The sequence below is a fragment of the Serratia sp. CY52157 genome, assembly GCF_052168495.1.
Classification (GTDB): domain Bacteria; phylum Pseudomonadota; class Gammaproteobacteria; order Enterobacterales; family Enterobacteriaceae; genus Serratia; species Serratia ureilytica.
On record NZ_JBJNMO010000002.1, the window covers coordinates 509,081 to 619,057 of the forward strand.

Genomic DNA, 109,977 nt, shown 5'->3' on the forward strand with positions numbered 1-109,977 from the left:
CGGTGAATGCCACGGCGGATGTCATGTATCCGTCACGACAGCTTTGTAATTAATTCTCATTTGCGATGAATGGTAATCGGGAATTTTATAAGTTGCAATAAGAATGCATCTTTATGGGCGCAAAGATCTCGACGAGGCGGGCAGGGGCGGTGAGGCCCGCGCCGGGTGGGCGGCGGGCCAATCGTGCGGCGTTTAGCGGGGGGCTTCGGCCCAGCCTTTGCGTTTGCTGGTTTTGCCGATGCCGGGGTTGAAGCTGTTGGTCGGATCGGCGGTGCGGTAGAACGCTTGCAGATCCGGTTTGGCGTGGTACAGGTGGCCGACGTTATGCTCCGCCGGGTACTCGGCGCCGCGCCGGTTGAGGATCTCGAGCATCTTTTCTTTCAGTGCATGGCTGTCCACGCCTTTTTTCACCACGTAGTCCTGGTGGAAGACGTGGCACATAAAGTGGCCGTAATACAGCTTATGCACCAACTGACTGTCGATTTCCGGCGGCAGCGTTTCGAACCAGTCGGTGTCGTTGCGGCGCAGGGCGATGTCCAGCGCCAGAATATCCTCCACCTTGTCGGCGTGCACCGCGTGGTAGCGCACGGCGGCGCCGGCGGCGGCGAAGCGGTGCAGGAAAGCCTTTTTGCCCTCGTCAGGCGTGCAGGCGAAGAAGGCACCTTCGGCCTGGGCGAAATAGTCGGTCAGGTAGCGCTGGGCCTCTTCCACGCCGGGGCCGGCCATCTTCAGCAGCAGATGGTGTTCGAAACGTTCGCGGTATTCCTTCATGCGTTTCGGCAGGTGGCTCGGCGCCAGATGGCTCAGGCCCTGCATCAGCCGATCGGTCAGGTTGTGCGGCAGCAGCGGCAGCTTGTTGAGGCTGGCGTCCATTCGGCCCTTCAGGGTGAAGAAGCGCGGCATCTGATCGGTGCCGAGCTTGTCGATCATCATGAAGGTGTCTTTGCCGTACACCTCGGCGATGTCGAAGATATCGCGGTGCATGTATTCACCGGCCACCGGCAGGTTTTCGAACTGGCTCAGCATGTGGCGGCGCAGTTCGGTCAGCACCGCGGTGTCGTTGGTGCCGATATAGAACACCTGCTCTTTGCCCTCTTTCTCGAAGGTGTCGAGCCGCACCGCGAACACCGCCAGTTTGCCGGCGCAGCCGGAGGCTTCGTACAGGCGGCGTTTGTCGGCGTTGAAGCGGGAAGGGGTGTCGGCGTCGACGTCGCGCACCCGGCTGGCGTACTCGTTATCCGAGGCGCGCAGCTCGCCGTATTCGACGTCGCTCGGGCGATAGTCGCCTTTTTCCAGCCGGGTGAGGATCTCTTCCGGCGTGTCGCCAAGCCGGATGCCCAGATGGTTCACCAGGCGCAGCTGGCCGTCTTCCCCTAACTGGGCGTACAGCGCCATTTCGGTATAGGCCGGGCCGCGTTTCACCAGCGAGCCGCCGGAGTTGTTGCACACGCCGCCGATAACAGAGGCGCCGATGCAGGAAGAGCCGATCACCGAATGCGGTTCACGGCCGTAGGGCTTGAGCAATTTCTCGAGGTGGTGCAGGGTGCTGCCGGGGAAGCCGACCACCTGCTTGCCGTTGTCCAGCACCTGAATATGGTCGAGGCGCAGGGTGCTGACGATGACGATATCGCGATCATAGTCGTTGCCGCTGGGGGTTGAGCCCTCGGTCAGGCCGGTGTTGGCGGCCTGCATGATGACGATTTTATCGGCGGCCACGCAGGCCTGCAGAATGCGCCACAGCTGCAGCAGGCTAGTGGGAAACACCACCGCCAGCGCCTGGCCTTCGCCGGAGCGGAACCCTTTGCGATACCGTTCGGTGTTGCGATCGCCGGTCAACAACTGCGGGCCGCCGACGATGTCCTTAAGCTGGTTGAGAAACGCCTGATTGCCTGACTGCATGCTGCCTGTCTCCCTGTCATCCCCGTCGCTTTAACCGCGGCGCCGGAGTGCCGCGTAGTCAGCTAAGAGGCTATCAATTAAATAACTTATCAAGCCATTAGCTTATTAAGCTAATGGCTTGCGGATTTAGTAGCGTTCGGCGTAACCGGCCCGACGCTCTTCGTCGCGCAGCGTCAGGATTTCCACGCCGTCGGCGGTGACCGCTACGGTGTGTTCCCACTGCGCCGACAGTTTTTTGTCGCGCGTCACCACCGTCCAGCCGTCTTTCTTCTGCTTGATGCGGCGGTCACCCTGATTGATCATCGGCTCGATGGTGAACACCATGCCTTCCTGCAGCGCCATGCCGCTGCCGGGTTGGCCGTAGTGCAGCACCGCCGGCTCTTCGTGCATGTCGCGGCCGATGCCGTGGCCGCAATACTCCCGCACGATGCTGTAGCCGGCCTGCTCGGCGTGGCGCTGGATGGCGTGGCCGATATCCCCCAGGGTCGCGCCCGGTTTCACCGCGCGAATGCCCTGCCACATCGATTCATAGACGTTGTTCACCAGCCGTTTAGCCAGCGGCGTCACCTGGCCGATGCAGTACATCTTGCTGGAGTCGGCGATGTAGCCGCCGTTTTCCAGCGTGATGTCCACGTTGACAATCATGCCGGAACGCAGGATTTTGCTGGCCGACGGCACCCCGTGGCACACCACGTCGTCTACGGAGGTGTTGAGCACATAGGGGAAATCATACTGCCCCTTGCTGGCCGGGCGCGACTTCAGTTCTTCGACGATAAACGCCTCGGCGCGGTCGTTAATCTCCATGGTGGAGATGCCTTCGACGATGACCTCATCGAGCATAGCAAACACTTTAGCCAGCAGAGCGCCGGAATGGCGCATTTTGGCAATCTCTTCCGGCGTTTTAATCACAATCTGTTTCACCCGACAATCTCCTTCAGCGTCAGCGCATTATCTTTCATCATTTTTTTTACCAGTTGCGGGTAGGTCAGTTCCGGATGGAACTCCGCCAGCATGCCGATCTTGATCCAGTACTCGGCCTGCGCGTTGATCGAACGCGTCATGGTCAGGCTGGCGAGGCGCAGATCGTCATGCAGCGCGTCCGAAATTTTTACGATGCCCATCGGCGTCTCCATAAATGAACGATATACGAAGTGTATACGCTTTGGATGGTCGCGATGTGGCATTCTGTGGCGTAAGAAGATTCTGGCAACAACGATTGCCGCCGCCAGGCAATGCGTTTATTGTGATGAACGACTTTTTTGCCATGATTTTTCAGAAGGATTTAAGGCGTGACTAAACTACGTGTTGGGGTGATTTTTGGCGGTAAATCGGCGGAGCATGAGGTGTCGCTGCAGTCGGCCAAAAACATTGTGGATGCAATCGACAAAGAGAAGTTTGACGTCACGCTGCTGGGGATCGACAAACAGGGGCAGTGGCACATCAACGACGCCTCCAACTACCTGCTCAACGCCGAGAACCCGGCGCTGATCGCGCTGAACCGCTCGAACAAGAACGTGGCGCTGATCCCGGGCCAGGAAAAACAGCAGCTGATCGAAGCGGGCAGCGCCGGCGCGCTGGGCCAGCTCGACGTCATCTTCCCGATCGTGCACGGCACGCTGGGGGAAGACGGCTCGCTGCAGGGGCTGCTGCGCATGGCCAATATGCCGTTCGTCGGCGCCGGCGTGCTCGGCTCGGCGGTCAGCATGGATAAAGACGTGACCAAACGCCTGCTGCGCGACGCCGGGCTGGCGGTGGCGCCGTTCGTCACCCTGACGCGCGCCAACCGCGCCGGGTTCACGTTTGAGCAACTGAGCGAGCGCCTCGGCCTGCCGCTGTTCGTCAAGCCGGCCAACCAGGGCTCGTCGGTCGGGGTCAGCAAGGTGGAGAACCGCGCCGAGTTTGACGCGGCGGTGGCACTGGCCTTCAGCTTCGATCACAAAGTGCTGGTGGAGTCGGCGATCGTCGGCCGCGAGATCGAGTGCGCGGTGCTGGGGAACGACGATCCGCAGGCCAGCGTGTGCGGCGAGATCGTGCTGAGCGACGCTTTCTACTCCTACGACACCAAATACATCAATGAGCAGGGCGCTCAGGTGGTGGTGCCGGCGGCGATCGCGCCGGAAGTGAGCGACCACATCCGTGAGGTGGCGCTGAAGGCGTTCCGCGCGCTGGAGTGCTTCGGGTTGGCGCGGGTGGATGTGTTCCTGACGCCGGATAACCAGGTGGTGATCAACGAGATCAACACGCTGCCGGGCTTCACCAACATCAGCATGTATCCCAAGCTGTGGGCCGCCAGCGGCGTCAGCTACCAGGCGCTGATCACGCGCCTGATCGAATTGGCGCTGGAGCGCCACCAGCAGGATCGCGCGCTGAACAGTTCGGTGTTCGATCGCTAAACGCGGCAGGGGGCGGCGGTGCCGCCCCCGTCCATCACTTCACCGTCACGTCGATATCGCCGAAATACTTCTTCGACAGCGCCGTCACCGTGCCTTGTTGTTTCACTTTGGCGATGGCGGCATCCAGTTTCTTCTTCAGCGCCTCATCCCCTTTACGCAGGCCGAAGGCGATGCCTTCACCGAGGATCTTGTCGTCGCGCACCGCCTCGCCGACGAAGGCGAAGCCTTTGCCGTCCGGCTGTGACAGGAAGCCGCTTTGCCCCGAGGGCGCCATCACCAGCGTGGCGTCGAGCCGACCGGCCGCCAGATCGAGATACACCTGATTCTGATCCTGGTAAGACACCACATCCACGCCCGCCGGCGCCCAATGGGTTTTGGCGTAAATCTCCTGAATTGAGCCTTGCAGCACGCCCACGTGTTTGCCCGCCAGCGCTTTGGCGTCCGGCAGCAGGCCGCTGTCGGCCTTGGCGATCAGGCGGTTCGGCACTTGATAGATGGCGTCGGTAAAGGCGATCGCCTGGCGCCGCTGTTCGGTCACGTTCATCGCCGAGTTGATGGCGTCGAACTTGCGCGCCTGCAGCGCCGGGATCAGGCTGTCGAACGAGGTTTCCACCCAGCTGCATTGCAACTGCGCGGCGGCGCACACCGCGTCGCCCAGTTCAATGTCGAACCCTTCCAGTTTGCCGCTGGCGGATTTGGATTCGAACGGCGGATACAGCGCTTCCAGACCGAAGCGCAGGCTGTTTTCCGCCGCCAAAGAAGAGCCGGCGGCCAGCAGGCATCCGGCGGCGAACAGCGTTTTCAAAGCTTTCATAGGCAGTGCCCCTTTCCCATGGTCGGACAAAAAATTACACCTGGCTCAGGCGGCGCGCGCCTTCCAGCAGGGTCTCGTTATCTTTGGAAAAACTCAGCCGAATAAGGCCGGTATCGGTGCCGTCGCTGTAGAACGCCGACAGCGGGATCGTCGCCACCTTCGCTTCGCGGATCAAGCGCACGGCGAAATCATTGTCGCTTTCGTGACTGAAGCCGCTAAAACGGGCCAGCATGAAGAAGCTGCCGCGGCTGGGCAGCAGCTCAAAGCGCGAATCCTGCAGGGCGCTGGCCAGCAGATCGCGCTTTTGTTGGTAAAACGCCGCCAGCCCCAGGTAACTCTGCGGGTTGGCGAGCGCGGCGGCGAAGGCGTGCTGCATTGGCGTATCGGCGGAGAACACCATGAACTGGTGCACCTTGCGGATCTCGTCCATCAACGCCGCCGGCGCCAGGCAATAGCCGACGCGCCAGCCGGTGACGTGGTAGGTTTTACCGAACGACGACACGATCACGCTGCGTTCCGCCAACTGCGGGTAGCGCGCCATGCTGTGGTGAATATCGCCGTCGAACACCACGTGCTCGTAGACCTCGTCGGACAGGATCACGATGTCGGTGTCGCGGGTCAGGGCGGCCAGGCGGTCGATATCCTGCGCGTCGAACACCGCGCCGGTCGGGTTGTGCGGCGTGTTGACGATGATCATGCGCGTTTTGCCGTTGATGGCGGCGGCCACTTCGTCCCAGTCGACGCGAAAGTCCTGCAGCGACAGTTTGATCGCCACCGGCGTGGCGCCCTGCAGGCGCACGATCGGCGCATAGCTGTCGAACGCCGGTTCGAAATAGATCACCTCGTCGCCGGGATGCACCAGCGCGCTGATCGCCGAGTACAGCCCTTCGCTGGCGCTGGCGATCACCGTGATTTCTTCGTCGGCGTCATAGTGCGCGCCATACAATCGTTCAGCTTTTTCCGCCAGAGCAGCACGTAACGCCGCCACGCCGCTCATCGGCGCGTATTGGTTATGACCTGCGCGCATGGCTTGCGCCGTTGCCTCGATCAGCTGCGGGTCACCTGCGAAGTTGGGCGCGCCCTGCGACAGGTTGAGGGCCTGATGTTCGGCGCTGAGTTGGCCAATAACGGTGAAGATGGTGGTGCCGACGTCCGGCAGCTTCGAGCGGGATGAGCAGGCGCTCTGCATGATGGGCTCCAGGCAAACAGGGAAGTGTTGAGCGATTAAGCATCAGGCGGCGTAGGCGGACAAGGGAAAGTTTGTCATACTTGCCATGCACTACGATCATACCTAATCGAGGCACGCTATGCCGATATCCCTGCCGTCGCTCGACGTATTGAAAACCTTTGTGGTGGTGGCGCAACGCCTCAACTTTACCCATGCCGCCCGGCAGCTGCACCTGACGCAGGGGGCGGTCAGCCGGCAAATTCTCGGGCTGGAACAGCGTCTGGGCTATCCGCTGTTCAGCCGTCAGGCGCGCGGTTTGGCGCTGACGCCGCAGGGCGCGCAGCTGCTGGCGCCGGTACAGCAAGCGCTGGGGCAGTTGGATGAAGCCCTGACGCGGGCCGCCGCTCCGCCGGGGGCGCTGCGCATCAAATGCCCGACCTGCGCCATGCGCTGGGTGCTGCCGCGCATCATTCGCCTGCAAAATGAACGGCCGGACATGCATATCGAGCTGACCGCCTCGGTGTCGCACGGCCTGGATTTCAGTACCGAGCAGTTTGACGCCGCGGTGGTATTCGGCCGGCCGCCGGGTAAAAAGCTGACCGCGCACTTGCTGTTCGACGAAATCCTCACGCCGGTCTGCACGCCGACGTTCCTGCCGCCGGCAGCCCGGTTGACGGACTTGACGGACAAAACCCTGCTGCACCCGACGCGCGATCGGCGCGACTGGCTGCGCTGGCTGAAGGCGGCGGGCGCCGATGCGTTGCCGTCCGGCAAGGCCCAGCATTTCGATACCCTCGATCTGGCGATGAGCGCGGCGCTGCAAGGGTTTGGCATCGCCATCGGCGATCTGTGCCTGCTGGAGGAGGATATTCAGGCGCAGCGCGTCGTAACGCCGTTCCCGCTCTGCGTCAGCAGCGGCGCGGCCTATTATTTGGTCTATCCTGAACGCACGGTGGCGCCGCCGACGTTAACCGCGCTGGTCGATTTTCTGGCGGCGGAGGCCGCCGACAGCCGCGCCCGGCTGCAGAATTACCTGCCGATAACCTGTAATGCTTTGTAAACATTAGCGATGCGAATTCCCTTGGCGATGAAACAGAGTGTGGCAAACTGTTTCTTCACTCCGATTAAACTCCGCGGCGTTGGCGGCGGAAACACGCCTGAGATAAAACAAGATGAAATGGCTTTGTGTGGTGAGTATGTTGTCCGGTCTGGCCCTCAGCCCGGTTTTTGCGCAGGAAACGCCGATAACGCAGGGCATTCACGCCCAGCAGCGCGACGCCTTCGTGTCCAATTTGATGAAGCAGATGACGCTGGAAGAGAAGATTGGCCAGCTGCGGCTGATCAGCGTCGGGCCGGATAACCCGAAAGAAGCGATCCGCGAGGGGATCCGCAAAGGGCAGATCGGCGCCATCTTCAATACCGTCACCCGGCCGGATATCCGGGTGATGCAAGATCAGGCGATGCAGCTCAGCCGCCTGAAAATCCCATTGTTCTTCGCCTATGACGTGGTGCACGGCCAGCGCACCGTGTTCCCGATCAGCCTGGGGCTGGCGGCCAGCTTCGATCTGGAAGCCATCGCGCTCAGCGCCCGGGTCGCGGCGCAAGAGGCCAGCGACGACGGCCTGAACATGACCTTCGCGCCGATGGTCGATATCACCCGCGATCCGCGCTGGGGCCGGGTCTCCGAAGGCTTCGGCGAAGACACTTGGCTGGTCTCGAAAATCGCCAAGGTGATGGTCGACGGTTTCCAGAACGGCGATCCGGCCAAACCCGGTTCGGTGATGGCCAGCGTCAAGCACTTTGCATTGTACGGCGCCGTCGAAGGCGGCCGCGATTACAACACCGTCGACATGAGCCCGCTGCGCATGCATCAGGACTATCTGCCGCCTTACAAAGCGGCGGTGGACGCCGGCAGCGGCGGAGTGATGGTGTCGCTCAACTCGGTGAACGGCGTGCCGGCCACCGCCAACCCGTGGCTGCTGAAAGATCTGCTGCGCGAGCAGTGGGGCTTTAAAGGCATCACCATCAGCGACCACGGCGCGATTAAGGAACTGATTAAGCACGGCGTGGCCGCCGACGCGCGCGACGCGGTGCGCCTGGCGATCACCTCCGGCGTCGACATGAGCATGAGCGACGAGTTCTACGACAAATACCTGCCGGGTCTGGTGAAGGACGGACTGGTGTCTGAAAGCGATATCGACCGCGCCTGCCGCGACGTGCTGAACACCAAATACGACATGGGGTTGTTCACCAATCCTTACGTGCATCTGGGCCCGGCGGGTTCCGATCCGCAGGACACCAACGCCGAAAGCCGTCTGCACCGCGCCGAAGCGCGGGTGGTGGCGCGCAAGACGATGGTGCTGCTGAAGAACGATAAGCAGACGCTGCCGCTGAGCAAGCAGGAGACCATCGCGCTGGTCGGGCCGATGGCCGACAGCCAGCGCGACGTGATGGGCAGTTGGTCGGCCGCCGGGGTGGTCAAGCAGTCGGTCACCCTGCGCGAGGGGCTGGAGCGGGCGGTGGGCGACAAGGCGCGCATTCTGTACGCCAAGGGCGCCAACGTCACGCAGGATAAAGGCATCATCGATTATCTGAACGAGTATGAGCCGGCGGTGGCGTTCGATACCCGTTCGCCGCAGCAGATGATCGACGAAGCGGTGCAGGCGGCGAACAAGGCCGACGTGGTGGTGGCGGTGGTGGGGGAATCGCAGGGCATGGCACACGAGGCCTCCAGCCGCGCCGACATCACGATCCCGCAGAGCCAACGCGATCTGATCGCCGCGCTGAAAGCCACCGGCAAGCCGCTGGTGCTGGTGCTGATGAACGGCCGCCCGCTGGCATTGAGCTGGGAGAGCGAGCAGGCGGACGCGATGCTGGAAACCTGGTACAGCGGCACCGAGGGCGGCAACGCGGTGGCGGACGTGCTGTTCGGCGATTACAACCCGTCGGGCAAGCTGCCGATGACCTTCCCGCGCTCGGTCGGCCAGATCCCGATGTACTACAACCACCTGAACACCGGCCGGCCGTTCGGCAAGGAGAACCCGGGCAAGTACACCTCGCGCTACTTCGATTCGCCGAACGGCCCGCTGTATCCGTTTGGTTACGGCTTGAGCTACACCTCCTTCAGCCTGTCGGATCTGAAGTTATCCAGCCCGACGATGGCGCGCAACGGCAAGTTAACCGCCAGCGTCACGCTGAAGAATACCGGCAAGTACGACGGCGCCACGGTGGTGCAGCTGTATCTGCAGGACGTCACCGCGTCGGTCAGCCGCCCGGTGAAAGAGCTGCGCAACTTCAAGAAAGTGACGCTGAAGGCCGGCCAGTCGCAGCAGGTTGAGCTGCCGATTAGCGAAGACGATCTGAAGTTCTACAACGCCAGCCTGAAGTGGGGGGCGGAGCCGGGCAAATTCAACGTGTTCGTCGGCCTGGATTCCGACAACGTGCAGGCGCAAAGCTTTACGCTGAAGTAACCTTTTCCCCCTCTTTCACGGCGGTGGGAGAGGGGGCATCCATCCCTTTCCGCTAACGTCACCGGAGCTTGCCTCATGAAACGCTATCTGGACTGCAGCGCCAGCGATCTGGCCGATATCGGCAAAGCCGATCTGCTCTACGCCATCCGCGCCAGCGAAGGGCGCATCTTGGTCAGCGAAACCATCGCGGTCACTCAGCCGCTGCTCAATAACGTCACCAACGCCGAACTGGCGGCCAGCCAGGGCGCCGACCTGCTGTTGTTGAACCTGTTCGACGTCGATCGTCCGCATATCGCGGGCCTGCCCGCCGACGTGCCGCCGCAGGAGGCGCTGCGCACGCTGCAGCGACTGACCGGGCGGGTGATCGGGGTGAACCTGGAGGCCGTCGATCCGGCTTTCGCCAGCGAACATAACGACTTTTGGCAGATGACGGCGGGCCGCGCCGCCACCGCCGAGAATGCGCGCAAGCTGTATCAGCTCGGCGCGCGCATGCTGGTGCTGACCGGCAACCCGAACAACGGCGTCAGCAATCAGGCGATTGCCGCCGCGCTGAAAGCGATCCGCGAGGAAGTGGGCGACGAGATGGTGCTGGTGACCGGCAAAATGCACGGCGCCGGCATTGTGCGCGAAAGCGGCAGCCAACTGATCGGCGAGCAGGACATCGCGCTGTTCGTGGAGAACGGTGCGGATATCGTGCTATTGCCGGCGCCGGGCACCATTCCCGGCATGTCGCAGGAGAAAGTGGCGGCGCTGATCGCCTTTGCCCAGCGGCAGGGGGCGCTGGCGATGACGGCGATCGGCACCTCGCAAGAGGGGGCCGACGTGCAGACCGTGCGGCAGATTGCGCTGATGAGCAAAATGGCCGGCGCGGATCTGCACCATATCGGCGATACCGGCTATTTGGGGCTGGCGCTGCCGGAAAACATCTTCGCCTACAGCGTGGCGATTCGCGGCGTGCGCCACACCTACAGCCGCATGGCGCGTTCAATTAACCGCTGAAATGGCTGCCGCTTGCGGGCTTTTCTTCCGATAGGCAACACTCGCAACGCATAGCCTAATAACGCCGGCAGACAAAGGTCGGGCTTTGAAGCGTACTGACCACATACAGGTTGCCGAGTACGTGTTCGACGGCGACATGGTAGGAGATTCGGGGATCTTCCGACTGCAAAAAGGTCGCCCAAAGGGGGGCGGGAACCGTATCTCCGGCATGTTTACGGTCGGCGGCGAATCGCAGCGTGTACCCATCGCCGCCGCCATCCTCTTCAGCCGCCTCATCGCCGGGGGTGTCATACACATAGTGAAGTTCGCGGTTCAGCACATAGGTCTTTTCTTGTCGCTCGATAAAACCATTGAGCCTGATAAAGCCAGTGCCGTTGTGGTAGAGGAAAAAATACATCTTTGCTTTTAAAACCGCGGCGGGCTCCATGGCTGGGCCATAGCGGTTGCGCGCGGTGATCTCCGCTTCGCAACGCAGTAAGGTTTTAGGATGGTGCGACAGCTGGGCGACCTGGCTTGCCAGGGGCGCCATCAGCAATAACAAGCCGACGATAAAGCGTGTTTTTTTGTTCATGGCGTCATACCGTCGGTGTTTTTGATCGTGCGGCACCGGCCATATTGACCGGGTTGCGCCAGATTGCAGATGGCGATGAAGGTGACCTGAAAAGGAAGGTTGGGGTTGGCGATTTTGGTGTAGAACAGATCGGCGGGCGTTGTGCCGCAGTCGGTCGCTTCAGCTTTCAATGCAGCGGCAATTTGCGCTTGCGTTTCACGCCGGTCGTTCAGCGCGGCGGTTTCCAACGTAAAAACGTTGCACTGCTCATGGCGATAAAAAAAATCGACCCTGGCGTTTTTGAACGCGTGAACCGGCCGGTTGAACCACAATAAAGCGCAGACGAGGCTAAAGCACGCAATCATCATCAATGCTGCGGCAAGGGGCGCTTTATTTGCCTGGCAGATATTCCCACGCCGTTTTAACAGTGCGCCGGCCCGGGTCAACAGGGTGGGAATAACCGCTTTTTGGTTGTCCGCTGAGCGCATGTTTTCGCATGAGGTAATTTCCGCTTCAAGAATGAACCCCAGTTTGGGGATGGTAATAATGATTTGCGGATCCAGCGCCAGCGACTCAAGCGCTTTTCTTATCTCACTGATGCAACCATTCAGATTATTGTTTGAACCCACAAAACCATTATCTTCCCAGACCCGCTGCATCAAATGCCTGCGGGTGAGCATCTCTTTATGATGGGTAACCAACTCTAACAACAAGCGGGTGGCAGGGTTAGATAATGGCATAAAAGATTCCCGTTCATTGATGATGAACAATGCGCGTTCGGCAGGTGAGAAAATAATCATCTGATTAATGACGTATTCCATAATTTGCTGCTTGCCCTTATAGCGACGGCGAAATTTAGCGAGGACAGAGTCATCTATTATTTTTCACCCGTCAAGATGATGGCGATTTTTTCATGTTGTGAAATTTTTGGCGAAAGTTCAAACGTACGGGGGCGCCAGTTTTATAATATTAGGTTTTCTTTGTTTTGGTTTTTAATTCCTTATTTTTATTATTTTTAGGAATTAAAAACTGTTTTTATGGTTAAATTTAATACATATATCTTGATTTTGGCTGCGGCGATACGATGGAACTCGCTGGGGAATGCGACAGGATTTTGCCGGTAATCCACGTTTAAATTGCGGGCTTTCTTTGCTTGAAGCCTGAATGGCCAAGAGGAAAAGGTATGTTTAAAAGAAACTGGACGCTTTTACGCTACAGGCGAAAGCTTTTTGAAGCTATTCAATCTGTCGGGATTGTGATGGCGATAGTTACCGGGCTGGTGTTGCTGACAGGCATTTCTTTTATTGCAATTGAAAAATGGCTTAGCCTTTTCTGATGGTTTTTTAGATAGATATTTTGGGATGAAATTATTATGTCTATTCCATGTTTAAAGTTCATGGTGATGGTCTATGTCAGCGTATTGCTTTTGTTGGGTGGCTATATTTATCACTATGATATGAACTATTTCTCGCTGACGTTTCCATATTCTCTTGTGATTGGGGTTGTCCTGTTTGCTTTATTGGGCGTCGGCGGCGCGCTCCTTTTTTTGCGAAAAGCGTGGGGGATGACCCCCGCGTGTTTTTTCTTTGCGCTGGGCGCGGTGATATTGCTGCTGCCCCTTTTTTATTCTCGTGCCGAGTGGGGCGTGCTTACCGTCGGGCGAATGGCCTGCCTGTTTGGCAGTTGGATTATTTACTTTATCCTATTGCAATATCGGGTCATGCAGCACGTGCGTATTGCGTTTATCTATACGCTGGTATTAGCCGCTGCCGTGGGAGGCATTTGGCTTTTTTCCTTCCCGGCCGAGGCGGCGGCGGGCTATGCCGGCAGCGGGGGGCGTTGGCCGGATGCCGCGAGCAGTTTATTGGCGAGCGGATTATTGGCGGGATGGGGTCTGACGGTGTTGCCTCGGTTCCGCATGTTGCGCCGAGATAACGAGCGATGGCGTATTTTACTCTTGCTGCCGCTCTTGATCGGTTTATCCGCCGCGCTGGGCTGGGGGGCATCGCAGACCGTTTGTCTCAGCGTGCTATTGGGTGCCGCGCTGTTGACCCTGATGTTTGTGCGCAGATACCCGCTGCATTGCGTGCTCGCGCTGCTGATGACGGCATTGGGATTCTGCCTGGCGATATTGGCAGATGAATTGAACGCCGGCGTTCGTTTGTCGAATGCCGCGCCGTGCTGCGATACGCTGCTTGACTCGTTGGCGCTGGTGGTAGAGCGGCCCTGGTTGGGATGGGGCTATGGCCGATTCGAGCATGGCTTTGAGCATTTACAGGCCCATGCGCTGCCCGCGGTGGCGCGGGCAGGCGCAGCGCGGCAACCCTATAATGAGCTCCTGCTGTGGTGGATAGAAGGCGGCGTCGTTGCGTTGGCGGGCATGCTGTGCCTGCTGGCGGGCGTTGCGGCGCTGGTGCGCCAAACATGGCGACGGGAGCGCATCGCCGCCCGCTTGCACAGCCCGGCCGCCGGGGAAGAGGCCGCGTTGGCGGCGAGCGGCATTCCCTTGCTGCTGTGCGCGCAGTTTTCCTACCCGTTCGGGCTGTCGCTCATCCAATGGGCGGTTTTGACGCTGCTGCTCGTTACGTTGGATGGGCGCAGCAGGCTCAATGCCGGCCGGTTTTGCCGGTTTGTTTTCGCGCGGAGGGAAACGGCGTGAACACGGTCATCAATATCGCCTTCCTGGATATCGACCGCTTTTTTGTCGCCGGGGCGTATCGGGCGTTGAGCGACTATTTTAGTGAACGTGGCATCGAGGCGCGCTGCAGCGAGCCGATGAATGCCGACCTTGTGTTCCAGGCGATCGCCAAAGGCGACATGGCGCGTTTTTGCCATCCTCCCCATGCTCCTCACGCCCTTTATCTCGCCGTTTACGATCTCAGAGAAGCCCGCATTCGCGCCATTTCGGGGTGCCTGAGGGAAGCGGGCAGGGTGTACCGCAATGAAGGCGTCGCAAAGCTGTTGCACACGGTAGCGCGGGTGATAAAAGGCCGAACCGGCGGCGCCTGCGGTTTTTCTTGTTGCGCCTGGTGCCAGCCGTTGCCATTGACGCCGCAGGAAAAACAAGTGATGCGTTACCTGAGTTGGGAAATGACGCCGACCGCCATTGCCCGTCGGCTTCGGGTCAGCATCAAGACGGTGAGCACGCATAAACGGGCGGTGATGAGAAAGATGCATTTCCAGCGCGATGCGGAGCTTTACCGCTGGTTGCGTCTGGGGGGATTCGGTCAGGGAAATGGCGATAGCCACGTCGTCTGAGCGATGGCATGGCAGGTCCGGGCCTGGCGGCCCGGAGCGACTTACCAAAACAGCGGCGTGGTGCTTTCGGCCAGAAACGCCAGCAGCGTTTCATTGACCGCCGCCGGATTTTCCTTGTTGCTGATATGCCCGGCGTTGGGGATCAGCACATGTCGGCAGCCGAGAAGATCCGCCATGCGCTGGCCTTCCGCCGGCGGGCGCGGCTTATCCTGCGCGCCGGTGATGACGATGCTGGCGGCGGTGATGTGTTCCAGCAGCGCCAGCTTGTCGGGGCGGCCGAAGATCATCCGGCCCAGCGGCACGATGCTTTCGCGCAGGCGCTCGGCGGGCAGGCTTTGCAGATGGGCCAGCAACGGCTGCGACAGCGCAGCGGGCACTTCGTCGGAATAGAACTGCGCGGCGATATATTCCAGCAGCGGCGGCGTGATGGCGCCGGCCTGTTCCACGGCGGCCAGCATGCCCATATAGCGCTGCCGCGCCTCTGGAGTTTCGTCGCCCAGGTAGCTGTCCAGCAGCGCCAGCACTTTCACCCGCTCCGGCGCCAGCGCCGCCAGTTCGGCGCCCCACATGCCGCCGACGGACAGGCCGACGATGCCGAACTCTTCAATATCCAAATGACCCATCAGCGCCAAATGATCGGCGGCGATATCCGACAGGCTGTTTCGCCCGGGTGGCAGCGCCGGTGAATCGCCGTGGCCCCAGAGATCCGGTACGATCAGGCGGTAGCGTTTAGCCAGCGCTTCAAACTGCGGCGCCCACATATTCAGATCGAACAGATAGCTGTGGCCCAGCAGCAATGGAAAGCCTGAACCTACGTCGAGATAATGCAGGGATTTGCCCATCGTTGGCATCTTATCGGTTCCTTATATAAAAAGAGTCCCGGCTGCTTATATCACACTCATATTCAACCCACGGTATTAATTTACCTTAAATTACTCAGGTGGAGGCTTATTTTTAATTATCCATTGCTAACAAGACGTCAATAAAAGGTGACATTAAGGATAATATTCTGGTCGATGCCGGAGCCTTGGTTTATGCTGGCGCTCCTTTCGGTATGGAATAGATAAACAGGGAGTCGCGATGAAAAGACTTTTCAGACTATTAATTATTTTGCTTGTCATTTTGCTGCTGGCGGCGGTGCTGTGGTGGTTCTTCGGGCGCGGCAATCCGAATGCGCTGTGGCAGATAGTCAGCCAACAGTGCGTGCCCAATCAGCAGCAGAACCACGATCCTGCCCCCTGCTTAAAGGTGGATTTAACCGAGGGATATGTGCTGTTTAAGGACAGCAAGGGCCCTTACCACGATCTGGTGATGCCGACCGAAAAGGTCAGCGGCATCGAGAGCCCGATATTGCAAGCGGATCGAACGCCGCCTTATTTCGCCCAGGCCTGGAATAACCGCGAACATATATCCAGCGAGCTGGGTAAACCGTTAAAAGACGCATGGGTTTCTCTGGCGGTCAATTCGAAATATGGCCGCTCTCAAAATCAGCTGCATATTCACGTTGCCTGCTTGCGCCAGGATGTCTATAACGCGCTGGGGGAACAGGCTGAGCAATTAGATCAACAGTGGCGGCCGCTGGCGGTGAAATTGGTCGGCCATCAATATCTGGCCAGAAAATTGGCGGGCACCGATTTAACCCAGGAAGATCCTTTCCGCTTGTTGCAAAACTACGTGGTCGAACAGGGCGACAGCATCGGCAATTACGGTCTGGCGCTGGCGGTCAGCCCGCAGGGCGAGATGCTGCTGTTGGCAAACCGTTTGAAGTTGACCGATCTCAACCTGGGGTCGGCCGGTGAAATTCAGGACTACCGGTGCGAGGTCGCGGGGAACTCTAGATGATAACGGCCCGCCGGCTCGATCAGCCGGCGGCTGCCGTGCGGTCAGAGTTTTTTCAGCAGCGCCAGCAGTTGCGCTTCGCTTTTCTCCGCCAATCCGTCGATCGCCAGTTTGATGATGTCGGAGCGGGTGATACGCACGATGCCGTTGCGCGCCGCCTGGACGATCACTTCATCGATAGCCTCAATGTGGTTGTCCGTCAGGCTGACGGAGATCGCCTTATAAGTACGCTTGCGGCCGGCCGGCTTGGCTTCCGGCGCGGGCGCCGCAACCGGCAACGTATGCGAGGTGGCGCTGTTGATGAATTCGTCTTCCGACATGCGGTGGGTGGGGGTGCGTTTCTTCACAGGATCACCTCTTTCACCAGGCATTCAATTTCGGTCTGCGCCTTTTCATTATTCGCCTCGTGCACGGTGATGGCTTCACCCCAGGCGTCGCGGTAAATCTTGCGGTCGCACAGGCGATTGCTCACCAGGGTGAACTCCGGGTATTCACTCAGCACCTGCGCCGCTTCGTTGGCTTCATTAATGAAGATATTGGTCGGGCACATGTTCAATACGATGTAGCCTTTGACCTTCTCGTTGTATTCCTGTGCGGTGGAGAACATCTCCGACAGATAGCCGATGGTGTCGAGATCCATCTGCGAAGGGCGCAGCGGCGAGAGGAACAGATCGGCGGCCAGCAGGCCGGAGCGCAGTTCGGCGCTGTCGCGGCCGGCGGTATCGACGATCACGTAGTCGTAATGGCGATCGAGCTCCAGCAGCGTTTCCTTGATTTTACCCGACGCGGCCACCACCGGAATGTGCGGCAGCCCCTCGACGTTCTGACGGTCGTTGTACCAGGTCATGATCGATTTCTGGTCGTCGGCATCGACGATGATCGCCGTCTTGCCTTGCTTAAGAATCAGATACCCGGCGATATTCACTGCTTTCGTCGATTTGCCGACGCCGCCTTTTTGCGAGCCAATCAGAACAATCATGCTGCCATCTCTCAAGTTATTAAGCGGGTAACTTATTAAGTTAATGTGCTTATTAGGTTGATAATCAAACAGGTTAACAAGAACAACTCGCGAACAATATGCACCAACTGCGGCGGCTTGCCAAGCCAGTATGTTGTTAACTGCGCAGCTTATTTTGCGGTGAATGGACCGGATGGGTAAGTAGGAATTCTCTGGGAAGTGGCGGAACGGAAGAGTCTTTTGTTAATTTAACAGCTTAATAAGTTAGTGGCTCATTAAGCTGTCGATGGCGTTACTTCTTCATCATCGCCTTCAGGTTGGCGAACGGGTTGTGGGTGGCGACGCCGATATCTTTTTGCGCATCTTCACCGGCCACCACCGTCGAACCGTATTGATCGGCCTCGGTGTATTTCGAGTGTTCGTGGTCGTGGCAATACAGACACAACATTTCCCAGTTGCTGCCGTCTTCCGGGTTGTTGCTGTGATCGTGATCGATGTGGTGCACCGTCAGCTCGCGCAGGTTGGAATAAACGAATTCGCGCGAGCAGCGCCCGCATACCCAGGGGAACAGTTTCAGCGCTTTTTCGCGGTAGCCGGTTTCCAGCTTCGCATAGTTTTTGGGGATATAGGCCATGGTGGTCGTCCGTCGGAAATCACTATGCGCCAATAATATCACAGTGCGTGCGGCTACAACGTGCGGCTCATCACCGTGACGGTTTCACCGGCGACCTGGCGTTGCTCCAGAGGGCGCCAGCCGAGTTTCTGATACAGCGTCTGCTGGTCGGGCGTATACAGATACAGTTCGCTAATGCCCTGGATTCGGCCGTGCTCGATGCAGCGCGCGATCAGGTTGCGGGCAATGCCTTGGCCGCGGTGCTGCGGGTGGGTAAAGACTTCGCTCAGCCAGTATTGGCGCTCCGGTTTATCCGTCAATTCATATAGCGTCAAACTGGCGATGCCGACGATCTGTTGCTGCGGCGACAGCGCCAGCAATACGACGCCTTGGCTCTCGGGTGCGCAGCGTTCAGCCAGCCGCCGGCTGATGGTATCGCGGCTGCTCCACTGCGCAAAGGCTCCCCATTCCTGGTGCAGCAACGCGGCAAGTTCCTCAATGCGCCGGCGATGGGCGAGCAGCGGTTCGATATGCATGATGTGCCTATTTTTTTAAAGTCGGGAAAAAAGCCGCTCCTGCCTAAGCGGCCGGTTAATGAAACGTCTCCACCGCCCAGTCGATGAACGCCCGCAGCTTGCCGCTGAGGTGGCGATTGGACGGGTAGACCACGTACATCTGCTCCGGCGGCGGCTGCCAGTCATGCAGCAGGCTGACCAGTTCGCCGCGCTCGAGGTGCGGCTGCGCCATAAACCGATAGATCTGGATGATGCCCAAGCCGGCCAGGCTCGCCGCCAGCAGCGCGTTGCCTTCATTGATGCTGACCGGGTAGCGCTGTTGGATGGCGATCTCTTTGCCGCGCTCGACATAGCGTTGCGGATGGATGCGGTCGTTGACCGGATGGCGGTAGTGCACCATCGGAAAACCCTGTTCCAGATCGCACGGGTGGCGCGGGGTGCCGTGGCGCGCCAGATAGGCCGGGGTGGCGCAGCTGACCCAGTCCAGATCGAACAGACGGCGGGCGATCAGGCTGGAATCGGCCAACGGACCGCTGCGGATCACGCAGTCGGCGCTGTCGCTGATCAAATCGATAACGCGATCGCCGATGCTGAGATCGATCTGGATTTGCGGGTAGCGTTCCAAAAAGCCGGGCAGCGCCGGCAACAGCAGTTGGCGGGCGGTGCCGCTGCCGGTATCGATGCGCAGCACGCCCTGCGGAGAATTCTGCGACTCGGTCAGACAGCCCTCCATCTGCTCCAAATCCGCCAGCCATTTCACCGTATTCTGGTAATAGCATTCGCCTTCGCGGGTGACCGACACGCTGCGGGTGGTGCGCTGGAACAGTTTGGTCTGCAGGTGATCCTCCAGATTTTGGATCAGCTTGGTGACCGTCGCTTTCGGCATGCCCAGCGAATCGGCGGCTCGGGTAAAGCCGCCGGTTTCCACGACGCGGTTAAATACCCGGATAGCGAGCAAATGATGGTCCATAGGTTCTCAACGCCATGCCCCGGCGGTGGCCGGGGCATGTTTCTGCAGATAGATAATGATTAACACTGTTTAGCGCCAATCGCGCCGGAGCGCAAGCTGAGGCCGAATACCAGCGTGGCGGAGAGGATCAGCGCGCCGCCGAACAGCATGGCGCTGCTGACGCCCTGCCAGTCCACCACCTCGCCGCCCAGCAGTGCGCCGGAGGCCAGCGCGATCTGGATGACGCACACCAACAGCGCCTGACCGGCTTCCGGCGCCTGCGGCACGGCGGCGAACATCCAGTTGGTGGCGCAGACCGGCACGGCGCCAAAGGCCAGCCCCCAAACCAGCACCATCAAAGTGGCGCCGGCGAGGCCGCTGAGCAGCGGCGAAACGATCAAAATGCCCGCCAGCATGGCGGCGATCAGTATGAAGGTGGCGCGCAGGCTGTGTTCCGCCAGACGCTCGCCGAGAAAGGTGCCCAGCAGGCCGATGGCGCCATAGGCCAACAGCTGCAGCGAGATCGCCGATGGGCTGAGCACGAACACCTGCTGCAGCAGGGGCCGCAGATAGGTATAGGCGGCGAAGTGGCCGATGAACAGCAGCACGATGGCGATCAGGCCGATGCGCGCCATCGGCAGGCGCAGCGGCAGCACCAGATCGCGCGGCGTGACCGGTCGGGAAGGCGGTACCGACGTGAGCAAACGCAGCTGCGCCAACAGTACGCCGACTGCCAGCGCCGCACTGCCGAAGAAGGCGGCGCGCCAGCCGAACAGATCGCCGATCAGCGCCCCGGCCGGCACGCCGCATACCGCGCCGACCGAGATGCCGCTGAGGATCAGCGCAGTGGCGCGGCCCTGGCTGGCTTCCGGCACCAGATGGCGGCCGTAGTTGGCGGCGAACGACCAGAAGCCGCCGACGCAGATGCCCAGCAGCACGCGGCCCAGCAGCATCATCGGGAAGTTGACGGCCAGCGCCGCCACCAGGTTGGACACCATCAGCAGCAACGACAGCCCCAGCATCAGCAGGCGTCTGTCCAGCCGGCCGGAAGCCAGACTCAATACCGGCGCGGCCACCGCCGCCACGATGCCGGGCATGGTCACCATCAGCCCGGCGGTGCCGGTGCTGACGCCGAGCGAAGGGGCGATGTTGGTCAGCAGGCCGATCGGCAAAAACTCGGTGGTGACCATGACAAAACAGGCGACCGTCAGCGAGAAGATCGCCGGCCACGGGGATGATGCAGGGTTATCTTTATTATTCAGCATAATGCCGCTCTTCTCAGGTGAATGCGCAGGCCGCGCTCGGGGCGCGGCGTGATCAAAGTCACAATCTACGGCAGGCTGAAGGCGCAGATAAATCCATCTGCGGTGGTTACACTGTTTCTGAGGGGGAACAATGACGGCAGCGAGTTAAAACGCGGCTTGCGCCGCGCCGAGGGGAAAGGAATAAAACGGTATAAGGTTATGACCGGGCCGCGCGCGGCGCTAGAGCCCCGGCGCTTTCCACAATGAGGTGGTCAGGCCGCTATCCACCAGCGTCAGCTGATCGGCGTAAATCCGCCGCCAGTTTTCTTTCTGTTCCTGATACCGCGCATGGTTGGTGAGATCCGGCTGATGCTCGCGCTCCCAGCGCACCAGCTGCTCGCCGGTTTCGGCCAGCGACGCGTAAAGCCCGGCGCCGACCCCGGCGGCGATCGCGCAGCCCAGCGCGGTGGCTTCTTTCACCACCGGCACCCGCACCGTCAGGCCGGTGACGTCGCTGAGGATCTGGCTCCACAGTTTGCCCTTCGCACCGCCGCCGGCGAACACCAGCGAGCGGGCCTGCACGCCGGAGAAGGCGGCGATCTGCTCCAGATTACAGGCTGAGACGATGGCGGCATTCTCCTCCAGCGCGCGGAACAACGTCTGTTTGTTGCAGCGTTCAGGATCGATAGACATGTTGATGAATGACGGCGCCGCGTGATACCAGGTTTTGAAATGCATGGCGTCGGAAAAGATCGGCATCACGCCGTAGGCGCCCGGCGGCACCCTGGCCGCCATCTCTTCCAGCAGGCTGTAAGCGTCGATCCCCAGTCGCTCCGCCAGCAGTTTCTCTTCGGCGCAGAAAGCGTCGCGGAACCAGCGCATGGTCAGGCCGGTAAAGAAGCTGATGGATTCCGCCTGCGCCATGCCGGGAATGACATGAGGGTTAATGCGGATGTTCATTTCCGGATCGATGGCCGGTTCCGGCAGGTTGACGATTTGCTGCCAGAAGGTGCCGCCGAGCACCGCCGTCTGCCCGGCGCGCACGATGCCGAGCCCCAGGCTGCCGAGCTGCACGTCGCCGCCGCCCATCACCACCGGGGTGCCGCGCAGCAGCCCGCTCTCCTGCGCCGCCTGTTCGGTGACGCGCCCCAGCACGACGCCGGTCTCTTTCACCGGCGACAGAATATCGGCGCGCAGCCCGGCCATATCGAGCAGCGCCGGCCGCCAGTCGCGGCTGGTCAGATCCAGCATGCCGGTAGTGCCGGCGTTGGAAGGATCGACCGCCAGCTCGCCGCTCAGCATGTAGGCCAGCCAGTCGCTGATCATGGTCAGCGTCGCCGCCTGGCGATAGATGTCCGGCCGGTGGTGCGCCAGCCACAGCAGGCGCGGCATGGCGCTCAGCGCCAGCGTCTGGCCGGAGTACTGGTAGACCTCACGTTCGAAGCCGTGGTTGTGCAACTCTTTCAGTTCGCTGACTTCATGGCTAGCGCGCGCATCGACATTGGCGCAGGCCCAGATCGGCACGCCGTTGCGATCGTACAGAACGATGCCTTCACGCATCGAGCAGCAGGCTACCGCACGGATCGCCTGCGCGCTCAGCCCCGCGCGCTGCAACGCCTGGCGGATGCACTGGCAGGCCAACTGCCAGTTGCGGTTGAGATCGAATTCCATCGAGCCGGGTACGCCCGGCACCGCGAGGTGTTGCCACTCGGCCTGGCCGTGCGCGATCTGATTGCCCGCCAGATCGAAGATCACCGCGCGGATGCTGCCTGTTCCTGCGTCCAGCGCCATCAAGTAGTTATCCATAGCCTATGCTCTCAGGGGGAGGAATAGTAACTATAGATGCCGCCGTCTTCCCTCGCCGGGGGCTGGGTGGGCATCGCCGGTGCGATTTGTGAGCCAGGCGGCAAAATTGCCGTTGCGGCAGGGCAATCGACGGGAATAAACCTATGGTTGGAAAGCGCCATGCTGCGGCGCGCCGTTTAAACAAGGAGCTGTCATGCACGTCACATTGGTAGAGATCAACGTTAAACAGGATAAGATCGACGAATTTATCGACGTTTTCCGCGCCAATCATCTGGGGGCGATCGAAGAGCCGGGCAATCTGCGTTTCGACGTGTTGCAGGATGAGCATATTCCGACGCGGTTTTATATCTACGAAGCCTATCGCGACGAGCAGGCGGTGGCGGCGCATAAGCAGACCCCGCACTATCTGCAGTGCGTGGAGAAGCTGGAAGCGCTGATGACCGGCCCGCGCAAGAAAACCACCTTCATCGGCCTGATGCCGGAATAAACGCCGGCGTTTGCCGGTGTCCATGCGCCCGGTTTGGTTGTAACCTGCAAGGCAAAGCGAATTTTCAATGGGATAAGCGGGGCGAGGATGACATTGCGCGATCGGCTGTTGGCGCTGTTGGTGGTGGTGATCTGGGGCGTGAATTTCGTGGTAATCAAGTTCGGCCTGCAGGGGATGCCGCCGTTCCTGTTGGCCGGGATGCGTTTTTTACTGGTGGCGTTGCCGGCGATCTTCTTTATCCCGCGCCCGACCATCCCGTGGAAATGGCTGTTGCTCTACGGCATGACCATGAGCTTCGCGCAGTTTGCCTTTCTGTTTGTCGCCATCAAGGTGGGCATGCCGGCGGGGCTGGCCTCGCTGGTGTTGCAGGCGCAGGTGTTCTTCACCCTGCTGTTGGGTGTCGTGCTGATGGGCGAAAAGCTGCGCGTCAATCATTTCGTCGGCATCGCCATCGCCAGCGGCGGCATGCTGGCGCTGGCGCAGGCCAGCCTGCATAAACCGGGCAGCGGCGCGGTCCCCCTGGCGGGCCTGTTGCTGACCCTGGCGGCGGCGTTCTCCTGGGCGCTGGGCAACCTGACCAACAAGAAGATCCTGGCCGGTTTCCCGCAGCGCAACATTTTGTCGCTGGTGGTGTGGAGCGCGCCGATCCCGGTACTGCCGTTCCTGATTTGCAGCTGGCTGTTCGACGGCCCGCAGGCGGTGCTGGCCAGCCTGAGCCATGTGCAGGTCGGCACCTGGCTGGCGGTTGCCTATCTGGCGTTCGCCGCCACGCTGTTCGGTTATTCGGTGTGGGGCAGCCTGCTGGGGCGCTACGAAACCTGGCGCGTCGCGCCGCTGACGCTGCTGGTGCCGCTGATCGGGCTGTTCGCCGCCTGGCTGCTGCTGGACGAAGCGCTGTCGCCGGCGCAGTTCGGCGGCGCGTTGCTGGTGCTGGCTGGCATGGCGGTCAATACCTTCGGGTTGCCGCGCCGACGGGCCGTCGCGGTGCGCTAAACCTAACAGGGCAATTCTGTTCAATACGTTGTCGGCGCGGCCCGGCATTCTGGCGCCTGTGAATTTTTCCTCAGGTGCCCTCATGAATAATATCTACCTTTCCATGGCCGCATTTGCGCTGGCGGCCTCCATCACGCCCGGCCCGGTCAACATCGTCGCATTGAGCGCCGGGGCGCAGTTCGGCTTTGGCGCGACCCAGCGTCACGTGTTCGGCGCCACGCTGGGGTTTACCCTGTTGCTGGTGCTGCTGGGTTTGGGCATGCACCAACTGCTGATCCTGTGGCCGGCGTTGACCCGCTTGATCCAGTGGGCCGGCGTGGCCTTCCTGCTGTTTATGGCCTACCGGCTGGCGTTTGACGACGGCAGGCTGGGCAACGGTGCGGCGCAGGCGCCTTCCTGTTGGTACGGCGCGCTGATGCAATGGCTGAACCCCAAGGCGTGGCTGGCGTCGGTGGCCAGCCTCGGGGCGTTTGTCGGCGACGGCGACATCCGGTTGCTGTGGCAGTTCGCCGGGCTCTACTTCGTGATTTGCTATGCTTCGGTGGCCTGCTGGGCTTACGTTGGCGCGATGTTGCGCGGCCTGCTCAGGCAGGCGCGCAACGTACAGCGTTTCAATCGCGCGATGGCGGCGTTGCTGGCGGCCAGCGCCTGCTATCTGTTGGCGGAGGGTTTTTGATACTGGCCGGGCGTCGCGGCCAGCAGCTGTTTGAAGGTGCGCTGGAAGTGCGCCTGATCGGCAAAGCCGCTTTCACTGGCGGCCGTGGCGATCGGCAGGCCGCTTTTCAACAGCCGATGGCCGTGCTGCACGCGGCGATTGACCAGATAGGCGTGCGGCGTCATGCCGTAGCGCTGGCGGAAGGCGCGGATCAGGTAGGAGGGCGAGAGCGCGGCGGCGTGGCAAATGTCTTCCAGCGTCAGCGACTGAGTGCAGTGCGCGTCGATAAACGCCGCCGCCGCTTCCAGTCGGGGGTGCGGCGGCGTCTCCGGCTGGCGGCCGCTGCCCAGCGCGAGCTGCAGGGCGCTGAAATACTCCACCAGGGCGATCTGTTTTTCCAGCGCGCCGCACTGCGCGTTCGTCAGCAGCGCGTACAGTTGGTTCAGCCCGTTGAACAGCGCCGGATCGCGGCTGAGCGGCCGGCTGAAGGGGACAAAGCGGTCGCCGTCGCCGCCCATCATTTCCTGCTGCAGCGCGCCGAGCCAGGCGAGATCGAGATAGAACATGATGTATGACCAACGGCGGTCGGCGATCGGGTTGCAGGCATGCGCCTGCTGCGGATTGATGATCACCACATCGCCGGCGCCGACCTGCATGCGCCGCTCGCCGTTGACATAGGTGCTGACGCCGCCGGTGATGGCGCCGATGGAAAAGAATTCGTGGCTGTGCAGGCTGTAGCACACTTTGCGGCCATCATTGATGGCGCGCGCTTCGACAAAAGGCAACTGCGGGTCGCGCCAGAACTGGGGCGTTTTTTCACTCATGCGCTTTCCTTTTCACTGCGGCGGCATCACAGTGTTATAGCCTGAAAGCGACGAAAAGGGGAATGGCGGATGATGATTTTTAACGTGTTCGGCCGCCTGGTAGGCGTGAAGCGTATCGGGGACGAATGGCGGCTGTTCCGCGTGACGCTGCCGGAGCGCAAATATGCCCCCAGCTACGATATCGTGTTGCCGGCGGATCTGCGCGAAGAGGAGATCGCCGGCTATCTGGGGGATATCTATCACGAAGCCGCGACCCCGCAGCGGCCGGACGTGTTTCGCGTCGAGTAGCGCGGGCGTTACTCTTCCGCGTTGCGCGCCATGAGGCGGCGCTGATGTTCCTCGCTGGCGGCCTGGATCTCTTCCAGCACCGAGCCGACGTCGGCGCGCTTCTGAATTTCGCTGAATCGGCCGCTGAGGACGCTGTCCGGCGTCAGCGTGCCTTCCTGATACAGCGCCCAGATCTCTTTGGCATATTGGCTGTCGCGCAGCTCCGGCGCAAATTGGCCGTAATATTCCGCCAGATTGTCGATATCGCGCTCGAACATGCTTTTGGCGTGGTTGTTGGCGGCGGCGTCCACCACCTGCGGCAGATCGATGATCACCGGCCCGTCTTTATCCATCAGCACGTTGAATTCCGACAGATCGCCGTGCACCAAGCCGGCGCACAGCATGCGCACCGCGTAGTTCATCATCAGAGCATGATCGGCGCGCGCCTGTTCCGGCGTCAGGATGACATCGCTCAGACGCGGCGCCACCAGGCCTTCCTCGTCGGTGATCAGCTCCATCAGCAGCACGCCGTCCAGGCAAATGTCCGGCTGCGGCACCCGCACCCCGGCCCTGGCCAGCAGATACAGCGCGTCCACTTCGGTGTTCTGCCAGGCTTCTTCCTGTTGCTGACGGCCGAATTTGGAGCCTTTGCTCATGGCGCGCGCGTCGCGGCTGTTGCGCACCTTGCGCCCTTCCTGGTAGTGCACGGCCTGCTTGAAGTTACGCTTCTCGGCTTCTTTGTACACTTTGGCGCAGCGAATCTCATCGCCGCAGCGCACGATAAACACGTCGGCTTCTTTGCCGCTTTTCAAACGGCGGATGACTTCGTCGATTAACCCGTCATCCACCAGCGGCTGGAGTCGTTTTGGAATTTTCATGCAGCCTTGTACCCTATTTAGGCTCCGGTGTGAATGGCTTGCGCAGTTGATAGCGTAAGTTAGACCCGAAAGGCAAACATTAGTTTTGCCGCCGCGGCATCATTGCGCGGCGACGGGCGTTCACAGGCTGCCTGTCGGCACCCAGACGCTGACGCTGCCGGCATTGACCGGGAAATGGGCGCTGCCCTGGTCGTCGGTGGTGATTTCCTCCTGGCGGTTACCGAGGAAATCGCGCCAGGCGGTGCGCGCCTGATCGGCGCCGAGCGCGACCGTCTTGCCGCTTTCGCCGCCGTTGGTCAACACCACCACGCAGCCGGGGGCGTCGGCGGTGCCGGCGCGGCTGAAGGCCACGCAGTGGCTGTCGTCGAAGTAGTCGGTTTGCGGGCCGTTGGCGAAGCGCTGGCGGGCGGCAATCAGCTTCTCCAGTTCTGGGATCGCCGGCATGTCGATCGGGTACTCGCCGCCGTCACGCCCTTTATCGCGGTAACTGGCGCCATAAAGGTCGGGGTAAAACACGCAGGGCACGCCCTGTTCGCGCAGCAGGATCAGCGCGTAGGCCAGCGGTTTGAACCAGGGTTCCACCGGCGCCTCCAGCGATTGCAGCGGCTGGGTATCGTGGTTGGCGACCAGCGTCACCGCGTGGGCCGGATCGGCGGCGGTCAGGGTATCGGTGAAGATCTGCGCCATGTCGAAGCCGTCGCCCTGTTTTGACGCCTGATGAAACTTCAGGTGCAGCGCCACGTCGAACAGCATCACTTTGCCGTCCACCAACTCGATGTATTGTTGCAGCGCGCTGAGATCGTGCGACCAGTATTCGGCGACGATAAACAGATCGCGCTGCGCGCTGTCGCGCACGTGATCCGCCCACTCTTTGAAGAACCAGGCGGGAATGTGTTTGGCGGCGTCGAGGCGGAAGCCGTCGCACGGCAGCGTGTCCAGCAGCCAGCGCGCCCAGTATTTGAGCTCCTCTGTCACGGCGGTATTGCGGAACTCCACGTCGGCGCCCATCAGGTAGTCGTAGTTGCCTTTCTCGTCGTCGACCTGATCGTTCCAGCCGTCGTCGCCGTAGTCGTTGGCGATTTTAAACACCCCTTTATCGTCCGGCTGCTCAACGTAATCGACGCCGCTGAAGCATTTGTAATCCCAGATAAACTCGGAATGCGCGCCCTGGCGGCCGGGGAAGGTAAAGCGGGTATAGGCCAGCGCGTCGAAGCCCTGGTCGTCAATGTCGTTGCGGTTGTTGGCGTCCACCTTGAACACGTGCACCCGTTCTTTCTCGTCCGCGCCGAGCTTGTGGTTGAACACCACGTCGTAGAGCACCCCCACGCCGTGTTCGCGCAGCGCAGTGGCGGCGTGTTCGAGCGCCGCCTTGTCGCCGTATTTGGTGGCCACGCTGCCTTTCTGGTCAAACTCGCCCAGATCGAACAGATCGTAGGTGTCGTAACCGACGGAGTAACCGCCGGAAGCGCCTTTGTAGGCGGGCGGCAGCCACAGATCGGTAATGCCCAGTTCGGCGAGGTGCGGGGCGCGTTCGGCGGCCTCCTGCCACAGTTTGCCGCCGTCGGGGTAGTACCAGTGGAAGAATTGCAGCAGGGTGGTTTTTTTCGTCATGAGCCAGCGTCCCGGTTAGCCAGAAGGAGAGGTGCAGTTAAAGCATGGGCTACTTTTGGCAAAAGGGACAATGGCGCAGGCAGGCGCGTGAAGGCAGGCGTAAATATGTAACCGACGTTGACGAGATAACGGTTAAGTTGTTTATATCAAGTTTTCACGTTTTTATTTTTATTGTTTATTTTTCATGTGGATATTTTCTTTGTTTTTTTATTTATGAATTTTTGATGTTTTTATGCTCATTTTATCTGGGTTTTTATTTTAATTTTAAATACTAATTTGGTTTTTAATTTTAAAAATAATTATTTTGTTGGGTTTAAATTCTTTTAATTGAAATGTTTTGACATATTCGGGTGCCCTGTTGGTTATTCATTCGCAATTGTTTATGCGTTATCGTTATGTTCGAAATTAGGTAACACTATCAACCAATAATCCATCCAACGTAGCGTGAAGGTGGGAGAAAAGGAGAACATAACGTCGTGAACATCAGGGATTTCAGAGCATTGGCGCGCAATTTGGTCAGAGAATTCGGCATGTTGAACAAGCAGAGCAACGGCTCGCGCTTTTCGCCGCTGCAGATCCATCTGATGATCGAAGTCAGCGAGCAGCCGCTGGGCGTCACCGAGCTGGCGGCCCGGCTGTGCATCGACAAGGCCAGCGCCAGCCGGGCGCTGCGCAGCCTGGTGGCCGCCGGCGTGATAGAAACGGTGGATCATCCGGATGACAAGCGGCACAACCTGCATCGGCTGAGTAAACAGGGCGGCAAGGCGCTGGCCGGCATCGAGAGCGACGCCGACGGCTTTATGCAGGCGGCGCTGGCGCAGTTGGACGACGATGAGCTGGCGAGCACCACTGCGGCGATGAAAAAGATGACTGCGGCGCTGCGCAGCGCGCGCAAACAGCGCGACGCCAACCTGCGGGTGCGGCCGATCGCCGCGCGCGACGATGCGGCGATGGCGGCGATCATTCGCGAGGTGTTTCGCGAGTACGGCATGGACAAGATGGAAGGCGTCAGCCTGCACGATCCCGATCTCGATCGGCTGACCGGCCTGTATCGCGACAACGGCGGCCGCTACTGGGTGCTGGAGCGGGACGGGCTGGTGGTGGGGGGCGTCGGCATGGCGCCGCTGGCCGGCGAAGAGCCCGGCTATTGCGAACTGCAAAAACTGTTCTTCAAACCCGGTGTGCGTGGGTTGGGCATGGCGCGCTATATGGTGGTGCAGGCGCTGAAGGCGGCCCGGGCGGCAGGGTATCGCTATTGCTATCTGGAAACCACCGAACAATTGAAAGAGGCGATCGGGTTGTATTACGCGTTGGGTTTCACGCTGCTGACGGAACGGCGCGGCAATACCGGCCACCACGGCTGCAATGTGTGCATGCTGAAAAATCTGCAGAACGACGATATGTGAGCGGTTTCAAGGTTAACGCCCGCGCCTTGTGTCACCCTGTTAACCGTTTGATAACAATCACAATGTTTTATCAGGGAGAAGAACTATGTTGGGGGATCCCATGGCGCTTTCTGCGCTGGTCACGCTGGTGGTCATCGCGCTATGGGCCAGCGCCCGTTTGCCGGAGTATTTGGTCGCGTTGCTGTTCTTTGCGGCGGTGATGGTATTGCAGCTGGCGCCCGCCGCGGTGACCTTTTCCGGTTTCGCGTCTTCCGCATTCTGGCTGGTGCTCAGCGGTTTCGTGTTGGGCACCGCCATCCGCAGCACCGGCTTGGCGGATCGCCTGGCCAACCGACTCTTGCCGCATCTGGCCGGTTCCTGGCCGCGCCTGGTGGGCGGCGTGGTGGCGATAAGCTACGCGTTGGCGTTTGTCATGCCCTCCAACATGGGGCGGATTACGCTGCTGATGCCGATCGTCATGGCGTTGGCCGAGCGCGCCGGTCTGACTGAAGGCTCGCGCGGCCGCATCGGTTTGGCGCTGGCGGTGGGGTTCGGCACCTTCCAGCTTTCCGCCAGCATCCTGCCGGCCAACGTGCCTAACCTGGTGATGAGCGGCGCGGCAGAAAGCGCCTACGGCAGCCACTTCGCCTATCTCTCTTATCTGCTGTTGCATGCCCCGGTGCTCGGGGTGGCCAAAGGCGCATTGTTGACGTTGTGCATCTGCGGCCTGTTCCGTGCGCGGCCGCAGCCAGTGGCGACCGAGGCGGGGCAAACGCCGCTCAGCGCCGCCGAGTGGCGGCTGATCGCGCTGTTGGGCATTACGGTACTGTTGTGGATGACCGACAGCTGGCACGGCATCGCCCCCGCCTGGATAGGGTTGGCGGCGGCCTGCTTCTGCCTGTTGCCGCGCATCGGTTTTCTCAACGGCGAGCAGTTCGCCGCCGGGGTCAACGTGCGCACCTGTATTTACGTGGCGGGGATCCTGGGGCTGACCGCATTGGTCAGCCACTCGGGGCTCGGCGATCGGTTGGGCGGCGCGCTGCTGGCGATGATGCCGGATCTGCACGGCAAACCGTTTGCCGCATTCGGTTCGCTGGTGGGGATCACCGCGCTGTTGAATTTCGTGGTGACCGCCAACGGCGTGCCGGCGCTGTTTACCCCGCTGGCGCAGGCGTTGTCCGCAGGCAGCGGCTTGCCGCTGCTGACGGTGCTGATGACCCAGGTGATCGGTTACGCCACGCCGCTGTTGCCGTATCAGGCCTCGCCGATCGTGGTGGCGATGGGGATGGGCAAAGTGCCGGCGCGCGAAGGGCTAAAGCTGTGCCTGCTGTTGGCCGCGCTCAGCTTCGCACTGCTGGTGCCGTTGGACTATCTGTGGTTCAGGCTGCTGGGGTGGATCCCGTAAACAGCCCCGCGCCGCCGGCAAAGCAGTCTTCGTCCAGCGTCAGGGTGGCGATTTTATGCACCGGTCCGCGCATGCTGACCTGAAAATCGCCGCTGAAGGCGATCTGCAGTTCGCCGCCCGGCATCCGCACACTAACCCGCTCGCCAACTCGTCCCAACTTGCGCATCACGCTGGCGGCGGCGCAGCTGCTGCTGCCGGAGGCGAGGGTAAAGCCGGCGCCGCGCTCCCAGATGCCGATGCGCAGCGTCTGGCGATCGACCACTTCCACCAGTTGTACATTGGTGCGTTTCGGGAACAGCGGATGGCGCTCAATCTGCGGTCCGAGCCGATGCACCTGCGCCAGATCCAGTTTTTCCACCGGCACCACGCAGTGCGGGTTGCCCATCGACACCAGCGAAACGCTTAACGTCTCCTCCTTCAGGGGCAGCGGATAGTTCAGCGCCTCCGGCAGATCGATCAAGGCCGGCAGCGCCGCCGGGCTGAAATTGGCGCGCCCCATCTCCACGGTTATCTGATGCGCGTCTTCCGCCACCTGGCAACGCACGTCGCCGCCGGCGGTGTGCACCAGAAACGGCTGATGCGCCACGCGCTTGCTGTCGAACAGATACCGCGCGTAGATACGCAAGCCGTTGCCGCTTTTCTCCGCTTCGGAGCCGTCCGGGTTGATGATGCGCAGGGTGGGATTGACGGCGTCGCCGCTGTCGATCAGCAGGCCGTCGGAACCGATGCCGTAATGCGGGTGGCACAGCAGGCGGATCTGTTCCAGGCTCAGGCGATCGGCGACCGAACGGTGGCATACCAGGTAGTCGTTGCCCAGACCGTGATATTTGTGAAACAGCAGGGGAGTCATGGCGTTGCTCGGCTCAGCGGGAAGAGGTCGCTACAGCTTACAACAGAACGTTGGCGTTAAAGCAAACAAAAGGCGGCCTGAGCCGCCCTTTTGCACGATTGCCGATCCGGCCATTAATTGTAGATGATCGCGGTGCCGTGCAGTTTGTTGTCACCGGTAGTGGCGATGATCTGGAAGGATTTGGCGCCCGCCGCGTCGGCTTTGGCCGCCAGTTTGTTTTCCAGGCTGCTCAGGTCGGACGCGCCGCTGACGGTAACGACGCCGGCTTTTTGCAGGTCGGCGGGTTGCGTGTTAACCAGTTCGGCGGCGAAGCTGCCGAAGGAGGCGGAAGCCAGTGCGATGGCTGCGATGGTCATTTTCAGGTTTTTCATGGTCTTATTTCCTATCAGTGTTCTTTACGATGTTTGTTTTGTAAGGTCGTTAAATTAATTAACGATCGATAATTTAATCTTAGGTGCCGGTTTAACGGATTGCAAGTATTTTTTTAATGCTCGTTAATTAATTTTTTTTACGCCCTGGCGTTGTGAGCAATAAGGATATGCAGTCCACAGGTTTAATGCTTTGTTATTGATAGATTTCTGCAGTGCCATGCAGCTGGTTGTTGCCGCCGGCGCTGGTGATGCGGAAGGATTTGGCGCCGGCCTGATCGGCTTTGGCGGCCAGGCTGTTTTCCAGCGAGGTCAAATCGGACGCGCCGCTGACGGTGATGACGCCCACTTTTTGCTGGTCGGCCGGTTGGCTAGTGACCAAATCGGCGGCGAAGCTGCCGAAGGAAACGCTGGCCAGAGTGAGGGCGGCTAAGGTTAGTTTTAAGCTTTTCATGATGTTAATTCCTTTTCGATAACGGTCTATAGAGGGTTTTAATCTGGTTCGCTAATTTTTATTAACGATCGATAACTAAATGCTAATCGGTTCTCGACGAGGGCGCAATATTTTTTTATAATGATCGTTAAGTTATTTGTGCTAAGCCTGCTGTGGAGCGGGATAGGAGAGGAACGATGAGCATCAATGAAGCGGTCTGCGGCAAGAAAAGCCGTGGCAGACCCAAACAATTTGATCGCGACCGGGCGTTGGAAAGCGCACTCGATCTGTTCTGGCGGCACGGGTATGAAGCCACCTCGCTGGCCGATCTGGTGGAAGTGACCGGCGCCAAGGCGCCGACGCTATATGCCGAGTTCGGCAACAAAGAAGGGATGTTCCGCGCGGCGGTGGAGCGCTATCTGCAAAAATACACCACCTGCACCAACCAGCTGTTGGAACAGGATGTGCCGGTGGCCGAGATCGTCGAGGCCTACGTGCGTTCTTCGGTTCAGGTCTTCACCGATCCCGATACCCCCTCCGGCTGCTTTATGGTGTGTGCCTCCGCTGCGCTGTCGTCCGCTTCCGACGACGTCGCCCAGATGCTGCGCAAAAAGCATCATGCGCAGGAAGCGGCGCTGAAGGCCTGCTTCGATCGCAAGGTGCAACAGGGCGAGCTGCTGGCGAAAACCGATACCGCGCTGCTGGCGAAATACGTGATTTGCACCATTGAAGGCATGTCGGTGCAGGCGCGAGAAGGGGCAAGCCGGGACGATCTGTTGCGGTTGCTGGAGGCGCTGATGCTGGTGTGGCCGCGGCTCAGCCAGATTGGCAATAAGGTGTAGAAACAGGCCCGGTTTTTACCGCAATGCTGATCAGTTAGCGTTTTTCTGCAGGCGTTCGTGACATTTTCGGTCGATAAAAGTGAGATGCCCCATGTGGCTCAGGCACCTCGACCGAGCCAGGGGCCGAAGGCGCGGCCCCTGGCAACCCGCGCCTTTGCCCTATCAGACGGTTGGCTTTGCCAACGTTACTCAGCCCATCCCTGGGCCTCGCCCCTTCGGGGCCGCTGCAAGCAGCGTTCAAATCTGCTCCAGGCAGATTTGTCCTCTCTCCGCCATACCGCATTGAGGCCGGTTGCGACAGGCGTCCCTGCCTGTCTCACCTGAAACCGCCGTCCATGGCGGTTTCGCCTAATGCGCTATGCCTGCGTTCGGCGTCTTCAAGGGCGCCCAACACCGCGCTCATCTCCAACTTCTCTACCAGAACCTCATAAGCGACAGATTTCCCGGTAGCAGCCAGCTCAGGTGTTGACCTTGAGCGCGCATCACCGGGTGCCGAGCAAGACGGCGTTGTCAGGGTCAACCGGCCAGGGAAGGCCGGTTGAGGCGAGACTAACAGGGATGTTTGTCGCAGCCGACCCGCCCGACAACGCAGACGCGGCGAGGGTATCCGCGTAGCGGACAGACGGTGTTAAGCGAAGGCGCGGGTGGAGGGGCCGCGCCATCGGCCCCTCCAATTGCCGTTCATATTGGCCACAGAGAAATGCGGACATTTACGGCAATTCCCCTGCACAGAACGCCCAGAGGCTGGATAAAAAAATGCCACTCAGGCTTAAGTGAGCGGCATTGCGGCTTTTACCGGGCCATTTAACCCACTACTGATTGACCGGGATCACCGCGCCCTGGTACTTCTCGCGGATAAAGTCTTGAATCGGCTTGGAGTGCAGCACTTTCACCAGCGCCACGATCTCCGGCTTGTTCACGTCGGCTTTGTGCACGGTGATGATGTTGGCGTACGGGTTGTTTTCGCCGCTTTCGACCGCGATCGGATCCTTGGTCGGATTCAGCCCGGCGTCGATGGCGTAGTTGGCGTTGATCACCACGGCGTCACCTTCGTTGTTGTTGTACATCTGCGGCAGCAGCGCGCCTTCAACGTTAGCCTGGAACTTCAGGTGTTTCGGGTTTTCCACCACGTCGGCGATGCGTGCATCCACCTTGCTCACCCCTGGCTTCAGCTTGATCACGCCTTCCCGTTCAAAGATTGACAGAATGCGGCCTTCTTCCGCCACCGCGTCGCGCATGATGATTTTGCCGTTTTCCGGCAGATCTTTCAGGCTCTTGTACTTCTTCGAGTAGATGCCGATAGGCTCAATATGGATCGCGCCGGCGCTGACGAAGTCGTAGCTCTTGTCGTCGGCGTGGTCTTTCAGCACCGAGTTCAGGTAAGGCACGTGCTGGAAGTAGTTGGCGTCGATGTCGTGGCTGGCCAGCGCGGTGTTCGGCAGGATGTAGTCCTGGAAGCGCTTGATCTGCAGATCGATGCCTTCCTTCGCCAGTATCGGTTTGGCCTGTTCGAGGATCTCGGCGTGCGGCACATTGGAGGCGCCAACCACCAGCTTGGTTGCCGCGGCGGCGCCGTAAGAGGCGAGGGTGGCGACAGAGGCGAAAGCCAACATCAGTAGGTGCTTTTTCATCATCGTTTTCCTTGGTTAATTAACGTTTATCGAGCGTTCTTGTCAGGGTGTCGCCAATGAACTGAATGACGAAAACGATCAGCAGGATCGTCAGCGTCGCCACCAGCGTCACGTCACTGTGGTTGCGTTGGAAGCCTTCCAGATAGGCCAGGTTGCCCAGGCCGCCGGCGCCGATCACCCCGGCCATCGCGGTGTAGCTCACCAGCGCGATCAGGGTAACGGTGATGCCGGAAACCAGCGCCGGCGAGCTCTCCGGCAGCAAGACGCGGAAAATCAGTGTGCGGTTTTTGGCGCCCATCGAGCGCGCCGCTTCGATTACCCCTTTGTCGACCTCGCGCAGCGCGATCTCCACCAGCCGGGCGTAGAACGGCGCGGCGCCGACGATCAGCGCCGGCAGGGCGGCGTCCGCGCCGAGAATGGTGCCGATCAGCGACTTGGTGAACGGGATTAGCAGCACGATCAGAATGATGAACGGAATGGAGCGGAAGACGTTGACCAGCACGGAGATCAGGGTGTAGACCGTGCGGTTTTGCAGCAACTGCCCCTTCGAGGTTAAAAACAGCAGCACGCCGAGCACGATGCCCAGCACCAGCGTGGCCAAACCGGCGATGCCGGTCATGTACAGCGTTTCCCAGGTGGCGTCCCACAGTTGGTCCAGACGCAGGTGGGGGAACAGGGATTCAATCATGTTGGATAACCTCGACGGCGATGTCTCTTTCGTTCAGCAGGCTGAGCATGTCGGCGACGTGTTGTTCGTTGCCTTCGGCGTGGATGTACAGTTCGCCGAACGAACCGTTGAGGGTGTGGCTGATCTTGCCGTGCAGAATGTTGACGGTGAGCGGGTAGCGCCGAATCACCTCGGCGATCACCGCCTGATGAGTTTGTTCGCCAACGAAGGTCAGCTTGAAGATCGTCCCCGGCAGGTGGGCGGTGAGCTGCGGGTTGAAGCTCTCAGCCGTGTCCGCATACTGCGACACCTGTTTGACGAACTGCCGGGTGATCGGTTGCTGTGGCCGGGTGAACACCTCGAGCACCGGCCCCTCTTCGACGATGCGGCCGTTTTCCATTACCGCCACGCGGTGGCAGATTTTGCGCACCACGTGCATTTCGTGGGTGATCAGCACGATGGTCAATTTCAGCTGGCGATTGATGGCCAGCAGCAGGTCGAGAATGGCGTCGGTGGTTTGCGGATCGAGCGCCGAGGTGGCCTCGTCGCACAGCAACACGCTCGGGTTATTGGCCAGCGCGCGGGCGATGCCGACGCGCTGTTTCTGGCCGCCGCTGAGCTGCGACGGGTAGGCGTTTTCGCGCCCCTGCAGGCCAACCAGCGCGATCAGTTCCGCCACGCGCGGGGCAATCTGCGCCTTGGGGACGCCGGCTATCTGCATGGAAAAAGCGATGTTTTGGCTGACGGTGCGCGACCACAGCAGGTTGAAGTGTTGGAACACCATGCTGATTTTCAGCCGCGCCTGGCGCAGGTGGCTGCCTTTGGCGCGGGCGATATCGAATCCGCCCACGTCAATGCGGCCGCTGGTGGGCTTTTCCAGGCCGTTGAGCAGGCGGATCAGCGTGCTTTTGCCGGCGCCGCTGTAGCCGATGATGCCGTAAATTTGCCCGGCTTCTATCGCCAGGCTGACGTCGTCAACCGCCACGACGCGGCCCTGTGCGCTGTCAAAAGTTTTGCAAACGTTCGAAAGAACGATCATAGCGAAGCGGATCCTTATTGATACATCACAGCATTCCGTCCGGGGCGCGTCGCGCCGGACAAGGATCGTTCGGCTTTTCGGCGGGGCACAACCCGGCGGGAAGTGACGGACGGAACCTCTGTTGCGGGTGAATACCGGGCAATCCTACCGAGGGTTGATAGTGACAGGAAGAATGTAAAATCTATTACTTATTCTGATTTGATATATTAGGCGGCGGGCGAGAGAGGGGGGAGAAAACCGGCCGCAGGGCGGCCGGCGGGGGCGGACTAGCGTTTTTCCAGCTTCATGTGCAGCAGCGGGAACGGGTTGCCCTGGCCGTCGAGCGGTGAGCGGCCGGTGATGACAAAACCGTAGTGGCGGTAGAAGCCGCTGGCCTGCGGATTTTGCTCGTTCACGTCCAGCTGCAGCTCATCGTGCAGCGTTTCCGCGTGGGTCAGCAGCGCTTTGCCCACGCCTTTGCCGCGCTGATCGGCATCGATAAACAGCATCTCCACCTTGTTGCCGTTCAGACCGATAAAGCCGCAGGGATGCCCCGGCTGCTCTTCGGCCACCCAAACGTTGACCGCCGGCAGGTAGTCGTTCAGCACCAGCGGGAACAGCTGTGCGATGTTGTCTTCGGTTAAAAAGTGGTGAGTGGCGCGCACCGAACGCAGCCAGATATCTGCCAATTGCGCGTTGTCTTCCGCCGCGCGTGCTCTGATGGTAATCATCGAACTCTCTGCTATCTAAGTTGAAGGAAAAGAAACTAGATAGAGGTTTTGTGGGGTTAGTGCCGAATTAACGTGGGTTAACGCCCTGCAAAGCGCCTCTGCAGTGGATCGAATAGGCCCGCCTGGTTGCAAGCGGTATAACAACTGTAATTCAGTAAGTTAAAGCTTTCAACCGCCGCAGGGCGCAATGAGGCGCTCGCCGCGTGATACACTGGCCGCTGAATGAGCAAGAGGGCGGCAGGATGGAAGCGGTACGCGCAGCGATAGAAAAACAGGTGCTCAGCCTGACCGGGTTGGCGCTCGGCGGCGTCGATTTCGAGAATCCGCCCGGCGATCCGGGGCTGTTCGGCCCGCAGTCGGTCATCTGGCAGGTACACCGCGATTTCACCCCGATGCTGTGCGGCGGCGTCAGCGCCTTGCTGTTGCAAATGCTGCACCCGTTGGCGCTGGCCGGCGTATGGGATCACTCCAACTTCCGCGACGATATGATTGGCCGCCTGCGCCGCACCAGCCAGTTCGTGTCGGTCACCACCTTCGGCCCGACCGCCGAGGCGGAGCGGCTGATCGCCAAAGTCAAAGCCATCCACCTGCGGGTGACCGGCGTCGGCAGCGACGGCACGCCCTATGCCGCCAGCGATCCGGCGCTGCTGACCTGGGTGCACGTGGCGGAGAGCAGCCGTTTTCTGGCCAGCCACCTGCGCTACCGCAACCCGCATCTTTCCCGCGATTTGCAGGATCAATACTATCGCGAAGCGGCGCGCGTGGCCGCCGCGCTGGGGGCGACCGCTATCCCTCAGTCCTGCGCGGAGGTAGACGACTATCTGCAGGCGATGCGGCCGCAGCTGGTCTGTGACGAACGCACCCAAGAGGTGGCGCGCATTCTGCTGAAGGCGCCGGCGCCGAGCGCGTTGGCGCGCCCGCTCGGCGGGGTGGTGATGCAGGCGGGCATCGATCTGTTGCCCGATTGGGCGCAGCGGCAGTTCGGCTTTCATCCGGGCGCATTGCGGCGGCGGCTGGTGCGAACGGGGGCTGCAGGCCTCGGCAAAGTGCTGGGCGCGTCGATGCGCAACGGTTCCTATCAGCGCGCGGTGCGGCGCATCACTCAGCCGTCATGAGCCGCAGCCGCTATAATTAACCTTTGTTTATCTTCGTTTACGGCCGTTTTTGAGACTTTTACGGGTGATCCGGCCAGTAATGCGTTTTACACTTGAGGGCAAAGCCACATTCCATTTTTTGCGCGCAGCCGATTCTGCCGCGCCCTGACCCTATTGAGGTGATATGAACGAGTCATACGTACTTGCTGAAGTCAGCAATGAGAACCAGACGCTGGTCGCGGTGGTTCAGCAAGGGAGCAGGGCAGCCTATTTTTACATCTATCCCGCCGAAGCCTACAGCGATCGCTATCAGGTGCGCGCCTGCTGGCTGCGCAATCTGGCCGCCGCGCCGTTGCAGGAAGATCGCGCCGCGCTGGAGCAGGGGCAACCGCCGATGCTGGCGGCGGAATTTTGCCGCAACCTGGAAGGGGAAGCGCCGCTGAACCCGGAAGGGCTGATGGTGGTGTGGAGCGAAAGCGACGACGGCGCGGCCCTGTGGTATTACGGCCAACTGCTGGCGGTGATCCCCGGCTGGAGCCTGTATATCGACCATTCGGTGTGCTATTCGGCCAGCTGCATCAAGGAGAGCCCGTTGGCCTATCCGCTCGGTTCGGCCTCGACCAACACGCAATATGCGCAGGCGGAAAGCACCCGCCAGTTTTGGCGCAGCTGGCAGCGTGAAGAGGGCAATCCGTGGCCGAAGATGCAGCGCGATTTTCAGGCGCGCTATGAGCAGCATTTCGGCCCTTCGGTAAAATACTACGCCATCGATCAGGGCAAGTGGCCGCCGATGGCCATCACTCAGCACGAGCGCGACGGCATCTATTACTTCCTCACCATGGGCGTCAGCATTCGGCCGATGCCGTGGGTGGAGATCCTGTTCAACGATGAGGCTTCGCGCTATCGCCGCATGGAGATGGCGATCGCCATCGACAGCCAATACATGACCGAAGACAACGCGGTGCAGATGGCCAGCGCGCTGGCCGGTTTCGCTCACGCCCCTTGGGCGCGGCTGACCTGGATCGGCGAAGGGCATACGCTGGAGTCCGACGTGGCGCCGTTGGGCTATGAAGGCTATATTTTATCGTCGTCCTTCTACCCGCATCACGCGCACCTGACGTTGCCTCAGCAGTATGGCGACCCGGTGAACCTGTTCTGGGCCAGCCCGGTGTTTACCGCCGAGCGCCAGCTGGCGCACGCCACGCCGAACGGCGGGCACGATCTGGTGCACAGGCTGCGCGAGCAGGGCGTCGACCATATTTTCCGCCCGCGCCAGCCGGTGTGCTGACGCGACTTGTCTTGTCTTCTCTTCGGGAGCCGCCATGACCAGCGCGCTGTTGATTATCGATGTGCAGGAAGGGTTGTTTACGCCGCCGCCGGCGGATGCCGCGGGCACCGTTGCGCGCATCAACCAACTGAGCGAGCGCGCCCGCCGGGCGGGCGTGCCGGTGATCGTGATTCAGCACCATACGCCGGACGACGAACTGCCGCACGGCAGCGCCGCCTGGCAAGTGCTTGCGGCGCTGAAGGTGGCGCCAGGCGACCATCGGGTGGATAAAACCACGCCGGACTCGTTCCTGCGCACTTCGCTCGGCGCGTTACTGATCGCCAACGGCGTATCGCAGCTGGTGGTTTGCGGCTACTCCACGCCGTTTTGCATCGATACCACGGTGCGCAGCGCGGCGGCGCACGGCTATCCGGTGACGCTGGCGGCGGATGCGCATACCTGCCACGACAAATCCTATGCCGACGGTTTGCTGATCCGCACCCACCATAACGAGACGTTATCGAATATCGACAGCTTCGGCGTGCCGATCCGCGCCGTGCCCGCGGCGGACATCGTGTTCTGAGTACGGAAAACGGGGGCCAACGCCCCCGTTCGTTATTTCAGGCCCGCTCGTCGCGCCGCTACCTTGGCCAGCGCCGCCCAGTCCAGATCCGCATCCCCCTGCGCCATCGCGTCGAGGAAGTTGTCCTTCAGCACCCCGGCGAACGGCATCGGCGTATGGCTGTCGGCGCCGGCGGCCAGCGCCAGCCCGACGTCCTTCAGCCCCAGCGCCAAGCGGAATCCGGCGGGTGAATACTTCTCGGCGGCGATCAGCGCGCCATAGCCCTGATAGGCCGGGGCGGCGAAGACGGTGCCGCTCAGCATCTGCAGGTAGTCGGCGCCGGAAACGCCGTAGTTGCGCACCAGCGCGCTGCCTTCCGCCATCGCTTCAATGGCGCTGGCCAGCGTAAAGTTGGTGGCGATTTTGACCACGTTGGCCTGCGCCGGATCGGCGCCGAAGTGCCAGGTTTTCTGGCCGAGGGCATCGAACAGCGGCTGCGCTTGCTTCAGTAGCTCGCTATCGCCGGCCGCCAGAATATTCAGCTTGCCGGCGGCGGCCACGTCGACCCGTCCCAGCACCGGCGCGGCGAGATAGCCGATGCCGTGTTCCGCATGCAGCGCCGTCAAACGCTGGGCGAGTTCGACCGAGATGGTTGCCATGTTGATATGCAGCGCGCCCGGTTTCATCCGTTGCAGCAACCCGCTGTCAACCACCACCTGTTGCGTGGCGGCATCGTCGGCCAGCATGGTGATCAGCACGTCGGCATCGGCCAGCTGCTCCGGCCGTTCGGCCTGCTGCGCGCCGGCACTCACCAGCGGCTGTGCCGCCTGCGGCGAGCGGTTCCATACCGTTAAGGCGAAGCCCACCTGCAACAGGTTGGCCGCCATGGCGCTGCCCATCCCACCCAGTCCGGCAAATCCGATCTTCATCATGCGCTCCTTTTTCAGGTTGAAGGTTTTACCCTAGCGCGCCAGGCCAGGAACGCAAATGCCGGAGTGTAACGCCGTCTTACGCGCCGGCGGCGGGCTATTGACGCGCTGCCGCTGCGGGTATACCTTGATGGCATGAATATATCGATGCACTCCACCCACAATCAGTCATGGTGGCGCCTCTTCTGAGGCGGCACGAGTATTCACATCTCTTTTTAATGCCGCCGGTTTGGCGGCATTATTTTTTGTGGCGTTGATCCGGCGGTCTACAGACCTTCAGGAGCACTGTCATGAGCTACACCATTCTTACCGGCGATCGCGCCACCGGCCCACTGCATTTAGGCCACTTCGTCGGCTCGCTGCGCCAGCGCGTCGAACTGCAGCACCAGCATAACCAAACGGTGATGGTGGCGGATCTGCAGGGCCTGACCGACAACGGCAACAACCCGCAAAAAATCAGCGCCAACGTGCTCAACGTCGTGGCCGACTATCTGGCGGTCGGCATCGATCCGCACAAGACCACCATTTGCCTGCAGTCGGCGCTGCCGGCGTTGGCCGAGCTGACGATGTACTACCTCAACCTGGTCAGCGTGGCGCGGCTGGAACGCAACCCGACGGTGAAAAGCGAAATCGCCGAGAAGGATTTCGCCCGCAGCCTGCCGGCCGGTTTTCTGATCTATCCGGTCAGCCAGGCGGCGGACATCACCGCCTTCGGCGCCACCCACGTGCCGGTCGGCGAGGATCAGCTGCCGATGCTGGAGCAAACCAACGAGATCGTGCGGCGCTTCAACCACATCGTCGGCCAACCGGTGCTGACGGAGTGCCAGCCGCTGTTAAGCAACGTCGGGCGTCTGCCGGGGCTGGACGGGCAGGGCAAAATGTCGAAATCGCGCGGCAACGCCATTCAGCTTGGCGCCGGCGCCGACGAGGTGCACAAGGCGGTGATGAGCATGTTCACCGATCCCGGCCATCTCAACGTCAGCGATCCCGGCCGGGTGGAGGGCAACATGGTGTTTACCTATCTGGACGCCTTCTGCGAAGACGCCGCGCGGGTGGCGGAGCTGAAGGCGCACTACCGGCGCGGCGGGTTGGGGGACGTGAAAATCAAACGGCTGCTGGAGGATTGCCTGCAGAGCCTGCTCGAACCGATCCGCACCCGCCGCGCCGAATTCATCGCCGATAAAGGCGAGCTGACGCGCATCCTGCAGCATGGCACCCGCCGCGCGCATCAGGTCAGCCAGCAGACGCTGCAGCAGGTCAAGGCGGCGCTGGGGCTGGACTTCTTTAGCCTGGAATGATGCGCACGCCGGGGCGGCACGCGTCACGCCCCGGCCATAAAACCATCATCCCACTGTCATAAACTTATCCGTTAATAGGTGCCCATAATGATTAGCCACTGAAACCAGAGAAATCATATGGCTCAGGCACTGTTAAAATTGGCGCAGCACGACTTTCCAGGGCAGCACGTCGCCGCATCCCGCAAAGTGTTATCGGTCAAGGGGCTCGGCAAAGCTTACAAAGCGCAGCAGCGCGTGCTGGATGACATCAATTTCGATCTGCACGCCGGTGAATTCGTGGCGGTGATCGGCCGCTCCGGCGCAGGCAAGTCCACGCTGCTGCATACCCTCAACGGCACCATTCCTTCCAGCTGCGGCGAGATGCTGCACTTCGAAGACGATGGCGTGGCGCAGGATATCGCCCAGCTTGCCGGCCGCCAGATGCGCCAATGGCGCGCGCGCTGCGGCATGATCTTCCAGGACTTCTGCCTGGTGCCGCGGCTGGACGTGATGACCAACGTACTGCTGGGGCGCCTGAGCCACACCTCCACCCTGAAATCCTTCTTCAAACTGTTCGATGACGCCGACCGCGCTCGCGCCATCGAGCTGTTGCAGTGGCTCAACATGCTGCCGCACGCGCTGCAGCGCGCCGAGCACCTCTCCGGCGGCCAGATGCAGCGCGTCGCCATCTGCCGCGCGCTGATGCAAAACCCGCAAATCCTGCTGGCTGATGAGCCGGTGGCGTCGCTCGATCCGAAAAACACCCGCCGCATCATGGACGCGCTGCAGAAAATCAGCGAAGACGGCATCGCGGTGATGGTGAACCTGCACTCGGTCGAACTGGTGAAAGAGTATTGCTCGCGGGTGATCGGCATCGCCCACGGGAAGATCGTGTTTGACGGGCATCCTTCGCAACTGAACGAACGGATCCTGCACCAGCTGTATGGCGAGGAAGCCAATCAGATCCATTGAAGCACTTTTGACCTTTACCCTTTACACACAAGGCACACCTAATGAAAAAAGTATTGAGTCTGACCACCCTGATGGCCGGCGCGATGATGGTATTTAATGCTGCCGCAGCGGATGCGCCGAAAGAGCTGAACCTGGGCATTCTCGGCGGCCAGAACGCCACCCAGCAGATCGGCGATAACCAGTGCGTGAAGCAGTTCCTGGATAAAGAGTTGAACGTCGATACCAAGCTGCGCAACTCGTCCGACTATTCCGGCGTGATCCAGGGCCTGCTGGGCGGCAAGATTGACCTGGTGCTGAGCATGTCGCCGTCGTCGTTCGCTTCGGTTTACATCAAGGATCCGAAAGCGGTGGACATCGTCGGCATCGCGGTTGACGACGTCGACCAGTCGCGCGGCTACCACTCGGTGGTGGTAGTGAAGGCCGGCAGCCCGTACCAGAAACTGGAAGACCTGAAGGGCAAGGCCATCGGCTTCGCCGATCCGGATTCCACCTCCGGCTTCCTGATCCCGAACCAGGCGTTTAAAAAACTGTTCGGCGGCACGGTCGACAATAAATACAACAACACCTTCTCCAGCGTCACCTTCTCCGGCGGCCACGAGCAGGACATCCTCGGCGTGCTGAACGGCCAGTTCGAAGGCGCGGTGACCTGGGCGTCGATGATCGGCGACTACAACACCGGCTACACCAGCGGCGCGTTCACCCGCATGATCCGCATGGATCATCCGGACCTGATGAAACAGATCCGCATCATCTGGCAGTCGCCGCTGATCCCGAACGGCCCGATCCTGGTGAGCAACTCGCTGCCGGCCGACTTCAAGGCCAAAGTGGTCACCGCCATCAAGAAGCTGGATAAAGACGATCACGCGTGCTTTATCAAAGCGATGGGCGGCAAACAGCACATCGGCGACACCACCCTGGCGGAATACCAGACCATCATCGATATGAAGCGCGAGCTGACCAAAGGCGACCGTTGATTCCCGGCTGCCTCGGCCGCCCGAATGAAGGGGTTCAGCATGCTGAACCCCTTGTTCCATAACGATGGAAGACCTGTTTTGAATACCGATTTCGCACACTATTACCAACGGATCCGCAGCAAGCAAAAGCGCGAAGCGCTGCTGTGGTCGCTCGGGCTGGTGGTGCTGTACCTGGGCGCCGGCAACCTCGCCGAGTTCAACCTGTACACCGTCTGGGTGTCTATTCCGCACTTCTTCGACTACCTGGCCGAAACCGTGCCGACGCTGCACTGGAACCTGCTGTTCGCCGATGGGCGTACCGAAGGCTCGCTGGCCTACTGGGGCTATCGCCTGAACATTCAGCTGCCGCTGATCTGGGAGACCCTGCAGCTGGCGCTGGCGGCGACCATTTTCTCGGTGCTGGTGGCGACCGTGCTGGCATTTCTGGCGGCCGGCAACACCTATACTCCGGCCTCGGTGCGGCTCGCGATCCGCACGCTGGTGGCGTTCTTGCGCACCATGCCGGAGCTGGCGTGGGCGGTGATGTTCGTGATGGCGTTCGGCATCGGCGCCATTCCCGGCTTCCTGGCGCTGGCGCTGCACACCATCGGCAGCCTGACCAAGCTGTTCTACGAATCGCTCGAAACCGCCTCCAACAAACCGGTGCGCGGGCTGGCGGCCTGCGGCGCCACGCCGCTGCAGCGCATGCGCTTCGGCCTGTGGCCGCAGGTGAAGCCGGTGTTTCTCTCCTACAGCTTCATGCGGCTGGAGATCAACTTCCGCCAGTCGACCATTTTGGGGCTGGTGGGGGCGGGCGGCATCGGCCAGGAGCTGATGACCAACATTAAACTCGACCGTTACGATCAGGTCAGCATGACGCTGCTGCTGATCATCGTGGTGGTTTCCGTGCTCGACTACGTGTCGGGCGAGCTGCGCAAGCGCGTGGTGGAGGGGGCAAAATGACAGCGGGCACTCCGGCATCGGCGGAAACGCTGCGCCAGTTGAAACAGCAGCATCCGGCGATCTTCGCGCAGCAGGGGCGCTACCTGCGCACCGTCGGCCTGATCGCCTTGGCGATCGTGCTGTACTACGTGTTCTTCTTCCTGGTCTTCGGCATTAGCTGGCCGCAGTTTATCAACGGCTGCCAGCAGCTGGGGCGCTATTTCCTGCGCATGTTCGTCTGGCATGACTTCGCCAACTGGCCGTTCATGTACTACTTCCAGCAGATCGGCATCACCATTGCCATCGTGTTCGCCGGCACCATCACCGCGTCGCTGATCGCGCTGCCGCTGTCGTTCTTCGCCGCGCGCAACGTGATGTCGACGCCGCTGCTGCGGCCAATTTCGGTGCTGGTGCGCCGCTTGCTGGACGTGCTGCGCGGCATCGACATGGCGATCTGGGGGCTGATCTTCGTGCGCGCCGTCGGCATGGGGCCGCTTGCCGGGGTGTTGGCTATCGTGATGCAGGACGTCGGGCTGCTGGGCAAACTGTACGCCGAAGGCCATGAGGCGGTGGACAAGTCCCCCAGCCGCGGCCTGACGGCGGTGGGCGCCAACGGGTTGCAGAAGCACCGTTACGGCATTTTCACCCAGTCGTTCCCCACCTTCCTGGCGCTCAGCCTGTACCAGATCGAGTCCAACACCCGCTCAGCGGCGGTGCTGGGCTTCGTCGGTGCCGGCGGCATCGGCCTGGTGTATGCGGAGAATATGCGGCTGTGGAACTGGGACGTAGTGATGTTCATCACCCTGATCCTGGTGGTGGTGGTGATGATCATGGACAAGGTCTCGTCGATGCTGCGCAACAAGTACATCATCGGCGAAGATATCCCGCTGTATCAGCAAAAAAGCCAAATCGATTGAGAAACCCCTTGCCGATCCCTATACTGCCGCACATTCAAGGTGTGCGGCCATACCCGTCATACTTGGAGCTGCCTCTTTGTTGGCTGCATTTGCGCGCCCCGGTCACATAGTTAACTATGCTCCGGGGGCTTACAAATTTGCCGCCGCGATGCAACTCCAATTATTTTGGGTATGGGGCATTTTTTTACAATGCGCACGTCCCCGTTAGACAAGTAAAGGCAATGCAATCCCATGATGAACAACGACGTGCTGCGCAGCGTGCGCTATATGCTGAGCATTAACAACGCCAAAATGGTCGAGATTATCAAACTGGACGATTTCGAGGTGGCGGTGTCGGCGATGGACGCTTACGTGATCAAAGAAGGCGAGCCGGGCTACGAGAAGTGCCCTGACGAAGTGATGGCGCACTTCCTCAACGGCCTGGTGTTCTTCAAGCGCGGCAAGGACGACAAGTTCCCGGCGCCGGCGGTTGAACTGCCGATCACCAATAACCTGGTGCTGAAAAAGCTGCGCGTGGCGTTCGAGCTGAAAGATACCGACATGCACCAGATCTTCACCGCGGTGGACTTCCGCATCTCCAAGCCGGAGCTGAGCGCGCTGTTCCGCAAAGAGGGCACCAAGAATTACCGCCCGTGCGGCGATCAGATGCTGCGCTACTTCCTCAAAGGGTTGGCGCAGCGCGTTCGCGGCGAGTAACGCGCAGCGTTCACCGAACATCAGGCGCAATCGCAAGGTTGCGCCTTTTTTATTGTCTCCTCCCTCCTACCTTTGTTGTACTGGCCCTCAGCCACCCGCCATCGATGGAGGGCGTGCCGCCCATCCGGTTACTTTTTCATGGTCAATTCAATCACCCAAACCATGAGGAAAGCAGGATGCCAACCATCACGAAAACCCAATCACTTTACACGTTGACCCGGCCGGTCTGGCTGGATGCGGCAGGCATGAGCAAAGGCATCGATCACGATCGCCAGCACCTGGGCGTCATTCTCGCCGCCGGGCAGGTGCTGCGAGTGCGCCAGACCAACGCGGCGTTTACCGGCAAGCTCACGCTGCGCTTGCTGAATGACGACAGCAAAACGGAGGCGGAATTCAGCGTCGGCGCGAGCTGGGTCGAGGCCCAGGTCAATGCCGTCTCGGTGCCGTTCATCGATACGCCGTATGGGCAGGGCGAGCCGGCGCTGGAGTTCGAGTACCCGGACACGGCGAAAGCGCTGCCGGTTTATCGCCGTGGCGAAAACGAAGCCGCATTCTTTGCCCGCTGGGACGATCGGGACGCCGAGTTTGCCCTGGTCGATGCGGAGTACGCAGTGTTGCTGGTGCCGAAAATCAGTAAACCGGCGCTGAAGTCGCTGGGCGACGCGAAAAACATCGACGGGCTGATCGCCTACTACGATCGCATTTTCACTTTCTACAATGCGCTGACCGGCGTCTCGTTCGAGGCTGAACACGAATCCGATCGCAATATTCGCAACCGCTACTTTATGAAGGCCGATAAGCACGGCGCCGGCGCCGCGTATTACGGCGGCCGCTGGACGGCGGAAACCAGCAACTCGGTCAGCAGCTTCTGGCTGACGCCGAAAGACAGCAACTGGGGCAGCCTGCATGAGATCGCGCACGGCTATCAGGGGCACTTTATGGGCGACAAATATTTCTCCACCGGTGAGATGTGGAACAATATTTATGCCGCTTGCTATCAGGACGTGATGCTGGGGGAACGCAAATACCAGGAGGGGTGGCTGTATAACTACGGCAACGCGGCCGCCGTCGAGAAGAAAATCATCGATTTGATCGCTCAGGGCATGCCGCTCAACCAGTGGGATCTGCGCTCCAAGCTGTTCTTTGCGATGCTGATGGTCGACAAGGCAGGCAAGAACGCCTTCACGCACTTTAATCAGCAATATCGTCAAAGCTGCAATACGCCGGGCTTCGTGCCGTCGGAACATGCCTTGCTGGACCTGCTGTCGGCAAGCTTCGCCGCGGCCGGTGAGCAGATCGACGTGACGCCTTTCGTCGAGCTGACCGGCGGCGTGATCACCCAAGCGCAGCGCGATCGCAACGCGTTCAGCCACGCCAAGGCGGTGTATCCGCTGTATCAACTGGTGGACGCGCAGAGTCTGCCGGCGGTGCAGGCGCAGCTGAAACTGGATTCCTCGCTGCGGCTGGTCGATTCCTGCCAGCTCAAGGCCAGCGGGCTGAAAGGCGACGTCACCCTGAGTCTGGATATCGATGACTTTGCGCAGATCTACGGTGAAGACCTGATCCTGATGGAAGGGGCGCGCTATGCCCACAAAGTCCGTATCGACACGCCGACCCTGGCGCTGACTGCGCTGCCGATCGGCGTGTATACCTTGCGGTTGCCGACCGGCAAAGATCGTAAATATCGGCCGACGGCGGGTTACCTGACGGTGAAGCAGGGGAAAAACGCGGTGACGCTTCGCTTCGAGCGCAAAGCCGCTTCGCCGATCGTTTCGCAGGAGATCAATCTGTTGGGCCTGAGCGATGCGGTCTTCGCCACCGTGGTCGTCGATCGCGCCAAAGGAGCGGTGGTGGTTGACGTGACCAGCACCACGCCGCACGCCTACTTCCCCGGTGAAACCTATGCCCGGGTGACGCTGCGCGATCGGCAGGGCGCGGTGCGCTTCAGCAAGGAGATTCAGGGCACTCAGGCTACGTTAAGTCATGACGAGCTGCCGTTTGCCGAGGGCGATGACATCGAGATTTACCATGTGGAGCCGAGCCGGGTGCGTTTGAATCCGGCGGCGGCCGACGTCATCGATAACAAAAACAAAACCAACGTACTGCGCATCGAAACCAGCGGGCTGAAAAACCCGGCGTTGCCCGGCGATCCCGAGCAGGCGCTGCTGGCGCGCCTGGAACAGGCGGCGCAGCGTTTGCGTCGCCTGTTGCCGGCTTACTATGCGCCATCGTCGTCGTTCAAGGACGATATTTATCTGGCGTTCGGCGCCTTTGCCGAGCCGCAGCGCGAGTCACTGTTGGCGACCTATCGGGATTGCCTGCCGGCCGACAATACGCCGCCGGGCGCCAACGTCGGCAATGCGTTTACCGTGGCGTGCAAAGGGATTGGCGATCGCCAGTTCCTGACCGGCGCCATCGATCTGGTGAAGAAAACCGTTACCGTCACGCTGGCGGCGGGGATTGCTCACCACTACTTTGCCGACAGCTATGCCTTCCTCAGCGTGACGGATGCGGACGGCAACGTCTTGCTCAGCTACGACGTCATCGGCAGCCAGAATCAACCGGCCAAAACCTGGGTGTTGCCGCTGTCGGGTTACGGCGGTGAAGTGATTCATCTGCGGCATGAAGAGCCGGACAACCGCCTGGCGATCGTCAACGAAATGCAGCACTTGCGGCTGGCGGAGAAGGGCAAGCAACAGACCTACTGCATTACGCCGGTCGGTTTGAAACGCATCAACGACTGATCCCCATCGGCCTGCGGGGCGGCGAGTGCGTCGCCCCGGTTTTTCCTCTGCATCATCCCGCCATTGCACTCTTTTTGTTCTCCCGCTGCGCGCCGCTGGTGCAGCCCGTTTGCCGCCGCCGTCATAAGTTTTAATTATAATTTATTGAAATCATGAGATTAAAAATTGGCACGCCGGTTGCTCTGTTGAATCCCATCTTGTGTACCAGATGGAATTCAGTCGATGAGCGAACCTGTTGTAGCGTGCGGTTTTACCCTCAGTGAATGGCAACACCATTACCAAACCCGCCCGGCGGGCGAGCGCCTTGCCTGCGTCAGTGCGACGATCGAAACGCTGGTCGCCGGGCTGAACCCAGACGATAACGCCTGGCTGTATCTCGCTACGCCGGCGCAGCGCGAGCAGCAGTATCGGCAGCTGGCACAGAGGCTCGAGGCGGTCGCCGGCGATCTCAGCCGCCTGCCGCTGTTCGGCGTGCCCTTCGCCATCAAAGACAATATCGACGTCGGCGGCTGGCCGACCAGCGCCGCCTGCCCGGCGTTCACCTATCAGGCCGCGGCGGACGCCACCGTGGTCGCCCACCTGCGCGCCGCCGGGGCGATCGCCCTTGGTAAAACCAACCTCGACCAGTTCGCTACCGGGTTGGTAGGCACTCGCTCACCGCATGGCGCAGTGGTCAACAGCTTCGACAGCCGCTACGTCAGCGGCGGTTCCAGCTCCGGCTCCGCCTCGGTGGTGGCGCGCGGCCTGGTGCCGTTCGCGCTCGGCACCGACACCGCCGGTTCGGGGCGTGTGCCCGCCGGGTTCAACAACATCGTCGGGCTGAAGCCGACCAAGGGGCGGTTGTCCAACCGCGGCGTGGTGCCGGCCTGCCGGTTGAACGATACGGTGTCGGTTTTCGCGCTGACGGTGGCCGACGCCGCGCTGGTGGCGGAACTGGCGAGCGGCTTTGACGCGGCAGACCCGTATTCCCGCCCCGATCCGCATACCGCGCCGGCGGATATCCCCGCCGCGCCGCGTTTCGCCGTTCCCGCCCAGCTGGAGTTTTTCGGCGATGTTCAGGCCGAGCGGGCGTTTCACCGAGCGCTGGCGCAGCTGCAGGCGGGCGGCGCCACGCTGGAACCCCTCGATTTCGCGCCGTTTCGCACTCTGGCGGAGCAGCTGTATTACGGCCCCTGGGTGGCGGAGCGCACGGTAGCCATTGAGCAGGTGCTGGAAGCGAGCCCGCAGGCTATCGATCCGGTGGTGCGCGGCATCGTCGGCAACGGCCTCGGCTACAGCGCCTGCGACGCCTACAAGGCGGAATACCTGCGCGCCGAGCTGGCGCGGCAAATCGCCCAGCGGCTGGCGCCGTTCGACGCGCTGGTGGTGCCGACCGCGCCCACTATCCGCACCCTGGCGGAGATGGCGCAGGAGCCGGTGCTGTTCAATTCGCAATTCGGCACTTACACCAATTTCACCAACCTGGCCGATCTGAGCGCGCTGGCGCTGCCGGGGCCGCTGCGCGAAGACGGTCTGCCGGCGGGCATCACCCTGATTGCGCCCGCCTGGCATGACCGGGCGCTGGCGGCGTTTGGCGTGCGCTGGCAACGACAAAGCGCCTTGCCGCTCGGCGCTATCGGCCGGGCGTTGCCGCCGCAGCCTGTGTCTGCGCCGTCCACAGGGCACGTGCGTCTGGCGGTAGTGGGCGCTCACCTGAGCGGCATGCCGCTCAACGTCCAGTTGACACAGCGCGACGCGGTGCAGGTGGAGCAAACCGCTACCGCCCCCTGCTATCGCCTGTATGCGCTGGCCGATACCGAGCCGCCGAAGCCGGGGCTGGCGCGCGCGGCGCAGGGGGCGGCGATCCGCGTTGAGCTGTGGGACATCCCGCTGGCCCGTTTCGGCGAGTTTGTGGCGGAAATCCCGGCGCCATTGGGCATCGGCACGCTGCTGCTGGCGGACGGCCGGCGGGTGAAGGGGTTTATCTGCGAAGCCTGGGCGCTGGAAGACGCGACGGATATCACTGAGTTTGGCGGCTGGCGCGACTATCTCGCCAGCGTTAAGGGGGCATGAACATGTTTACTACCGTACTGATCGCTAACCGCGGCGAAATCGCCTGCCGCGCCATTCGCACCCTGAAACGCCTGGGCGTAACCAGCGTGGCGGTCTATTCCGACGCCGACCGCAATGCGCCGCACGTCGCCGAGGCCGACAGGGCGGTGGCGCTCGGCGGCGACAAGGCCGCCGACAGCTACCTGCGCATCGACAAGATCCTCGCGGCGGCAGCGGCCACCGGCGCGCAGGCGATCTACCCCGGCTACGGCTTTTTGTCCGAGAGCGCCGAGTTTGCCGACGCCTGCGAAGCGGCGGGCATCGCCTTTATCGGCCCGACGGCGGCGCAGATGCGCGAGTTCGGCCTCAAGCACCGGGCGCGCGAGCTGGCGGCGTTGGCCGGGGTGCCGATGACGCCGGGCACCGGCTTGCTGGAGAGCGTTGAGCAGGCGGTCGCCGCCGCCGCGCGCATCGGCTACCCGGTGATGCTGAAAAGCACCGCCGGCGGCGGCGGCATCGGCCTGACGCGCTGTGACGACGAGGCGGCGCTGCGCGACGCGTACGACAGCGTCAAACGGCTGGGAGAGCAGTTCTTCCGTGACGCCGGCGCCTTTATCGAACGCTTCGTCGATCGGGCGCGCCACGTCGAGGTGCAGATTTTCGGCGACGGCCAGGGGCGGGTGGCGGCGCTCGGCGAGCGCGACTGTTCGCTGCAGCGGCGCAACCAAAAGGTGGTGGAGGAAACCCCGGCGCCGCATCTGCCGGCGGCGACCCGCCAGGCGCTGCACCGGGCGGCGGTGGCGCTGGGCGAGTCGGTGAATTACCGTAGCGCCGGCACCGTAGAGTTTATCTATGACGCCGCGCGCGACGAGTTTTATTTCCTGGAGGTGAACACCCGCTTACAGGTCGAGCACCCGGTCACCGAAATGGTCACCGGCCTGGATCTGATCGCATGCATGCTGCAGGTGGCGGCGGGCGACGCGCTGGATTGGGCGGCGTTGCAACGCGCGCCGCAGGGCGCGGCGATCGAGGTGCGCCTCTACGCCGAAGATCCGCTGAAAAACTTCCAGCCCAGCCCCGGCGTGCTGACCGAGGTGCATTTCCCTGACGACGTGCGCCTCGACGGTTGGGTGGCGACCGGCAGCGAAGTGTCGGCGTTTTACGACCCGATGATCGCCAAGCTGATCGTGCACGGCGCGGATCGGGCGCAGGCGCTGGAAAAATTGCGCGTGGCGCTGGCGGCGACCCGTTTGCACGGCATCGCCACCAACCTCGACTATCTGCGGCAGGTGATCGCCACACCGCAATTTCAGCGCGGCGACGTCTGGACGCGCCTGCTGGACGATGTGCGTTTCCAGCCGCACTGCCTCGAAGTGCTGCAACCCGGCACCTACAGCAGCGTGCAGGATTATCCCGGCCGCCTCGGCTATTGGGACATCGGCGTGCCGCCGTCCGGCCCGATGGACGACTTCGCGTTTCGGCTGGCCAACCGCATCGTCGGCAACCACCCGGCGGCCGCCGGGTTGGAGTTTACCCTGCAGGGGCCGACGCTGCGCTTTCACTGCGACGCCACCATCGCGCTGACGGGCGCGAGCTGCCCGGCCGATCTGGATGGCGAGGCGGTCGCCTACTGGCGGCCGATCGCGGTGCGGGCCGGGCAGGTATTGACGCTGGGGCGCGCTACGCAAGGCTGCCGCACCTATCTGGCGGTACGCAACGGCTTTGACGTGCCGGTGTATCTCGGCAGCCGCTCCACCTTCGCGCTGGGCCAGTTCGGCGGCCACGCCGGGCGCACCTTGCGCGTGGCGGACATGCTGGCGATCGCCCAACCGGCGCTGGCGGCCAGCACCACGCCGGCGCCGATCGCCGCGCCGCAGGCGATGGACGACAGCCTGATCCCGCACTACGGCGACCAGTGGCACATCGGCGTGCTGTACGGGCCGCACGGCGCGCCGGACTTTTTCACCGCTGAATCGATAGAGGCCTTTTTCGCCACCGACTGGCAGGTGCATTACAACTCCAACCGCCTCGGGGTGCGCCTGTCGGGGCCGAAGCCCGAGTGGGCGCGGGAGGACGGCGGCGAGGCCGGTTTGCATCCTTCCAACGTGCACGACTGCGAGTACGCCATCGGCGCCATCAACTTCACCGGCGACTTCCCGGTGATCCTGACCCGCGACGGGCCCAGCCTCGGCGGCTTCGTTTGCCCGGTGACCATCGCCAAGGCTGAACTGTGGAAAGTGGGGCAGGTGAAGCCGGGCGACCGCATCCGTTTCCATCCGATCGGCTTCCGGCAGGCGCAGTCGCTGGAGCAGGCGCAGCTCGGCAGCATCGAAGCGCTGGCGGCGGTGAAGGCCATCACCCTGCCGCCGCCGGATCTGGCCCCGGCGGAGACCGTTTCCGCCGCGGTGCTGGCGGCGCTGCCGGCGGCGGAAGGGCGCCCGGCGGTGGCGTATCGCCAGGCGGGGGACGGCTACATCTTGATGGAGTACGGCGACAATGTGCTCGATCTGGCGCTGCGGCTGCGCATTCATCTGCTGATGCAGTCGCTGCGTGAGGAGGCGATACCGGGCGTGGCGGAGCTGGCGCCCGGCGTGCGTTCGCTGCAGATCCGCTACGACAGCCGGCAGATTAGCCAGGCCGACCTGCTGCAGCGCCTACTGGCGCGCGAACGGGCGCTGGGGGACGTCAGCCGCCTGAAGGTGCCGACGCGCACCGTGTGGCTGCCGATGGCGTTTGAGGATTCGGCCACGCTGGGGGCGGTGGATCGCTATCAACAGACGGTGCGCGCCTCGGCGCCCTGGCTGCCGAACAACGTCGATTTCATTCAGCGCATCAATGGCCTGAGCCGACGCGAGCAGGTGCGCGACATTCTGTTCGACGCCAGCTACCTGATCCTCGGGCTGGGCGACGTCTACCTCGGCGCGCCCTGCGCGGTGCCGCTCGATCCGCGCCATCGCCTGCTGAGCTCCAAATACAACCCGGCGCGCACCCACACCGCCGAAGGGACGGTCGGCATCGGCGGCATGTACATGTGCATCTACGGCATGGATTCGCCGGGCGGTTACCAGCTGGTGGGGCGCACGCTGCCGATCTGGAACAAGTTTCTCAAAAACCCGCAGTTCACCGCCGGTGAGCCCTGGCTGCTGCGCTTCTTCGATCAGGTGCGCTTCTACCCGGTCAGCGAGCAAGAGCTGGACGAGCAGCGCGAAGCGTTCCGTGAAGGGCGCATGCAGGTGCGCATCGAAGAGAGCGAGTTCGACTTCGCCGCCTACACCCGTTTCCTGGCCGACAACGCCGAGGCGATCGCCGACTTCCAGCATCGCCAGCAGCAGGCGTTCAGCGCCGAAGTGGCGCGCTGGCGCAGCGATGACGACGAGGCCGAGGCGCAACTGTTGCCGCCGGAGGAAGAAGACGCCATCGACGGCGATCTGGTCAGCGCCGATCTGAACGGCAGCGTGTGGAAAATCCTGGTGGAACCGGGGCAGGCGGTGGCGGCCGGGCAGCCGCTGATCGTGGTCGAGGCGATGAAAATGGAGCTGGCGGTCACCGCGCCGCGCGCCGGGATCGTTAAACGCATCAGCTGCCGGCAGGGGCGGCCGGTCGGGCCGGGCGACGCCCTGCTGTGGCTGGAAAAGGCGGTCTGAACGGAGGAGCGATGATGCAAATCACCAACGGAGAGCACAAGGCGCGCCCGGAAGGGTTGGCGGAGCGCATTTATCTGCAGCTCAAGGCCGACATCTTCGAGTTTCGCCTGCTGCCGGGCGATCGCTTCAGCGAAAGCGACGTGGCGCAGCGCATGGCGGCCAGCCGCACGCCGGTGCGTCAGGCGCTGTTTCGGCTGGAGCGCGAAGGCTATGTCGAGGTGTTGTTTCGCAGCGGTTGGCAGGTGCGGCCGTTCGATTTCGCCTACTTCGAAGAGCTGTACGACCTGCGCATCGTGCTGGAGCAAGAGGCGGTGAAACGGCTGTGCGAACGCCCGGCCGGGGAAACGCCGGACGCGCTGTCGGCGCTGAGCCGTTTTTGGACCGAAGCGCCGCGCCTGGCGGACGGCAAGGCGGTGTCGCAGCACGATGAGCAGTTTCATCAGGCGTTGGTGGCCGCGGCGGGCAACGGCGAAATGGCGCGCATTCACCGCGAACTGACCGAAAAGATCCGCATCATTCGCCGGCTGGATTTCACCCAGCAGGCGCGGGTGGACGCCACCTACCGCGAGCACGCCGCCATTTTGCAGGCGATCCTGCAGCGGCAAAGCGGGGAGGCGCAAACGCTGCTCGGCGAGCACATCGCCGTCAGCAAGGCAGAAGTGCGAAAAATAACGCTGCACATGTTGCACCAGGCGCGGGCTCAGCAGCCTGCGCGCTCGGCGTAACGATTTTGATTTCACACACATCAGGAGTTTGAACTATGCAACGTCGTCGTTTTATCAAAGCTTTTGCGCTGTCCGCCGCCGCTGTCGGCCTGGGCCTGGCCTGGAGCGCGCAGGCCGCCGACACCATCAAGGTCGGTATTCTGAGTTCGCTTTCCGGCACCATGGCGATTTCCGAGACGCCGCTGAAGGATGTGGCGCTGATGACCATCGACGAGATCAACGCCAAAGGCGGGGTGCTCGGCAAAAAGCTGGAGCCGGTGGTGGTGGATCCGGCCTCCAACTGGCCGCTGTTCGCCGAAAAGGCGCGCCAGCTGCTGAGCCAGGACAAGGTGGCGGCGGTGTTCGGCTGCTGGACCTCGGTGTCGCGCAAGTCGGTGCTGCCGGTGTTTGAGGAGCTGAACGGACTGTTGTTCTATCCGGTGCAATACGAAGGCGAAGAGATGTCGCCGAACGTGTTCTACACCGGCGCGGCGCCGAACCAGCAGGCGATCCCGGCGGTGGAATACCTGCTGAGCGAGGACGGCGGCGGCGCCAAGCGCTTCTTCCTGTTGGGCACCGATTACGTCTATCCGCGCACCACCAACAAGATCCTGCGCGCCTTCCTGCACAGCAAAGGCGTGCAGGACAAGGATATCGAAGAGGTCTATACGCCGTTCGGCTACAGCGATTACCAGACCATCGTCGCCAACATCAAGAAGTTCGCCGCCGGCGGCAACACCGCGGTGATCTCCACCATTAACGGCGATTCCAACGTGCCGTTCTACAAAGAACTCGCCAACCAGGGCGTCAAGGCCACCGACGTGCCGGTGATCGCCTTCTCGGTCGGCGAGGAGGAGCTGCGCGGCATCGACACCAAACCGCTGGTGGGCAACCTGGCGGCCTGGAACTACTTCGAATCGCTGGATAACCCGACCAACAAACAGTTTGTCAGCCAGTGGAAAGCCTACGCCAAGGCGCACAATCTGCCGAATTACGCCACTGCGGTCACCAACGATCCGATGGAGGCCACCTACGTCGGCCTCCACATGTGGGCGCAGGCGGTGGAAAAGGCCGGCACCACCGACGTCGATAAGGTGCGCGCGGCGATGGCCGGGCAAACCTTCGCCGCGCCGTCGGGCTTCACGCTGACTATGGACAAGACCAATCACCACCTGCACAAGCCGGTGATGATCGGCGAGATCGAGGGCAACGGCCAGTTCAACGTGGTGTGGCAGACCGAAGCGCCGGTGCGCGCGCAGCCGTGGAGTCCGTATATCGCCGGCAACGACAAAAAACCGGATTACCCGGTGAAAGGCGGCAAGTAACGTCACTCAGCGCCGGCGCGGCTCGACGCGCGCCGGCCCAACAGAAGAGGCAGCTGATGCAATCTCCGTTTTTATCCTCTCTGCGCGCCGGGCTGTGGCTGTTGTGCGCCTGGCCCCTGCTGGCGCAGGCCGGGCCGGCCGATGAGTTCGCGGCGGCCACTCGCGCGCAGCAGGCCAAACTGCTGCAGGCGTGGGCGGCCGAGCCGGACGCCGCGCGCCTGCCGTTGCTGCAGGGGCTGCAGCAGGAAACCGTGGCGATCGACGGGGCGAAACGCGCCTTTATCCGCCAGGGCGACCGCTATCTGCCGCTTGAAGGTGAGGCGGCCCCGGTTGGCGAGCCGAAGAAAGTGTGGCTGAACAACCGGCTGCGCATTCTGATCGCCAACGCGTTGTCGACGCAGCGGTTGGTCAGCGCGGACGCGGCGGTGCGGCTGCAGGCGGCGACCGCGCTGCAGCGCGAGGCGCAGGGCGAGCAGTTGCCGCTGTTGACCCGGCGGCTGGCGCAGGAGAAAGACCCGCAGGTACGCGACGCGCTGAGCATTGCGCTGGCGAACCTGCAATTGGCCGACGCCCGCCAGCAGGTGCGCTTCAATGCGGTGCGGCTGCTGGGAGAATCGGGCGAGCCGGAAACCCGCGCGCGGCTGCAAGCCTTGACCGATGCGGCCAATGAGCCGGACGCCGCGGTGCGCGCCGAGGCGCAGCGCAGCCTGCAGCGCGTGCAGCACCGCCTGATGATCGGCGATCTGCTCGGCCAGGCGTTCAGCGGCCTGTCGCTCGGTTCGATCCTGCTGCTGGCGGCGCTTGGCCTGGCGATCACCTACGGCCTGCTCGGCGTCATCAATATGGCGCACGGCGAAATGCTGATGCTCGGCGCCTATTCCGCCTATCTGGTGCAGGGGCTGTTTCAGCAATTTGCGCCGCAGTGGCTGGCGCTCTACCCGCTGGCGGCGCTGCCGGTGGCGTTCGCCATCACCGCCGGGATCGGCATGCTGCTGGAGCGCACGGTGATCCGCCACCTGTACGGCCGGCCGCTGGAAACCCTGCTGGCCACCTGGGGCATCAGCCTGGTGCTGATCCAACTGGTGCGGGTGCTGTTCGGTGCGCAGAACGTCGAGGTTGCCAACCCGGCGTGGCTGTCGGGCGGCGTGCAGCTGTTGCCGAACCTGGTGTTGCCGTGGAACCGCATCGCGGTGATCGCGTTCGTGCTGCTGGTGCTGGCGTTGACCTGGCTGCTGCTGAACAAGACCCGGCTCGGCATGAACGTGCGCGCGGTGACGCAAAACCGCGCGATGGCGGCCTGCTGCGGCGTGCCCACCGGCCGGGTGGACATGCTGGCCTTCGGGTTGGGATCCGGCATCGCCGGGCTCGGCGGGGTGGCGCTGTCGCAGTTGGGTAACGTCGGGCCGGAGCTGGGGCAAGGTTACATTATCGACTCGTTCCTGGTGGTGGTGCTCGGCGGCGTCGGCCAGCTGGCGGGGACGGTGGTGGCGGCCTTCGGCCTCGGCATCGTCAACAAGATCCTCGAGCCGCAGATCGGTGCCGTGTTGGGCAAGATCCTGATCCTGGTGCTGATCGTTCTGTTTATTCAAAAGCGTCCGCAGGGGCTGTTCGCCCTTAAGGGCAGGGTGATTGACTGATGAGCCAACCATTGACCGTAACCGGCGTGCAGAAAGCGCCCCGGCTGGCATTGAGCATCGGCGGGCTGGCGTTGCTGGCGCTGCTGGTCATGCCGTTCATGACGTTGTTGCCGGCGGATCATCCGCTGGCGGTGTCCACCTATACCCTGACGCTGGCGGGCAAGATCCTGTGCTACGCGGTGGTGGCGGTGGCGCTCGATCTGGTGTGGGGCTATGCCGGGCTGCTGTCGCTCGGCCACGGGCTGTTCTTCGCGCTCGGCGGCTACGCCATGGGTATGTACCTGATGCGGCAGGCGGCGGGTGACGGGCTGCCGGCGTTTATGGCGTTCCTCTCCTGGAACGAGCTGCCGTGGTTCTGGAGCGGCACCCAGCATTTCGCCTGGGCGCTGTGCCTGATCGTGCTGGTGCCGGGCCTGTTGGCGTTCCTGTTCGGCTACTTCGCCTTTCGCTCGAAAATCAAAGGGGTGTACTTCTCGATCATGACCCAGGCGCTGACCTATGCCGGCATGCTGCTGTTCTTTCGCAACGAGACCGGTTTCGGCGGCAATAACGGCTTTACCGGTTTCACCACGCTGCTCGGCTTTCCCATCACCGCCGCCGGCACGCGGGTGGCGCTGTTCCTGGCGACGGTGCTGCTGCTGGCCGCCAGCCTGGCCATCGGCTTTGCGCTGGCGCGCAGCAAGTTCGGCCGGGTGCTGACCGCGGTGCGCGATGCGGAAAACCGCCTGACCTTCTGCGGCTACGATCCGAAGGGCTTCAAGCTGTTCGTCTGGACACTGTCGGCGGTGCTGTGCGGGCTGGCCGGCGCGCTCTATGTGCCGCAGGTCGGCATCATCAACCCCGGCGAAATGTCGCCGACCAACTCCATCGAGGCCGCCATCTGGGTCGCCCTCGGCGGGCGCGGCACCCTGGTGGGGCCGCTGCTCGGCGCCGGCATCGTCAACGGCGCCAAGAGCTGGTTCACCATGGCCATTCCCGAATACTGGCAGTTTTTCCTCGGCCTGATGTTTATCGTCGTCACGTTGTTTCTGCCCAAAGGGGTGATTGGCCTGCTGCGTCGGAGGAAATCCTCATGAAGGCGATGCAAGTGACCGACGAACTGTTTACCCATCCGCTGCCGGCGGACAAATACCGGCAGCAAACCGATCCGGTGCTGCAGCTCGACAACGTCAACGTCAGCTTCGACGGTTTTCGCGCGCTGACCGATCTGTCGCTGCGCATTGGCGTCGGCGAACTGCGCTGCGTGATCGGCCCCAACGGCGCCGGCAAGACCACGCTGATGGATGTGATCACCGGCAAAACCCGGCCGGACAGCGGCAGGGTGTTTTACGACCAGACCGTCGATCTGACCCGGCTGGCGCCGATGCAGATCGCCCATGCCGGCATCGGCCGCAAGTTTCAAAAACCGACGGTGTTCGAGGCGCTGACGGTGTTCGAAAATCTGGAGATCGCCCAGAAAACCCGCAAGTCGGTATGGGCCTGCCTGCGCGCCCGTTTAAGCAGCGAACAGCGCGACCGCATCGACGAGATGCTGAAGACCCTGCGGCTGGGGCATGAGCGCCACCGGCCCGCCGGGTTGCTGTCCCACGGGCAGAAACAGTTTCTCGAGATCGGCATGCTGCTGGTGCAGGAACCGCATCTGCTGCTGCTCGACGAGCCGGCGGCCGGCATGACCGACGCTGAAACCGACTACACCGCCGAACTGTTCCGCGAGCTGGCGGGCAAGCATTCGCTGATGGTGGTGGAGCACGACATGGGGTTTGTGGAAACCATTGCCGATCGCGTGACGGTGCTGCATCAGGGACAGGTGCTGGCGGAAGGATCGCTGGCGCAGGTGCAGGCCGATGAACGGGTGATTGAGGTATATCTGGGGCGCTGAGGAGGCGTAATCATGCTGCAGGTAGAGGAATTGAATCAGTATTACGGCGGCAGCCACATTCTGCGCGGCCTGTCGTTCGAGGCGCGCATCGGCGAGGTGACCTGCCTGCTGGGGCGCAATGGCGTGGGCAAGACCACGCTGCTGAAATGCCTGATGGGGCTGATCCCGGCGCGCAGCGGCAGCGTCCGTTGGCGGGGCGAAACCATCACCGGTAAAAAACCGCATCAGCGGGTGCAGGCGGGTATCGCCTATGTGCCACAGGGGCGGGAGATTTTTCCGCGCCTGACGGTGGAGGAAAATCTGCTGATGGGGCTGGCGCGTTTTTCCGGCGCCGACGCGCGCGCGGTGCCGGATCCGATCTATGAACTGTTTCCGGTGCTGCGGCAAATGAAGGATCGGCGCGGCGGCGATCTTTCCGGCGGGCAGCAACAGCAGCTGGCGATCGGCCGGGCGCTGGCCTGCCGGCCGCAGCTGTTGATCCTCGACGAACCGACGGAAGGGATCCAGCCTTCGGTGATCAAGGAGATCGGCGCGGTGATCAAACAGCTGGCGGCGCGGGGCGATATGGCGATCCTGCTGGTGGAGCAGTTCTATGACTTCGCCGCCGACCTGGCGGACAGCTATCTGGTGATGTCGCGCGGCAGCATCGTGCAGCGCGGCGCCGGCAGCGCTATGGAACAGGACGGCGTCCGCGCGCTGGTGGCGATTTAACGTTGGGTCAGCTGAAAAAGGATTGGCTGAGCGGATCGCGGGAATGATGCAGCACTCTGATGATATTCACCTCCCGCCTGTGCTGTCGAAAATAAATCAGGTGGTTGGCGACGGGCAATACCCATAGGCCGGGGCCGATTGCATCGATGTTTTTGCCGAGTTGGTGGTGGCTAAGGTTATCGAAAGCCTGATGCAGGCGGCGCAGATAATCTTCGGCCACCTGCAAGCCAAAGTGCGCCAACCCGTAAAAATAGATCTCTTCCATATCGTCCAACGCTTTTGGACGAACGGTTACTCTCCTGCGCATCCTTTTGCTTTGCTCCGTATTCTTTCCATGAACACATCACGATCCCATTCGACGGCTTCGCCGCTGTTCTCTCCTTCGGCGATCAAGCGCCTAAGCTCTTCCAGTTTTGAGGCGGCGGTACGTTCGCGCAAAGTGCGCACGGATTCGCGGATGACCTCGCTGGGCGTTCGGTAATCGCCGCTGGCCACCAGGTCTTCGACGAAGCTACGCAGTTCGTCACCCAGATCTACCGTTAGTGTTCTGCCCATTATTCCTCCTCACTTTCGGCTATGCTGCGTCATTGTAAGATTAGTTCTTACATTGTGCACGTCAAACTATCAGGATCTCAATAGCGGTCCCGTCATGAGGACGGGAGCCACCCGTTTATTCATTAAGGATAACCATGAACGAAATCACTGTGTCACGCCTCGGTTGCATCGTCCTGTCCCTGTTTCCGGCCCTGTGGGGGCTGTTTAGCCTGTTGAACAATACGGCGGATTTCGCCGGCACCGCGCGCAATGCGGTGGGGCCGCTGCTCGCCATGCAGGATACTTATCAAACGCCGGGGCTGATGTGGCGCGCGATCAGCGCCGACTGGGCCTGCATGTTGGGGTTGGCGGTCATCACCGCGCTGGAAACGCTGGCCGGCCTATTCGCGACGGCGGGCGTGGCGTTGATGATCGGGCGATTGAAAGGCCCTTACGCCGCTTTCGCCAAGGGCAAAGTCTGGGCGATGCTGGGGGCGCTTTGCGCGATAACGGTGTGGGGCGTCGGCTTTATGGTGGTCGCCGGCGACTGGTTTATGGCCTGGCAGGCCAAGAAGGATCCGCTGGCGGTGCAGCTGGGGGCGCTGATCTACCTGGCGCCCAATGCGTTTGCCTTGCTGTTCCTGATGCTGCAGCGGGAGCCGCGCTAAACGACGGCGGAGTGGGGCGCGGTTACAGCGCCTTGCTCATATACCAAATGCCTATCGAGCCCTGGGCGCTGGTGTAGCAGGTCTCGCCACAAATGCTCAATCCTTGACGCTGATAAAAACGTTGGGCGCGGGTGTTGCGTTGCAGCACTTCCAGCCACAGCGTTTTTTGCCGACGGTCGATAGCCCGCTGCTGTACCTGTTCGTACAGGCGCTGGCCATAGCCGTTGCCGGCATGGTCCGGCAGAAAATAGATTTTCTGCAGCTCTGCGCCGATGTGCTCGGTTGGTGCCAGCAGGCTGTCGAAATTCACCCGCGCATAGCCGACGAGGGCGTCATCCTCATGGGCCAACAGCCAGCAAACGTTGGGATCGCGCAGCGTCCGTTCCAACGCGGAGACGGAAAAATTCTCCGCCAGAAAGACCTCCAGCTCGTGCGGGTAGCGCCACAGCTCACCGAAGTGGGCGCGGTAGGTGCGGATGCCGATATCGCGCACTTGCGTTAAATCTTCCAGCAATGCCTGACGGACGGTGAACATCAGTGCCCCTTTGAGTAAGAAAAATTACAGCCGTTGTTCCAGATGCCGGTGAGGCACCATCGCCTGATGCAGAATGGCGAGAACGGTGATGCCGGCAGGGCGGTTGCGGTAGTAGATCCTATGGCTGGCGTAAGGAAAACTGCGTATCTCTTCGCCCAGATCGTGGAAGTGAGCTTTACCCGCTTCCGGCATATCTGCCAAATGATGCATGACCTCTCTCAACTGCTCAAGATAGCGGCGAGATTGCGCTTGGCCCCAGTGCTCGATGGTGAAATGACGAATAGCCAGCAGATCTTGTTGGGCCTGCGGGGTGAGGCGAAACGCGGGCATCTCAGTCTGTTTCATCGGTGAGCAGACGGTTGAAGAAGGCATCGCCGTCTACCGCCTTACCGGCGTCTTCCTCGGCGGTAGCCTGCGCGATTTTTTGCTGCAGTGCGCTTAATTTGAGATCTTCCAGCGCCTGGTAATCTTCTACAGACATGACGACGGCGACCGGTTTGCCGTTGCGATTGATTTGCACCGGTTCACGCTGCGCCTTGAGCAGCAAATCGCCGAATTGGGTTTTGGCCTCGTTCGCGGTGAGTGTGTACATTTAATCGCTCCAGTTAATTAAATCGTTCGATTTAACCATTATACGACGCGATGAAAAAATCACCAATGCTATTCCGGCGGGCAGGTTTCGTTGGACAGATGCCGCGGTGTTTCACGGCGAAAACCCAGGCCGATGATGCGGCCGAACAGGCGCGGCAGCCAGCGGCTGTTACCGACGCGGGCGATCAAGCGCGAGCCGCCCGCCGCGCGGCGTTCGCCCGGCTTGCGCTGGCTCATTTTGATCTGCAAAAACTGGATGGCGCGAGTGGGGAGTTCGCGCCGGCGCTGCACGCTCAGCAGATGCTTCAGCTGCAGCCGATGCTGGCGCAGCGGCGGGATCAGGGCGTTGGCGGCGGCCACCGCGTCCTGAATCGCCAGGTTGACGCCCACGCCGCCGATCGGCGACATGGCGTGCGCGGCGTCGCCGATGCACAGCACTCCCGGTTTGGCCCAGCGATCCAGACGATCGATGCGAATGCTCAGCAGTTTGACCTGATCCCACTCGACGATCTCCTGCAGGCGATCGTCCTGGAACGGCGCCACCTCAGCGAGGTGCAGTAAAAATTTCTCCAGCCCGCTGTGGCGGATCGCATCGAAGCTGCCTTTGTCGATCGAGTAACCGCACTGCCAGTAGTCGCCGCGATCGATCATGATGAAGTTCTGTTTCGGCCCGGTGTGGCCCATCGACCAGGCCGGATCGCCCGGCTGCTTGCTGAGCTTCATCCACAATACGTCGCGCGGCGCGCCGAAGGATCGGCTGCTGAGCGCCGCCTGTTCGCGCACCACCGAGTTGCGGCCGTCGGTGCCGACCACCAACTGGCTGCGCACGCGGATCGGGCCTTCTGGCGTGTCGGCCAGCACGCCGCACACCTGGCCGCGGTCGTACAGCAGCTGGTGAACCTGCGTTGAGGTCAGCAGCCTGAAGTTGGGGAAGGCGGCGGCCTGCTGGGCCAAAAAGTTGAGGAACTCCCACTGCGGCATAAAGGCGATAAATTTGCAGCGTGTCGGCAGGCGGGTGAAATCCGCCAGCTTGATGTCGCGTCCGGCGACTTCGGCGTGCAGAGATTCCGCGCGCTGATGCGGTAGCGTCAGCAGTTCGTCGAGCAGGCCCAGTTGATGCATGACTTCCAGCGTCGACGGGTGAATGGTGTCACCGCGAAAATCGCGCAGGAAATCGGCGTGCTTCTCCAGCACCGTCACGTCGATCCCCGCCCGCGCCAGCAGATAGCCGAGCATCAGCCCGGCGGGGCCGCCTCCCACGATGCAGCAGGTGGTGGCGTAAGGTGTGATTGGTGATGACGACATGACGGTTGACCCCGGAGAGCGACCCGCATCCCGCGAGCCGCAAATGAATATGCAATATTGATAATGATTATCAATATCACATTGAGCTGTCAACCCGCGGCGCAGTGTGGTCAAAGGGAGCGGACAGAGGGGCGGAACCGGCGGGCAGGGTAAAACGGTATTGCATCGCGAGCATAAGGATTCTCCGGAAAGACATTGACCCGGAGCGCGTGACACGCCATCTTTATCAGTAAAATCGGTATTATTTTGATTGATGGTTCAGAAAATCAGGATGGTCAGCATGGGGCGAATAACGTTCGATCTCGAGGATTTGCGCAGCTTCGTCACCGGCGTCGAGCTGGGCAGCTTCGCCAAGGCGGCTGAACGGCTGGGGCGTTCGACGTCGGCGGTCAGCGCCCACCTGAAAAAGCTGGAACAGCAGGTTGGCGCGCCGATCCTGCGCAAGGCCGGGCGCGGCATGGTGATGACCGAGACGGGGGAAACTCTGCTTGGCTACGCGCGCCGCCTGCTGGAGCTTAATGACGAAGCCGCCGCCGCGGTGCGCGGGCTGGATCTGCAGGGCACGGTGCGGCTGGGGTTGCAGGAGGATTTCGGCGAGACGTTTCTGCCGCAGGTGTTGGGCAGCTTCGCGCGCGCCAATCCAAAGGTGAGGATCGAGGCGCGCATCGCGCGTAATGCCGAGCTGATCGACTGGGTGCTGAAAGGCCAGCTGGATCTGTCGCTGGCGTGGGATGGCGGTCTGAGCACGCCGTTTCATCAGGCGCTGGGGCAGCGGCAGTTGCACTGGATCGCGTCGCCCGGCTTCGCGCTGGCGCCCTGGCGAGAAGGGGATGAGCCGCTGCCGTTGGTGATGTTCGACGCACCCTGTCTGATGCGCAGCGCGGCGACGCAGGCGCTGGATCGCGCCGGCATACCCTGGCGCATCGCCTTTAGCAGCCGCAGCCTGAACGGCGTGTGGGCGGCGGTGAGCGCCGGGTTGGGCGTTACGGTGCGCACGGCGGCGGGCTTGCCGCCCGGCCTGTCGCCGCTGGCCCCCGATCTGCTGCCCGCTCTCGGCCAACTCGGCGTGGTGCTGCACCGCGCCGAGGATCAGCCTTCGGCCGCCGTGCAGCGGCTGGCGCAGATCGTGGTCGAGCGGATCGAAACTTAATCTTGGGCGATAGGCTGCTTGCCGCTCAGTTGGCCCCATTCGCTCCAGGCGCCGTCATATAACTTGACCTGCGGCGCGCCGAGCGACAGCAGGCCAAACGCCAGCACCGCCGCCGTCACGCCGGAGCCGCAGCTGGTGATGATTGGGCCGTTGATGTCTACCCCCTTGTCGCTGAAGGTTTGGCGCAGCGTTTCCAACGATTTGAAGCGGCCGTTTTCCAGCAGCTCGCCGTACGGAATGTTGATGCTGCCGGGAATATGGCCGCGGTGCAGGCCGGGGCGCGGCTCTGGCGCTTCGGCATAAAAGCGCGGCGCGGCGCGCGCGTCGAGAATTTGCACCGGCGTGCCTAACGCTTGCTCCACTTGCCGCATATCCACCACCGCGTCGGCGTTGAACCGGGCGTTGAACGTCTGCGGGGCAGGCTGCGCCGGGCCGGTTTCCAGCGCTTGCCCCAGCGCGGTCCAGCCGTTCAGCCCTTCATCCAGCACATAAACGCGCTCGGCGCCGAAATTGCGGAAAGTCCACCAGCCGCGCGGTGCGGAGAACTGGTTGCCCTCGTCGTAAATCACCAGGGTATCGCGCTCGCTGATGCCCAATTGGCCCGCCGCCGCGGCGAATTCCGCCGCCGTCGGCAACATGTGCGGCAGCGCGGTGTTTTTGTCCGCCACGTCGTCGATATCAAAATAGACCGCGCCGGGGATATGGCCGCGTTCGAACTCGGCAAGCATGTCTTTTTTCGGCGTCAGCCCGACCGGCGACATCCGAACGTCGATCACCACCAGATTTTCATCGTTGATATGTTGCGCAAGCCATTGGGGAGTCACCAGAAACGGAGAGTTCATCGTCATTGTTCGCCTGTTGTGAAAACGGATTTTCACTATACACCAGGCCGCGCGGGGATGAAGTATGATGTTCAGTCAAAGGCGATGGGGCCGGGAGCGGAGAAATCATGACGGACGAGGCGTTTGGCGGGGCCAAGATCGCGCTGCTGTGCGACGGTCTCTTGCTGGTTTACCAACGGGACGACAAGCCGGGCATTCCGTGGCCCGGTCAGTGGGATCTGCCCGGCGGCGGGCGGGAAAACGGCGAAACGCCGCTGCAGTGCGTGCAGCGGGAAACGCGGGAAGAGTTCGGCGTGACGATCGCCGAACACCAGGTTGTCTGGCGCCGGCGCTACGCCGGCATTTTGCCCGGCTCCCCGCCGACCTGGTTTATGGCCGGCGAGATCGCCCCGGCGCAGATCGCCGCCATTCGCTTCGGCGACGAAGGCCAGCGCTGGCGGATGATGCCGGTGGCGCAGTTTATTGAGCATCCGCAGGGCATCGAGCATCTGCGCCGCCGGGTGGCGGAGTATTGGCGGCGGCGCGGTTGATGACGGTATTTCAGCGCGTCGCCAGTTGATTGATCTGCGGCGGCTCCAGGATGCGCAAGGCCGTTTCCCGGCGCGCCACCGCCAGCATCGCCAGCCCGATTCGTTCGGTGCTGCTCACCTGCGCGGGAAACAGTCGCAATGCGCCGAGCCACAGCGGCTTGAACAGCCGATAGGCCAGATCGTAGAGGCGGGTTTTGGAGCGAATGCCGTGCAGCGGCACAATGGCGCCAGGGCGGAACATCACCGCGTGGAACGGCAGCGCCAGCAAGGCGTTTTCGGTGGCGCCCTTGACCCTGGCCCACATGCTGCGGCCGCGTTCGCTGCTGTCGGTGCCGAGGCCGGAGACGTAGACGAAGACCATCGACGGATTCAGCGTCGCCAACGGGCGGGCGGCGGCCAGCGTCAGATCGTAAGTCACCGCGCGATATTCAGCTTCACTCAGGCCGGAGGACGAAATCCCCAGGCAGAAGAAGCAGGCGTCGTAGCCGGCAAGCTGCGGCTCCAGCGCCGACAGATCACGCAGATCGGGCACAGAAAGCTGGCGCAGTTTGGCGTGGTTCTGGGCCAACGGGCTTCGGCCGATGCTGAGCACTTCGCTGACGCGCGGATCGCGCAGGCATTCCCGCAGCGCGCCCTGGCCCACCATGCCGCTGGCGCCGAAGATAATCACTTTCACGCCCTGTTCTCCCACTGGCCGGCGGTGCGCTGCATGCGCCAGCGGCTGGGCGTCAGCGCTTCCCACTGAATAAAGGCGCGGCTGAACGAATTCAGCTCTTCGAATCCCAGCACAAAGGCGATTTCCCCTGGCTCAAGATCGGTCTCCGCCAACAAGCGGCAGGCGGTGCGGTGGCGGGTTTTGTCCAACAACTGCTGGTAGCTGTAGCCGTGCCGTTGCAGACGGCGCTGCAGCGTGCGCGGGCTGAGATAGAGCTCCGCGGCCACGCTGTTGACGCTGGGGCGCTGGCCGCGCATGCTGCGGCCGAGGATCGTCATCACCTGTGTGGGCAAATCTTGCTCGGCGCGCGCTTCGGCCAACTCGGCCTCCAGCTCCGGCAGCAGCAGCGCCAGCATGTCCTGGTCGTGGGTGATGAGCGGCTGCTGCATCAGCGCACGGTCAAATACCAGCACGTCCAGCGGCGCGTCGAATCGCACCGGGCAGCCGAAGTGGCGCAGCAGCGGTGAGTGGGGATCGCGACGGCGGGTCACCTCAAGCGCCTTGGGCTGCAGCGGTAAACCGGTGCCACGGCGGCACAGGGTGGTGATAGAGGCGAACATGGTGTCTATCAGCAATTCCGGCGTATGGTCCTCGATCATCGTCCAACGCGTATGCAGCCGAACGCTGTCGCCATCTTCCTCCAGCATCAGTTCTTCCGGGCACACCAACCGTTTGTAGCGCGCGACTTTACGCAGGGCCTCGCCCATCGTGGCGGAGTGCAGTGCGGCGACCGACGCGATATCGTAATGCTCCGGCGCGACGTCGCCGCCCAGCCGCAGACCAAAGGCGGGATCGTCGCTCAGTTGGGCGAGGGCGCGCCAGACGGCGAAGAACTGCTGGGTGGTCAACCGCACTTTTACGCGCCGCTCGCTGAGCAGCCCGGCGGGCAAGCCGGCCAACTGACCGACCCGTTCGAGATCGACGCCTTGCGCCGCGAGGCGCACCGCCAACGCGTTGGAAACCGGAATTTGATCGCTGCTCATGGTTGTTGCCTGCCAGTGGTAAGAGAAGGCATTACTCTAAAACAGCCTGTCCGTGCGCCGATAATCCGATCGCGTCAAGATTTAATCCGATTGCGCCAAACTGTCGGTCGGCATCAGCGCCTGGATGGTGGCGCCGACCCGTTGTACCGCCTGTTCGATCTCCGTCGTCAGCGTCGGCGCATAGTTGATGCGCAGACAGTTGCGATACTTGCCGGCGGCGGAAAAAATGCTGCCGACGGCGATTTGCACGCCTTGCTGTTCAAGATGGCGGTTCAGCCGCAGGGTGTCGAACGCCTCGTCCAGTTCGATCCACAGCATAAAACCGCCGCGCGGCCGGCTGACGCGGGTGCCGGCCGGGAAGTATTTCAGGATCAGATCGGTCATGCGGTCGCGGTTTTGCTGGTAGCGGGCGCGCATGCGCCGCAGGTGCTTCAGATAGTGCCCGCCGCGGATGAAGTCGGCGATCGCCAGCTGCGGCTGGGTGGCGGTGGCGCCGGAGCCGATGAACTTCATGTGCAGCACCCGCTCCAGATAGCGGCCGGGCGCGATCCAGCCCACGCGCAGCCCCGGCGCCAGCGTTTTAGAAAACGAGCTGCACAGCAGCACGCGGCCATCTTCGTCGAACGATTTGATGGTGCGCGGCCGCGGGTAGTGATAGGCGATGTCGCCGTAAACGTCATCCTCGATGATCGCCGCGTCGTGGCGCTGCGCCAGCGTCAGCAGCCGCTGTTTATGGGCGTCGGGCATGATGTAGCCCAGCGGGTTGTTGCAGTTGGGCGTCAGCAGGACGGCCTTGACCGGCCACTGTTCCAGCGCCATCTCCAGCGCCGCCAGGCTCACGCCGGTCAGCGGATCGGTGGGGATTTCCAGCGCTTTGATGCCCAATCCCTTCAGCGTTTGCATGGTGCCGTGGAAGCAGGGGGAATCGACCGCCACGATGTCGCCGGGTTGGCAAACGGCGCGCAGCCCGGCCGAGATCGCTTCCTGACAGCCGGTGGTGATCAGCAACTGATCGGCGCCGATTTGGCAGCCGGAATCCAGCAGCAGGCGAGCGACCTGTTCGCGCAGCGCGGTCACGCCCTGGATGCTGTCGTAATACAGGCTGCGCAAGTCGCCGTGACGGGCGGCGTTGCGCAGGGCGACGATCAGCGGTTTCATCGTCGGCTCGGCGATGTCCGGCATGCCGCGCCCCAGTTGGATCAGGCCCTCGCGCGGCCGGGTGCGCACCAGTTCCAGCACCTGTTCCCATTGCGAAATGTCCACCGGCCGCTGCGTCGGCGCCGTCATGGCGGGCAGCTCGGCCTGCGTGCGCTGCGCATGCACGAAGTAGCCCGATTTCGGTCGCGCTTCCACCAGGCGCCGTTCTTCCAGCAGGCGGTAGGCTTGTTGCACCGTGCTGATGCTGACGCCGTGTTCCAGGCTCAGCGCGCGCACCGAAGGCAAGCGGTGGCCGACCGGATACAGCCCTTGCTGAATGCGTTGGCTGAGAATGGCGGCCAGCGTGGCGTAGCGTGTCATACAGATATACCTCATCAGGAAAAGTAACCGAAAAACCGGTACAGATGCCTCAAAAGTAAACCATTCAGCGCATTTTGGTATGCAGCTGTATGAAAAAAATAGCGCTAACGTGCATCTGTATTGTTTTTTGCCCGGCGCGCATCATCACAACAAGGCGAAAACATCAGGGGGAATAATAAGATGGCTCTGTTTGATGGCATGACGACGTGGCGACGGGGAGGCTGGTCACGCTGGCGTTGGTATTTGTTGCGTCGCAGAACGCGCAGAGAATTACTGCTGCTGAACGACAGGCAACTGGCGGATATCGGCCTGACGCGGGCGGATGCCTGGCGGGAAGGGTATAAACCGTTCTGGAGAGAATAAGGAAAGCGGATGCTGAAATTATTGGGCAAAGCCTCATCGATCAACGTGCGCAAGGTGCTGTGGACCAGCCATGAGCTGGGGCTGACGCTGGAACGGGAAGACTGGGGCAGCGGCTTTCGCTCCACGCAGGAACCCGAGTTTTTGGCGCTCAATCCCAACGGCCTGGTGCCGGTGCTGATCGACGGCGCACGGGTGCTGTGGGAGTCGAACACCATTTGCCGCTATCTGGCGGGGCGGGAAGGGCGCCGCGATCTGCTGCCGCAGGAACCAGGCGCGCGCGCGGCGGTGGAGATGTGGATGGACTGGCAGGCCACCGATCTGAATGGCGCCTGGCGCTATGTGTTCATGTCACGCGTACGCGGGCATGCGGATTACCAGGATGCCGCCAGCCTGGCCGCCGCCGAGCGCGAGTGGAATCGGCTGATGGGCTTGCTGGATGCGCATTTGGCGCAGCACGGCCCTTACGCCGCCGGCGCTGCCTTCACGCTGGCGGACGTAGTGCTGGGGCTGTCGCTCAACCGCTGGCAGATGACGCCGTTCGAGCGGCCGGAGTATGCGGCGCTGGCGGCCTATCAGCAGCGCCTGCTGCAACGCCCTGGCTACGTTCAGCACGGTGCCAACGGTTTACCGTAATATGAAATAAATGGTTCATTTTACCTTATCCGGATACGGCAACGCCGCGTTCGGATTTTCCTTTTGCATCATCCTGTCAACGTTTCATGAACGACATCACGAATCCGAACTTTCTTTTTCCGTGCGCTTGTTATTGAAATTTATATTCCATATAAAACCGTTATCAGCTGGCGCGTTTCACTCAGGGCGCCGGGTTTCAGGCAAGATTTCGGTCACGGGAGAGGATGATGAAACAGGTACGCGTTGGGTTAATCGGCACCGGCTATATCGGGCGTTGTCACGCTATCGCTTATGCGCAGGCCCCCACGGTATTTCCCCTTAAAGGGGATCTGGTGCTGGAGATGCTGGCGGAGGTGACGCCCGAGCTGGCGGCGCAGCGCGCGGCCGAGTTCGGCTTTGCGCGTTCGACCGGCGACTGGCGGCAGCTGGTGGCCGATCCGGCGATCGATGTGGTGGACATCTGCGCCCCCAACTTCTTGCACAAAGAGATGGCGCTGGCGGCGATCCGCCACGGCAAGCACGTGTATTCGGAAAAACCGCTGGCGCTGGACGCCGCCGACGCGGCGGAGATGGTGCAGGCCGCCCGCGCCAAGGGGGTGAAAACGCTGGTCGGTTTCAACTACATGAAAAACCCCACCAGCCAGCTGGCGCGCGAGATCATCGCCAACGGCGAAATCGGCGAGGTGGTGCATTTTTACGGCACCCACAATGAGGATTACCTGGCCGACCCGCGCACGCCGATCGACTGGCACTGCCGCCGCGCCAGCGCCGGGCTGGGCGCGTTGGGGGATCTGGCGGCGCACATCGTCAATATGGCGCACTACCTGGTGGGCGATATCGTGGCGGTCTCTGGCGATATGCAGACCGTGATCAAACAGCGGCCGGATCCGCAAGACCCGTCGCGTATGCATCCGGTGGAAAACGAAGATCAGGCCGGCGCGCTGCTGCGTTTCGCCGGCGGGGCGATGGGCACTATCGAAACGTCGCGCATCGCCTGCGGGCGCAAGATGGGGCTGACCTATGTGGTTACCGGCACCAAAGGCACGTTGAGTTATACCCAGGAACGGATGGCCGAACTGAAGCTGTATCGACACGATGAACCGGCGGAGCGGCAGGGGTTCAAGACGTTGCTGGTGGGGCCGAAGCACCCGGACTATGCGGCGTTTTGCATCAGCGCCGGGCACGGCATTGGTTTTAACGATCAGAAGACGGTGGAGATCCGCGATCTGGTCAACGGCATCGCCGCGGGCGATCGCATGTGGCCGGACTTTGAAGAGGGCTGGAAGGTGTCGTGCGTGCTGGACGCGATAGCCGCCTCCGCCGAGCAGCGGCGCTGGCTGGAGATCAACCGCGATTGAAAAGGAAATGGCGCTCTCCGCGGACAGCGCCATTAATTTATTATGTTGCCAGCTTAATGGCTTATTAAATTAATTTTATAACAAGTTATTGGCTTGATAACTTAGAACGAGAAACACGAACAGCCGAACGCGCCCCAGAAGGCATTCTCGTCCGACACCGGGATGCTGGAGCGGCGCGCGATGTCATGCTGGTGCGCGTGCACGCCGCACGGGCCGCAGCATTGGTGCGCCTGGCTCACTACCCCGACGCGGGCCGCCGCCGACGGCGGCGCGGAGCGGTAATGGCCCGGCACCTGGGTGACCGGCGACCACTCCGGCAGCACCGGCAGCGGCGGCGGCGCCAGCGGCGAGAAGCTGCCGGCGGCGTAGACCACCTTGCCGTCCACCACCGTCATTACCGACTCGATGCCTTTGATCTGCTCTTCCGGCACGCTGAAGTAGTCCTGCGACAGCACCGCCAAATCCGCCAGTTGGCCGACCTTGATCTGGCCTTTCTTGCCCTGTTCGGTGGAGAACCAGGCGCTGCCCTGGGTCCACAGCATCAGCGCCGTTTCGCGATCCAGCCGGGCGCTGTCGTCGTACATCGCCATGCCGCCGACGGTGCGGCCGGAGACCAGCCAGTACAGCGCCGTCCACGGGTTGTAGCTGGCGACGCGGGTGGCGTCGGTGCCCAGCCCGACCGGCAGCTCGGCCGCCAGCATTTTCGCCACCGGCGGCGTATGTTTGGTGGCTTCGATGCCGTAGCGGTCGGCGAAATATTCCCCCTGGAACGCCATGCGGTGCTGGACCGCAATGCCGCCGCCCAGCGCCTTGACGCGCTCGATATTGCGTTCGGTAATGGTTTCGGCGTGGTCGAACAGCCAGTGCAGGCCGTTGAATGGAATATCGCGGTTCACCTTCTCGAACACGTCCAGCATGCGGCTGATGGATTCGTCATAGGTGGCGTGCAGGCGGAACGGCCAGCGGTGCTCGACCAGATGGCGCACCACCCGCTCCAGCTCGTCTTCGGTGCCCGGCGGCAGATCCGGGCGCGGCTGCAGGAAATCTTCGAAGTCGGCGGCGGAAAACACCAGCATCTCGCCGGCGCCGTTGTGGCGATAGAAGTCGGTGCCCTGGCCCGGTTTGAGCATGTCGGTCCACAGCTCGAAGTCTTCCAGTTCCTGCTTCGGCCGCTGGGTGAACAGGTTATAGGCGATGCGGATGGTCAGCTGCTTTTTCTCGTGCAGCTCGGCGATCACCTGATAATCCTCCGGGTAGTTCTGGAAACCGCCGCCGGCGTCGATGGCGCTGGTGAGGCCGAGGCGGTTCAGCTCACGCATAAACTGGCGGGTGGAGTTGACCTGCTGTTCCAGCGGCAGCTTCGGCCCTTTCGCCAGCGTGGCGTACAGGATCATGGCGTTGGGTTTGGCGATCAGCATGCCGGTCGGGTTGCCGTTGGCGTCGCGCTGGATCTCGCCGCCCGGCGGGTTCGGCGTGTCTTTGGTGTAGCCGACTACCTTCAGCGCCGCGCGGTTGAGCAGCGCGCGATCGTATAAATGCAGAATAAATACCGGCGTGTCCGGCGCCGCCTGGTTGATTTCGTCCAGCGTCGGCATGCGGCGTTCGGCAAACTGGAACTCGGTCCAGCCGCCGACCACCCGCACCCATTGCGGGCTCGGCGTGCGCAGCGCCTGCTCTTTCAACATGCGCAGCGCGTCGGCCAGCGAAGGCACGCCTTCCCAGCGCAGCTCCAGGTTGTAGTTCAGGCCGCCGCGGATCAGGTGCAGGTGCGAGTCGTTCAGGCCCGGAATGGCGGTGTGGCCGTGCAGATCGATCACCTGGGTTTCCGGCCCGGCGTGTTGCATGACTTCGGCTTCGCTGCCGACCGCCAGAAACTTGCCGTCGCGAATGGCGACCGCCTGCGCGGTGAGGTTTTGGCGGTCAACGGTGTGAAATTTGCCGTTGGTGAGGATCAATGAAGCGTGGTGGTTCATAACATTCTCCCGGCGAACCGCCTAGCGGCGGATCAGCCATTGATGAAAAACGCGAGTCACGATGGGCATCCACAGGTACACCACCAGAGCGACCACGGTGGCGTCATTGAGAAAATGGCCGAGCAGCGTGCCGTTCAACTGCGGCAGCGCCAGCCCCCAAAACCAGGGCACCAGATTGGTGGAAGGGAAGATCACCAGCAGGGTGATGATGAACTGCTTCCACTGGGGCGGTTGGCGCACGCCGGGGTTGGGCGGGGTAAACCAGAACTCCGCGCCGGGGTGGATCTCGATATGGTCATTCTCCAGCAACAGCGGAGTGACTTCTTCGATGTATTGCTTGCGCAGCGGCGAGTTGAGCCAGCGGTAGAGATTATCGACATTGTCGAAGCGGACCAGCACCGTATAGGCCTGTTCGCTGTCGGATGGGCGGATGACGTTGACGCCCAGATGGCCGGTGAAGCCCGCGGCGTCCGGCATGATGCGGTTCAGCCAGGCCTCATAGGCCTGCTCGTTCCCCGGCGCCAAACGGTGGGTGATCACCAGCGTGACATGCTGCGGATGGGCCATAAAACCGACTCCTGAAAATACCCCGGCGCGGGGCCGGGGCAGGGGGAATTATTTCACCGTGCGGGCCGGTGCGTGGTGCACCATGGTGTAAGCGTAGTCGACGCCCATGCCGTACGCGCCGCTGTGTTCGCGCACCAGCGCCATCACCGCGTCGTAGGTGTCTTTGCGCGCCCAGTCGCGTTGGTACTCCAGCAGCACCTGCTGCCAGGTCACCGGTACGGCGCCGGCCTGCACCATGCGTTCGATCGAGCGCTCGTGCGCATCGACGGAGGTGCCGCCGGAGGTGTCGGTCACCACATACACTTCATAGCCGGCTTCCAGCGCCATCAGCGCCGGGAAGGTCAGGCACACTTCGGTCCACAGCGCGGAGATCACCAGCTTTTTGCGGCCGGTGGCTTCCACGGCTTTGACGAAGGCCGCGTCTTCCCAGGAGTTCATCGAGGTGCGTTCAATCGGGGTGATTTCAGGGTGTACCGCCAGCAGCTCCGGCCAGATATAGCCGCTGAAGCTTTCGGTTTCGACCGAGGTGAAAAGGGTAGGAACGTTGAAAATCTTGCCTGCCTTCGCCAAACCAACAACGTTGTTTTTCAGTTGCTGACGATCAATATTAGCCACGCCGAAGGCCATTTGCGGTTGATGATCGATAAAAATCAGTGCGGAGTTGTCTTTATCAAGCAGTTGAAACTTGGACATAATTTACCTTCCCAGTGATATTTCGGTTGAACATCTGATGAGTGTAACGCCGATAAAACCCATGGTAGGCAGAGGGCGATTTCAAAGATACCGCAGAATTTTTGCCGACTTGTTGAGTTTTTTTATACACGGGAGAAAACATGAGATTAAACCTGGAAGCGCTGCTGATTTTGGACGCGCTGGACCGGCACGGATCTTTCGCCGCCGCGGCCGCCGCACTGTTTAAAACCCCTTCGGCACTGAGCTATATGGTGCAAAAGCTCGAGAACGATCTCGACATCACCCTGCTCGATCGCTCCGGCCATCGGGCGAAGTTCACCGATACCGGCAAGCTGATGCTGGAAAAAGGGCGGGTGCTGCTGCGCGCGGCGCAGGATCTGGAACAGCAGGCGCGCTATGTCGAAAACGGCTGGGAAAGCGAGATCACGCTCGGGATCGACGCCTCCTTCCCGTTTGCCCGCCTGTTGCCGCTGATAGAAGAGTTCTACCGGCAGCATCACCATACCCGGCTGCGCTTCAGCCACGAGGTGCTGGCCGGCTCCTGGGAGTCGCTGGTTTACGGCTGCGCCGACATTATCATCGGCGCCATCTGCGAGCCGCCGTCGCGGGTGGGCTATGCGTTCAGCCGCCTGGGGCAGCTGGATTACGTGTTCGCCGTCGCGCCGCAGCATCCGCTGGCCGCGCTGCCGGAACCGTTGCCGAAGGATGAGATCCGTCAGCACCGGGCGGTGGTGGTGCGCGATACCTCGCGCGTCAACGCGCCGCAGAGCCTGAACCTGCTGGAAGAGCAAGACACGCTGACAGTCTTCGGCTTCGACGCCAAACTGCAGGCGCAGCTAGCCGGACTGGGCTGCGGCTATCTGCCGCGCGCCTTGGCGGAACCTTACCTGAACAGCGGCGAACTGGTGGCGAAACGCGTCGAATCGGAACGTTGCAGCGACATCGCCTACTTCGGCTGGCGGGAAAGCGCCAGCGGCCTGGCGGCCAAGTGGTGGCGCGAGCGGCTGCAGCGTTACGCAGATGACGGTGAGGCTTACCCAGCGGCGCAGTAAGGGCGCTCGATAAAGATTAATCCCCAATAAGGACATAGGGAATGAAAAAGACACTAAGCCTGTTGGCGCTGTTACTGTTGAGCGGCTGCGGCGCGGGCGCCGGGCGTCAGGCCGGCACCCCCTTGCCGTCGCCGCAGACCGAGGCGCCGGTTGCGGCGCCGCTCAGCTATCCGGTGCGGGTGCATAACGCGGTGAGTCGCGAGCTGCGTTTGCCGGAGCACGCGCGCGGCCAACGCTGCACCATCAGCATCCGTTTGCGGCCGGACGGGAAACTGGCGAGCAGCAAGATCGTAAGAGGCGATGCGCCGCTGTGCGCGGCGGCCAACGCGGCGGTGCAGCGCGCGCAGTTTCCGCCGATGGCCAGCGCCACTGAATACGCATTGTTCAACGCCGTGGTGCTCGATTTCGTTCCCTAAAGGGATGTGACCGACGGGCTGCCTGCGCGGTCAATGCTTGTCAGTTAGCGTTTTTTTGAAGTACTCGTGACGTTTTCGGTCGATAAATGAGAGGTGCATCATGAGGCTCCTGCACCTCGACCGAGCCAGGGGCCGAAAGGCGCGGCCCCTGGCAACCCGCGCCTTTGCCCTATCAGACGGTTGGCTTTGCCAACGTTACTCAGCCCATCCCTGGGCCTCGCCCCTTCGGGGCCGCTGCAAGCAGCGTTCAAATCTGCTCCAGGCAGATTTGTCCTCCCTCCGCCATACCGCATTGAGGCCGGTTGCGACAGGCGTCCCTGCCTGTCTCACCTGAAACCGCCGTCCATGGCGGTTTCGCCTAATGCGCTATGCCTGCGTTCGGCGTCTTCAAGGGCGTCCAATACCGTGCTCATCTCCGATTCCTCTTCTCTGCTATAACCTCATAAAGTACGGGTTGCCCGGTAGCTGCCAGCTCGGGTGTTGACCTTTGACGTGCATCACCGGCTGCCGAGCAAGACGGCGTTGTCAGGGGCAACCGGCCAGGGAAGGCCGGTTGAGGCGAGACTAACAGGGACGTTTGTCGTAGCCGACCCGCCCGACAATGCAGACGCGGCGAGGGTATCCGCGTAGCGGACAGACGGTGTTAAGCGAAGGCGCGGGTGGAGGGGCCGCGCCTTCGGCCCCTCCAATTGCCGTTCATTGTAGTAACAGAGAAATGCGGAACATTTACGGCAATTCAGGCTACACAAAACACACAAAGATGGGATAAAAAATGCCAGTCAGGTTTAACTGACAGATATCACCGCCTGCTCGGCCCGTTTTTTCGCTTTGACGCGTACGCAACCCGCTGAATTTTCACTTAGCTTTGCCATTTTCGTTATTTTGAACGTCACTGCGGCTCACGGATACTGGGGGAAAATCCCCAACCGCGAGCCGCAGCATGCCCCACGCCCACTATTTGCACCCCGAACAACGCGACCGGATCCGGCGGCTTTATCAGCGTTGGCACTGGCGGCTGGAACTGCCCACCTGGGGGATCATGGCGGCGGTGTACGGCGGCTGGTTTGGCGTGGCGCATTATTGGCAGGCGCTGGGCCCGTGGCTTGGCGCGCCACTGCTGATCCTGCTGACCACCGGGTATATGTCGCTGCAGCATGAGCTGATCCACGGCCATCCGACGCGCCGGCCGCGCGTCAATCAGCTGTTCGGCCTGTTGCCGCTGGCGGTGTGGTATCCCTATGGGCTGTATCGCGATTCGCATCTGCGCCACCATCGCAATGAACACCTGACCGATCCGCACGAAGATCCCGAAAGCTACTACTTCAGCGCCGCGCAGTGGCGGCGTTATCCCCGCCTGTTGCCGCTGCTGGCCGCGGTGCGCAATACGCTGATCGGCCGGGTGCTCCTCGGCCCGGCGCTGGATATCGCCGCGACCCTGGCCGCGGCGGTGAAGGCGCTTGCCGGTGGCGCATGGCGCGTATGGGCGATGTGGCTGGTGCACCTGTCGTTGTTGGCGGCGCTGCTGCACTGGCTGCAGGCGCAGGGTATCGGTACGGCGTTTTACCTGTTGGCCATCAGCTATCCGGCGCTGGCGCTGACCAAGGTAAGATCGTTTTTTGAGCATCGCGCCGTGGACGCACCGCAGGCACGTTCTATTATTAATGAGGCGGGCTGGCCGTGGCGGCTGTTGTTTCTCAATCTGAACTACCATTTAGTGCATCACGATCTGCCCGGCCTGCCCTGGTATGGTTTGCGCGAAGTCTATCTGGCGGAACGCGAAGCGTATCAGCGCCGCAGCCAGGGATTTGTCGCGCAAGGCTACGGCGAGTGGCTGCGCGATTACGCGCTGACGCCGATCGACGTCGGCGTGCATCCGCTGAGCGCCGGCGAACGGCGGGAGGAACGCGGTGCCCGGCCGAAGAAAAAATTTATTGCGCGCTGGAAGCGCGTTTCTCAGGATTTTCCAACCGAACTGGCCCATGAGCCGGAAAACATATAACCAGAGGAAAAGTATGGCAATCACCTTATCACGCGGACGTTCCTTTGCCGTCGCGCTGGCTCTGCTGGCCACCGGCGGCCTGGCGCAGGCGGCCGACTCGGTGCGCGTCGGCTCCAAGATCGATACCGAAGGTTCGCTGCTCGGCAACATCATCGTGCAGGTGCTGGAAGCCAACGGCATCAAAACCACCAACAAGCTGCAGCTCGGCACCACCAAGGTGCTGCGCGGCGCCATCACCTCCGGCGAGATCGACATTTACCCGGAGTACACCGGCAACGGCGCGTTTTTCTTCTCCGATGAGAAAGATCCGGCATGGAAGAACGCCCAGGCTGGCTTCGAGAAGGTGAAGCAGCTCGACTACGACAAAAACAAAATCGTCTGGTTGGACGCGGCGCCGGCCAACAATACCTGGACTATCGCCATTCGGCAGGACGTGGCGGACGCCAACCATCTCAAAACGCTGGCGGATCTCGGCAAGTGGATCAACGGCGGGGGCAAGTTCAAGCTGGCGGCCTCGGCGGAGTTTATCGAGCGGCCGGATGCGCTGCCGGCGTTCCAGAACGCCTACGGTTTCAAGCTGAATCAGGATCAGCTGCTGTCATTGGCCGGCGGCGACACGGCGGTGACCATCAAGGCCGCGGCGGAGCAGACCTCCGGCGTCAACGCGGCGATGGCCTACGGCACCGATGGCCCGGTGGCGGCGCTGGGGTTGCAGACGCTGGCGGACCCGAAAGGCGTACAACCCATCTACGCGCCGGCGCCGATCGTGCGCGAAGCGGCGCTGAAAGCGCACGCCAATCTGCCTGAACTGCTGAAGCCGGTGTTCGCCTCGCTGGACGGGCCGACGCTGCAAAAGCTCAACGCGCAGATCGCAGTGGAAGGCCAGGACGCCAAACAGGTGGCGGCCGCTTACCTGAAAGAGAAAGGATTTGTTAAGGGATAACGCCGAGGTGCCCCCTCTTGCTACGGGAGAGGGGGAAAACCGATGGCGCCGGAGAGTTTCTTTGACTATTGCCGTAAAACATCGCGTGTTGTTAACGCTGTTCGTGCTGTTGCTGCTGGCCGCCTTCGGCCTGCCGTTCCTCAGTTATGCCCCCAATCGTCTGCTGTCGGGTAAAAGCCTGTCCTTATTCTCCCTGTTGCACGGCCCGGCGCTGTGGCTGCTGTTGCCGCTGGCGGCGTTGGCGATCCTCAGCCTGTTGCCGCCGACGCGGGGGCGTGCGCTGTTGACGGCGCTGGCCGCCTGCGGGGTGCTGACGCTGGTCTTTTGGATCGGCGGACAGGCCGCCGAACGCCTGGCGCAGGAGGGATCGCGCCTGGCGCGCACCTCTTGGGGCAGCGGTGCCTGGCTGACGATGGCGCTGAGCCTGCTGATCGCCGCCGACGCCATGACGCGCCTCACCGCGTCGCATCTGCGGCGAATGCTCGGCAACGCGCTGGTGCTGGTGCCGCCGGCGCTGCTGCTGTTCGGCCATCAGCTCGATCAGCTGTCGCTGCTGAAGGAGTATCACAATCGCCAGGAGGTGTTTGACGCCGCGCTGCTGCAGCACCTGACCATTCTGCTGGCGACGATGGCGCCGGCGCTGGCGATCGGCGTGCCGCTCGGGGTGCTGTGTTTTCGCTCCGAGCGCTGGCAGAGGCCGATCTTCTCCGCGCTGAACATTATCCAGACCGTGCCTTCCATCGCGCTGTTCGGCCTGCTGATCGCGCCGCTGGCGGGGCTGGCGGCGGCGGTGCCCTGGCTGGCGGAACACGGCGTCAGCGGCATCGGCATGGCGCCGGCGATCGTGGCGCTGGTGCTGTACGCGCTGTTGCCGTTGGTGCGCAGCGTGGTGGCGGGGCTGCAGAGCGTGCCGGCCGGGGTGATTGAATCCGCCACCGGCATGGGGCTGACGCGCGGGCAGATCTTCCTGCGCGTGCAACTGCCGTTGGCGTTGCCGCTGTTTCTGACCGGCGTGCGCATCCTGGCGGTGCAAACCGTCGGCATGGCGGTGGTGGCGGCGCTGATCGGCGCCGGCGGCTTTGGCGCCATCGTGTTTCAGGGGCTGCTCAGCAGCGCGCTGGATCTGGTTCTGCTGGGGGTGATCCCGGTGGTCATGATGGCGGTCATCGTCGATTCGCTGTTTAAATTTTGGGTTTCAATCCTGGACGTATCGCGCCGATGATTCACTTTGAGCAAGTTAGCAAAATTTTTCAGGGCAAGCCGGCGGTGGACGATCTCACGCTGCACATCGCCGAGGGTGAATTCACCGTGTTGATCGGTACCTCGGGTTCCGGCAAGTCCACGACGTTAAAAATGATCAACCGCCTGATCGAACACGATCGGGGCAAGATTCTCTTTGCCGGCGAAGAGATCCAGTCGTTTAAACCGCAGGATCTGCGGCGGCGCATGGGTTATGCGATCCAATCGATCGGCCTGTTTCCACATTGGACGGTGGAGGAGAACATCGCCACCGTGCCGCAGCTGCTGAAATGGCCGCGCGCGCGCATTCGCGATCGGGTTACCGAGTTGCTGGAGCTGCTGCACCTGGAACCGGATCTGTTTCGTCGCCGCTATCCGCACCAGCTTTCCGGCGGGCAGCAGCAGCGGGTCGGAGTGGCGCGCGCGCTCGCCGCCGATCCCGAGGTGTTGTTGATGGACGAACCGTTCGGCGCGTTGGATCCGGTCACCCGCGCGGCGCTGCAGGCGGAAATCGCGCGCATTCATCAGATCTCGGGCCGTACCATTGTGCTGGTGACGCACGACATCGACGAGGCGTTGAGCCTGGCGGATCGTCTGGTGCTGCTCGATCAGGGGCGGGTGGTGCAACAAGGCACGCCGCTGACGCTGTTGACCGCCCCGGCCAACGACTTCGTGCGTGACTTCTTCGGGCGCAGCGATCGCGGCATCAAGCTGCTGTCGCTGGGGACGGTGGCGGAGCGGGTGCGGCCCGGTGTCGCCGGGGGCGAACCGATCGCCGCTGCCATGAGCCTGCGCGAGGCGCTGTCGGTGTTCGTGGCGCGCGGCAGCGACTGCCTGCCGGTGGTGGATGAACGGGGCGAAGCGTTGGGGGTTCTGCACTTCCACGATCTGATCGCCGGGCAGGCGCTGTCATGAGCGGGCGTCTCTGGCGCCTGCTGCGCGATCCGCTGCCCTGGACGCTGGCGCTGCTGTTGGCGCTGGTGTTCGGCATGGATCATCTGCGCGGTCTGTTTGCCGCCTGGTTCCCCGATCTGGACCGGCCCATTTATCAGCAGGACAGCTTTATCGCGCTGGTGGGGGCGCACCTGTCGCTGGTGGCGATCTCCAGCCTGATTGCGGTGGCTCTCGGCGTGGCGGCGGGCGTCGCCGTGACCCGACGCGGCGGCCGGGAGTTTCGTTCGCTGCTGGAAACGGTGGTGGCGGTGGGGCAGACCTTCCCGCCGGTGGCGGTGTTGGCGGTGGCGGTGCCGGTGATGGGCTTCAGCGAGCAGCCGGCGATCATCGCGCTGGTGCTGTACGGCTTGCTGCCGATCCTGCAGGGCACGCTGGCGGGCATCGAATCGGTGCCGCCCGCCACGCGCGAGATCGCCCGCGGCGTGGGGATGAGCGCCTGGCAAATACTGTGGCGGGTTGAACTGCCGCTGGCGGCGCCGGTGATTGTCGCCGGGATCCGCACGTCGGTGATCATCAACATCGGCACGGCGGCCATCGCTTCCACCGTCGGTACCAAGACGCTCGGTTCGCCGATCATCATCGGCCTAACCGGGTTTAACACCGCCTATGTGATCCAGGGCGCGGCGGTTGTGGCGTTGTTGGCTATTATCACCGATATGCTGTTCGAACGTTGGGTGCGTTATCTCACCGCCTGGCGTCAGCAGACGCTGGCGGCCACTCCGGCGGGGTAAGGGGGAAATGATGCAGGTGTCTCTACCGATGTACGGCGTTGGCCGGGAGCAGGCCGACGCTTTCTGGCAGGTCTTGCGCGGCAAGCTGCTGCGGCTGGGGCTGCCGGCGGCGCCGGAACGGCTCAGTTGGCCGGACGATTTGGCGCAGCATTGGCGGCGCGAGGATCTCTTGCTCAGCCAAACCTGTGGTTATCCGTTGGTCAGCAGCCTGCCGCAGGTGCAGCTGATCGGAACCTATCATTATCGGGTGGAAGGGTGCGACGGGCCTAATTACCGCAGCTGGCTGGTGGTGCGCGCGGGCGACTCCGGCGAACGGCTGGCGGATTTTCGCGGCCGGACGGTGGCGTATAACAGCACCGATTCCCAGTCCGGCTACAACGGCTTGCGCGCGCTGATCGCGCCGCTGGCGCAGGATGGGAAATTCTTCGGTGCGGCTATCGCCTCCGGGGCGCATTACCAGTCGCTGAAACTGATCCGCAGCGGGCAGGCGGATATCGCCGCCATCGATTCCATCAGCATGGAGCTGCTGCGCCGCGCGCAGCCGCAGGCGCTGGAGGGGCTGAAAATCATCGGCCGCACGGCGGCGGTGCCGGGTTTGCCGCTGATCACCGCAGCCGGCACGCCGCCGGAACAGGTGGACATCCTGCGCGCCGGCGCCCGAGCGATGCTGGATGAGGCGGTCAGCGACCGCCTGCTGATCGGCGATTTCAGCCTGGTGCCGCGCTCGGCTTATCAGATTATCACCGTGCTGGAGCAGCAGGCAGCCGCACAGGGCGTAACGGCGCTCTAGCCGCCGTTACAGCAGGCCGCCGCCGTCGATGTCGATCACGCTGCCGGTGACGAAACCGTTCTCCATCGCCAGCAGGTAACCCGCTGCGACGTCGGCCGCCTGGCCGATCCGGCCGACCGGCAGACTGACGCTCACGCGCTCGAACAGCGCCTGACGCTGCGCGGCGCCCATGTCGTCGTAGGCTTCGGTAGCGGTGATGCCGGGGCTGACCACGTTCACCCGCCGCGGCGCCAGTTCCTTCGCCAGCTGTTTACCGACCGCTTCCAGCGCGGCATTGATGCCGGTTTTGATCAACTGACCGCCGAGGTATTTGCGCGACAGCTGGCCGGAGGTCAGGGTGATGGAGCCCTGCGGCGCCAGCGTCGGCAGCGCGGCCTGCACCGCGCGCAAGCTGCCCCAGAATTTGACGTTGAAGTCGGCCTGCGCCTGCTCAAAAGCAGTCTCCGCCAGCGGTTTCGCCTGCACCAGCGGCCCGGCGGTGATCACCAGATGGTCGAAAGCGCCGACGGCGGCAAACAGCGCATGCAGCGACGCTTCATCGGTCAGATCGGCCTGCATCAGATGGAGCGCGTCGTTTTTCTCCCCGGCGTGGGGAAGGCGGCGCGAAGCCAGCACCACTTCAGCGCCGCGCGCCGCCGCTGCGTAGGCCACCGCGGCGCCAATGCCGCTGGTGCCGCCCAGGATCACCAGCTTTTGTCGTTTCAGGGGGGAGTCAGGAATTGTCATGTTAAGGCCTCTTTTTAGTAAGTTTCAACGGGATCTATCTTTCCTGATTGAAAATCACCTAACAATCGGCCTTGCTGACAAACTCTTATTAATATTTTTTAAAGATCATGCGGCGCTAAAGCGGGCGTTTAGCTTCTGATCCACGATGATTTCGAAATCGGTAAACAGCGCTCGGGGTTTCACTGAACGCCCCTGTTTTTCCAGTGCCACCAGGCCGTGCCCGCTCAGCGTTTTCAGCGTGGTGGACAGATTGCTGACCTGGCGCCCCGACAGTTCGGCCAACTGGCTGATGGTTTCGGGGCGGGCAGTGTCGATCAGACGCAGCAGGGCAATATTCTCGTTGCTGAGCACCTGGGCCAGCGCAATCATCGACGTAAACCACACTTTGGGCTCACGTTCCTGTGGCTGGTATTCCCCTTTTGCGATCGCCAGTGTGCGCTTGCGAATCAGTTCTTCAGGCATCACGCCAATCAGTGCTTTCATCATCAACCTCGGTTTTCTCTCTTGCGTATGACTTCGTCTATCCGGGTAAAAAAATCTTCCACCAACTGATAGGCGGAATGAAACTCGTAGGGTGAGCCTTTGTCCGTCGGGGAGTCATGTTGGTGATCGTAAACGACGCGGCCCGAAAATTTACCTTTGCGGGGTGTTTTAATGGCATGCGCGTTATCTATGCCAAAAACCCGGGTATTGTGGTTATCATGCAAGGTCAAATTGTAACGGATGCCGTGAGGGATAAAGGCCGTTTGGGTCACCGTCCAAGCCTCGATTTTCCACCAATAGCCATCCTCACGATTGACCCGCGTGCCATGCAGGCTAAGGATGTAATCCAATCCGTTGTGTTCATCCATTGATCAAAGCTCCATTTATTATGATCTAATCATAACTGTTGGGCGTTTTATCGTCAATCCGATACGCCGTGAATCCGGCTCTCTAAGAAGGGAAATACATGACCTCATTTGTCGATCTCGAGGTGTTTGTCCGCACGGTGGACGGCGGCAGTTTTTCCGCCGCGGCGCGCGCGCTGGATATGACGCCGGCGGCGGCCAGCATTGCGGTGAAAAGGCTGGAGCAGCAGTTGGGCGCGCGGCTGCTGGTGCGTTCCACCCGCAGCCTGAGGTTGACGGAGGAGGGGGCTCGCTATCTCGACAGCGCGCGCCTGGCGCTGGGCGCGTTAGCCGAAGGAGAGCAGGCGATCCGCGAGAAGCATCAGGGGCTGTCCGGGGTGCTGCAGATTTCCGCGCCGTCGGATTTTGGCCGCAATTTGCTGCTCTGCTGGCTGGATGAGTTCCGCCTGCAGCATCCGCATATTCAACTGCAGCTTCTGATCAACGATCGGCAGGCCGACCTGTTCCGCGAACCGGTGGATGTGGCGTTGCGCTTCGGGCCGCTGGCCGACTCTTCGCTGGTGGCGCTGCCGATCTTGCCGCAGCATCGGCGGTTGATCTGCGCCAGCCCGGATTACCTGCGGCGTCACGGCGCGCCGCAAACGCCGGCCGATCTGGTTCGGCACAGCATTCTGGTGTATCAGCCCAGCGGCAAACGGCAGGTGGAATGGCGGCTGTGGCGCGGTGAGGAGGGGGTCGAAGTGCCGCTGAACGGCAGCTATTTTACCGATGACGGCGAGGTGGCGCGGCGCTGGGCGCTGGCGGGGCACGGCGTGGTGCGCAAGTCGGCGATCGACGTGGCGGCCGACATTCACGCCGGGCGGCTGGTGCAACTGTTGCCGGAATGGCGCAGCGACGCGGTGCCGATCAATCTGGTCTGCCCGCATCGTTCGCAGGTGTCGGAACGCGTCAGGCAGCTGCAGCGCTTTTTACAGCAGCGCTGCCAGCGTTGGATGGACGATCACTTGGCCTGAAGGGTTTCGGTTTGCGCCGGCGTGGCGGCGGTATCCCCGGCAGGCGCGCTTTCTTCGTGCGGGGTGGTGGAACGGGTGTAGATGTTCAGCCCGGCGAGGAATACGCCGCCCAGAGAACCGAAGGCGCACAGGGCGATGACGATGACGAACGCTTTTTTCAGCATAGGAATAATTTCGCAGGTTGCTTGGAACAGCGGGAATTATAGCCCCTTCGCCGGGTGAAACAAGAATCGTTTTTAACGGCGGCCCGCAGACCGCCCTTTGTGATCATCGCCGTTCGCAGTCGATGGCCTGTACGTTGGCCGGGCGGGCGAACAGGTATTTTCCCAGCGTCACCAGCACCACCGCCGCCACGATGATCACCAGCGCCAGCCACTCGCGCGGCGCCAGCGATTCACCGGCAAAACCGATGCCGAGCAGCACCGCCACTACCGGGTTGACGTAGGCATAGCTGGTGGCGACCGCCGGGCGCACGTTCTTCAACAAGAACATATAGGCGCTGATCGCCAGCATCGAACCGAAGACGATCAGATAGCCCAGCGCCAGAAAGCCGCCGGTGCTCGGCATCTGAACGAGGCGCTCGCCGCTCAGCTGGCTGGCTGCCAATAACACCACGCCGGCGACCAGCATCTCCGCCGCGCCGGCCATCGGCCCGGCCGGCAGCGAGATGCGCGATCCCAACACCGATCCGAAGGCCCAACTGGCCGACGCCAGCAAAATCAGCAGCGCGCCGGTCGGATTGCCCACCAGGTTGTTGCCGGTATTAAGCAGCACGATGCCCACCAATCCGAGCGCGATGCCGGCCCATTCCAGCTTGGTGTTGCGCATGCCCCACAACAGGCTGAAGCAGAGGGTGAACAGCGGCACCGTCGCCACCATCACCGCCGCGATGCCGGACGGCACGTGTTGGTGTTCCGCCACCGTCACCAGGCCGTTGCCCACCGCCAGCAGCAGAATGCCGATGGCGCCGGCGGCCAGCCACTGCTTCGGCGTCGGCAGCGCGTGGCCGCGCCAGGCCAGGAAACTGAACAGCACGATGCCGGCTAGCAGAAAGCGAATCCCGGCCATCATCAGCGGCGGCCACTGTTCGACGCCCAGACGAATGACGAAATAGGTGGAACCCCAAACGATATATAACGTGAACAACGCCCCGATCAACGGCAGGACGCTACGGCTTTGTTGGCTAAGCATAGGATTGTATTTTGCGGGAATGATTATTATTAGAACGCTCAGTAAACCCGATCGGGCAACCGATAAGCAATGGCCTGCGGCATTATTTTTCCGGCAGCCGAAAGCCGTTCAATGGCCTTGCTGTTTCCACTGCAGCCAACTGACGGCCGGCAGATAAATCGACCAGCCGATGGCCAGCAGCAGCAGCATGAACTCCGGCGGCATGCCGGGCAGCAGGGCGTCCAGTTTCCAGGACACGGCGTAGGCGAAGGGGCCGAGGGCGGCGCCCAATACCGCCAGCGGCCAGGGCGCCGCTCTGACCACGTCCAACAGCCAATACCACCAGCAGCCGAAGCCGATCCACAGCGCGATGGTCCAGAGCGGCAGGCCGTGTTGCCCGCTGTAATGCAGCACGCCGCTGTAGCTCCACAGACCATCCATGCCGATGCCGCCCAAGGCGGCCAGGGCGGCGCCCTTGCGGCGGGCGGCGGGGGTAAAGATCAGCGCCAGCGCCGCACCGGCCAGCAGTATGCCGTTGAGCCGATCGCGAGTCAGCAGCGCCAGCAGCCAGCAGACGCCCAGCCCCAGCGTCGCCAGCCAGAATCCGGCATGCGGCTTCTTCATCGTTCAACTCCCGTGGGGTTACTCTGCCGCCGTGCGCAGCGCGCCGACGGAGGTGTCAGAACGGGCGCGGGGCCCGTTGTTTGCCTGAATATTCGATAATTCAACCTTAGAAGGGAAGGTGCGGGGTGCACAAGCAGAATAATCTGTACCGGTTGAAAACGCGGGCAAAAACCGGTGTTACAAGAGAGAAATCCGGTAGGCGCAGCGGCGAGAGCCGGCCAGAATGTGTTCGGCGCGCTCCACCTGCGCCTGCAGCACTTCGGTGAAGATGCTCAGCTCAGCGCGGCAGAAGCCCTGGCAGACGGTGGCGGCGGCGCAGATCGGGCAGTGGTTTTCCACCAGCAGATAGGCGCCGTCTTCCTCCTGACGCCATTCGGCCATATACCCTTCGCGGCAGCGGATCTCGGTGAGACGCGCCACGCGTTCGCGCAGATCGGTGGCGCCGATCATCGCCTGCTTGTAGTTGATGCGGTTTTCCTGCTCACGGGTCTCGATCAGCAGGTCGATCGCCTGTTCACCCAGCTTGTCACGCACGGTGCGCAGCAGCTGCACCGTCAGATCCGCATGGGTGTCCGGAAAGCGTGCGTTACCGGCGGCAGTCAAATGCCACAGCTGCACCGGGCGGCCCACGCCGCGCGTTTCCGCGATCGCTTCGACCAGCCCCTCTTTCGCCAGCTTGACGAACTGCTGGCGGGCCGCTTCACCGGTGGTGCCGAGCACTTTTCCTGCGTCTGAGGCTTGCTGCGGGCCGCGGGTCTTCAATAGCGTCAGCAAACGGTCACTGACCGATTGTGCGGTGCTGCCGCCATTTTCCAAGTTTATTCTTGACATATTTCTCCGCCTCGCCCTAACTTATTCCAAGATAACTCTTGTTAAATTTAACGCAATCTCATGACCAACTCAATGCCATTCCTCTGAAAACAGGACAACAACCGTGATAACCCATGACGATAGCCGCTGGAGCGACCTTTTCTCCGGCAAAAATGCGGCCAGTGCGATCGCGCTCTCGCTTGGCGTGGCGCTGCATGCCATCAATATTCTGGTCGCCACCACCATTCTGCCCTCGGTGGTGCAGGATATTGGCGGTCTGGAGCTCTATGCCTGGAACACCACGCTGTTCGTGGTGGCGTCGATCCTCGGCTCCGCGCTGTCGGCCCGCTTGCTCAGCGGCTACGGCGCGCGCAACGCCTATCTGGTCGCTTCGCTGTTTTTCATCGCCGGAGCGGGGCTGTGCGCGCTGGCGCCGAGCATGCCGGTGATGCTGATCGGCCGCACGGTGCAGGGATTCGGCGGCGGGCTGATCTTTGCGCTCTCCTACGCGATGATCAATCTGGTGTTCGAGCAGCGATTGTGGCCGCGCGCCATGGCGCTTATCTCGGCGATGTGGGGCATCGCCACGCTGGTCGGCCCGGCGGTAGGCGGCATTTTCGCCGAGTTGCACGCCTGGCGTTGGGCCTTCGGCATTCTGCTGCCGATCATGGCGCTGTACGCCGCGTTTACCTTCCTGATCCTGCCCAAGGGCCAGGCGCAGCAGGCAGCCGCGCCGCTGCCGACCGCGCAGCTGCTGTTGCTGACCGTGGCGGTGCTGGTGGTGTCCGCCGGCAGCCTGGCGCACAGCGTCTGGATCAACCTGGCGGGCATCGCGCTTTCGCTGGCGCTGATGGCCTGGCTGATGAAGCGCGAGGCGCGCTCGCGCGCGCACCTGTTGCCGCATGGCGCGCTGCGGCGCGGCTCATCGTTGGCGGCGCTCTATATTACGGTGTCGTTGCTGGTAATCGGCATGACCAGCGAAATCTTCGTGCCCTATTTCCTGCAGTTGCTGCACGGCCAGTCGCCGCTGATCTCCGGCTATATCGCCGCGACCATGGCCGCCGGCTGGACGTTGTCCGAAATCCTCAGCTCCGGCTGGCGCGGGGCGGGCATTCGCCGGGCGATCGTCAGCGGGCCGCTGTTCGTGCTGGTGGGCCTGCTGGCGCTGGCGATCCTGATGCCGACGCCCTCCGGCGGTCACTGGCAGGCGCTGACCCCGATCGTCATCGCGTTGTCGCTGGTGGGATTCGGCATCGGCTTCGGCTGGCCGCATCTGTTGACGCGTATTTTGCAGGTGGCGCCTGAAGCGGACAAAGACATCGCCGGCGCCTCGATCACCACGGTGCAACTGTTCGCCACCGCATTCGGCGCGGCGCTGGCGGGGATGATCGCCAACCTGGCGGGGCTGAACGATCCGGGCGGCGCGGCGGGCGCGGCATCGGCGGCGCGTTGGCTGTTCCTGGCGTTCGCGCTGGCGCCGCTGCTGGCGGTATTCAGCGCCTGGCGCTGCGCCGCGATCGCGCCGCCGGCCGCCGAGACGGGCAATTTTGTACCCAACCCGTCCTCGCGCGAGTGCTAGAACGCTTCTCCTCATTCGGCGATGTTTGCGGTGATCCTGGCGTTATTCCTGCGCGACATTGTTAAAATTCGCTTGCTATATCTCTAATTTGAGATTATTTCTCTTATATGGGATTTTCAAGCGGAGTGTGAACGATGGATAACGGTCTGGACAATGCCGACCTGAGGTTGGCGCAGCGGCTGGCGGATTTGCGCCAGCAACGGGCGTGGTCGCTGGAGGAGCTGGCGCAGCGCACCGGCCTTAGCCGGGCGACGCTCTCGCGGGTGGAGCGCGCCGAGACCAGCCCGACGGCGTCGTTGCTGAACCGGCTGTGCGCCGCCTATGGGTTGACCATGTCGCGCCTGCTGAGCGAGATCGAAGACGAGCCGCCGGAGCTGTTGCGGCCGCAGCAGCAACCGGTGTGGGTCGATCGCGCCAGCGGTTTTCACCGTCGCTCCGTTTCTCCCCCCGCTGCGTTGTATAAGGCTGAATTTATCGAAGCCCGGCTCGATGCCGGCGCGCAGATCGATTACGACCTGCCGTCGATTCCGGCGCTGGAGCACCATCTCTGGCTGCTGTCCGGGCAGCTGGAGTTGACGCTGGAAGGGCGCGTTTTCCGGTTATCATCCGGCGACTGCCTGCGCTACCGCCTGTTCGGCGCCTCCCGTTTCCATGTCCCCGGCGATGAGCCGGCCCATTACACCCTCGTTATTTGCAGGCCATAGCCATGATTGAATTGCAACAGTGGGACGCCGGCGCGGCGCAAAGCGCCATTGCCGAATTGGCCGAAATGCTGCACGCCAGCGTGGCGCACGGCGCCAGCATCGGTTTTGTCATGCCTTTCACGCTGACGCAGGCGCAGGCGTTTTGGCAGGGGTTGCTGCCGGCCATCGCGCGGGGAGAGCGTGCGATGCTGGTGGCGCTCGCGAACGGCCGGCCGGTCGGCACCGTGCAGCTGCTGTTGGCGATGCCGGACAACGGCCGTCACCGGGCGGAAGTGGTCAAGCTGATGGTGCACCCGCAGGCGCGGCGGCAGGGCGTCGCCCGGCTGTTGATGCAGGAAGTGCAGGCGCTGGCGGCGCGTCATCGCCGCAGCCTGTTGGTGCTGGATACCCTGAGCGGCAGCGCGGCGCAGGGGCTGTACCGTCAATTGGGGTTCGAGGCGGCGGGCGACATCCCGCAATACGCCCGCGCCAGCGACGGCGGGGCGTTGGAGGCCACCTGCTATATGTACAAACTGCTGTGAGGGTTAGCGCCCGCGCCAGGCTTTGATCGCCTGCTGGCGCACCTGCAGCTTTTGCTGCGGCGTCAGCTTGTTGTAGTCGCGAGCCAGGCCGCTTTCCCAGTCGCCGTACATCGGGTTGGGCAGCACGATGAATTCGGTGCCGAACTTGGCCTGGTTCTTGCTGACGAACGCCCGGCGCTGCGCATTGTCCTGGTGGTAAGTCGCGGCGCCGAAGTCGTTCAGGTTGTCGCCCGCGTACACCACGATGTCATAGCCGGCTTGTTTAATGGCGTCGAAGCGCGCCTGTTTATTGGCGGTGTCGGTGCTGAGCAGCACGGTTTTTGCCGACAGGCCGGTGAAACCGAGCTTCTGCATGTTGGCCACCGTGGCGGCGTAGTCGCTCTGTTTACGGTTCGACACGTAGAACATGGTCCCCTGATGGGCGTTAACATAGCGGGCGAACGCCACTGCGCCCGGCACCGCGGCGGCCTGTTCGGCCTGCGTCCATTTGGCCCAAGTCGCGCCGTCGTACGGTCGGCCCTGCTGCGCCTGCCAGCCGGAGTAGGCGCTGTTATCCAGCATGGTTTCATCCAGATCGACCACCACCGCCTTTTTACGGCCTGGCGCGGCCCTGGCCTGATCGAAGGCGCGCTGCGCGCTGTTGAACGCCTGATGCGCCAGCGCCTGGTATTCGCCGGACTGTTGGAACCAGTTGACCGCCAGCACCGATTGATCCGCCAACCGCTGCTGGGCCTGCGCGTCGGCGTGCGGCGGCTGTGCGCAACCGGTCAAGGCCAGCAGCGCGACGCCCATCGCCGCGCCGAGGGTGAGTGTGCGTACCTGTTTTCCTGCCATTGTTATCTCTCTTTTTTATTGTGGACTGTCCAGCAGCATATCCATCTCGAACTGACGCAGGGGATCCTGCCGCCAGCCAAGATGCGTAAAGAAGGGGGCGGCCACCTCGGGCACAAAAACGTTGGCGGTCAGCGGCAAAGGGGCGAACTGCGCTTGCAGAGCGGCCAGCAAGGCGCGGGCATGCCCCTGGCCGCGATGCTGCGGCGGCACGTAGATCAGGCGCAGCCAGCAGTGCTCGGTGCCGGGCATCACCACGGCGTAGGCTTGGCGTTCGAGGGTATAAGCGCGCGGTTTGCCCGGCAGTTTGAACAACGACTCGGGGGCGATCAGCCAGGGCAGGTCGGTGGCGCCTTCCGCCGTCAGGCGATGGCTGACGGTCAGCGGATCGACCGCCTGCAGCACCGCCTTGCCTGGCGGCACGGCCGCCGGCGCCTGATGGCCGGTCAGGGTGCGCACGATGCGCAGCCCGGCGCGGTGGTACAGCGCCAGCGCGGCTTCGTTGCCTTCGATCACTTCCAGCGACAGCCGATGATCGCCGCGCTGACGGGCATCCGCTACTACCCGTTGCATCAGCGCCTTACCCAGCCCCTGGCCGCGCATCTCGGGGCGTACGGAAAAGGCCGCGATCCGGCTGTGCCGGCCGCGGCGGGCGATCAGCGCCACCGCCACCGGTTCATTGCGATGGGTGACGATCAGGCTGTCGTTCAGGCTGAGATCTTCGGCGCCGAAGCGGGCGGCGAAGGTCGGCCCGTCGAGGACGAAACGCACGATGTAGTTTTCAAAACAGTGGTTGAGGATGTTCGCCAGTTCGTCGCTGCTGTAGCGCACGGCGTTGTGATAGTTAAACCGACCGTCGTTATGCATGGCTGATTCCGCTCGGGGGAAAGCTATACATGTAGACCCGTTTGTTTGGCAAGGCAAGCGGGGGCATTCGCCGACGGGGAAAATAAAAACAAAAAAGCCGGACGCAGCCGCCCGGCGAAATAAAACTCTGGGTATCAAGTGACGCTAAAGTTTGCAGTGGTGGTTATTCATTCATCACATCAGAACTGATAGGTCAGGGCGACGGCAATCACGTTGTCGTCTTTCAGACCCAGCTTATTATTGCTGTCGAGCTGGTTGATTTTATAATCGACATAGGTCGACATGTTCTTGTTGAAATAGTAGTACGCGCCGACGTCGATATATTTCACCAGGTCGGCATCGCCGATGCCTTCAATATCTTTGCCCTTCTGCTGAACGTAGCCCAGCGATGGACGCAGACCGAAGTCGAACTGATATTGCGCAACCAGTTCCAGGCCTTCGGCTTTATTGGCGAAGCCGCTGACGGAAGTGGAGCGGTTATTGATGGTGGCGGTGCCGGAAATTGGCGCGATGTTGCGGCTTTCCGAGTAGGTCGCGGCCAGGTAGACATCGTTGTTGTCATACTTCAGACCGGTGGCCCAGATATCGGCCTTGTCGCCTTTACCGAAGGTGCCCGCTTTCTGACTGGCGGTGCGGTTGGAAGAGGCATAGGCGGCGCCCACGCTCAGGCCGTCGATGATTTCATAGCTGGAGGAAAGACCCCAGCCGTCGCCGTTAGCCTTGCTGGCGGAGCGGCCGTCGTTTTCGTTCTTGCCCTGATACTGGACGGCGAATTTCAGGCCGTCGACCAGACCGAAGAAGTTGTTATTGCGGTAGGTGGCGACGCCGTTGGTGCGGCCGTTCATGAAGTTGTCGGTTTTGACGTACGCGTCGTCGCCGAATTCAGGCAGCATATCCGTCCAGGCGCCGACGTCGTAAATAATGCCGTAATTGCGACCGTAGTCGAAAGAACCGAGGTCTTTATATTTCAGACCGGCGAAGCCCAGACGCGTTTTAGTGTCTTTGGTGCCGTCGGATTCAGAATGGTTAGCGGCGATCTGATATTCCCACTGGCCGTAACCGGTCAGCATGTCATTAATCTGGGTGGCGCCTTTAAAGCCGATACGGACGTAGGTTTTATCGCCATCGTTGCCGGCATCATCGGAGAAATAATGCAGGGCTTTCACACGACCGTAAAAATCGAGTTTGTTGCCGTCTTTATTGTAGATTTCTGCTGCCTGTGCCGCTTGCGCAAGTAAAAGTGCCGGAATAATAACGGCCAGAAGATTACGTTTCATGGGTTACCCTGCTTTATTCGATTAAAAGACGCTATCATCAGTTGCATTGCTGCTTTACTGTGCCGTCCGGTTGTTGGCGGCGGAGAATTTTTACCGTAGTAATGTGATCTATTTATGACAAAAAATTCATTTTCATGTCGAACGATTAAAAAAGTCGCGCAAAGGGTGAATTTTTTCTGCAACCGACGGTCGGCGGCTGGTCTACAGTTACCGATAGCCTGATCGGTTTCCGGAGGAATCATGCACGATACTTATACATTGTTCGGTACGCAGGGGTGTGGCTCGACCATCGTGGCCGCCGCGTTGGTGCTGACCGCGTTCCCCTGGGGCTACGAGGAAGTGGATTACACCCAGGACGGCCCGGAGCGGGATCGCCTGTTGGCGTTGAACCCGCTCGGTCAGGTCCCCACTCTGGTGCTGCCTGATGACGAAGTGATGACGGAGAGCGCGGCGATTATCCTGCTGCTGCACGATCGCGCGCCGCACGCCGAATTGGCGCCGCCCGGCGGCTCGCCGCTGTTGCCGCGCTTTTTGCGCTGGCTGTTGTTCATCAACGCAGAGATTTACCCCACTTTCACCTACGCCGACCATCCGCAGCGCTGGCAGCCGAAAACGGAAGGGGCGGAACAGCTGAAAAACGCAGTGATGAGCTATCGCGAGCGTTTATTGCGGCAGCTGAACGCCGCTGCCGGTGCCGCCGGCCCGTGGTTTCTCGGCAAGAGCTTCAGCGCGCTGGATCTGTACGTGGCGGTGATGTGCAACTGGCGGCCGGGGCGCGCGTGGTTCCGGCAACACTGCCCGCGGCTTTACGCCATCGCCGAACGGGTGGAGCAGCGGCCGGAGCTGAATGCGCTGCTGAGCGCCCATTTCGACGGCGTTGCGCCGCTGGAATCGTAATATCTCCCCGCCGTCGGCGGGGAACCCTCCCGTTTTTCTGAACCGAGACTGCCGAAAATCCCGATTTTCACTCGCCTCGTCGGCGGGTAGCGTAAGGCTATCCGCAACTGACAGGAGAGTGTGATGCAATCAGAATCCCGGGCCGGACAACAGGCGTTCGGCGATATCGCCCCCAAGCTGGCGCAGCTCAGCGACAGCGTCTTGTTTGACGATGTCTGGCAGCGGCCAGAGCTGAGCCCGCGCGAGCGCAGCGTGATCACCGTCGCCGCGCTGGTGGCGCTCAACCGCCTGGAGCAACTGCCGTTTCATCTGCAGCTGGCGCAGCGCAACGGCGTGGCGCATCAGCAGCTGGCTGAGCTCATCACCCACCTGGCGTTTTACGCCGGCTGGCCCGCGGCGGCGTCGGCCGTGGCGCGCTTGCGCGAGCTGGAACCGGAGGCGCCCCATGCCGTTTAGCCGCATCGCCCTGCATCAGGGCAAATCCGCCGACTACCTGCAAACCTTGTCCGACAGCCTGCATCAGGCGCTGGTGGAGGCCTTCGAGGTGCCGCCGGCGGACAAATTTCAGGCGATCGATCAATACCGCCCCGGTGAGCTTATCTACGATCGCGACTATCTCGGCGGGCCGCGCAGTGCGGATTTCGTGCTGTTCTACATCACCGCCGGGCGGCCGCGCGACAGCGACACCAAGCGGCGTTTTTACCGGCGGTTGGCGACGCTGCTGGCGGAGAACCTGCGGCTGAACCCCGAGGATGTGATGGTGGTGATCGCCACCACCCAGTTGGACGAATGGTCGTTCGGCGCCGGGCGCGCCTCGATGATCGATCCGCAGACGTAACTCGGGCTGACGCCGCCGGCGGTCTGTGGGACAATAGCGCCATCATTTCGTTTAGATAAGAGTTGAATGGCGCTCTCCTCCGCAGTTAAAGATCAGATTGGCCAGTGGTACAAAGCCCTGCAGCAGCAAATACCGGATTTCATTTCCCGCGCGCCCCAGCGTCAGATGATCGCCGAGGTGGCGAAGACGCTGGCCGGCGACTACCCGCGCCATCTGGCGATCGAGGCGCCGACCGGCGTCGGCAAAACGCTGTCTTACCTGATACCGGGCATCGCCGTCGGGCGGGCGGAGAGCAAACCGCTGGTGGTCAGCACCGCCAACGTGGCGCTGCAGGATCAGATCTACAGCAAGGATTTGCCGCTGCTGAAGAAGATTATTCCCGATCTGAAATTTACCGGCGCCTTTGGCCGCGGGCGTTACGTCTGCCCGCGCAATCTGGCGGCGATGAGCACCGACGTTAGCCAACAGGGCGATCTGACGCTGTTTCTCGACGACGAGCTGGCGCCGTCCAGCGGTGAAGAGCAGGCGCTGTGTCAGAAGCTGACCAAGGCGCTGGCCCGCTTTGAGTGGGACGGGCTGCGCGATCACTATCAGCAGAGCATCGACGATCCGCTGTGGGCCAAGCTGAGCACCGACAAGACCAACTGCCTGGGGCGCAACTGTCACTACATTCGCGAATGCCCGTTCTATATCGCCCGCAAAGAGATCGAGAGCGCCGACGTGGTGGTGGCCAACCACGCGCTGGTGATGGCGGCGCTGGAGACGGAATCGGTGCTGCCGAACCCGAAAGAGCTGCTGCTGGTGCTGGACGAAGGCCACCATTTGCCGGAGGTGGCGCGCGACGCGCTGGAGATCGACGGGGAAATCACCGCGCTGTCGACCAACCTGCAGCTGGACATGATCGTGCGCCAGGTCGAACAGTGCATGACGCAGTACCGGCCGAAGAATCCGCCGGGGCTGGCCAACAGCGAACGGCTGAAAAACCATTGCGAGGAGCTGCGCGAGCTGGTGCAGATCTTCGAGCATCAGGTCAGCGCCTATCTGCCCGGCGACAGCGTGGTGGCCGAGCACCGTTTTGAAATGGGCGAGCTGCCCGCGGAGATGGTGGAGAGCTGCGCGCGGCTGTTCAAACTGACCGATGCGCTGCGCGGGCTGGCGGAGTTCGTGCTTAACGATCTTACCGAACAGACCGGCAAGCACGACATCATGCGTCTGCACCGCTCGATCATTCAGATGAGCCGCACGCTGGGCTATCTGGAGGCGATGAGCAAGCTGTGGCGGCTGGCGGCGCTCGACAAGTCGTCCAACGCGCCGATCTCCAAATGGGTCACGCGCGAACTGCGCGATAACGTCACCCATCTGTATTTGCACTGCGTCGGCATTCGCGTCAGCGATCAGCTGGAAAAGCTGCTGTGGCGCAAGGTGCCGCACGTGGTGGTCACCTCGGCCACGCTGCGTTCACTGAACAGCTTCGCGCGTTTGCAAGAGATGAGCGGGTTGAGCGAGAAGGCCGGCGATCGCTTCGAAACGCTCTCATCGCCGTTCAATCACGTCGAACAGGGCAAGATTGTCATTCCGCAGATGCGCTACGAACCGGCGCTCGCCAATGAGGTGGAGCACCTTGAGGAAATGGCGCGGTTTTTCCGCGCCGAGCAGGCGAGCGGCAAGCACAAAGGCATGCTGATCCTGTTCAGCAGCCACCGGGCGATGCAGACTTTCCTCAGCTACGTGACCGATCTGCGGCTGATGCTGCTGGTGCAGGGCGACCAGCCGCGCTACCGGCTGGTGGAAGAGCACCGCAAGCGGGTGGAGAAGGGCGTCGCCAGCGTGCTGGTGGGGCTGCAATCGTTCGCCGAAGGGCTGGATCTGAAAGGCGAACTGCTGACCCAGGTGCATATTCACAAAATCGCGTTCCCGCCGATCGACAGCCCGGTGATCATCACCGAAGGCGAGTGGCTGAAATCGCTGAAGCGTTATCCGTTCGAAGTGCAGAGCCTGCCGAGCGCCTCGTTCAACCTGATCCAGCAGGTCGGCCGCCTGATCCGCAGCAACCAATGTTACGGCGAGATCGTGATCTACGATCGCCGGCTGTTGACCAAAAACTACGGTTCGCGGCTGTTGGCGTCGTTGCCGGTGTTCCCGATTGAGCAGCGCGCGGTGCCGGAGCCCGACAAGGCGCATCTGGCGGCGCTGAAATCCGCCGCCGACGCGGCTAAAAAAGAGAAGAAGCGCGGCAACCCGTTCGCCCGCAAACGGCGGCGTTGATCAGAGCAGCGGCGGCAGGCGGCGCTTGACCGGCGTGGTTTTCACGATCGAGGTGTTGCTCTGCGCGTGTTCGGCCAGCCGATCGAGGGTGTGGTCGAGCTGTTCCATCGAGTGCGCCACCAGCCGCACGATAAAGCAGTCTTCGCCGGTCACCTTATCGCATTCGACCACTTCCGGGATCGCCTGAATCAGCTGTTCGACCTTCTTCAGCATGCCCGGCAGCGGCTTGATGCGCACCAGCGACTGAAAGGCGTAACCCACCGCCTGCAGATTGACGTTCAGGGTATAGCCCTGGATCACGCCGCTTTCCTCCAGCCGCCGCAGTCTTTCCGACGTGCTCGGCGACGACAGGCCAACCTGCGCGCTCAGCGTCTTCAACGATGCGCGCGCATCTTCCGCCAGAATGGTCAGGATTTGGCGATCGATATCATCCATAACGCCTCCGTTAGGTGTTTCCTGGATTGTAGCTGCGAGAAAAAGGCAGTTAAGCATATCTGCCTTTTTTATGCTATGGAAAGCCGCCCCGCGAAGCCGCAAGCTATGTCTCTGGGCAAGCTTTGAGGAACGCAGAATGAATGCAGAGATAAAACGCGGCTCGCTGGAGATGGCGGCGGCGATGCTGATTTCCGGCTCCATCGGCTGGTTTGTGCTGATGTCCGGCCAGCCGGTGGTCAACGTGGTGTTTTGGCGCTGCGCGGTGGGGGCGCTGGTGCTGCTGGCGGTGTGCGGCGCGCTGGGCCAGCTGCGCCGCGATGCGCTGACGCGCGCCACGCTGCTGCTGGCGATCGCCGGCGGCGTCGCGCTGGTGATCAACTGGCTGCTGCTGTTCGCCGCCTATTCCTATGCCTCTATCTCCATCGCCACCGCGGTGTACAACACCCAGCCGTTTATGCTGGTGGGGCTGGGGGCGCTGTTTCTGGGGGAACGGCTGACCGCCCACAAGTTGCTGTGGTTGGGGCTGGCGTTCGGCGGCATGATGCTGGTGGTGCTGGCTCAGCCGCGGCAGGCGGGGGAGCAGAGTCATTATCTGGCGGGCATCGCGCTGGCGCTCGGCGCGGCGTTTTTCTACGCCCTGATGGCGCTGGCGGCCAAGCGGCTGAAGGGCACGCCGCCGCATCTTATTGCGCTGATCCAGGTAACGGTAGGGGCGGTGATGCTGCTGCCGCTGGTGGATTTTCATGCGTCGGCCAGCGTGGGCCAGTGGGGGATGCTGGCGACGCTCGGCGTGTTGCATACCGGCCTGATGTACGTGCTGATGTACGGCGCGTTGCAGAAGCTGCCGACCCACCTGATCGGCTCGCTGTCGTTCATCTACCCGATCGCCGCCATGCTGGTGGATCGCCTGGCGTTTGGCCACCGGCTGTCGGCATGGCAACTGCTGGGGACGGCGATCATCCTGCTGGCGGCGGCGGGCATGAACCTGCTGGGCGATCGGCGAGCGCGACTGCTGCCGGCCTCGGATGGCCGGCGCGCCGGCTGATGCTCAGTTCGGTTTTTTCAGCCGGCGCCATAAAGTGGTGCGGCTGATCCCAAGCAACCGGGCGGCCGCGGCGTGGTCGCCTCCGCACCGCGCCAGGGCTTCGTGGGCGGAGATGGGCGCCGCCTGCGTCTCGGGCGGCGGGGCCACCGCCAGCTCCGGCAGCAGCCACTGCAGGGTCTCGCCGCTCGGCGCGACGCCGGTGCTCAGCATCAGCGCCACCCGCTCCATCATGTTGCGCAGCTCGCGCAGGTTGCCGGGCCAGGCGTAATGACCCAGCGCGGCGTAACACCCGGCCAGGGCGGCGCGCAGCGGCTCCGTCAGCGGCACGTCGAGCGCCGCCAGCGACTGTTTCAGAAAGTGTTCCGCCAGCATCGCGATATCGTTGCCGCGCGCCCGCAATGGCGGCAGCTGCAGCCGCAGGGCGCTCAGGCGGTAAAACAGATCGGCGCGAAAATCGCCCTGTTGAATCGCCTGCTCCAGGCGGGTGTGGGTGGCGCTGATGACGCGAAAGTCGACCTTTACCGGCTGTTGCCCGCCGACCCGGGTGATGGTTTTTTCTTCCAGCGCCCGCAGCAGCCGGGTTTGCAGGTGCAGCGGCATTTCGCCGATCTCATCCAGAAACAGGGTGCCGCCGTTGGCGGTTTCCAGCAGCCCGCGTCGGCCGCCGCGCCGTGAACCGGTGAAGGCGCCTTCTTCATAGCCGAACAGCTCCGCCTCCAGCAGCGATTCGGCGATGGCGCCGCAGTTGATGGCGACGAACGGCGGCGTCGCGCCCCTGGACGGCGCGCCGCGCCGGGAAAAGTATTCGCGGTGGACCGCCTGCGCCGCCAGCTCTTTGCCAGTGCCGGTTTCGCCTTCAATCAACACCGCCGCCGGCGAGCGGGCGTACAGCATGATGGTGCGCCGGGTCTGCTCCATCTGCGGGGAGTCGCCCTGTAAATCGCTCAGCCCATAGCGCGGCTGCAGGGTATCGCGCGCGGCGTAGTCGCCGCCGCGTTTGGCGCCGCCCAGCATCAGGCGCGTCACGTCCAGCGCGTCGCTGAAGGCGGCGCGCAGGGTGGCGGCGGAATAGAGAAAAATGGCGGTGAGCCCGGCCTCTTCCGCCAGATCGCTGATGAGGCCGGCGCCGACCACCGCCTGAATGCCGGCGGCTTTCAGCTCGGCGATCTGGCCGCGCGCGTCCTCTTCGGTGACGTAACTGCGCTGCTCCAGCGGCAGATCGAAGGTTTGCTGGAACTCCATCAGCGCGGGCAGGGGCGTTTTATAGGTGATGACGCCGATCCGATCGGCGGTTCTGCGCGCCTGGCTCAGCGCCTGCAGCAGGTCGAAGCCGCCGGGCTTGACCAAAATGACCGGCACCGACAGGCGGCTTTTCAGGTAGGCGCCGTTGGAGCCGGCGGCGATGATGGCGTCGCAAGGCTCGCTAGCCAGGCGAGAGCGGATATGCTGCACCGCCTCCTCAAAGCCGAGGCGGATCGGGGTGATGGTCGCCAGATGGTCGAACTCGAGACTGATATCCCGGAACAGATCGAACAGGCGGGTGATGGAGACGGTCCAGATCACCGGTTTGTCCGGCGTGCGGGGCGGCGTGATGTGATCGCTCATGGTGGGTTACCGAATGAAAGTGGCTGCATTAGGTGTAGCCTTGTTTCAGTCATGTTTCAAATATGCCGACTGAAACCGAGATTGAAACGTTAACTGAAACGTTTTTTATCGCTTGGTATGCCCAATGGCGATGCGAATTTTATAACTCACTTATTTTTATCGCTTTTAATTTTTTCCTCGCCAAAGTGCAACCTGGCCCGCCCCTTGCTCTGTCTGTTCCATCTAGCTAATTGGAGAGAACGTCATGACGCTGCGCTCACCCGGGCTCGCCTTTCGTCAGGCCCTGAGTAAAGAAAAACCCTTGCAAATCGCCGGCGCGATCAACGCCAACCATGCCCTGCTGGCCCAGCGGGCGGGGTTCCAGGCCATCTATCTTTCCGGCGGCGGCGTGGCGGCCGGTTCGCTGGGGCTGCCGGACCTGGGTATTTCGACGCTGGACGATGTGTTGACCGATATTCGCCGCATCACCGATGTCTGCCCGCTGCCGCTGCTGGTGGATGTCGACAGCGGTTTCGGCGCATCGGCGTTCAACGTCGCCCGCACGGTGCGCTCGGTGAGCAAGGCCGGGGCGGCGGCGCTGCATATCGAAGATCAGGTCGGCGCCAAGCGCTGCGGCCATCGGCCCAATAAGGCCATCGTCTCCACCGAAGAGATGGTGGATCGCATCAAGGCGGCGGTAGATGCGCGCAGCGATCCGGACTTCGTGATCATGGCGCGCACCGATGCGCTGGCGGTGGAGGGGCTGGAGGCGGCCATCGAGCGCGCTCAGGCTTACATGGCGGCCGGGGCCGACATGCTGTTCCCGGAAGCGATCACCGAGCTGGGCATGTACCGCCGCTTCGCCGAAGCGACGCAGGTGCCGATCCTCGCCAACATCACCGAATTCGGCGCGACGCCGCTGTTCACTACCGAGGAGCTGCGCAGCGCCCGGGTGGATATGGCGCTGTATCCGCTGTCGGCCTTCCGGGCGATGAATCGGGCGGCGGAGCGGGTGTACCGCGCTCTGCGCGAGGAGGGCACGCAGAAAAACGTCATCGACACCATGCAGACCCGCAACGAGCTGTATGAAAGCATCAACTACTATTTGTTCGAAGAGAAACTCGACGCTCTGTTCGCTCGCCAACGCGACGAATAAGCGCCATTCACGCAGAAGCTAAATGAGGACAGTATGAGCCAAGCGATCCCCCCGCAAAGCCCGACTGGCGTTAAGCCGAAAAAATCCGTGGCGTTATCCGGCGTGCCCGCCGGGAATACCGCGCTGTGTTCCGTAGGGCGCAGCGGCAACGATCTGCACTACCGCGGTTACGACATTCTCGACCTCGCGCGCCACTGCGAGTTTGAAGAGGTCGCCCATCTGCTGATCCACGGCAAGTTGCCCAACCGCGACGAACTACATGCCTACAAGCAGCGGCTCAAGGCGCTGCGCGGCCTGCCCGCCAGCGTGCGCACGGTGCTGGAGGCGCTGCCGGCGGCATCTCACCCGATGGACGTGATGCGCACCGGCGTTTCGGCCCTCGGCTGCACGCTGCCGGAAAAAGAGCAGCACGGCGCGGCCGGCGCGCGCGACATCGCCGATCGGCTGCTGGCGTCGTTGGGATCGATGCTGCTCTACTGGTATCACTACAGCCACAACGGCGAGCGCATTCAGCCGGAGACCGACGACGATTCCATCGGCGGCCACTTCCTGCACCTGCTGCACGGCGCAACGCCTTCCGCCTGCTGGGAGCAGGCGATGCACGCGTCATTGATCCTGTACGCCGAGCATGAGTTCAACGCCTCGACCTTCGCCGGCCGGGTGATCGCCGGCACCGGATCCGATGTCTATTCGGCGATCGTCGGCGCCATTGGCGCGCTGCGCGGGCCGAAGCACGGCGGCGCCAACGAGGTGTCGCTGGAGATCCAGCAACGCTATGAAACGCCGGACGAAGCGGAAGCCGACATTCGCCGCCGCATCGACAACAAAGAGGTGGTGATCGGCTTCGGGCACCCGGTGTATACCGTCTCCGATCCGCGCCATCAGGTGATCAAAGAGATCGCGCTGCGCCTGTCGCAGGACGCGGGCGCGATGAAGCTGTATGACATCGCCGACCGGCTGGAAAGCGTGATGCGCGACACCAAAAACATGTTCCCCAACCTCGACTGGTTCTCGGCGGTGTCTTACCACCAGCTGGGGGTGCCCACCGAAATGTTCACGCCGCTGTTCGTCATGGCGCGCGTCAGCGGCTGGTCGGCGCACATCATTGAGCAACGGCAGGACAACAAAATCATTCGCCCGTCCGCCAACTATACCGGGCCGGAAGCGCGAGCCTTCGTACCGCTGGATCAGCGCTGAGCGCCGGTCGTTATCGTGTCGTTTTCACTCTGGAGCCTTTGGGAATCATGATGCTTGAGTCTGCCAATACCCGCCGTCCGCCGTTCGATCGCGAAATGGTCGATATCGTCGATTATGTGATGAAAGAGGCCGTCGATACCCCGGCGGCGTACCGCACCGCCCATTATTGCCTGCTCGATACCCTCGGCTGCGGGCTGGAGGCGCTGAGCTACCCGGCCTGCAAGAAACTGATGGGGCCGGTGGTGCCGGGCGCCGAGGTGCTGAACGGCAGCCGGGTGCCCGGCACCCGTTTCCAGCTGGATCCGGTGCAGGCGGCGTTCAATATCGGCGCCATGATCCGCTGGCTCGACTTCAACGACACCTGGCTGGCGGCGGAGTGGGGCCACCCGTCGGACAACCTGGGCGGGATCCTGGCGGTGGCCGATTGGCTCTCTCGCCAGGCGGTGGCGGCGGGCAAAGCGCCGCTGACCATGCGGCAGGTGCTGATCGCCATGATCAAGGCGCATGAGATCCAGGGCTGCCTGGCGCTGGAAAACGCCTTCAACCGGGTAGGGTTGGATCACGTGCTGCTGGTGAAGGTGGCGTCCACCGCGGTGGTGGCGCAGCTGCTCTGCCTGAGCCGCGAGGCGATCCTGAACGCGGTGTCGCTGGCGTGGGTGGACGGGCAGTCGCTGCGCACCTACCGCCACGCGCCGAACGCCGGCACCCGCAAATCCTGGGCGGCGGGGGATGCGACCGCTCGCGCGGTGCGGCTGGCGCTGATGGCCGCCACCGGTGAGATGGGCTATCCCTCGGCGCTCACGGCGCCGACCTGGGGATTCTACGATGTCTCGTTCAACGGCAAACCTTTCCGCTTCCAGCGGCCGTACGGCGCGTATGTGATGGAGAACGTGCTGTTTAAAATTTCGTTCCCGGCGGAGTTCCATGCCCAGACCGCCGTGGAGGCGGCCATGACGCTGCACCGCCAGATGCAGGCCGCCGGCAAAACCGCCGCCGACATCGCCGCAGTGAGCATCCGCACTCACGAGGCCTGCCTGCGCATTATCGACAAGCAGGGGCCGCTGGATAACCCGGCGGATCGCGATCACTGCATTCAGTATATGGTGGCGATCCCGCTGCTGTTCGGCCGGCTGACGGCGGCGGATTACGAGGACCGGGTGGCCGAAGATCCGCGCATCGACGTATTGCGTAGCAAGATACATTGCCATGAAGATCCCGCCTTCACGCGCGATTATCACGATCCGGAAAAACGCTCGATAGCCAATGCGCTGACGGTGGAGTTCGCCGACGGCAGCCGTCTGGATGAGGTGGCGGTGGAGTATCCTATCGGCCATGCGCGGCGGCGCGAAGAGGGCATCCCGCTGCTGATCGAGAAGTTCAAAACCAACCTGGCGCGCCAGTTCCCGGCCCTGCAGCAGCAGCGCATTCTTGAGGTGTCGCTGGACCGGCAGCGGCTGGCGCAGATGCCGGTCAACGAGTATCTCGATTTGTGGGTGATCTGAGGTGAGCGGCGCTGACAAGCCACGTCGGCGTCGCTATGATGGACGCTCCATCCCCGTCCGTCTTCTTATCAGGTGATTCATGATTGATGCTGCAACGCTGTTGTTGTTTTCCGGTGCCTGCGTGGCGCTGGCGCTGACCCCCGGCCCGGATATGCTGCTGATCGCTTCGCGCAGCGTCAGCCAGGGGCGGCGGGCCGGTTTCGCTTCGCTGGCGGGCATTCAACTCGGCACTTACTGCCATGCGCTGGCGGCGGCGCTGGGGTTGTCGCAACTGTTCGTCGCGGTGCCGCTGGCTTACGACGCGGTGAGAATGTTGGGCGCAGCTTATCTGCTCTATCTGGCGTGGAAAACGTTGCGATCCGGCAGCAGTCTGCAGGCTTCCGCCGGGTTGCAGGCGGTGCCGACGGCGCGCATTTTCCGACAGGGGCTGCTGACCAACATCCTCAACCCGAAGATGGCGCTGTTCGTGTTGGCGCTGTTCCCGCAGTTTATCGATCCGCGCGCCGGCTCGGTGGTGGTGCAGATGCTGGCGCTGGCGACGGTGCTGAATCTGGTCGGCTTGCTGATTAACGGCGGGGTGATCCTGGCGGTCAGCGGCATGAAAAGCCGTTTCGTCGGCCGCCGTTTCAGCGCCCGCTGGCCGAACTACCTGCTGAGCGGCGTGTTCGCCGGGCTGGCCTGCAAACTCATTTTCGACAGCCGTCGTTAATCCTCGCGCAGCAGCGCTTCAAACGCCGCGCTGGCCGGTTCGTCCGGCAGCGCGCTGTACATCACCAGCCGCAGATGGTTCTCTTCGTCGACGATGAAAGAGGCATGGTCAAAGGTGACCGGGCCGATCTCCGGGACGACGAAGCTGCGCCGTCCCTGACAGCGTCCGTGAATGTCATGCTGCCGCCAGAGCCGGCGGAACGGCGGCGACACCCGCTCCAGCGCCTGCACCCGTTGGCGCATCACCTCATCCTCCGGCGCGCGGGCGTAGTCGCGGCGGAAGCTGGCCAGGATTTGCGGCGCCTGCGCTTGCCACTCCAGCAGGCGCTCATTGAGCTGCGGATCGGCAAACAACATCCACAACATGTTGCGCTCTTGCGCCGGGCGATCGCCGATGGCGAACAGCCGCTGCGCCGCCGGATTCCAGGCGATGATGTCCCAACTCAGGTTCATGACGTAGGCCGGCCGCAGCGCCAAATCGTCCAGCAGACGCCGCACCAACGGCGAAACCTGACACCACTGATGCCCAACCGGCACCGGCGGGCGCTGATGCGCCAATAAGAACAGGTGGTAGCGGCCGGCGGCGTCGAGCTGCAGCACCCGCGCCAGATTTTCCAAAAACGTCACCGACGCATTGATTTCCCTGCCTTGCTCCAGCCAGGTGTACCAGGTGAGGCCGACGCCGGCCAGCGCCGCCACCTCCTCGCGCCGCAAGCCCGGCGTGCGGCGGCGGCTGCCGCTCGGCAAGCCGACCGCCTCTGGCGACAGCTGTTCTCGCTTTTGCCGCAGAAAATCCCCCAGTTCGTGGCGGGTGCGTTCGAGGGTGCGTGGGGGCATGTCGGCCGTCCTGTTGCTGTCAGTAATAGTATAAATGGCTATATAGTAACAGTTTAAACCTTGTTCCATACTGCGGCCATCATAATCTCTGGAGGTGGTATGGAACATTCATTATCTGGTGAGCGGCGAGGGCTGCCCGGCCTGCCGGTGCTGCTGTTGGGCGGTTTTGTCACGGTGTTCGATCTGTTCGTGGTCAACGTGGCGGCGCCGGTGATCCAGCGGCAGTTCGCCGCCGATTTCGCCGGGGTCGGTTTGATCGTCGCCGGTTACGAGCTGGCGTTTGGGGTGCTGTTGATCGCCGGTGGGCGCCTGGGCGATCGCTTCGGGCGTCGGCGCTTGTTCAGCCTCGGCATGCTGGGATTCACGTTGAGTTCTCTGCTGTGCGGGCTGGCGGGATCGCTCGGCCTGCTGATCGCCGCGCGTATTCTGCAGGGGGCGACGGCGGCGCTGTTGTTCCCGCAAATTTACGCCTTGATGCGGGTGCTGTATGCGCCGCAACAGCGGCGGCGCGCCTTCGCCTGGCTGGGCATGACGCTGGGATTGGCGGCGATCTTCGGCCAGATCCTCGGCGGATTTATCATCGAGGCTAACCTGTTCGGCAGCGGCTGGCGCATGATCTTTTTGATCAATTTGCCGATCGGCGCACTGGCGCTGTGGGCGGCGCGGCGCATTCCCGAATCGCGGGTGGCGCAGGCGCAGCGGCTGGACGGCGTTGGCCTGTGGCTGGCGGCGACCGGCCTGTCGCTGTTGCTGCTGCCGCTGCTGGAGGGGCCGGCGCGCGGCTGGCCGTGGTGGATAGCGCCGATGTTGGCGTTGGCGATGCTGACGCTGTGGGGCTTCCTGCGTTGGGAGCGCCGTCTGGCGCAGCGTGGTGATGATGCGGTGCTCGATCCGGCGCTGTTCCGCCAGGCGGGTTTCGCGCCGGGCATGGCGGTGGTGCTGGCGATTTATGCCACCGCTTCCTCGTTTTTCTTGTGTTTCGCGCTGCTGCTGCAGGCGGGGGCCGGGCTGACGCCTTTTCAGGCGGGCAGCCTGTTCGCCCCGGCCAGCGCGGCCTTTATGTTGGCGTCGATGCTGGCGCCCCGGCTGGCGCAGCGGTGGGGCAACGGCGTGCTGAGCGTGGGCGTGGCGATTTACGCCGCCGGGTTGGCGCTATTGATGGCGCAGGCGCTGTGGGGTGAGGCGCTGGCGCATCCGCTGCAGCTGCTGCCGGGGTTGGTGATTTTGGGATTCGGTCAGGCGCTGAGCATGACGCCGCTGTTGAATCTGGTGCTGGGTTTGGCGCAGGAGCGGCAGGCGGGGATGGCGGCGGGTCTGGTCGCCACCGTGCAGCAGGTGGGAGGCGCGTTGGGCATCGTGGTCAGCGGCGTCGGTTTTGTGCCGCTGTTGGCGAGCGGCGGCGCGGCGGAGCGCTATGCCCAGGCCTTTGCCGGCGCCATGGTATTTAATCTGTTGGCGATGGGCGTGGCCCTGTTGTTGTTAAAGCGGATCACTCGAAATACTCAGAAAGCGGATCTTAAGTAGGCCGCCGGCGGGTGCTTTACTGTCGTCATCATGAGAGCGCGATAAGGAGCCCCACTGATGTTTCAACCCGCCGCATTTCGCGAAGACGATCTGGATGCCCAACTGGCGTTGATCCGCGCCCACCCGCTGGGGC

114 protein-coding genes (1 of these 114 running past the window's edge) are annotated in these 109,977 nt (G+C 62.3%); 62 read left to right on the plus strand and 52 right to left on the minus strand.

The window, feature by feature from the left end:
- Positions 1–192: 192 nt before the first annotated feature.
- From dld to ACJ8IP_RS12195, 3 genes are all read right to left on the minus strand, one after another.
- Positions 193–1,899, minus strand: a complete 1,707-nt coding sequence (gene dld, locus ACJ8IP_RS12185) for a D-lactate dehydrogenase (RefSeq protein ID WP_033652392.1) — start codon at positions 1,897–1,899, stop codon at positions 193–195.
- Positions 1,900–2,025: 126 nt separating this feature from the next.
- Positions 2,026–2,820 carry a type I methionyl aminopeptidase gene (map, locus tag ACJ8IP_RS12190; protein ID WP_033642282.1) on the minus strand — a complete coding sequence of 265 codons (795 nt, stop codon included), beginning with the start codon at positions 2,818–2,820 and terminating at the stop codon, positions 2,026–2,028.
- Positions 2,817–3,020, minus strand: coding sequence for a ParD-like family protein (locus ACJ8IP_RS12195; protein ID WP_006324220.1), 204 nt, complete (start codon positions 3,018–3,020; stop codon positions 2,817–2,819). Before ACJ8IP_RS12195 ends, map begins: the two co-directional genes overlap by 4 nt.
- Before the next feature lie 168 nt (positions 3,021–3,188).
- On the opposite strand from ACJ8IP_RS12195, the gene ddlA reads away from it, so the two are divergent.
- Positions 3,189–4,292, plus strand: coding sequence for a D-alanine--D-alanine ligase (gene ddlA, locus ACJ8IP_RS12200; protein WP_015377061.1), 1,104 nt, complete (start codon positions 3,189–3,191; stop codon positions 4,290–4,292).
- Between the two features lie 34 nt (positions 4,293–4,326).
- On the opposite strand, the gene ACJ8IP_RS12205 is transcribed toward ddlA, so the two are convergent.
- Both ACJ8IP_RS12205 and ACJ8IP_RS12210 read right to left on the minus strand, forming a co-directional pair.
- Complete coding sequence (locus tag ACJ8IP_RS12205; RefSeq protein WP_033633826.1) at positions 4,327–5,106, minus strand: ABC transporter substrate-binding protein; 780 nt, start codon at positions 5,104–5,106, stop codon at positions 4,327–4,329.
- 34 nt (positions 5,107–5,140) lie between these two features.
- Positions 5,141–6,295, minus strand: a complete 1,155-nt coding sequence (locus ACJ8IP_RS12210) for a pyridoxal phosphate-dependent aminotransferase (RefSeq protein ID WP_108680311.1) — start codon at positions 6,293–6,295, stop codon at positions 5,141–5,143.
- 118 nt (positions 6,296–6,413) lie between these two features.
- On the opposite strand from ACJ8IP_RS12210, the gene ACJ8IP_RS12215 reads away from it, so the two are divergent.
- From ACJ8IP_RS12215 to ACJ8IP_RS12225, 3 genes are all read left to right on the plus strand, one after another.
- The gene (locus ACJ8IP_RS12215) at positions 6,414–7,334 is read left to right on the plus strand and encodes a LysR substrate-binding domain-containing protein (protein ID WP_108680312.1); all 921 of its coding nucleotides are present in this window, start codon (positions 6,414–6,416) and stop codon (positions 7,332–7,334) included.
- A 112-nt stretch (positions 7,335–7,446) separates the two neighbouring features.
- Complete coding sequence (gene bglX, locus ACJ8IP_RS12220; protein ID WP_164107158.1) at positions 7,447–9,744, plus strand: beta-glucosidase BglX; 2,298 nt, start codon at positions 7,447–7,449, stop codon at positions 9,742–9,744.
- Between the two features lie 75 nt (positions 9,745–9,819).
- Entirely contained in the window at positions 9,820–10,743 is a 924-nt protein-coding gene (locus tag ACJ8IP_RS12225; RefSeq protein ID WP_094142459.1) for a DUF7916 family protein, read from the plus strand.
- A gap of 55 nt (positions 10,744–10,798) precedes the next feature.
- On the opposite strand, the gene ACJ8IP_RS12230 is transcribed toward ACJ8IP_RS12225, so the two are convergent.
- Positions 10,799–11,314 carry a hypothetical protein gene (locus ACJ8IP_RS12230; protein WP_033642288.1) on the minus strand — a complete coding sequence of 172 codons (516 nt, stop codon included), beginning with the start codon at positions 11,312–11,314 and terminating at the stop codon, positions 10,799–10,801.
- Positions 11,311–12,114 (minus strand): winged helix-turn-helix domain-containing protein, encoded by an 804-nt coding sequence (locus ACJ8IP_RS12235; RefSeq protein ID WP_164107157.1) that lies wholly within the window; start codon positions 12,112–12,114, stop codon positions 11,311–11,313. The genes ACJ8IP_RS12230 and ACJ8IP_RS12235 overlap by 4 nt, the downstream gene beginning before the upstream one ends.
- 362 nt (positions 12,115–12,476) lie before the next feature.
- Between ACJ8IP_RS12235 and ACJ8IP_RS12240 the strand changes: the two genes are divergently transcribed.
- The 3 genes from ACJ8IP_RS12240 to ACJ8IP_RS12250 are packed head-to-tail and all read left to right on the plus strand — an operon-like array spanning position 12,477 to position 14,551.
- Positions 12,477–12,629, plus strand: coding sequence for a hypothetical protein (locus ACJ8IP_RS12240; protein WP_154219866.1), 153 nt, complete (start codon positions 12,477–12,479; stop codon positions 12,627–12,629).
- 36 nt (positions 12,630–12,665) lie between these two features.
- Positions 12,666–13,952 (plus strand): O-antigen ligase family protein, encoded by a 1,287-nt coding sequence (locus tag ACJ8IP_RS12245; protein WP_158524422.1) that lies wholly within the window; start codon positions 12,666–12,668, stop codon positions 13,950–13,952.
- On the plus strand, positions 13,949–14,551 hold the full coding sequence (locus tag ACJ8IP_RS12250) for a helix-turn-helix transcriptional regulator (RefSeq protein ID WP_049866660.1): 603 nt from the start codon (positions 13,949–13,951) through the stop codon (positions 14,549–14,551). Before ACJ8IP_RS12245 ends, ACJ8IP_RS12250 begins: the two co-directional genes overlap by 4 nt.
- A gap of 41 nt (positions 14,552–14,592) precedes the next feature.
- On the opposite strand, the gene ACJ8IP_RS12255 is transcribed toward ACJ8IP_RS12250, so the two are convergent.
- A complete protein-coding gene (locus ACJ8IP_RS12255) occupies positions 14,593–15,393 on the minus strand; it encodes an alpha/beta fold hydrolase (RefSeq protein ID WP_164107186.1) in 801 nt (266 codons plus the stop codon).
- Between the two features lie 238 nt (positions 15,394–15,631).
- Between ACJ8IP_RS12255 and ACJ8IP_RS12260 the strand changes: the two genes are divergently transcribed.
- A complete protein-coding gene (locus tag ACJ8IP_RS12260) occupies positions 15,632–16,393 on the plus strand; it encodes a CDP-diacylglycerol diphosphatase (protein ID WP_033652399.1) in 762 nt (253 codons plus the stop codon).
- Positions 16,394–16,434: 41 nt separating this feature from the next.
- On the opposite strand, the gene ACJ8IP_RS12265 is transcribed toward ACJ8IP_RS12260, so the two are convergent.
- The 7 genes from ACJ8IP_RS12265 to lsrK all read right to left on the minus strand — a co-directional run bounded on the left by ACJ8IP_RS12265 (position 16,435) and on the right by lsrK (position 22,475).
- A complete protein-coding gene (locus tag ACJ8IP_RS12265; RefSeq protein WP_033642294.1) occupies positions 16,435–16,737 on the minus strand; it encodes a hypothetical protein in 303 nt (100 codons plus the stop codon).
- A complete protein-coding gene (locus ACJ8IP_RS12270) occupies positions 16,734–17,369 on the minus strand; it encodes an AAA family ATPase (protein ID WP_016928620.1) in 636 nt (211 codons plus the stop codon). Before ACJ8IP_RS12270 ends, ACJ8IP_RS12265 begins: the two co-directional genes overlap by 4 nt.
- A 271-nt stretch (positions 17,370–17,640) precedes the next feature.
- A complete protein-coding gene (gene yajD, locus ACJ8IP_RS12275; protein ID WP_004939576.1) occupies positions 17,641–17,982 on the minus strand; it encodes an HNH nuclease YajD in 342 nt (113 codons plus the stop codon).
- Between the two features lie 53 nt (positions 17,983–18,035).
- Positions 18,036–18,497 carry a GNAT family N-acetyltransferase gene (locus ACJ8IP_RS12280; protein WP_164107156.1) on the minus strand — a complete coding sequence of 154 codons (462 nt, stop codon included), beginning with the start codon at positions 18,495–18,497 and terminating at the stop codon, positions 18,036–18,038.
- A gap of 55 nt (positions 18,498–18,552) precedes the next feature.
- Positions 18,553–19,446 carry a LysR family transcriptional regulator gene (locus ACJ8IP_RS12285; protein WP_033652403.1) on the minus strand — a complete coding sequence of 298 codons (894 nt, stop codon included), beginning with the start codon at positions 19,444–19,446 and terminating at the stop codon, positions 18,553–18,555.
- A gap of 59 nt (positions 19,447–19,505) precedes the next feature.
- Positions 19,506–20,690, minus strand: a complete 1,185-nt coding sequence (locus tag ACJ8IP_RS12290; RefSeq protein ID WP_164107155.1) for an MFS transporter — start codon at positions 20,688–20,690, stop codon at positions 19,506–19,508.
- 219 nt (positions 20,691–20,909) lie between these two features.
- Positions 20,910–22,475, minus strand: coding sequence for an autoinducer-2 kinase (gene lsrK, locus ACJ8IP_RS12295; RefSeq protein WP_033642298.1), 1,566 nt, complete (start codon positions 22,473–22,475; stop codon positions 20,910–20,912).
- A 193-nt stretch (positions 22,476–22,668) separates the two neighbouring features.
- On the opposite strand from lsrK, the gene lsrG reads away from it, so the two are divergent.
- The 3 genes from lsrG (at position 22,669) to ACJ8IP_RS12310 (ending at position 24,631) form a co-directional block, all read left to right on the plus strand.
- Entirely contained in the window at positions 22,669–22,962 is a 294-nt protein-coding gene (gene lsrG, locus ACJ8IP_RS12300) for a (4S)-4-hydroxy-5-phosphonooxypentane-2,3-dione isomerase (RefSeq protein WP_033642299.1), read from the plus strand.
- Between the two features lie 87 nt (positions 22,963–23,049).
- Positions 23,050–23,955, plus strand: a complete 906-nt coding sequence (locus ACJ8IP_RS12305; RefSeq protein ID WP_108680316.1) for an EamA family transporter — start codon at positions 23,050–23,052, stop codon at positions 23,953–23,955.
- 82 nt (positions 23,956–24,037) lie between these two features.
- Entirely contained in the window at positions 24,038–24,631 is a 594-nt protein-coding gene (locus ACJ8IP_RS12310; RefSeq protein ID WP_164107154.1) for a LysE family translocator, read from the plus strand.
- Here the strand turns inward: ACJ8IP_RS12310 and ACJ8IP_RS12315 are convergent.
- Positions 24,607–25,434, minus strand: a complete 828-nt coding sequence (locus ACJ8IP_RS12315) for an AraC family transcriptional regulator (protein ID WP_164107153.1) — start codon at positions 25,432–25,434, stop codon at positions 24,607–24,609. The genes ACJ8IP_RS12310 and ACJ8IP_RS12315 overlap by 25 nt on opposite strands.
- 69 nt (positions 25,435–25,503) lie before the next feature.
- Between ACJ8IP_RS12315 and ACJ8IP_RS12320 the strand changes: the two genes are divergently transcribed.
- Positions 25,504–25,722 carry a DUF7661 family protein gene (locus tag ACJ8IP_RS12320; protein ID WP_033642303.1) on the plus strand — a complete coding sequence of 73 codons (219 nt, stop codon included), beginning with the start codon at positions 25,504–25,506 and terminating at the stop codon, positions 25,720–25,722.
- 8 nt (positions 25,723–25,730) lie between these two features.
- Here ACJ8IP_RS12320 and ACJ8IP_RS12325 read toward each other — a convergent pair whose 3' ends face one another.
- Positions 25,731–26,579 (minus strand): PA4780 family RIO1-like protein kinase, encoded by an 849-nt coding sequence (locus tag ACJ8IP_RS12325; protein WP_033642304.1) that lies wholly within the window; start codon positions 26,577–26,579, stop codon positions 25,731–25,733.
- 120 nt (positions 26,580–26,699) lie between these two features.
- A complete protein-coding gene (amyA, locus tag ACJ8IP_RS12330; protein WP_164107152.1) occupies positions 26,700–28,190 on the minus strand; it encodes an alpha-amylase in 1,491 nt (496 codons plus the stop codon).
- 500 nt (positions 28,191–28,690) lie between these two features.
- On the opposite strand from amyA, the gene ACJ8IP_RS12335 reads away from it, so the two are divergent.
- Both ACJ8IP_RS12335 and ACJ8IP_RS12340 read left to right on the plus strand, forming a co-directional pair.
- The gene (locus ACJ8IP_RS12335; protein ID WP_164107185.1) at positions 28,691–29,596 is read left to right on the plus strand and encodes a bifunctional helix-turn-helix transcriptional regulator/GNAT family N-acetyltransferase; all 906 of its coding nucleotides are present in this window, start codon (positions 28,691–28,693) and stop codon (positions 29,594–29,596) included.
- Between the two features lie 85 nt (positions 29,597–29,681).
- A complete protein-coding gene (locus ACJ8IP_RS12340) occupies positions 29,682–30,980 on the plus strand; it encodes an SLC13 family permease (RefSeq protein ID WP_046686636.1) in 1,299 nt (432 codons plus the stop codon).
- Here ACJ8IP_RS12340 and dapF read toward each other — a convergent pair.
- The 3 genes from dapF to bhsA (ACJ8IP_RS12355) all read right to left on the minus strand — a co-directional run bounded on the left by dapF (position 30,955) and on the right by bhsA (ACJ8IP_RS12355) (position 32,652).
- Positions 30,955–31,830, minus strand: a complete 876-nt coding sequence (dapF, locus tag ACJ8IP_RS12345; RefSeq protein ID WP_047025637.1) for a diaminopimelate epimerase — start codon at positions 31,828–31,830, stop codon at positions 30,955–30,957. The two genes, ACJ8IP_RS12340 and dapF, sit on opposite strands and share 26 nt — an antisense overlap.
- A 113-nt stretch (positions 31,831–31,943) precedes the next feature.
- Positions 31,944–32,201, minus strand: a complete 258-nt coding sequence (bhsA, locus tag ACJ8IP_RS12350; protein ID WP_033642311.1) for a multiple stress resistance protein BhsA — start codon at positions 32,199–32,201, stop codon at positions 31,944–31,946.
- Positions 32,202–32,394: 193 nt separating this feature from the next.
- Entirely contained in the window at positions 32,395–32,652 is a 258-nt protein-coding gene (gene bhsA, locus ACJ8IP_RS12355) for a multiple stress resistance protein BhsA (protein WP_033642312.1), read from the minus strand.
- A gap of 176 nt (positions 32,653–32,828) precedes the next feature.
- Here bhsA (ACJ8IP_RS12355) and ACJ8IP_RS12360 point away from each other — a divergent pair, with 176 nt between their 5' ends.
- Positions 32,829–33,473, plus strand: a complete 645-nt coding sequence (locus ACJ8IP_RS12360; RefSeq protein ID WP_033642313.1) for a TetR/AcrR family transcriptional regulator — start codon at positions 32,829–32,831, stop codon at positions 33,471–33,473.
- 812 nt (positions 33,474–34,285) lie between these two features.
- Here ACJ8IP_RS12360 and ACJ8IP_RS12365 read toward each other — a convergent pair.
- The 4 genes from ACJ8IP_RS12365 to ACJ8IP_RS12380 form a co-directional block, all read right to left on the minus strand.
- The gene (locus tag ACJ8IP_RS12365) at positions 34,286–35,104 is read right to left on the minus strand and encodes a MetQ/NlpA family ABC transporter substrate-binding protein (protein ID WP_033652662.1); all 819 of its coding nucleotides are present in this window, start codon (positions 35,102–35,104) and stop codon (positions 34,286–34,288) included.
- Positions 35,105–35,123: 19 nt separating this feature from the next.
- Positions 35,124–35,792, minus strand: a complete 669-nt coding sequence (locus tag ACJ8IP_RS12370; protein WP_033642316.1) for a methionine ABC transporter permease — start codon at positions 35,790–35,792, stop codon at positions 35,124–35,126.
- Positions 35,785–36,810: a methionine ABC transporter ATP-binding protein gene (locus ACJ8IP_RS12375; RefSeq protein ID WP_187048732.1), complete on the minus strand. Its 1,026-nt coding sequence runs from the start codon at positions 36,808–36,810 to the stop codon at positions 35,785–35,787. Before ACJ8IP_RS12375 ends, ACJ8IP_RS12370 begins: the two co-directional genes overlap by 8 nt.
- 266 nt (positions 36,811–37,076) lie before the next feature.
- Positions 37,077–37,520, minus strand: coding sequence for an acetyltransferase (locus tag ACJ8IP_RS12380; protein ID WP_033642318.1), 444 nt, complete (start codon positions 37,518–37,520; stop codon positions 37,077–37,079).
- 242 nt (positions 37,521–37,762) lie between these two features.
- Between ACJ8IP_RS12380 and ACJ8IP_RS12385 the strand changes: the two genes are divergently transcribed.
- From ACJ8IP_RS12385 to ACJ8IP_RS12395, 3 genes are all read left to right on the plus strand, one after another.
- Positions 37,763–38,635, plus strand: a complete 873-nt coding sequence (locus ACJ8IP_RS12385) for an oxygenase MpaB family protein (RefSeq protein ID WP_033652666.1) — start codon at positions 37,763–37,765, stop codon at positions 38,633–38,635.
- 163 nt (positions 38,636–38,798) lie between these two features.
- The gene (locus ACJ8IP_RS12390; protein ID WP_033652667.1) at positions 38,799–39,902 is read left to right on the plus strand and encodes a suppressor of fused domain protein; all 1,104 of its coding nucleotides are present in this window, start codon (positions 38,799–38,801) and stop codon (positions 39,900–39,902) included.
- Positions 39,903–39,936: 34 nt separating this feature from the next.
- Positions 39,937–40,464 carry a cysteine hydrolase family protein gene (locus ACJ8IP_RS12395; RefSeq protein WP_042783932.1) on the plus strand — a complete coding sequence of 176 codons (528 nt, stop codon included), beginning with the start codon at positions 39,937–39,939 and terminating at the stop codon, positions 40,462–40,464.
- A 32-nt stretch (positions 40,465–40,496) separates the two neighbouring features.
- On the opposite strand, the gene ACJ8IP_RS12400 is transcribed toward ACJ8IP_RS12395, so the two are convergent.
- On the minus strand, positions 40,497–41,372 hold the full coding sequence (locus tag ACJ8IP_RS12400; protein WP_198793336.1) for an NAD(P)-dependent oxidoreductase: 876 nt from the start codon (positions 41,370–41,372) through the stop codon (positions 40,497–40,499).
- A 290-nt stretch (positions 41,373–41,662) separates the two neighbouring features.
- On the opposite strand from ACJ8IP_RS12400, the gene trpS reads away from it, so the two are divergent.
- The 15 genes from trpS to urtE all read left to right on the plus strand — a co-directional run bounded on the left by trpS (position 41,663) and on the right by urtE (position 61,804).
- The gene (gene trpS / locus ACJ8IP_RS12405) at positions 41,663–42,670 is read left to right on the plus strand and encodes a tryptophan--tRNA ligase (protein WP_197774455.1); all 1,008 of its coding nucleotides are present in this window, start codon (positions 41,663–41,665) and stop codon (positions 42,668–42,670) included.
- Between the two features lie 117 nt (positions 42,671–42,787).
- The gene (gene phnC, locus ACJ8IP_RS12410) at positions 42,788–43,621 is read left to right on the plus strand and encodes a phosphonate ABC transporter ATP-binding protein (protein WP_069100206.1); all 834 of its coding nucleotides are present in this window, start codon (positions 42,788–42,790) and stop codon (positions 43,619–43,621) included.
- Between the two features lie 41 nt (positions 43,622–43,662).
- Positions 43,663–44,595 (plus strand): phosphonate ABC transporter substrate-binding protein, encoded by a 933-nt coding sequence (gene phnD, locus ACJ8IP_RS12415; RefSeq protein ID WP_004939482.1) that lies wholly within the window; start codon positions 43,663–43,665, stop codon positions 44,593–44,595.
- 78 nt (positions 44,596–44,673) lie between these two features.
- The gene (phnE, locus tag ACJ8IP_RS12420; RefSeq protein WP_164107455.1) at positions 44,674–45,537 is read left to right on the plus strand and encodes a phosphonate ABC transporter, permease protein PhnE; all 864 of its coding nucleotides are present in this window, start codon (positions 44,674–44,676) and stop codon (positions 45,535–45,537) included.
- On the plus strand, positions 45,534–46,433 hold the full coding sequence (gene phnE, locus ACJ8IP_RS12425; RefSeq protein ID WP_033642327.1) for a phosphonate ABC transporter, permease protein PhnE: 900 nt from the start codon (positions 45,534–45,536) through the stop codon (positions 46,431–46,433). Before phnE (ACJ8IP_RS12420) ends, phnE (ACJ8IP_RS12425) begins: the two co-directional genes overlap by 4 nt.
- A 231-nt stretch (positions 46,434–46,664) precedes the next feature.
- A complete protein-coding gene (locus tag ACJ8IP_RS12430; RefSeq protein WP_004939471.1) occupies positions 46,665–47,129 on the plus strand; it encodes a DUF1456 family protein in 465 nt (154 codons plus the stop codon).
- 176 nt (positions 47,130–47,305) lie between these two features.
- Positions 47,306–49,873 (plus strand): putative mucin/carbohydrate-binding domain-containing protein, encoded by a 2,568-nt coding sequence (locus ACJ8IP_RS12435; protein WP_442524406.1) that lies wholly within the window; start codon positions 47,306–47,308, stop codon positions 49,871–49,873.
- 222 nt (positions 49,874–50,095) lie between these two features.
- Positions 50,096–51,925, plus strand: a complete 1,830-nt coding sequence (gene atzF / locus ACJ8IP_RS12440) for an allophanate hydrolase (RefSeq protein WP_164057408.1) — start codon at positions 50,096–50,098, stop codon at positions 51,923–51,925.
- 2 nt (positions 51,926–51,927) lie between these two features.
- Positions 51,928–55,548, plus strand: coding sequence for an urea carboxylase (gene uca / locus ACJ8IP_RS12445; RefSeq protein WP_042785661.1), 3,621 nt, complete (start codon positions 51,928–51,930; stop codon positions 55,546–55,548).
- Positions 55,549–55,562: 14 nt separating this feature from the next.
- Positions 55,563–56,273, plus strand: coding sequence for a GntR family transcriptional regulator (locus ACJ8IP_RS12450; protein ID WP_164057438.1), 711 nt, complete (start codon positions 55,563–55,565; stop codon positions 56,271–56,273).
- Between the two features lie 35 nt (positions 56,274–56,308).
- On the plus strand, positions 56,309–57,577 hold the full coding sequence (urtA, locus tag ACJ8IP_RS12455) for an urea ABC transporter substrate-binding protein (protein WP_025302020.1): 1,269 nt from the start codon (positions 56,309–56,311) through the stop codon (positions 57,575–57,577).
- 56 nt (positions 57,578–57,633) lie between these two features.
- Positions 57,634–59,214 carry an urea ABC transporter permease subunit UrtB gene (urtB, locus tag ACJ8IP_RS12460; RefSeq protein ID WP_198793335.1) on the plus strand — a complete coding sequence of 527 codons (1,581 nt, stop codon included), beginning with the start codon at positions 57,634–57,636 and terminating at the stop codon, positions 59,212–59,214.
- Positions 59,214–60,290, plus strand: a complete 1,077-nt coding sequence (urtC, locus tag ACJ8IP_RS12465) for an urea ABC transporter permease subunit UrtC (RefSeq protein ID WP_025302022.1) — start codon at positions 59,214–59,216, stop codon at positions 60,288–60,290. Before urtB ends, urtC begins: the two co-directional genes overlap by 1 nt.
- The gene (gene urtD / locus ACJ8IP_RS12470) at positions 60,287–61,093 is read left to right on the plus strand and encodes an urea ABC transporter ATP-binding protein UrtD (protein WP_015377102.1); all 807 of its coding nucleotides are present in this window, start codon (positions 60,287–60,289) and stop codon (positions 61,091–61,093) included. Before urtC ends, urtD begins: the two co-directional genes overlap by 4 nt.
- A 12-nt stretch (positions 61,094–61,105) precedes the next feature.
- Positions 61,106–61,804 carry an urea ABC transporter ATP-binding subunit UrtE gene (urtE, locus tag ACJ8IP_RS12475; protein WP_046686646.1) on the plus strand — a complete coding sequence of 233 codons (699 nt, stop codon included), beginning with the start codon at positions 61,106–61,108 and terminating at the stop codon, positions 61,802–61,804.
- Positions 61,805–61,811: 7 nt separating this feature from the next.
- Here urtE and ACJ8IP_RS12480 read toward each other — a convergent pair whose 3' ends face one another.
- Together ACJ8IP_RS12480 and ACJ8IP_RS12485 are read right to left on the minus strand one after the other, a co-directional pair.
- Complete coding sequence (locus ACJ8IP_RS12480; protein WP_042783942.1) at positions 61,812–62,111, minus strand: type II toxin-antitoxin system RelE/ParE family toxin; 300 nt, start codon at positions 62,109–62,111, stop codon at positions 61,812–61,814.
- Positions 62,096–62,359: a type II toxin-antitoxin system ParD family antitoxin gene (locus ACJ8IP_RS12485; protein WP_004939442.1), complete on the minus strand. Its 264-nt coding sequence runs from the start codon at positions 62,357–62,359 to the stop codon at positions 62,096–62,098. The genes ACJ8IP_RS12480 and ACJ8IP_RS12485 overlap by 16 nt, the downstream gene beginning before the upstream one ends.
- Before the next feature lie 134 nt (positions 62,360–62,493).
- Between ACJ8IP_RS12485 and ACJ8IP_RS12490 the strand changes: the two genes are divergently transcribed.
- Positions 62,494–63,006 (plus strand): DUF2165 family protein, encoded by a 513-nt coding sequence (locus ACJ8IP_RS12490; RefSeq protein ID WP_042783943.1) that lies wholly within the window; start codon positions 62,494–62,496, stop codon positions 63,004–63,006.
- A 22-nt stretch (positions 63,007–63,028) separates the two neighbouring features.
- On the opposite strand, the gene ACJ8IP_RS12495 is transcribed toward ACJ8IP_RS12490, so the two are convergent.
- The 4 genes from ACJ8IP_RS12495 to ACJ8IP_RS12510 all read right to left on the minus strand — a co-directional run bounded on the left by ACJ8IP_RS12495 (position 63,029) and on the right by ACJ8IP_RS12510 (position 65,437).
- Positions 63,029–63,541 (minus strand): GNAT family N-acetyltransferase, encoded by a 513-nt coding sequence (locus ACJ8IP_RS12495; RefSeq protein ID WP_164057405.1) that lies wholly within the window; start codon positions 63,539–63,541, stop codon positions 63,029–63,031.
- A 24-nt stretch (positions 63,542–63,565) separates the two neighbouring features.
- Positions 63,566–63,871 carry a type II toxin-antitoxin system RelE/ParE family toxin gene (locus tag ACJ8IP_RS12500; RefSeq protein ID WP_028127915.1) on the minus strand — a complete coding sequence of 102 codons (306 nt, stop codon included), beginning with the start codon at positions 63,869–63,871 and terminating at the stop codon, positions 63,566–63,568.
- A gap of 1 nt (position 63,872) precedes the next feature.
- Positions 63,873–64,133, minus strand: coding sequence for a type II toxin-antitoxin system Phd/YefM family antitoxin (locus ACJ8IP_RS12505; RefSeq protein WP_042783944.1), 261 nt, complete (start codon positions 64,131–64,133; stop codon positions 63,873–63,875).
- A gap of 68 nt (positions 64,134–64,201) precedes the next feature.
- On the minus strand, positions 64,202–65,437 hold the full coding sequence (locus ACJ8IP_RS12510; RefSeq protein ID WP_042783945.1) for an FAD-dependent oxidoreductase: 1,236 nt from the start codon (positions 65,435–65,437) through the stop codon (positions 64,202–64,204).
- A gap of 280 nt (positions 65,438–65,717) precedes the next feature.
- Here ACJ8IP_RS12510 and ACJ8IP_RS12515 point away from each other — a divergent pair, with 280 nt between their 5' ends.
- Complete coding sequence (locus ACJ8IP_RS12515; protein WP_033642340.1) at positions 65,718–66,587, plus strand: LysR substrate-binding domain-containing protein; 870 nt, start codon at positions 65,718–65,720, stop codon at positions 66,585–66,587.
- On the opposite strand, the gene sseA is transcribed toward ACJ8IP_RS12515, so the two are convergent.
- Positions 66,584–67,429, minus strand: coding sequence for a 3-mercaptopyruvate sulfurtransferase (gene sseA / locus ACJ8IP_RS12520; protein ID WP_122004583.1), 846 nt, complete (start codon positions 67,427–67,429; stop codon positions 66,584–66,586). The genes ACJ8IP_RS12515 and sseA overlap by 4 nt on opposite strands.
- Before the next feature lie 107 nt (positions 67,430–67,536).
- Between sseA and ACJ8IP_RS12525 the strand changes: the two genes are divergently transcribed.
- Complete coding sequence (locus ACJ8IP_RS12525; RefSeq protein WP_033652679.1) at positions 67,537–67,959, plus strand: NUDIX hydrolase; 423 nt, start codon at positions 67,537–67,539, stop codon at positions 67,957–67,959.
- 10 nt (positions 67,960–67,969) lie between these two features.
- Here the strand turns inward: ACJ8IP_RS12525 and ACJ8IP_RS12530 are convergent, their stop codons facing one another.
- The 3 genes from ACJ8IP_RS12530 to ACJ8IP_RS12540 all read right to left on the minus strand — a co-directional run bounded on the left by ACJ8IP_RS12530 (position 67,970) and on the right by ACJ8IP_RS12540 (position 71,175).
- Positions 67,970–68,635: an epimerase gene (locus tag ACJ8IP_RS12530; RefSeq protein WP_164107444.1), complete on the minus strand. Its 666-nt coding sequence runs from the start codon at positions 68,633–68,635 to the stop codon at positions 67,970–67,972.
- Positions 68,632–69,657, minus strand: a complete 1,026-nt coding sequence (locus ACJ8IP_RS12535; RefSeq protein ID WP_033652681.1) for an AraC family transcriptional regulator — start codon at positions 69,655–69,657, stop codon at positions 68,632–68,634. Before ACJ8IP_RS12535 ends, ACJ8IP_RS12530 begins: the two co-directional genes overlap by 4 nt.
- Positions 69,658–69,738: 81 nt before the next feature.
- Complete coding sequence (locus tag ACJ8IP_RS12540) at positions 69,739–71,175, minus strand: aminotransferase-like domain-containing protein (RefSeq protein WP_033642345.1); 1,437 nt, start codon at positions 71,173–71,175, stop codon at positions 69,739–69,741.
- 180 nt (positions 71,176–71,355) lie between these two features.
- Here ACJ8IP_RS12540 and ACJ8IP_RS12545 point away from each other — a divergent pair, with 180 nt between their 5' ends.
- The 3 genes from ACJ8IP_RS12545 to ACJ8IP_RS12555 all read left to right on the plus strand — a co-directional run bounded on the left by ACJ8IP_RS12545 (position 71,356) and on the right by ACJ8IP_RS12555 (position 73,529).
- On the plus strand, positions 71,356–71,538 hold the full coding sequence (locus ACJ8IP_RS12545) for a DUF1127 domain-containing protein (protein WP_071845081.1): 183 nt from the start codon (positions 71,356–71,358) through the stop codon (positions 71,536–71,538).
- Positions 71,539–71,547: 9 nt separating this feature from the next.
- Complete coding sequence (locus ACJ8IP_RS12550; protein ID WP_099785219.1) at positions 71,548–72,171, plus strand: glutathione S-transferase family protein; 624 nt, start codon at positions 71,548–71,550, stop codon at positions 72,169–72,171.
- A 227-nt stretch (positions 72,172–72,398) separates the two neighbouring features.
- Entirely contained in the window at positions 72,399–73,529 is a 1,131-nt protein-coding gene (locus ACJ8IP_RS12555; RefSeq protein WP_042783948.1) for a Gfo/Idh/MocA family protein, read from the plus strand.
- Between the two features lie 101 nt (positions 73,530–73,630).
- Here the strand turns inward: ACJ8IP_RS12555 and ACJ8IP_RS12560 are convergent, their stop codons facing one another.
- From ACJ8IP_RS12560 to ACJ8IP_RS12570, 3 genes are read right to left on the minus strand one after another with little or no spacing between them, the layout of a single operon-like run.
- Complete coding sequence (locus ACJ8IP_RS12560; RefSeq protein WP_033652684.1) at positions 73,631–75,502, minus strand: amidohydrolase; 1,872 nt, start codon at positions 75,500–75,502, stop codon at positions 73,631–73,633.
- Positions 75,503–75,523: 21 nt separating this feature from the next.
- Positions 75,524–76,069, minus strand: coding sequence for an antibiotic biosynthesis monooxygenase (locus tag ACJ8IP_RS12565; protein WP_442524407.1), 546 nt, complete (start codon positions 76,067–76,069; stop codon positions 75,524–75,526).
- A 48-nt stretch (positions 76,070–76,117) separates the two neighbouring features.
- Positions 76,118–76,762 carry a hydrolase gene (locus tag ACJ8IP_RS12570; RefSeq protein ID WP_046686653.1) on the minus strand — a complete coding sequence of 215 codons (645 nt, stop codon included), beginning with the start codon at positions 76,760–76,762 and terminating at the stop codon, positions 76,118–76,120.
- Between the two features lie 140 nt (positions 76,763–76,902).
- On the opposite strand from ACJ8IP_RS12570, the gene ACJ8IP_RS12575 reads away from it, so the two are divergent.
- The 8 genes from ACJ8IP_RS12575 to ACJ8IP_RS12610 all read left to right on the plus strand — a co-directional run bounded on the left by ACJ8IP_RS12575 (position 76,903) and on the right by ACJ8IP_RS12610 (position 84,886).
- Positions 76,903–77,814, plus strand: a complete 912-nt coding sequence (locus ACJ8IP_RS12575) for a LysR substrate-binding domain-containing protein (protein WP_042783950.1) — start codon at positions 76,903–76,905, stop codon at positions 77,812–77,814.
- A 41-nt stretch (positions 77,815–77,855) separates the two neighbouring features.
- Complete coding sequence (locus ACJ8IP_RS12580; RefSeq protein ID WP_047572209.1) at positions 77,856–78,230, plus strand: cell envelope integrity TolA C-terminal domain-containing protein; 375 nt, start codon at positions 77,856–77,858, stop codon at positions 78,228–78,230.
- A gap of 940 nt (positions 78,231–79,170) precedes the next feature.
- The gene (locus tag ACJ8IP_RS12585; RefSeq protein WP_273974520.1) at positions 79,171–80,229 is read left to right on the plus strand and encodes a fatty acid desaturase; all 1,059 of its coding nucleotides are present in this window, start codon (positions 79,171–79,173) and stop codon (positions 80,227–80,229) included.
- 13 nt (positions 80,230–80,242) lie between these two features.
- The gene (osmF, locus tag ACJ8IP_RS12590) at positions 80,243–81,172 is read left to right on the plus strand and encodes a glycine betaine ABC transporter substrate-binding protein OsmF (protein ID WP_089196769.1); all 930 of its coding nucleotides are present in this window, start codon (positions 80,243–80,245) and stop codon (positions 81,170–81,172) included.
- Between the two features lie 61 nt (positions 81,173–81,233).
- Positions 81,234–82,394 carry an ABC transporter permease gene (locus ACJ8IP_RS12595; RefSeq protein WP_072628081.1) on the plus strand — a complete coding sequence of 387 codons (1,161 nt, stop codon included), beginning with the start codon at positions 81,234–81,236 and terminating at the stop codon, positions 82,392–82,394.
- Entirely contained in the window at positions 82,391–83,326 is a 936-nt protein-coding gene (locus ACJ8IP_RS12600; RefSeq protein WP_047572208.1) for an ABC transporter ATP-binding protein, read from the plus strand. Before ACJ8IP_RS12595 ends, ACJ8IP_RS12600 begins: the two co-directional genes overlap by 4 nt.
- Positions 83,323–84,096: an ABC transporter permease gene (locus ACJ8IP_RS12605; RefSeq protein WP_046896907.1), complete on the plus strand. Its 774-nt coding sequence runs from the start codon at positions 83,323–83,325 to the stop codon at positions 84,094–84,096. The genes ACJ8IP_RS12600 and ACJ8IP_RS12605 overlap by 4 nt, the downstream gene beginning before the upstream one ends.
- A gap of 28 nt (positions 84,097–84,124) precedes the next feature.
- Positions 84,125–84,886, plus strand: coding sequence for a phosphate/phosphite/phosphonate ABC transporter substrate-binding protein (locus ACJ8IP_RS12610; protein ID WP_080273377.1), 762 nt, complete (start codon positions 84,125–84,127; stop codon positions 84,884–84,886).
- A gap of 6 nt (positions 84,887–84,892) precedes the next feature.
- Here ACJ8IP_RS12610 and ACJ8IP_RS12615 read toward each other — a convergent pair whose 3' ends face one another.
- The 3 genes from ACJ8IP_RS12615 to ACJ8IP_RS12625 form a co-directional block, all read right to left on the minus strand.
- Entirely contained in the window at positions 84,893–85,612 is a 720-nt protein-coding gene (locus tag ACJ8IP_RS12615; protein ID WP_164107242.1) for an SDR family oxidoreductase, read from the minus strand.
- Positions 85,613–85,717: 105 nt separating this feature from the next.
- Positions 85,718–86,095 (minus strand): HVO_A0114 family putative DNA-binding protein, encoded by a 378-nt coding sequence (locus tag ACJ8IP_RS12620; protein ID WP_033638702.1) that lies wholly within the window; start codon positions 86,093–86,095, stop codon positions 85,718–85,720.
- Between the two features lie 2 nt (positions 86,096–86,097).
- Entirely contained in the window at positions 86,098–86,463 is a 366-nt protein-coding gene (locus ACJ8IP_RS12625) for a DUF6516 family protein (protein ID WP_004939355.1), read from the minus strand.
- 98 nt (positions 86,464–86,561) lie between these two features.
- Here ACJ8IP_RS12625 and ACJ8IP_RS12630 point away from each other — a divergent pair, with 98 nt between their 5' ends.
- The gene (locus ACJ8IP_RS12630; protein ID WP_033642361.1) at positions 86,562–87,473 is read left to right on the plus strand and encodes a LysR family transcriptional regulator; all 912 of its coding nucleotides are present in this window, start codon (positions 86,562–86,564) and stop codon (positions 87,471–87,473) included.
- On the opposite strand, the gene ACJ8IP_RS12635 is transcribed toward ACJ8IP_RS12630, so the two are convergent.
- From ACJ8IP_RS12635 to ACJ8IP_RS12650, 4 genes are all read right to left on the minus strand, one after another.
- Positions 87,461–87,637 carry a hypothetical protein gene (locus tag ACJ8IP_RS12635; RefSeq protein ID WP_004939348.1) on the minus strand — a complete coding sequence of 59 codons (177 nt, stop codon included), beginning with the start codon at positions 87,635–87,637 and terminating at the stop codon, positions 87,461–87,463. The two genes, ACJ8IP_RS12630 and ACJ8IP_RS12635, sit on opposite strands and share 13 nt — an antisense overlap.
- 103 nt (positions 87,638–87,740) lie before the next feature.
- The gene (gene yedA, locus ACJ8IP_RS12640; protein WP_033650530.1) at positions 87,741–88,664 is read right to left on the minus strand and encodes a drug/metabolite exporter YedA; all 924 of its coding nucleotides are present in this window, start codon (positions 88,662–88,664) and stop codon (positions 87,741–87,743) included.
- A gap of 108 nt (positions 88,665–88,772) precedes the next feature.
- Entirely contained in the window at positions 88,773–89,267 is a 495-nt protein-coding gene (locus ACJ8IP_RS12645; RefSeq protein WP_033642363.1) for a DUF2878 domain-containing protein, read from the minus strand.
- 177 nt (positions 89,268–89,444) lie between these two features.
- On the minus strand, positions 89,445–90,098 hold the full coding sequence (locus ACJ8IP_RS12650) for a helix-turn-helix transcriptional regulator (RefSeq protein ID WP_033642364.1): 654 nt from the start codon (positions 90,096–90,098) through the stop codon (positions 89,445–89,447).
- Between the two features lie 103 nt (positions 90,099–90,201).
- Here ACJ8IP_RS12650 and ACJ8IP_RS12655 point away from each other — a divergent pair, with 103 nt between their 5' ends.
- The 3 genes from ACJ8IP_RS12655 (at position 90,202) to ACJ8IP_RS12665 (ending at position 92,881) form a co-directional block, all read left to right on the plus strand.
- Positions 90,202–91,656, plus strand: a complete 1,455-nt coding sequence (locus tag ACJ8IP_RS12655; protein ID WP_108680334.1) for an MFS transporter — start codon at positions 90,202–90,204, stop codon at positions 91,654–91,656.
- Positions 91,657–91,790: 134 nt separating this feature from the next.
- Positions 91,791–92,360, plus strand: a complete 570-nt coding sequence (locus tag ACJ8IP_RS12660; protein WP_033642366.1) for a helix-turn-helix domain-containing protein — start codon at positions 91,791–91,793, stop codon at positions 92,358–92,360.
- Positions 92,361–92,362: 2 nt separating this feature from the next.
- Complete coding sequence (locus tag ACJ8IP_RS12665) at positions 92,363–92,881, plus strand: GNAT family N-acetyltransferase (RefSeq protein WP_033642367.1); 519 nt, start codon at positions 92,363–92,365, stop codon at positions 92,879–92,881.
- A gap of 3 nt (positions 92,882–92,884) precedes the next feature.
- On the opposite strand, the gene ACJ8IP_RS12670 is transcribed toward ACJ8IP_RS12665, so the two are convergent.
- The 3 genes from ACJ8IP_RS12670 to ompC all read right to left on the minus strand — a co-directional run bounded on the left by ACJ8IP_RS12670 (position 92,885) and on the right by ompC (position 95,856).
- Complete coding sequence (locus ACJ8IP_RS12670; RefSeq protein WP_049866662.1) at positions 92,885–93,715, minus strand: 5'-nucleotidase, lipoprotein e(P4) family; 831 nt, start codon at positions 93,713–93,715, stop codon at positions 92,885–92,887.
- A gap of 15 nt (positions 93,716–93,730) precedes the next feature.
- Entirely contained in the window at positions 93,731–94,579 is an 849-nt protein-coding gene (locus tag ACJ8IP_RS12675; protein ID WP_042783961.1) for a GNAT family N-acetyltransferase, read from the minus strand.
- A 179-nt stretch (positions 94,580–94,758) separates the two neighbouring features.
- Complete coding sequence (ompC, locus tag ACJ8IP_RS12680) at positions 94,759–95,856, minus strand: porin OmpC (RefSeq protein WP_164107244.1); 1,098 nt, start codon at positions 95,854–95,856, stop codon at positions 94,759–94,761.
- Between the two features lie 240 nt (positions 95,857–96,096).
- On the opposite strand from ompC, the gene ACJ8IP_RS12685 reads away from it, so the two are divergent.
- The 4 genes from ACJ8IP_RS12685 (at position 96,097) to dinG (ending at position 99,856) form a co-directional block, all read left to right on the plus strand.
- Positions 96,097–96,753: a glutathione S-transferase family protein gene (locus tag ACJ8IP_RS12685; RefSeq protein ID WP_094144109.1), complete on the plus strand. Its 657-nt coding sequence runs from the start codon at positions 96,097–96,099 to the stop codon at positions 96,751–96,753.
- Positions 96,754–96,876: 123 nt separating this feature from the next.
- Complete coding sequence (locus ACJ8IP_RS12690) at positions 96,877–97,209, plus strand: carboxymuconolactone decarboxylase family protein (RefSeq protein ID WP_442524408.1); 333 nt, start codon at positions 96,877–96,879, stop codon at positions 97,207–97,209.
- Entirely contained in the window at positions 97,199–97,591 is a 393-nt protein-coding gene (locus tag ACJ8IP_RS12695) for a tautomerase family protein (protein ID WP_046686661.1), read from the plus strand. Before ACJ8IP_RS12690 ends, ACJ8IP_RS12695 begins: the two co-directional genes overlap by 11 nt.
- 66 nt (positions 97,592–97,657) lie before the next feature.
- Positions 97,658–99,856, plus strand: a complete 2,199-nt coding sequence (dinG, locus tag ACJ8IP_RS12700) for an ATP-dependent DNA helicase DinG (RefSeq protein ID WP_164107245.1) — start codon at positions 97,658–97,660, stop codon at positions 99,854–99,856.
- Here dinG and ACJ8IP_RS12705 read toward each other — a convergent pair whose 3' ends face one another.
- Positions 99,857–100,291, minus strand: a complete 435-nt coding sequence (locus tag ACJ8IP_RS12705) for an Lrp/AsnC family transcriptional regulator (RefSeq protein ID WP_042783967.1) — start codon at positions 100,289–100,291, stop codon at positions 99,857–99,859.
- 136 nt (positions 100,292–100,427) lie between these two features.
- Here ACJ8IP_RS12705 and ACJ8IP_RS12710 point away from each other — a divergent pair, with 136 nt between their 5' ends.
- Positions 100,428–101,336 carry a DMT family transporter gene (locus ACJ8IP_RS12710; protein ID WP_164107246.1) on the plus strand — a complete coding sequence of 303 codons (909 nt, stop codon included), beginning with the start codon at positions 100,428–100,430 and terminating at the stop codon, positions 101,334–101,336.
- A 3-nt stretch (positions 101,337–101,339) separates the two neighbouring features.
- Here ACJ8IP_RS12710 and prpR read toward each other — a convergent pair whose 3' ends face one another.
- Positions 101,340–102,941: a propionate catabolism operon regulatory protein PrpR gene (gene prpR / locus ACJ8IP_RS12715; protein WP_164107247.1), complete on the minus strand. Its 1,602-nt coding sequence runs from the start codon at positions 102,939–102,941 to the stop codon at positions 101,340–101,342.
- Positions 102,942–103,185: 244 nt separating this feature from the next.
- Here prpR and prpB point away from each other — a divergent pair, with 244 nt between their 5' ends.
- From prpB to ACJ8IP_RS12735, 4 genes are all read left to right on the plus strand, one after another.
- Entirely contained in the window at positions 103,186–104,076 is an 891-nt protein-coding gene (gene prpB, locus ACJ8IP_RS12720) for a methylisocitrate lyase (protein ID WP_442524409.1), read from the plus strand.
- A 33-nt stretch (positions 104,077–104,109) separates the two neighbouring features.
- A complete protein-coding gene (gene prpC, locus ACJ8IP_RS12725) occupies positions 104,110–105,273 on the plus strand; it encodes a bifunctional 2-methylcitrate synthase/citrate synthase (RefSeq protein ID WP_164107248.1) in 1,164 nt (387 codons plus the stop codon).
- Between the two features lie 50 nt (positions 105,274–105,323).
- Positions 105,324–106,775, plus strand: a complete 1,452-nt coding sequence (locus ACJ8IP_RS12730; protein ID WP_164107266.1) for a bifunctional 2-methylcitrate dehydratase/aconitate hydratase — start codon at positions 105,324–105,326, stop codon at positions 106,773–106,775.
- A gap of 79 nt (positions 106,776–106,854) precedes the next feature.
- On the plus strand, positions 106,855–107,484 hold the full coding sequence (locus ACJ8IP_RS12735) for a LysE family translocator (protein ID WP_060444218.1): 630 nt from the start codon (positions 106,855–106,857) through the stop codon (positions 107,482–107,484).
- On the opposite strand, the gene ACJ8IP_RS12740 is transcribed toward ACJ8IP_RS12735, so the two are convergent.
- Positions 107,481–108,320, minus strand: a complete 840-nt coding sequence (locus ACJ8IP_RS12740) for a helix-turn-helix transcriptional regulator (RefSeq protein WP_033650544.1) — start codon at positions 108,318–108,320, stop codon at positions 107,481–107,483. The genes ACJ8IP_RS12735 and ACJ8IP_RS12740 overlap by 4 nt on opposite strands.
- 99 nt (positions 108,321–108,419) lie before the next feature.
- Between ACJ8IP_RS12740 and ACJ8IP_RS12745 the strand changes: the two genes are divergently transcribed.
- Positions 108,420–109,844 carry an MFS transporter gene (locus ACJ8IP_RS12745; protein ID WP_442524410.1) on the plus strand — a complete coding sequence of 475 codons (1,425 nt, stop codon included), beginning with the start codon at positions 108,420–108,422 and terminating at the stop codon, positions 109,842–109,844.
- A 57-nt stretch (positions 109,845–109,901) separates the two neighbouring features.
- On the plus strand, positions 109,902–109,977 hold the start of the coding sequence (locus tag ACJ8IP_RS12750; RefSeq protein ID WP_164107250.1) for an FMN-binding negative transcriptional regulator. Its footprint extends 554 nt past the window's final position; the window shows 76 of its 630 coding nt (coding positions 1–76); its start codon is at positions 109,902–109,904; its stop codon lies off the right edge, out of view.

Coding starts and splice junctions, on each gene's coding strand:
- dld (WP_033652392.1), bottom strand. CDS start 1,899: ATGCAGTCAGGCAATCAGGCGTTTCTCAACCAGCTTAAGGACATCGTC.
- ACJ8IP_RS12195 (WP_006324220.1), bottom strand. CDS start 3,020: ATGGGCATCGTAAAAATTTCGGACGCGCTGCATGACGATCTGCGCCTC.
- ACJ8IP_RS12205 (WP_033633826.1), bottom strand. CDS start 5,106: ATGAAAGCTTTGAAAACGCTGTTCGCCGCCGGATGCCTGCTGGCCGCC.
- ACJ8IP_RS12210 (WP_108680311.1), bottom strand. CDS start 6,295: ATGCAGAGCGCCTGCTCATCCCGCTCGAAGCTGCCGGACGTCGGCACC.
- ACJ8IP_RS12215 (WP_108680312.1), top strand. CDS start 6,414: ATGCCGATATCCCTGCCGTCGCTCGACGTATTGAAAACCTTTGTGGTG.
- bglX (WP_164107158.1), top strand. CDS start 7,447: ATGAAATGGCTTTGTGTGGTGAGTATGTTGTCCGGTCTGGCCCTCAGC.
- ACJ8IP_RS12225 (WP_094142459.1), top strand. CDS start 9,820: ATGAAACGCTATCTGGACTGCAGCGCCAGCGATCTGGCCGATATCGGC.
- ACJ8IP_RS12230 (WP_033642288.1), bottom strand. CDS start 11,314: ATGAACAAAAAAACACGCTTTATCGTCGGCTTGTTATTGCTGATGGCG.
- ACJ8IP_RS12235 (WP_164107157.1), bottom strand. CDS start 12,114: ATGGAATACGTCATTAATCAGATGATTATTTTCTCACCTGCCGAACGC.
- ACJ8IP_RS12240 (WP_154219866.1), top strand. CDS start 12,477: ATGTTTAAAAGAAACTGGACGCTTTTACGCTACAGGCGAAAGCTTTTT.
- ACJ8IP_RS12245 (WP_158524422.1), top strand. CDS start 12,666: ATGTCTATTCCATGTTTAAAGTTCATGGTGATGGTCTATGTCAGCGTA.
- ACJ8IP_RS12255 (WP_164107186.1), bottom strand. CDS start 15,393: ATGGGCAAATCCCTGCATTATCTCGACGTAGGTTCAGGCTTTCCATTG.
- ACJ8IP_RS12260 (WP_033652399.1), top strand. CDS start 15,632: ATGAAAAGACTTTTCAGACTATTAATTATTTTGCTTGTCATTTTGCTG.
- ACJ8IP_RS12270 (WP_016928620.1), bottom strand. CDS start 17,369: ATGATTGTTCTGATTGGCTCGCAAAAAGGCGGCGTCGGCAAATCGACG.
- yajD (WP_004939576.1), bottom strand. CDS start 17,982: ATGGCCTATATCCCCAAAAACTATGCGAAGCTGGAAACCGGCTACCGC.
- ACJ8IP_RS12280 (WP_164107156.1), bottom strand. CDS start 18,497: ATGCATATCGAACCGCTGCTCGCCCATCGCCGGCGCATTGAGGAACTT.
- ACJ8IP_RS12285 (WP_033652403.1), bottom strand. CDS start 19,446: ATGGACCATCATTTGCTCGCTATCCGGGTATTTAACCGCGTCGTGGAA.
- ACJ8IP_RS12290 (WP_164107155.1), bottom strand. CDS start 20,690: ATGCTGAATAATAAAGATAACCCTGCATCATCCCCGTGGCCGGCGATC.
- lsrK (WP_033642298.1), bottom strand. CDS start 22,475: ATGGATAACTACTTGATGGCGCTGGACGCAGGAACAGGCAGCATCCGC.
- lsrG (WP_033642299.1), top strand. CDS start 22,669: ATGCACGTCACATTGGTAGAGATCAACGTTAAACAGGATAAGATCGAC.
- ACJ8IP_RS12305 (WP_108680316.1), top strand. CDS start 23,050: ATGACATTGCGCGATCGGCTGTTGGCGCTGTTGGTGGTGGTGATCTGG.
- ACJ8IP_RS12310 (WP_164107154.1), top strand. CDS start 24,038: ATGAATAATATCTACCTTTCCATGGCCGCATTTGCGCTGGCGGCCTCC.
- ACJ8IP_RS12315 (WP_164107153.1), bottom strand. CDS start 25,434: ATGAGTGAAAAAACGCCCCAGTTCTGGCGCGACCCGCAGTTGCCTTTT.
- ACJ8IP_RS12320 (WP_033642303.1), top strand. CDS start 25,504: ATGATGATTTTTAACGTGTTCGGCCGCCTGGTAGGCGTGAAGCGTATC.
- ACJ8IP_RS12325 (WP_033642304.1), bottom strand. CDS start 26,579: ATGAAAATTCCAAAACGACTCCAGCCGCTGGTGGATGACGGGTTAATC.
- amyA (WP_164107152.1), bottom strand. CDS start 28,190: ATGACGAAAAAAACCACCCTGCTGCAATTCTTCCACTGGTACTACCCC.
- ACJ8IP_RS12340 (WP_046686636.1), top strand. CDS start 29,682: ATGTTGGGGGATCCCATGGCGCTTTCTGCGCTGGTCACGCTGGTGGTC.
- dapF (WP_047025637.1), bottom strand. CDS start 31,830: ATGACTCCCCTGCTGTTTCACAAATATCACGGTCTGGGCAACGACTAC.
- bhsA (WP_033642311.1), bottom strand. CDS start 32,201: ATGAAAAACCTGAAAATGACCATCGCAGCCATCGCACTGGCTTCCGCC.
- bhsA (WP_033642312.1), bottom strand. CDS start 32,652: ATGAAAAGCTTAAAACTAACCTTAGCCGCCCTCACTCTGGCCAGCGTT.
- ACJ8IP_RS12360 (WP_033642313.1), top strand. CDS start 32,829: ATGAGCATCAATGAAGCGGTCTGCGGCAAGAAAAGCCGTGGCAGACCC.
- ACJ8IP_RS12365 (WP_033652662.1), bottom strand. CDS start 35,104: ATGAAAAAGCACCTACTGATGTTGGCTTTCGCCTCTGTCGCCACCCTC.
- ACJ8IP_RS12370 (WP_033642316.1), bottom strand. CDS start 35,792: ATGATTGAATCCCTGTTCCCCCACCTGCGTCTGGACCAACTGTGGGAC.
- ACJ8IP_RS12375 (WP_187048732.1), bottom strand. CDS start 36,810: ATGATCGTTCTTTCGAACGTTTGCAAAACTTTTGACAGCGCACAGGGC.
- ACJ8IP_RS12380 (WP_033642318.1), bottom strand. CDS start 37,520: ATGATTACCATCAGAGCACGCGCGGCGGAAGACAACGCGCAATTGGCA.
- ACJ8IP_RS12385 (WP_033652666.1), top strand. CDS start 37,763: ATGGAAGCGGTACGCGCAGCGATAGAAAAACAGGTGCTCAGCCTGACC.
- ACJ8IP_RS12390 (WP_033652667.1), top strand. CDS start 38,799: ATGAACGAGTCATACGTACTTGCTGAAGTCAGCAATGAGAACCAGACG.
- ACJ8IP_RS12395 (WP_042783932.1), top strand. CDS start 39,937: ATGACCAGCGCGCTGTTGATTATCGATGTGCAGGAAGGGTTGTTTACG.
- ACJ8IP_RS12400 (WP_198793336.1), bottom strand. CDS start 41,372: ATGAAGATCGGATTTGCCGGACTGGGTGGGATGGGCAGCGCCATGGCG.
- trpS (WP_197774455.1), top strand. CDS start 41,663: ATGAGCTACACCATTCTTACCGGCGATCGCGCCACCGGCCCACTGCAT.
- phnC (WP_069100206.1), top strand. CDS start 42,788: ATGGCTCAGGCACTGTTAAAATTGGCGCAGCACGACTTTCCAGGGCAG.
- phnD (WP_004939482.1), top strand. CDS start 43,663: ATGAAAAAAGTATTGAGTCTGACCACCCTGATGGCCGGCGCGATGATG.
- phnE (WP_033642327.1), top strand. CDS start 45,534: ATGACAGCGGGCACTCCGGCATCGGCGGAAACGCTGCGCCAGTTGAAA.
- ACJ8IP_RS12430 (WP_004939471.1), top strand. CDS start 46,665: ATGATGAACAACGACGTGCTGCGCAGCGTGCGCTATATGCTGAGCATT.
- ACJ8IP_RS12435 (WP_442524406.1), top strand. CDS start 47,306: ATGCCAACCATCACGAAAACCCAATCACTTTACACGTTGACCCGGCCG.
- atzF (WP_164057408.1), top strand. CDS start 50,096: ATGAGCGAACCTGTTGTAGCGTGCGGTTTTACCCTCAGTGAATGGCAA.
- uca (WP_042785661.1), top strand. CDS start 51,928: ATGTTTACTACCGTACTGATCGCTAACCGCGGCGAAATCGCCTGCCGC.
- ACJ8IP_RS12450 (WP_164057438.1), top strand. CDS start 55,563: ATGCAAATCACCAACGGAGAGCACAAGGCGCGCCCGGAAGGGTTGGCG.
- urtA (WP_025302020.1), top strand. CDS start 56,309: ATGCAACGTCGTCGTTTTATCAAAGCTTTTGCGCTGTCCGCCGCCGCT.
- urtB (WP_198793335.1), top strand. CDS start 57,634: ATGCAATCTCCGTTTTTATCCTCTCTGCGCGCCGGGCTGTGGCTGTTG.
- urtC (WP_025302022.1), top strand. CDS start 59,214: ATGAGCCAACCATTGACCGTAACCGGCGTGCAGAAAGCGCCCCGGCTG.
- urtD (WP_015377102.1), top strand. CDS start 60,287: ATGAAGGCGATGCAAGTGACCGACGAACTGTTTACCCATCCGCTGCCG.
- urtE (WP_046686646.1), top strand. CDS start 61,106: ATGCTGCAGGTAGAGGAATTGAATCAGTATTACGGCGGCAGCCACATT.
- ACJ8IP_RS12480 (WP_042783942.1), bottom strand. CDS start 62,111: ATGCGCAGGAGAGTAACCGTTCGTCCAAAAGCGTTGGACGATATGGAA.
- ACJ8IP_RS12485 (WP_004939442.1), bottom strand. CDS start 62,359: ATGGGCAGAACACTAACGGTAGATCTGGGTGACGAACTGCGTAGCTTC.
- ACJ8IP_RS12490 (WP_042783943.1), top strand. CDS start 62,494: ATGAACGAAATCACTGTGTCACGCCTCGGTTGCATCGTCCTGTCCCTG.
- ACJ8IP_RS12495 (WP_164057405.1), bottom strand. CDS start 63,541: ATGTTCACCGTCCGTCAGGCATTGCTGGAAGATTTAACGCAAGTGCGC.
- ACJ8IP_RS12500 (WP_028127915.1), bottom strand. CDS start 63,871: ATGCCCGCGTTTCGCCTCACCCCGCAGGCCCAACAAGATCTGCTGGCT.
- ACJ8IP_RS12505 (WP_042783944.1), bottom strand. CDS start 64,133: ATGTACACACTCACCGCGAACGAGGCCAAAACCCAATTCGGCGATTTG.
- ACJ8IP_RS12510 (WP_042783945.1), bottom strand. CDS start 65,437: ATGTCGTCATCACCAATCACACCTTACGCCACCACCTGCTGCATCGTG.
- ACJ8IP_RS12515 (WP_033642340.1), top strand. CDS start 65,718: ATGGGGCGAATAACGTTCGATCTCGAGGATTTGCGCAGCTTCGTCACC.
- sseA (WP_122004583.1), bottom strand. CDS start 67,429: ATGAACTCTCCGTTTCTGGTGACTCCCCAATGGCTTGCGCAACATATC.
- ACJ8IP_RS12525 (WP_033652679.1), top strand. CDS start 67,537: ATGACGGACGAGGCGTTTGGCGGGGCCAAGATCGCGCTGCTGTGCGAC.
- ACJ8IP_RS12535 (WP_033652681.1), bottom strand. CDS start 69,657: ATGAGCAGCGATCAAATTCCGGTTTCCAACGCGTTGGCGGTGCGCCTC.
- ACJ8IP_RS12540 (WP_033642345.1), bottom strand. CDS start 71,175: ATGACACGCTACGCCACGCTGGCCGCCATTCTCAGCCAACGCATTCAG.
- ACJ8IP_RS12545 (WP_071845081.1), top strand. CDS start 71,356: ATGGCTCTGTTTGATGGCATGACGACGTGGCGACGGGGAGGCTGGTCA.
- ACJ8IP_RS12550 (WP_099785219.1), top strand. CDS start 71,548: ATGCTGAAATTATTGGGCAAAGCCTCATCGATCAACGTGCGCAAGGTG.
- ACJ8IP_RS12555 (WP_042783948.1), top strand. CDS start 72,399: ATGAAACAGGTACGCGTTGGGTTAATCGGCACCGGCTATATCGGGCGT.
- ACJ8IP_RS12560 (WP_033652684.1), bottom strand. CDS start 75,502: ATGAACCACCACGCTTCATTGATCCTCACCAACGGCAAATTTCACACC.
- ACJ8IP_RS12565 (WP_442524407.1), bottom strand. CDS start 76,069: ATGGCCCATCCGCAGCATGTCACGCTGGTGATCACCCACCGTTTGGCG.
- ACJ8IP_RS12570 (WP_046686653.1), bottom strand. CDS start 76,762: ATGTCCAAGTTTCAACTGCTTGATAAAGACAACTCCGCACTGATTTTT.
- ACJ8IP_RS12575 (WP_042783950.1), top strand. CDS start 76,903: ATGAGATTAAACCTGGAAGCGCTGCTGATTTTGGACGCGCTGGACCGG.
- ACJ8IP_RS12580 (WP_047572209.1), top strand. CDS start 77,856: ATGAAAAAGACACTAAGCCTGTTGGCGCTGTTACTGTTGAGCGGCTGC.
- ACJ8IP_RS12585 (WP_273974520.1), top strand. CDS start 79,171: ATGCCCCACGCCCACTATTTGCACCCCGAACAACGCGACCGGATCCGG.
- osmF (WP_089196769.1), top strand. CDS start 80,243: ATGGCAATCACCTTATCACGCGGACGTTCCTTTGCCGTCGCGCTGGCT.
- ACJ8IP_RS12600 (WP_047572208.1), top strand. CDS start 82,391: ATGATTCACTTTGAGCAAGTTAGCAAAATTTTTCAGGGCAAGCCGGCG.
- ACJ8IP_RS12605 (WP_046896907.1), top strand. CDS start 83,323: ATGAGCGGGCGTCTCTGGCGCCTGCTGCGCGATCCGCTGCCCTGGACG.
- ACJ8IP_RS12610 (WP_080273377.1), top strand. CDS start 84,125: ATGTACGGCGTTGGCCGGGAGCAGGCCGACGCTTTCTGGCAGGTCTTG.
- ACJ8IP_RS12615 (WP_164107242.1), bottom strand. CDS start 85,612: ATGACAATTCCTGACTCCCCCCTGAAACGACAAAAGCTGGTGATCCTG.
- ACJ8IP_RS12620 (WP_033638702.1), bottom strand. CDS start 86,095: ATGAAAGCACTGATTGGCGTGATGCCTGAAGAACTGATTCGCAAGCGC.
- ACJ8IP_RS12625 (WP_004939355.1), bottom strand. CDS start 86,463: ATGGATGAACACAACGGATTGGATTACATCCTTAGCCTGCATGGCACG.
- ACJ8IP_RS12630 (WP_033642361.1), top strand. CDS start 86,562: ATGACCTCATTTGTCGATCTCGAGGTGTTTGTCCGCACGGTGGACGGC.
- ACJ8IP_RS12635 (WP_004939348.1), bottom strand. CDS start 87,637: ATGCTGAAAAAAGCGTTCGTCATCGTCATCGCCCTGTGCGCCTTCGGT.
- yedA (WP_033650530.1), bottom strand. CDS start 88,664: ATGCTTAGCCAACAAAGCCGTAGCGTCCTGCCGTTGATCGGGGCGTTG.
- ACJ8IP_RS12645 (WP_033642363.1), bottom strand. CDS start 89,267: ATGAAGAAGCCGCATGCCGGATTCTGGCTGGCGACGCTGGGGCTGGGC.
- ACJ8IP_RS12650 (WP_033642364.1), bottom strand. CDS start 90,098: ATGTCAAGAATAAACTTGGAAAATGGCGGCAGCACCGCACAATCGGTC.
- ACJ8IP_RS12660 (WP_033642366.1), top strand. CDS start 91,791: ATGGATAACGGTCTGGACAATGCCGACCTGAGGTTGGCGCAGCGGCTG.
- ACJ8IP_RS12665 (WP_033642367.1), top strand. CDS start 92,363: ATGATTGAATTGCAACAGTGGGACGCCGGCGCGGCGCAAAGCGCCATT.
- ACJ8IP_RS12670 (WP_049866662.1), bottom strand. CDS start 93,715: ATGGCAGGAAAACAGGTACGCACACTCACCCTCGGCGCGGCGATGGGC.
- ACJ8IP_RS12675 (WP_042783961.1), bottom strand. CDS start 94,579: ATGCATAACGACGGTCGGTTTAACTATCACAACGCCGTGCGCTACAGC.
- ompC (WP_164107244.1), bottom strand. CDS start 95,856: ATGAAACGTAATCTTCTGGCCGTTATTATTCCGGCACTTTTACTTGCG.
- ACJ8IP_RS12685 (WP_094144109.1), top strand. CDS start 96,097: ATGCACGATACTTATACATTGTTCGGTACGCAGGGGTGTGGCTCGACC.
- ACJ8IP_RS12690 (WP_442524408.1), top strand. CDS start 96,877: ATGCAATCAGAATCCCGGGCCGGACAACAGGCGTTCGGCGATATCGCC.
- ACJ8IP_RS12695 (WP_046686661.1), top strand. CDS start 97,199: ATGCCGTTTAGCCGCATCGCCCTGCATCAGGGCAAATCCGCCGACTAC.
- dinG (WP_164107245.1), top strand. CDS start 97,658: ATGGCGCTCTCCTCCGCAGTTAAAGATCAGATTGGCCAGTGGTACAAA.
- ACJ8IP_RS12705 (WP_042783967.1), bottom strand. CDS start 100,291: ATGGATGATATCGATCGCCAAATCCTGACCATTCTGGCGGAAGATGCG.
- ACJ8IP_RS12710 (WP_164107246.1), top strand. CDS start 100,428: ATGAATGCAGAGATAAAACGCGGCTCGCTGGAGATGGCGGCGGCGATG.
- prpR (WP_164107247.1), bottom strand. CDS start 102,941: ATGAGCGATCACATCACGCCGCCCCGCACGCCGGACAAACCGGTGATC.
- prpB (WP_442524409.1), top strand. CDS start 103,186: ATGACGCTGCGCTCACCCGGGCTCGCCTTTCGTCAGGCCCTGAGTAAA.
- prpC (WP_164107248.1), top strand. CDS start 104,110: ATGAGCCAAGCGATCCCCCCGCAAAGCCCGACTGGCGTTAAGCCGAAA.
- ACJ8IP_RS12730 (WP_164107266.1), top strand. CDS start 105,324: ATGCTTGAGTCTGCCAATACCCGCCGTCCGCCGTTCGATCGCGAAATG.
- ACJ8IP_RS12735 (WP_060444218.1), top strand. CDS start 106,855: ATGATTGATGCTGCAACGCTGTTGTTGTTTTCCGGTGCCTGCGTGGCG.
- ACJ8IP_RS12740 (WP_033650544.1), bottom strand. CDS start 108,320: ATGCCCCCACGCACCCTCGAACGCACCCGCCACGAACTGGGGGATTTT.
- ACJ8IP_RS12745 (WP_442524410.1), top strand. CDS start 108,420: ATGGAACATTCATTATCTGGTGAGCGGCGAGGGCTGCCCGGCCTGCCG.